Origin of the sequence: Sphaerochaeta sp. (assembly GCF_050256055.1) — a bacterium.
Taxonomy (GTDB): domain Bacteria; phylum Spirochaetota; class Spirochaetia; order Sphaerochaetales; family Sphaerochaetaceae; genus Sphaerochaeta.
The window spans coordinates 17,038-118,790 of record NZ_JBFWIJ010000006.1 but is presented as its reverse complement, the minus strand read 5'-3'; the positions used below and the strand labels follow the sequence as shown (position 1 = coordinate 118,790).

The window sequence follows — 101,753 nt, the reverse complement described above, 5'->3', positions numbered from 1 at the left end:
TCATCGCGGTCGCGGAACGAAGGACGACGGTCATCGTTGAACCGGGGTCGCTCATCACGGTCGCGGAACGAAGGACGACGGTCATCGTTGGACCGGGGCTTCTCATCACGGTCGCGGAACGAAGGACGACGGTCATCTTTGAACCGGGGTTTCTCATCACGGTCGCGGAACGAAGGACGGCGATCATCATTGTATCGGGGCCGCTCATCGCGGTCGCGGAACGAAGGACGGCGGTCATCGTTGGACCGGGGTCGCTCATCACGATCGCGGAACGAAGGACGGCGATCGTCATTGTACCGGGGTCGCTCATCACGATCGCGGAACGAAGGTCGGCGGTCATCGTTGGACCGGGGCCGCTCATCACGGTCGCGGAACGAAGGACGGCGATCGTCATTGTACCGGGGCCGCTCGTCGCGGTCGCGGAACGAAGGACGGCGATCGTCATTGTACCGGGGCCGCTCGTCGCGGTCGCGGAATGAAGGACGGCGATCGTCATTGTACCGGGGCCGCTCGTCGCGGTCACGAGAGGAAGAACGACGGTCTCTGTCAAAGGGACGTCGGTCATCACGATCACGCCCTTCAGACCTGCGTTCCTTGCGGGGGCGTTCTTCTTCTCCTACTTCCTGGGCCGGTTCTTCGCTGGCGTCCTGGGAAAGCAAGGGAGCAAAATCCTCTTCTTCCCAGTGAAGGCTGAGCAAATCATCTTCGACTTGGTTGGGTTCTGCCGATTCAGTGTTCTCTTCCTGTACTGATTCTTCGACTGCTTCCACTGCAGTATCTTCAGTTTCTACGGCTTCTTGCGCAGCTACTACCAATTCTTCTTGTTCATTCATTTCTTCTGTTTCTTTGTTCATACGTTCTTGTTCCATAAACTTGTTTGTTTCTTCGCGCTGGTCTTCGCCAGCTTCTTGTTTCACGGACCACCTATCGAAGGCGGTCAATCGTACACCGTGCTGCTTGGTCAGCAACCACGTCCGTGCCGTTCCCAAACGGCGGGTAAATCCAGGTGCTGCGACCTGATTGCTTATTTCCTGAATCTCATAGCCACGAATTGCTTGTGTGTCCAACCTGAAGGTACTCAGATTTGTCGAGAACACCAATGTCCCATCCTTCGCCAAGAGTGCATTCAGCACTTTCATCCAACGCAGATAATCCCTCTGGACATCAAAATCCTGGTCCATCTTCCTGCTGTTCGAGAAACTCGGGGGGTCGAAGATAATCAAATCATAGACCTTCCCTGCATCCAACGCCTGCATCACATACTGATGGGCATCAGTACAAATGCATGGATACATGGGCCCGGAAAAACCGTTGTCAGCCAAATTCTTTTCAGCCCACGCTGTGTAGGTACTGGACAAGTCCACCGATTCCACCAGTTCAGCTCCACCTCGGGCAGCATACACCGAGAAAGCTCCAGTATAGGAGAACAAGTTCAACACCTTGCATCCGATACTCATGTCCTGAACCATCATTCTCGTCATGACATGGTCAAGAAACAATCCTGTATCGATGCGTTTGGTCAAGTCAACAGTGAATACCAGTTCATTCTCTGTGACCTGTACCTCCAAGGAAGTCTCCCCTTGCATGGTATGTTGTTCCTTTCCCATCCGTTTCGGACGGCGATGGAACACCACATGGTCGGTCTGTACATAAAGCATCCGAGAGACAATATCGCAGCATACTCGCTCGGTTTCTGCATCCAAACCATCTACACTATAATCAGTGACCCTTGCATAGGGACCATAGAGATCCACAGTTACCGGAAACCGTTCAAGGTTTCGATCATATACCCTCATACAGGAGGTTCCGCTCTTCAGCATCAAACGACGCATTTTCAGAGCATTCCCTTTCAAAATCTTTCCAAAATCCTTTTCTGTGTAATCCATGTCATTCCTAGTAGCTCTTTCTGCAACGCAGTGTATATGCTAATATAGAAAAAAGCTAGAGAAGCAAAGGAAAAAATGATGGAAGAAGATGCACAGGCTTTTATCGAAGAGCTTGAGAAAAAACGTGGAGCCCCCCTCACTTGGCGTACCTATGCCACATGGTACGGAAACAACCAAGGTATCATGCGAGAATTCGGAGTATTTCTCTATCGGTCGGGCAATTCCCTCTACTTTGAAGATTTTGAGCGGACACCCACCCTCTTCGGCATCAACATTCGGCAGAAAAGACCCAAGGAACCTTTCATCAAGTATGAAGGTTCTTTTTCTCTGGACGAAGTGCGCGAGACCAGACCGGTGGCAAAAAGCCTTGCCTGGAAAGTGATTCAAGGCAGACGCAGTGATGTTACACTCCAACAGGCCACCTTCTGGGATAAGACCTTCCGCCAGATTGTCGAGATGGTGATCATGAAGGACGGGACCGTGCATTTTTTTGAGCTGATGGACCGAAAACAATTTATCAATGAGTTGCAGATTCGCAACAAGGAGGAATAGATGGGAGCATTCAAAGCATACGATATCAGAGGAATCTACAACAAGGATTTCAACAAGGATACCGTGTATCGAATCGGATATTTCCTTCCCAAACTACTGCAAAGCAAGGTGGTTTTGGTTGGCCGTGATGTCCGGACCAGCAGTGAGGAAATTTTTGAATCACTGTGCAAGGGAATCACGGACAGCGGTGCGGATGTGTATGACATCGGATTGGCGACCACTCCGATGGTATATTTTTCTACGGTCCATTTTACAGTCGATGCTTCGGTCCAGATTACGGCAAGCCACAACCCTCCACAATACAACGGACTGAAGATCAGCAGGGCAAAGGCTGTTCCTGTTGGATCAGACAGTGGATTGCAGGAACTTGAACAAATGGTCAAGGAAGAAAAAATCCAGATCGCCCCCAAACAGGGGATCATCATCTCCAAAGATGCGAAAACTCCCTATCTTGCCTTCCTCAAGCAATTCGTTCCCGATACTTCCAACCTGAACATTTCGATCGACTGTTCCCATGGTATGGCCAATTTGTTGGTCAAGGACCTCTTGGGAAACAACCATCATTACCTCTATGATCATTTTGACGGAACCTTCCCGGCGCATGAGCCCAATCCGTTGGAAGTCGAGAACTGCAACGATCTGAAAGAAGCTGTTTTGAAAAATCACAGTGATATCGGCGTCATTTATGATGGGGATGCCGACCGGGTCATGTTCCTTGATGAACATGGACGCTTCCTGCAGCCCGACTACATCACCTCGGTTCTCGGTTACCATTACCTGAGAAAGGAAAAGGGCAATGTATTGGTGGACATCAGAACCAGCCGTTCCACTACTGAATACCTCACCAAGCTTGGTGCTACCGTACATACCTGGAAGGTAGGACACGCCTTTGCAAAGAACAAGCTCCGAGAGCTGGGTGCCATCTTCGGGGGAGAACTTGCAGGCCACTACTATTTCAGGGATTTCTTCAATTGCGACAGTGGGTTCCTCGCTTCGTTGCTCGTTCTGAAAGTGGTCTCGGAGTTGAAATCTGAAGGGATAAGCATCGGATCCTTCATTGATTCCATCATCAGTTATGCGAACAGCGGAGAGATCAACTTTAAGCTGGAGCACAAGGATGATGCGATGCAAGCTCTCTACAACCGATTTGTCGAAGAGGATACACCGACCAAGGTCATGGATTTCGATGGATATCGCATCGAATTTGCTTCTTGGTGGTTTAATGTACGCAAATCGAACACCGAGCCGTATTTACGCTTGGTAGTGGAAGCAAAGACCGACGAAGAGCTGGTACAACGGAAAAACGAGCTCTCATCCATCATCCGACAGTTCAACTAAGTGAGGAACTTTTCATGAAAGTATTATTGTTTGGGGGTGCCGGATATATTGGCACCCACGTCGCCCTCGAGTTTCTCGATCGCAACGATACGGTCGGGATTTTTGACAATCTCTCCTCGGGCTTACGTTCCAATGTGAATGACCAGGCTCTTTTTTATGAAGGAGACATCCAGGATAAGGATCGGGTGCTTCAGGTGCTCAAGGAAGGATGGGATGTAGTCATTCATCTTGCAGCATTCAAGGCGGCTGGGGAATCGATGCTCAAGCCCATCAAATACTCCCAGAACAATATCTCTGGATCTTTGAATTTGATAACCGGCTGCATCAAAGCAGGAGTAAAAAATTTCATCCTTTCCTCCTCCGCTGCCGTATATGGGGAACCTTCCTATCTACCGGTCGATGAGAATCATCCCAAGAACCCTACCAATTATTATGGATATACCAAGCTCTGCGTGGAGGAAAATCTCAAATGGTATGCCCAGCTCAAGGATTTCCACTACGTATCGCTTCGGTATTTCAATGCGGCAGGATACGATGAGCGTGGAAGGATGCTCGGCCTTGAAAACAATCCGGCGAACCTCATCCCTGTGGTCATGGAAGTGGCATCCGGCATCCGTCCCAATCTTCTGGTATTCGGAAATGATTATGATACCGTTGATGGTACCGGAGTACGAGACTATGTCCATGTGACCGATCTTGCAAAGGGGCATGTACTTGCTGCTGACTACTTGAATGCAGGCAAGGGAAATCTGGTCGTCAATCTGGGCAGCGAAGAAGGTCTGAGCGTACAACAGATTCTCGATACGGCTCGAAAGATTACGGGAAAACCCATAGACGCCCAGTATGTGGAAAGAAGAGCAGGCGATCCTGCCAAGCTTGTGGCATCTTCCCAATTGGCATATAAGAGTCTTGGATGGAAAGCTGAACACTCTTCAGTCGAAACCATCATCCAGACTACCTGGAAGGTGTATCAAGCCAACCAGAAGAAACTGGAGCCGTAACAGGCAAAACAAAACGTTCACTGCGGCAATCCTCGGGTTGCCGCTTTTTTGTGGAGTACCTACAATAAAAAAGACAACCCACACGACATGGATTGTCTTTCAACTTGCTCGCCCAGAGGGATTTGAACCCCCGACAGGGTGGTTAACAGCCACCTGCTCTACCGACTGAGCTATAGGCGAATATCGTTTCGAACGATTGGTACATTACCCGATAGGCACGGTATTGTCAAGCAGTTTCCCGAAAGTTCACAGGAAAATAGCCTCTTGAGACTACAGAAAAGGAACGGCTGCCTGATGGCAGCCGTTCCTGATCAAAGCTTTGGATTTACTTCACGGGATAGTTCTTCGAGAGGAACTCCATGAATACATCACTGAGCAGGGATCCTTCAGTAAGCACCTTGCCGAACATGGTGTAACCATCACCGCCAGCTGCCATGAAGTCGTTGGTAGCCACCTTGTAGGTAGCATTCTTATCAATCGGCTTACCATTCAGCAGGACGCGGAGGATGCGCTTTCCAGGAGCTGCGAAGCGGTTGTACACCACCTGCAGATCAGTCTGGGAGAATGCACCATTCGTCTGAGGAAGCATGCTGTAGCCATGCTCAAGCGCGGCATACACATCAGAGCCCTTGGCCTCGACGACCGTGATGATGTTGGTGAACGGCAGGACGTTGATGACTTCACCAATCGTCACGTCGCCAGCCTCAATCGAAGCACGGATACCACCACCATTGGTAATGGTGAAGTCAGCACCACTTGCAGCAGTCATTGCCTGGGTGATCAACTTGGAAAGGTTGGTCGGCTTGGTGCGGACGTCTGCACGTTCACCATCAAGCTTCTCAGGAATGGTTGCAATCACAGTGCTCAACTTCGAGTCAAGCTTAGCGGACATGTAGGAGATATACTCATCGACCTGAGGATCGTTGGGAATGTCCTTGATGCCGTACTGCTTGGCAAGTGCGGAATCCTTTGCATTCAACACGTCTTCTGCAGGAATCAGCATCGGATAGGTTGCAGTAACCTTACCGTTCTTCACATGCAGCTGAACGAGTCCAACATACTTCATATAGTCGCCAGCGGAAACGATCAGCGTATCTCCAACCTTCTTGCCCTCCTTGAGGACCGTATGGCTGTGGCCATCGACAAAGAGGTCGATACCCTTGATTCTCTGAGCGATCTTCTCACTGGTAAGACCAGATGATCCATCAGCATCCATACCGATGTGGCCGAGTACGATGATGTAATCAACATACTTCTTTGCCGTATCAATAGCCTGCTGACCATACTGGAAGATTTCATCGTTGGCGAATGTAAGGCCTTCAATGTTCTTCGGGTGGGTCTTGGTAGCAGTATCAGGAGTGGTCAAACCAACAACCGCAACCTTGAATCCGTTGTAGTTGTATACCTGGTACGGCTGGAATACCAAATACCCATTCTTATCCAGAACGTTTGCACTGAGTACTCTGAGCGTCGTGTTGTCTTCGGCATACTTGGCAGCTTGAATCAGGCGGTCTGCGCCGTAATTGAAGTCGTGGTTGCCGGGAGCAACTGCATCATAACCGAGCATGGTGAGCAATACACCCACGGTCTCGCCTTGGAACATGTTGGCCAGGTTGGTTCCATGCGTCACATCACCATCATCCAACACCAAGAGGTTGTTGGTAAGTGCGCGACCCATCTTCAACATGGTTGCAAGCTTGGAGTAACCCATACCGCCGTCAGCAGGAACGATACGTGCATGCACATCGTTGGTGTGGACAACGAACAGATCGAACTCTTTGGCTCCATCATTGTTCTTTACGATTTCCTTGACGCCGAGCGGATACTCAACAGCCTTCGGAGCTGCAACAACTGGTGCCGGGGCAGGTGCTGCTGCAACAGGGGCGGGTGCCGGTGCTGGGGCGGGTGCCGGAGCGGGAGCGGGAGCCGGAGCTGCCGGGGCTGCTGCCTTCACCACAGGGGTGGCTCCAATCAGCTTCACGATGGCCGGATCCTCAGGTACGCTCACCTTCAGCGTGTAGCCCATCGCATTCGCAAACGGCTCGTACGCCTTGGCAATCGCACTCTTGCCCGTGTCAAGCACGTCGGCGGCGGGAAGCAGCATCGGGTACTCGGCCTTCAGCTTGCCGTCAACCACGCTCAGCTGCACCGCTCCAACGCTCTTCAGCCCTTCGTCGGCGCGCACGATCAGCGTCCCGTTCACCGTCTCGGCCATCGCGGATCCGTTTCCGTCCACGATCAGGTCGATGCCGTTGATGTTCTGGGCCACCATCTCGCTGGTGATCTCGCCCTTGCTGCCAAGGTCGCTGAGCACCACCAAGTAATCAACATACTGCTTGGCCATGTCCACTGCATACTGGGCATTGTCCAGGATGACCGAGCTGGTAAAGCTCACGCCCTGGATCGGCTTCGGGGCCACAAGGCCCACAACGCCCACCTTGAATCCGTTGTAGTTGTACACCTGGTACGGCTGGGCAACCAGATACCCGTTCGCATCGAGCGCGTTCGCACTCAGCGGAAGGGCCTTCTTCGTCCCGGCAATCCCGGTAGCCAGCTGCACTGCCTGCGGGGTGTAGGCGTCGTAGCCGAGCTCGTCGATCACCGATGCCGCAAGCATCGCCTTGTCGGCAGGGATGTCCCCAACGTTGCCGCTGTTCAGAAGCAGCCAGTTGTTGGTGATCGCCTTGCCGGCCTTCAGAGCGGTGGACAGTCTCGCAAGACCGAGCCCTCCGTTCATGGAGTAGATGTTGCCGTTCAGGTCGTTCGTGTGCACGATGAACAGGTCGAAGGTCTTCGCCCCATCATCATTCTTTACAATTTCCTTCACACCGTAGGGGTAAACCATCTCAGCAGGAGCTGCGGCAACTGGTGCCGGGGCAGGTGCTGCTGCAACAGGGGCGGGTGCCGGTGCTGGGGCGGGTGCCGGAGCGGGAGCGGGAGCCGGAGCTGCCGGGGCTGCTGCCTTCACCACAGGGGTGGCTCCAATCAGCTTCACGATGGCCGGATCCTCAGGTACGCTCACCTTCAGCGTGTAGCCCATCGCATTCGCAAACGGCTCGTACGCCTTGGCAATCGCACTCTTGCCCGTGTCAAGCACGTCGGCGGCGGGAAGCAGCATCGGGTACTCGGCCTTCAGCTTGCCGTCAACCACGCTCAGCTGCACCGCTCCAACGCTCTTCAGCCCTTCGTCGGCGCGCACGATCAGCGTCCCGTTCACCGTCTCGGCCATCGCGGATCCGTTTCCGTCCACGATCAGGTCGATGCCGTTGATGTTCTGGGCCACCATCTCGCTGGTGATCTCGCCCTTGCTGCCAAGGTCGCTGAGCACCACCAAGTAATCAACATACTGCTTGGCCATGTCCACTGCATACTGGGCATTGTCCAGGATGACCGAGCTGGTAAAGCTCACGCCCTGGATCGGCTTCGGGGCCACAAGGCCCACAACGCCCACCTTGAATCCGTTGTAGTTGTACACCTGGTACGGCTGGGCAACCAGATACCCGTTCGCATCGAGCGCGTTCGCACTCAGCGGAAGGGCCTTCTTCGTCCCGGCAATCCCGGTAGCCAGCTGCACTGCCTGCGGGGTGTAGGCGTCGTAGCCGAGCTCGTCGATCACCGATGCCGCAAGCATCGCCTTGTCGGCAGGGATGTCCCCAACGTTGCCGCTGTTCAGAAGCAGCCAGTTGTTGGTGATCGCCTTGCCGGCCTTCAGAGCGGTGGACAGTCTCGCAAGACCGAGCCCTCCGTTCATGGAGTAGATGTTGCCGTTCAGGTCGTTCGTGTGCACGATGAACAGGTCGAAGGTCTTCGCCCCATCATCATTCTTTACAATTTCCTTCACACCGTAGGGGTAAACCATCTCAGCAGGAGCTGCGGCAACTGGTGCCGGGGCAGGTGCTGCTGCAACAGGGGCGGGTGCCGGTGCTGGGGCGGGTGCCGGAGCGGGGACCGGAGCTGGTGCTGGTGCAGGTACTGCCGGAGCCGGAGCAGGGGCAGGTTCTACGACAGGAGCTGGCGGAATCGGCTCAACCTTTGCAGTGCTCTTACAGCCTACAAGGGAGAAAGCCAACAAAGCTACCAGCATTGCTGTCATAATTGTTCTTGAAAGACGTTTCACGTGTTTCCTCCTCATGACGTTCTCATGTGTCGTTGTATACGTACTCAACAACACTATAACACACACTGCTAGAATCGGATACATCAAAAATACGCGAAAAATGGTGATTTAGGCCTGCAAATGAAGAAAAAAGAAGCCTGTGATAGCTACAATCACAGGCTTATGGTCATTTTTTCGGATAAAAAACCTTACATCAGATCTTTGGGCTTGCGAGCGGTATTCCCGGATTTCTCGCAATAAGCCACATGACGAAGCTTCCCGTTTTCAAAAACAGCCTTCATCTTGATGGTGCCGCCCCAGCGGCTGGTCAATACCTTTGCACCTTCACGGCGTGCGTTCTTTGATACGTTTCCTGCCATATACCTATCCCTCCATACATTTTACTCAATTTCCACTACTATAGCGATTCTCAGCTGGCAAGTCAAATCCCTACCTTACCAGTTTACCCACTTGTTGCAACTTTGACAATCCAAACATAGAATGTTCCTATGAAAAAAATCTCTTGGTTTCTCAGACAGACCTTTCTCATACCAGTGTATCTCTACAAAGGACTGCTTTCACCATTCATCGGCGCCAGCTGTCATTATCATCCCACTTGTTCATCATATATGGTCGAATCCGTAATGAAACATGGCATTTTCAAAGGCTCAGCCATGGGATTCGCCCGAATTTTCAGATGCAGCCGTTTCTTTTATGGCGGTGAGGATCCGGTCCCCCAGATCTGGTCTTGGAAAGCAATCAAGGACGGATACACCCTGTTTCGCAAGCGTCGATCAACGTGAAAGTTCCTTGACGAAGGGGATGAGCACCGACAGTGCGTTCTCATTGTATCCACCTTCAGGAATGATCAGATCTGCATAGAGTTTGGTCGGCTCGATGAAATTGTAGTGCCCCGGTCTGACCACTTCCAGATACTGGTTGCATACGCTGTCGACCGTTCTCCCCCGTTCCGCAATATCCCGTTTCAAGCGACGGATGAATCTGATGTCATCAGGAGTGTCGACATACAGTTTAAGATCCAGTAAATCACGGATATTCTTGTCATACAGCACCATCAGCCCTTCAATAATTACCAATGGCCTGGGCTCGACCAGGACGCGTTCCTCCTTTCGACGATGATGGACGAAGTCATAGAGCGGCATCTCAATGCCCTTTCCTTCCTTCAACGTCTTCAGATGTTCATGCAACAGCTCCATGTCGAATGCATCCGGATGATCGAAATTGAAAGCCGTGATATTATCATTGCTGATGAAGGTCGCAGACCGATAATAGTTATCCTGCGGAATAAACACAAAATCAGTGCAAACCTCGCTGATCTTTCTCACAATGGTAGATTTACCCGACCCGGATCCCCCGGTTATCCCGATGATCTTCACCTCTTTCATCCGTACCTGTCTCCCTTACGCGTACTTGTCTATACCGTATTGTTTTTATCTCCGCAAGTACCATGCATCCGATTATTTCGCTCCGAAGGCAAATATGGTGGTGTGTTTGAAGTTACGTTCTTTGTTGAATATACAGGAGGGGAATTCAGGATGATTTGGACCATCAGGATAGTATTGGGTCTCGAAGCAAATGCCTCCATGCTTCGGATATGCAATCTTACCCTTTCCTATTTCCTTTCCTTGCAAGAAATTTCCCGAGTACATCTGCACTGCCGGAAGAGTGGTACTGATGCGCATGGTCCGTCCGGTGGTCGGTTCATAGACTGATGCAAATTCGACCGGTTTCGACGAGGGACGAGCCAGGATGAAACAATGGTCATATCCACCGGCCTGCTGGATATCCTTTCCAATTGGCTTACGCACCGTGAAATCAAAAGCCGTTCCTTGCACAGATAGCACCCTGCCGGTAGGGATCAACTGTTCGTCCACCTCAAGGTATCGATCACAGGCAAGCTGAACCTCATGATTGAGTATCGTCCCACTTCCCGCCCCCGCCAGATTGAAATAACTGTGATTGGTCAAATTGATTGGAGTGGGGCCGTCGGCTGTCGCTTCGTACTCGATCTGCAACTCCCCGCTGCTTTTCAACAGGTAGGAAACCGTACAATTCACTCCATGGGGGAAACCACCATCCCCGTCCCCACTGAAAAGACTGAGGACCACCCCGGGATTCTGGTTCCATTCGAAGAGTTCTACATGCCAATTTCGCCAACCCCAGTTGCTTTTCCCGCTGTGCAAGGAATTAGGCCCATCATTTTTCTCCAAATGATAGGTTTTTCCATCCATGACAAAAGATCCCTGGGCGATGCGGTTTGCAAACCGACCTACAACCTGTCCGAAATAGGTGGTGGAAGTAAGGTTCTCCAAAGGATTGTCGAATCCCAGGACGATATCATGCACCTCGCCGTTTCGGTCGGGTGTCCTCAAGGTCTTCAAGTTGGCTCCGAGACTCAGAATTTCCGCCGTAATGGAACCGCTTTGCAACGTTATCAAATAGATGGCCTCGCCGTTTTCCGTTGTTCCTACATTTCGTTTGGTCAGCATAGCACACTCCCTTCAAACCATATGCCTTATTCTGAAAAAGTATACACCCGCTCGGAGAAGCCAACAACCGCTAAAAACAGAGAAGACCGTCAGTTTGTATCGTCATCACTCTTCAGCACAGCGAGGAATGCACTCTGGGGAATTTCTACATTTCCCACCATCTTCATGCGCTTCTTTCCTTCCTTCTGTTTCTCAAGCAGCTTTCTTTTTCGACTGATGTCTCCGCCATAGCATTTCGCCGTGACATCCTTGCGGAAAGCACTGATCGTCTCACGACTGACTATAGAACCCCCGATCGCTGCCTGAATGGCAATCTTGAACTGCTGACGGGGAATTTCCTTGCGCAGCCGCTCACAAACCTGACGACCGCGAGTCTGGCTGTTTCCACGGAACACCAGTTGACTGAGTGCATCAACAGGTTCTCCATTGACCAGGATATCCATACGAACCAAATCGGTGCGTTTATAACCAATCACCTGATAATCGAAGGAAGCATATCCACGGCTGATGGACTTCAGCCGATCATAGAACTCGAACAACACCTCGGCAAGCGGCATTTCATAAATCAATTCCACCCGCTTCTCATCAAGATAATTCATCCCTGTCTGCACCCCGCGCTTCTCCATGCACAGGGTGATGATCGGACCGACATATTGGGTTGGAGTAATGACATTCGCCTGGATATACGGCTCCTCTGCATATTCAACACGCATCGGATCAGGATATTCAAGCGGATTGTCGATGGAAAGCACCTCGCCGTTTTTCATGTGCACCGTGTATTTGACCGAAGGGCTGGTGAATACGATGGAAAGGCCGAACTCACGCTCAATGCGTTCCTGCACGACTTCCAGATGTAGCATTCCAAGGAATCCACAGCGGAATCCGAAGCCCAAGGCAGCCGAGGAATCCTTTTCGTATATCAAGGAAGCGTCATTGAGTTTCAATTTCTCAATGGAACTGACCAGCTCCTCGTAATCGTTGGTATCCACTGGATAAATGGAACTGAACACAACCGGCTTGACATCCTTGAACCCGGGAAGCGGTTTTTTTGCAGGATGACGGACCAAGGTTATGGTATCGCCGACCCGTACATCGCTGATGGTTTTCACACCCGCGATTACATACCCTACATCACCGGCATGCAGTTCACCGGTCTTGATCAAGTCAAGCTGGAAAATCCCGGTATCCTCCACCTTGTAGGTGGAACCTGAGTGCATGAACGCAATCTCATCACCGGTACGCAACACGCCGTCAAACACACGGCAATGCACGATGACTCCCCGATAAGCATCATAATGGGAGTCGAAAATCAAAGCTTGCAACGGAAGGGCGTCCTTTCCCTCTGGAGGACCAATCTGATTCACGATTGCCTCAAACAGGTGATCGACCCCGAAGCCGGTCTTCGCACTGACTTGAACGGCAAGGGAGCTGTCCAACCCGAGATCATGGTCGATCTGATGCAGACATGCATCTATATCGGCGGAGGGCAGATCTACCTTGTTGATCACCGGGATAATGGTAAGATCGTGTTCCATCGCCATGTACAGATTCGCCAAGGTCTGCGCTTCCACACCTTGGGAAGCATCGATGAGCAGCAAGGCGCCTTCGCATGAACTGATGGCCCGTGAAACCTCGTAGGAGAAGTCCACGTGACCCGGGGTATCGACCAAGTTCAGCTCATAGGTCTTCCCATCCTTAGCCGTATAGGGGATGGTTACCGCCTGGCTTTTGATGGTGATGCCACGCTCTCGCTCAATATCCATGTTGTCAAGGATCTGGGATTGCATCGGGCCCCGGGAGACATTGATTTTCGCCATCTCGATGAACCGGTCGGCAAGCGTCGATTTACCATGGTCGATATGGGCGATAATACAAAAATTGCGTGTCAAGGAAGAATCAGCACTCATACAAATCCTTATTCGGTTTTTTGGGGTTCCACACCACCATCCTCAGATTCCGGGGGAACGTCAGCAGAAGTCGGCAAGGCATCAAAACCGAGCAAAACCCGAATCTGCGCATCATCAAGCGTCTCTTTCTCGACCAATTCCTTGGTCAACAAATCCAGTTGATCCCTATGTTCGGAGAGAATCATCCGTGTCTCATCCATCGCTTGGTCAAGAATCGCATGCATCTCCTGATCAATCCGTTTGGCGGTTTCCTCGCTGTAATCCTTATGCTGGGTAATCTCCCGGCCAAGGAACAAAGGTTCGGATTCATCACCGAGATTCACAAATCCCAGGCCGCTCATACCCCATTCGGTAACCATTCGATGGGCCAGATCGGTCGCCTGCTTGATGTCATTGCTGGTTCCCGTGGTAGTTTCCCCGTAGACCAGATCCTCCGCGACGTAGCCACCCATGCAAACCTTGATCCAATCGTTGAGCATTGACTTGGTCTTGGTGTATGGATCACGTTCAGGAAGACTGACCGTAAGACCGAGCGCCCTTCCATGCGGGATGATGGTAACCTTGTGCAAGGGATCAAGATGCTTGAGATAGTAGTGCAACAAGGTATGGCCGGCCTCATGGTAGGCAGTCGCAAGTTTCTCCTGATCAGTCATAGCCCTGCTTTTACGGGCGACACCGAGCAGGATTTTATCCCTGGCCTCTTCCATGTCCGCCATGCTGACGGTTGACTTGTTCTTGCGTGCTGCAAACAAAGCAGCCTCGTTGACCAGGTTAGCCAAGTCGGCTCCGCTGGTACCGGCAGATCCCCTGGCAAGCCGTTTCAGGTCGACGTCCTTCTCCAATTTGATCTTCCTGCAGTGGATTTTCAGAATTTCCTCACGTTCCTGGATATCCGGAAGATCAACGACTACTTGTCGGTCGAAACGACCGGGCCTGAGCAGGGCAGGATCCAGAACGTCCGGACGGTTGGTGGCCGCCATGACAATGACCCCGGTAGTAGTGGCAAATCCGTCCATCTCCACCAAAATCTGGTTCAAGGTCTGTTCACGCTCATCGTTGCCGCCGCCAAGCCCACCGCCACGGGTGCGACCGACTGCATCCAGTTCATCGATGAATAAAATACAGGGGGAATGCTTGCGGGCCTGTTCGAACAGGTCGCGAACACGGGCGGCTCCCATACCGACGAACATCTCGACGAAATCCGATCCACTGGTATGAAAAAACGAGACACCGCTCTCACCGGCAACCGCCTTGGCCAACAAAGTTTTTCCCGTTCCAGGAGGACCTACCAGAAGAACACCTCGGGGAATCTTCGCCCCTACCTTGGTAAAATGGTCGGGATGTTTGAGAAACGCAACCACTTCCTCCAGTTCATATTTGGCTTCGACCTGACCGGCTACATCCTTGAAGGTGATCTTGGTATCCGTTTCCATGTATTCCTTCGCCCTGCTCTTGCCCAAGGATGACATCATCTTCCCGTTCAAGTTGCTCGACTGACGATAGAGCATGATGGTGAAACCAATAAAAATAATCCAGGGAAGCAACTGAAGCACGATTTGCAGGAAAGAGATCTCCTGCACGGAACCTGTGACGGTCACCCCTTTTTCCTTGAGCGTGGGAAGCAGACTGTCATCAAAATAGGGAATTCTTGCTTGTGCGTTGATCCCGTTTTTCAATGTGAAACGGACCAAGGATTGTTCCTTGATCTCCACCTGCGTCACTTGGTTGGACTGGACATAGGAAAGGAAGGCGGTATAGGAGACCACTTGATCTTTCGCCCCGCCGGCTGTATCGAAAAACATATAGGCAAATAGGATTGCCAAGGTAATGAATACAATCAGGGCGAAACGGTTCTTCGGATTGTTCGAAGGTCTGAAAGAAGGTTTTTTATTGTCATTGCCAGGACCTTGCCAATACTGATGAGAATCCTCTTTGTCAGGTCTCGAATCCGATCCGTTATCTTGGCTGTCATTTCTCAATTTCACTGTCATCGTTCCTTTTGCTACTACTATATATATTTGTCAATCTTCGGGCAAGGGGCGCTTTGAACCGCTTCGCCAGCCGATCCCTTCCCCCGTGGCAGAGGGCAAACACCGCCACAACCCCACTCTGATCAACCAAAACGGGGACTTGGAAATATTGGTGTCTTGGTAGTTTATACGAAGCAAGCAATTTCGTCACCAAGACTGTACCCGACTCCAAACTGATCTTGTCCCCCGGCTGAACCGAACGCAATACCGGGTTTTTGAGCATGGAAGCATCCAACCGCAGCAGGTCCTTGTCCGCCGAAGGATCTTCCTTTCTGATTGAGACAATCATCCCGGATCCCAAATCCAGCACCTGTTCAGCTGCGGGATCAAGGATGGGCAGACAGAATTGCCAATCCGGCAAGCTGCTCTCCCAAACAACCATTCCTTGTGAAAGGCTTACCACAGACTGAGCAAACTGCAGCTCCCATCTGGCACCAACCCCGCTCCCCTCCAATGCCGTCCTGATCCTGACAACGGCAGCACCAGCTGCGGTATCATGCAGGACACGTGCAATCCGAAACAAAACCATCTCACGAAGAATAGGGGCCAGCTTCTGATACCATGCCAGGGGAAATCGTGCCGAACCTCGCCCAAACTCCACCTGCGCCGACAACCGGTCCACCTCATCATCGAGAAACGATCCAGCTTCGGCGAAGCGGGTCTGCATCCGGGCAGTTGCGTCATATGCATGGGGAAACACCGTCAGCAGGGAGGGAATCACCTGATGACGTACTGCATTGCGCAGATATGCGTCCTCTTCGTTGGTTGAGTCCTCGGACCAAGAAAATCCCTGCTCCTTCACCGACTGTTGTAAGGTCGCATGGCTGATGTTCAGCAGTGGTCTGAGTATCTGAACATCAGATTCATCTTGGGAGCGTACGCTCTGTATTCCTTGCAACGAGGCAATACTGGCAGACTGGAACAAACGCATCAGTAAGGTTTCAAGTTGGTCATCGGCATTATGGGCGGTGAGCAGGTACCGGCATCCCCTTTTCTGGCAAGCACCCAACAAGGTTGCATAGCGCAGATGCCTGGCGGCATCCTCCAAGCCGGCATTTCGCAACCTGGCCTCTTGGCGGACCCGATCCGCTCCCAGATCCAGCACAATTAATTCCAAGCCCAACGACCGGCAATTCTGCATGTTCAACGTAAGCTCGTTCGCCAATTCCGATCTACTGCGCAACTGATGATTCACGTAAAAAACGGAAAGATGGGCAGGCGCAAAGATTTTCGCTGCAGCAAGCAACAGGGCAAGCGAATCGCTTCCCCCGGAAAATGCGATGCCGACATTTGCATCCACTTCGAGTCGGTGATGGGTAAAGAAGGAAAGAATCTCAGCTTGAACGGTTGCGTCGGTTGTAGGCAATCATGACCTCCTGTACGCTGTCGCCCTTGATCAGAGCATTCAAAGCCTCTGCACCAAGGCGGATGCCTTGCTGTAAGTCGGGTCCGGTCTCCTTGCCCAGTACATGATCCACGACATCCACCCCTTCGGATGGCCTGCCGATGCCGATGTAGATGCGAACAAATTCACCGCTATCCAACTCCTGCATCAAACTCTTCAAACCGTTGTGCCCAGCCGACGAACCTCCCTTACGAATACGGATCATACCGGAAGGAAGGTCCATCTGGTCACAGACGACAATAATATCCTCAGGGGCGACCTGGGGAAAATATTTCAAAACCTTGCCACTTGCATTCATATAGGTAAGCGGCTGTACCAAGAGAAACTCCTCGTTGTCAGTCACAACCAAGGCATATCGGTAAAGATGAAAACAGCGTTTTCTCAGGCGAACCTGAAAAAACGCTGCACTTGCATCCAACACGGAAAAGCCGACATTGTGCCGGGAGTCTGCATACTTGGTACCAGGATTACCCAGACCAAGAATCAGCTTCATTTCTTTGCCTTGACTTCCTTCTCAACTGCAGCGGCAGGAGCCGGGGCGGCTTCCTCGACCTCAACGGCGGCTACCGTTGCGCTCTCAGCCTTGACACCCTTGACCGAAGCCACGGTTTTGGACAGGTTGTCGAGAATCTTGATGTTGGCGGGAAGGGAAATTTCACCAAGGTGAAGAACCTGGTTGATCTTCAAGGAAGATACATCAGCCTCGATCGCCTCGGGAAGGTCCTTGGGCAGACATTCGATCTCAACTTCATGGATGACCTGATCGAGAACACCGCCTTCACGGGTACCGACAGGATTGCCCTTGAGCGTAATGGCGACCATGGTCCGCAAAAGATGACCACGGGTGACTTCGAAGAAGTCCACGTGCTTGATCAGGCTGCGCATCAGGTCTTCCTGATAATCCTTCATCAAGCATTCATATTTCTTTGATCCCACATGTATCGTGAGCAAGGCGGTTTCGGAGAAGTGGCGCAACTTATTGGTAAATTCGCGAGCATCCAAACTGATGTGCACCGGTTTGTTCTTTCCATAAATGACAGCGGGAATGCGCTTTGCACGAATCAGGCGGCGAGATCCGGCACTACCGAAATCCTCTGTTCTCAGTTCCGCCTTCAGGCTCTTGTTTTCAGACATATGTACTCCTTGTACTCTCATTGGCACACAACCCTTGTGTCCAATTACCATAGCATTGGGTATTCAACATACCACTAGGGTACAAGTATAGTGAGTTCCCCAGTGCAAAGACAATACCCAAAGACAAAAAAGAGCAATCCACATGGATTGCCCTTACTGGGAAGGAGGGATTCGAACCCCCGATGCCGGCACCAAAAACCAGAGCCTTAACCGCTTGGCGACTTCCCAATAACGGATACGACAGTATACTAAATCTACAGGTTTGTCCAGCAGGTTCTTAGAGCTCTTCAGATTCCAGAGCTTCTGAGGAATCTGACGCATACGCTTCCATCACGACCTTCTGCAAATGATCACGGAACTCGCTGCTGATTGGATGCGCCACATCCTTGAATTCCCCGTTAGCAAGCTGTCTGCTCGGCATGGCGATGAAATCCCCTTCCCTGCCTTCGATCACTTTGATATTGTGCACTACAAATTGATTATCGAATGTAACGGTCACATAGGCTTTCAATTTGCCCGCTTGATTGACTTTTCGTACTCGAACCTCTGAAATATCCACAAGAACCTCCAAACACTCCTATCTATGCTTTTCTTTCAAGCCAATATGTGCGTAATCCAACACCGAACGCGTTCTGCGAACAAACCTTGTATGGCAGCATGCAGACTGTGCACTTCTGAAGCATCCTCACTGACGAAAAACCAACAAGCCCCACTTCCACTCATACTTCCATAACCTTTATACCTGTCACTCAGACGCTGAAGACTCCCATAAAAAGCCTCGTTGCCCGAACACGGTTGGAAATCATTATATAACATACCCTTCCATTGGTGGGAAGGTTTTGTATAAATCTCCATCAAATCCGCATCGCTGAGAGACCGGACCAACGCACCCCCCCGTCGTTGTGCGTCCAATGCGCGATAGGCATCTGACGTAGATATGTCAAAAAAGTTCGGCATCACCAACAGCACCTCCAAGGGCTTGGCAGTAACCGGCACAATATGTTCACCCCTTGAACAAACCAAAGCCATTGGCTGATTCGAGAGGAAGAAAGGCACGTCACTTCCTACTTTCAGTGCAACAGCGGACAACGTGGGGACATCCAACGCATGCGCAGCAGACAACGACTGCAACAGGGAAAGCAAAACCGCCGCATCGCTGGATCCCCCTCCCAACCCTGCTTTCACCGGTATCCGCTTTTCACAGTGAACCGACAGCGAAACAGGAAACCCGGAAGCTTCCTGCCAAAGCATGGCGGCTTTCGTCAGGGTATCATCGCCTTGCTTGCAATATTGCTCGAGCCCGGTGACCTCGATGGAAAAACGATCACGCTCCTCCCAGGAAAGGCTGATCGTATCACAGAGATCCACCAAGGCAAACAAGGACTGTATAGGATGATACCCATCCTCATAGGGAAGTCCTACCGCGAGGTGTAGATTTATTTTTGCATAGGCTGGACGCGAAAGAACACTACCCATGGCTAACAGAGTATCAAAGGGAAACTTGATTGTCTAGTAAGATTTTCGCATTAGACGTCTCTATCAGCCGGTATTTGCCGAAAATACCCTTCTCAAAGTGATTAAATGATCACCAAAACCAGACAAATCGGAAAACATGAAACAGAATCACCTCTACCAGACCCCCAATTGCTCCAACCCAAGCCGCGCTTTCGTATGCCAATCCTTGTTGGCTTGGGGGTTTCCTGGGCTTGGATGCAGGATGGAACCTACGATCAAACGGGGATTCTCGCCTGAAACCGCCTGCAATTTCTTGTATGCATACTGGCCCACTCCCACCAGATAGATGGGACCGAGCATCTCAATGACATCAGCAAGATAGCGATCACAGATGGTCTCCAAAGCCAGCCGTTCCCCTTTGGGCAATTTGTCAGGGGTGATGTTTTTCGCCGTTCGTCCACGGTCCATGAATACCAGTGGACAGTAATTGGTGACGGCCATTTCCTTCGAAAACGCTTGGGCCGAATGGTACCGTCCCTCGATCAAGGACCACAGCCGTTTCCCGCTGACCTCACTGCGTTTCGTATCCAATCCAAGAACGGGTCGCCTAGGATGTTCGGCTACCGGTTTTCCGACCGGGGCCTGAAGGTCGAGAAAATGCTTTACAGCTCCCACTTCCCCGAACGGGACTCCGGTCTGTGCCATACCAAACGGCCCTGGATTCATTCCCAATAAAAGGGTTTTCACCGGTTGGGAGAGATACGCCCTGAGATACGCCTCATGCATCGGCCAGGCATAGAGCAGCGGATTGTAGATATAACAGTCACAACTGAATCGCAGAGATTCCACCTGTTGTGCAAACAGACGTGTCCTCTCAACCATAGTTTGTTCCAAAGATGCCATACTACCCCCTAGCCAGATATGGACGGCGTACCGTATGATACCCCAACATGGCACAAAAGACAGAGAAACTCAAGGGAATCATTTTCGACAAGGATGGTACACTTTTTGATTATGCCCAGGTCTGGGAAGAAGTGTTGAAGGAAGGAATCGACAGCGCTTTTACGTCCATGGGCAAGCAGACACAGCATCGTGCCAAGAAGGCCATGCTGAATCTGATGGGTATCGACGAACAGGGAAATTGTCTGCCCAAGGGTCTGGTGTTCACCCACCGTCCTGTAAGAATTCTCCGCCGTTTCCTCACCTATTGCCTCAGGTACCGCATAAACGCCTTCAAAGCGCTCAAAGCATATGAGAGAAGCGTACACAACAGTGAAGTCCTGCTCAGCGAAAAACTCAGGAATATGGATTTCTCCGTACAACAGCAACTGTTCAACAGACTCAAGGAACACGGGTATTCCATCGGCATCATCACCAACGACAATGCCTCTTCGACCGCTCTGTTCCTTTCCTTGATGGGCATAGACGGGAACATCGACTTCGTCTGTTCCCGAGACAGCCATTACAAGAAAAAACCACATACCCAGGCGTTCTTCGCGTTCTGCGCCCAGGAAGGTCTCCAACCGCAAGAGGTGGCGATGGTCGGTGATACGGTAACCGACATGCTTTTCGCAAAGCGGGCAAGAGCCGGATACCGCATCGCACTGTTGAGCGGGAGCAATGACCACCCGAGCCTAAGGAAGCAAAGTTCAATCCTCTACCCGGATATTTCCTATCTTTTGCATGATCAAAGACTCTTCGATGGTGAATAGTAGATTTGCACTAGAGATTCAATCATTTTCAATAAAAGCAATTATCCTTTTATTGACAAATAGTGTTGATTCTGTGAAAATCAAATTGCTATTGTCAAAAACGTGCGTATAGTAGGTTTTTATCATGCACCTTATACGGAGAATCTCCTGATGAAACACTCCTGGGACGAATTGGATGACTATCGAGGCACCTTCTTTGAAGGTCAATGGCCGACTATTATAGATCTTTTACTTATCACAGAACAGAAATTCGGCGGACGAAACAGTTTCACCACCTTCCGCCCCAACCGGTCGACGCTTACCTTTTCCGAGGTGCTGCAGCATGTCCAACGCATCGCATCCTACTTACAGGAACAAGGAATCAAAAAGGGAGACCGTATCGTCGTCAATGGAAAGAACAGCCCCAACTGGGCGCTCGCGTATCTTGCAACGCTCTACGCCGGTGCGGTAGTGGTGCCGCTGGACAATCAGATGCATACGGATCGAGTGGAAAACCTTTCCGGATTTGTCGATGCCTCATTCTTTTTCGGGGATAAGAACATCATTGAAGGCTTGGACCCGAAAAAGCAATGGTATGGCAGGCTCAAGGGTTTGGCGACGCTCCAAGGCAGTAGCCAGCAGGCTCCCTCCATCGAGGATTTGCAGCCGCAGTCGATGCATGCTCGCATCCCATCCAAAGAGAACGACCTTGCAGCCATTCTTTTCACCAGTGGGACGACAGGAAATGAGAAGGGTGCCATGCTCACTCATGCGAATATCGTCAGCGATCTTTACCAAGCATGCGACGGGACCTTTCTCAGCCTCGATGAGACGGATGTGCTGTATGCACTGCTTCCCCTCCATCATTCCTACTGCTGTACCGCTGTATTGCTGGAATCGATCAAGCATGGTTCGGAATGTGTATTCGGCCAGGAAATCGTCGTCAGCCGGATGATCAACGACCTGACCCAGGGGAAAGTCACGATCTTCATGGGAATCCCCCTGCTTTACAACAAGCTGCTTGCAGGAATCATGAAACAAGTGAAAAACAAGGGGGTATTGGTCAATACACTCGTCCATACCATGATGACGATCAACGGTTTTACCAAGAAATATCTGCATTGGAATGTATTCCGCAAGGCATTCAACACGATGTTGCTCAGCAAGATCGGACTCGATCGCAACAACTTTTTGATCTGTGGAGCAGGCCCGCTCTCTCCGAAGGTATTCAAGCAATACCAGCAGCTCGGCCTCGATTTCATCCAAGGATACGGCCTGACTGAAACCAGCCCGATTCTCACCCTCAATCCAATCAGTCATTTCAAAATCGAATCGGTGGGCATGGTTTTCCCGTTGGTTGACATGAAAATCGCCGAACCCGATTCCAACGGGGTTGGTGAAATCAGGGTAAAAGGCCCGAATGTGACCAAAGGGTACTTCAATGATGCGGCACATACCCAAGAGCTTTTTGATGAGGATGGCTACCTGAAGACCGGCGATCTCGGGTATCTGGACAAAGAGAACTATCTCTATCTGAAGGGAAGAGCGAAGAACTTGATCGTAACCGAAGGTGGAAAGAATGTGTATCCTGAGGAAATCGAGGATCTCTTCCAACTCTATACCCAAGTGGAGCAGGTTTTGATCAGAGGATATCAGGACAAAAAGGATGTCCCCGCGGAAATGATTGAGGCCGTGATCTATCCCAATCCTGAATTCTATCGGGAACAGCAAATTCCGATGGCAGAAGATTTGGATCGAATCATCAAGGAAGTGAATCAACAAGTTTCCGGGTACAAGAAGATTACTCGCTTGACGGTTCTTGATGCCCCGATGGATATGACCAGCACCAAAAAGATAAAACGGAACAAGGTGACTGCCTGACCAGTTCGTGGTACTATAGCCCCATGAAACTACTCATTTCCCAAGCTCTGGTCATTCCGATGACCCAAGAAGGACTCAGCTTTCGTGGCGATATCGGTATTGATGGCAAACATATTGCATTCGTGGGAGTCAAACCGGCTCACTTCGTCCCCGATCAAGTGATTGACGGATCATCGTTCCTTGCCATGCCGGCATTGGTCAATGCGCACACCCATCTCAGTATGGAATTGATGCGCAACTACAAGGACAATCTTCCTACCCTGCAGGCTTGGCTGGCGGAAATCTTCCCCGTTGAGGACAAGTTGCAGGAAGAGGACGTGCTCAGGGCTTCACGGCTTGGTGTCATTGAGTTGATCCAAAGCGGAGTCACCACGTTCACCGATATGTACTTCCATCCCCAAGCCACCGCACAGGCCGTCTTGGAAGGGGGCATCAGGGCGAGCATCGGCATCACCCTGTTCGGATCCCTTGCGGAAAACAAGGAACGGGTACTGCAACGGGAAGCCGACTTGAGGTTCTATCGTGAACATCCCGATGGCAGGATCCAGGTGGACTGTGCACCCCATGCCATCTATACGTGTCCCAAGGAAACCCTCCAATATGCCCATGACTGGGCGAAGGATCGACAACGCATCCTGCACATCCACGTAAGCGAAACGAAACAGGAAGTCCAGGACAGCCTGCACCAATTCGGGAAGACTCCGTTGGAATACCTGTATGCAATCGGAGCCTTGGACGGTGTACGTTCTCTTATTGCACATGGAGTGCATCTCACGGATGCCGAAGTAGCACTGCTTGCCGACATGGACGCCACCTTGGTGCACAATCCTTCCAGCAACTGCAAGTTATCCAGTGGAATCGCCCCTATCGCTTCCTACCTCGAACGGGGTGTTTCGGTTGGTCTGGGTACCGATGGGGCCAGCAGCAACAACAACCTCAACATGTTTGAGGAAATGCACATCGCAAGCCTGCTGGGACGGGTCCATACTCCGACTGGAACGAAGCTCAATCCCTACCAGGTGTTGAGCATGGCCACCGTCAACGGGGCCAAGGCACTGGGGCTCGAAAGGCGAATAGGAATGATATCCGAGGGCATGGAAGCGGATATCATCCTGCTCGATCTGAAGAAAAGCCATCTGACCCCGCTCAACGATCCGTTCAGCGCAGTCGTATATGCCGCCCAGGCATCGGACGTTGACACCGTCCTGTGCCAGGGGAAAGTCGTGATGCAACACCGAAAGGTATTGACACTCGATGAAGAGCAGACCATCAAGGCGGTCAATGAGAGCTGGGACAACATCCAGCGACGCTGAAAGGAGATGCACTCATGGACGAATCCTTCATTGCCCTGCAATTCAAAGATGAACAGTTGATACTGCTCGACCAACGGCTCCTGCCTGCACAGGAAGTATATCTTTCCCTGTCCACCTGCAAGGAAGTGGAAGATGCCATCCGCGACATGGTGGTCCGGGGAGCTCCCGCCATCGGGGCGGCTGCAGCCTATGCAGTCTATCTGGCGGCTTGCCAATTCCCTGATACAGTCGACTTTTCGGCAGCCTGTGACCAACTGGGCCGTGCAAGGCCTACTGCGGTGAATCTAAACTGGGCAATACAGCGGATGCTCGCCGTCTTCTTTCGATACGAGAAAGAGGGCCGTACCACATATTTGGCCGCATTGCTTGCAGAAGCGCATGCCATCCGAGAGGAAGACATCCAGACAAACAAAACCATCGGGCGAATCGGCAATAGCGTGATCGGTCGGAATGCCACCATACTTACCCACTGCAACACCGGGGCATTGGCAACCGCCGGCTGGGGTACCGCCCTGGGAGTGATCAAAACGGCATTCTATGACAAGAAAAATATTTTTGTCTATGCCGATGAAACAAGACCCAGGTTCCAAGGCGCCCGCCTGACGGCATGGGAGCTGATGGAAGCGGGCATTCCTTCAAAGCTTATTGCAGACAGCGCCGCCGCGACTTTGATACGCGATGGAAAGATCGACCTCGTCATCCTGGGTGGCGATCGTGTGGCTGCCAATGGAGATGTGGCTAATAAGCTGGGAACATTCGCCCTTTCCGTCATTTGCAAAGCCTATGGCGTTCCGTTTTACAGTGTCGTTCCGGTTTCCACCATCGACTTCTCAATTCCCGACGGCTCTGCCATTCCCATCGAGGAGCGGGAGGCCAGGGAGATCACCCACGTACAGGATGTACAGGTAGCTCCAACCGGTATGCAGGTATACAACCCTGCATTCGACGTCACACCGCATCAGAACCTGACCGGAATTATTACCGAGCGCGGTATCATCTATCCCCCTTTCAAGGAAAACATCGAACGAATCAGACGGGGGGAAATTGTGTAGTCGAAAAAAAAATAATTTTTTTTTCGATTTCATAAATTTATGGAATGGTCAAATGCTACCTCACCCATTGCGTTGTAGCTCAGTACAAATAGGTCCAAGGTCGTTTTTACGCATCCCGCAAAAAATGCGGGGTGTTTTTTAGTATTTCGGTAACACTTTACCAAATTTACCAAAGTCGCTACTATCGTATGCAGTTTTATGCATATTTATACAAATGAGGAGTAGTACCAAATGCATGACGTAACACAAAAACTGCTAGACCATGTGGTGAAAGTAGATCCACACCAGCCTGAATTCATCCAAGCTGTGACTTCCTTCCTTGCTTCCATTGACAACTTGGTGGATGACCTTCCGCAGATTGTCTATCACAAGGTACTCGACCGCCTCGTAGAACCTGAACGTGTCATCATGTTCCGCGTCCCTTGGATCGACGATGACGGACAACTACAGATCAACCGCGGGTATCGTATTCAGATGAACAGTGCCATCGGACCTTACAAAGGCGGACTCAGGCTCCATCCTTCGGTAAATCTGTCAATCCTCAAATTCCTTGCCTTCGAGCAGACGTTCAAGAACAGTCTCACCGGATTGGCGATGGGCGGTGGAAAAGGCGGAAGTGATTTCAATCCCAAGGGCAAGAGCGACAATGAAGTCATGCGTTTCTGCCAAAGCTTTATGACCGAGCTTTCCCGTCATATTGGGGAAGATACCGATGTTCCGGCGGGCGACATCGGAGTCGGCGGCCGTGAAATCGGTTACCTGTATGGCCAGTACCGGAGAATGAACAACAAATCCGTCGGCATCCTTACGGGAAAAGGCCCTTCCTTCGGTGGATCCTATATCCGTCCCGAAGCCACCGGCTATGGATTGGTCTACCTTTCTGCAGCCATCCTTGAATCGAAGGGAAAGAGCTTTGAGGGCAAGACCTGCTTGGTCAGCGGCAGCGGAAACGTAGCCCAGTACACGGTGGAAAAACTGTTGCATATGGGAGCCAAGGTGGTGACGCTCAGTGACTCTTCTGGTATCCTGATCGATGAGAGTGGCATCGACGAGAAGAAACTTGCCTATGTGAAGACGCTCAAGAACGTCCGTCGCGGGCGGATCGCTGAATATGCCCAGCAATTCAAGGAAGCAGTCTACATTCCCCACAACGGAAGCGAGGACAGCAACCCGCTCTGGGAAGTGAAAGCCGATTATGCATTCCCCTGTGCAACACAAAACGAGATCAATCTGAAAGACGCCCAGCATCTGGTGGCGAACGGGGTACAGTTGGTAGGAGAAGGCGCCAACATGCCTTCCACTCTGGAAGCGGATGCATTCTTCAAGGAAAGCGGCATCCTCCACGTTCCCGGAAAAGCTTCCAATGCCGGTGGTGTAGCGGTTTCCGGCTTGGAGATGGCCCAGAACAGCCAGCGTCTCCAATGGACACCGCAGCAGGTCGACCAGCAACTCCAGCAAATCATGAAGAACATCTTCGTTTCGATCAACAGTGCAGCCGAGAAGTACAGCACCAAGGACAATTACGTCGACGGTGCAAACATCGCAGGTTTCCTCAAGGTAAGCGAAGCCATGATTGCGCAAGGGTACGTTTGATCCAAGATTTCTGCAAAACAGGCAGGTCGTTCGACCTGCCTGTTTTACTTTCGGTACAAGCAACCTATCACAAGGACCTGTACGGTTTCTCAAATCTCGGGTATGATCATAGGTAAGGAGAATACCGATGAAAGAACAAGAATTTTACATTTGCAAGCACTGTGGAAACATTGTCGCCAAAGTAATCGACAGAGGCCCGAAGATTTCTTGCTGCGGTGAGGAGATGATTGTCCTGAAAGCCAATACCGTCGATGCCGCAAAGGAGAAACATGTCCCGGTGGTCACCGTCGAAGGAAACAAGCTGTCGGTGAACGTGGGATCGGTTGATCATCCGATGACCCAGGAACATCACATTGCTTTCATCTATGTACAGACTGAAAAGGGCGGCATGCGCAAGAATTTGGCCGTTGACGGCAAACCCCATGCGACCTTCGCTCTTGATGATGACAAGGCCATTGCCGTCTATGAGTATTGCAATCTGCACGGACTTTGGAAGGTGGACCTCTAAGCGCGTACCAACGCGGCTACCAGTTCGGCTTCCAGAGCCAATAGGTGCGCATCACTGAGATTCCTCGCTTTGCGGGGAATCTCAATTGTTTGGAGGTACAGCGGCTGTTTCGGGTCTCCGAGGCAGCAGACAGCATCTCCCAGCAACAATGCCTCTTTCGGATCATGGGTAACGAACAACGTGGTTCTCGGCTGTTCCTCCCAAAGCGAAAGAAAGGCTGAAAGCAGGGTGAATTTAAGCTTGATGTCCAGACTCTGAAACGGTTCATCCAACAGCAGCAAGGAAGATGGATGCGCGAAAGCTCTTGCAATGGCAACCCGTTGCCGCATTCCTCCTGACAGTTCATGCGGGTACAGCAGCAAGCTGTCGGACAATCCCACCAGTTCAAGATAATGGAGCGCCAAGGCATCCCGTTCACGTTTCGATGAGAAAGCAAGACGCAAGGCAAGCTCGACATTGGTGAATACGGTACTGGCAGGCAATAAGCGCGGTTCTTGGAACAGGAAACTCACCGAACCCGATTCACAGGCCTCCTTTTCAATACGACCTTCATCCGGCTGCAAGACGCCGGCAGCCATTTGCAGCAAGGTTGTCTTGCCCTCTCCTGAGGGACCAACCACGGAAAGGATGGTACCCGCCTTGATCTCCAAGGAAAAATGATCGAAGACCTGGTTTTGCCCGTAGGCCTTGGAAACCTCTACAAATCGCATGGGATCCTCCTTGCATCCAGGCAACGTTTGCATCGGACAGCGAGCAGTACACACCCCTCAAACAGCAGATCCCCCAGACCAGTAAGCAGGATTGCTATCAGCGTCCAGGAGAGTACTTTCTCGGTTTCCAACTGGACTTGGGCAAGCTGCATACGTGAACCCACACCATAATGGGGAACGGTAAGGACCTCACTGGCGATGACCACTTTCCACACCATGGAGAGAGCAGTCCGTGCCCCGGTGACGATCGAAGGCAGCAATGAGGGAATGATGAAATGTGTCAAACGTGCCGAAACAGGGAAATCGTAGAGTCGGCACATCTCCTGCAAATGCGTATCCAACCTTTTATAGCCCATTTCCACTTGCACATACATGACGGGGAATCCCATCAGGAATGCAGAAAACAAAGGCACGGTCCCACTGGAGAACCAAATGAAGGCCAAGAGGATGACACTCATCACCGGGATTGCTTTCAAAGTCGTCACGAAAGGTTTCAAGGCCAAGGAGAACAGGGGAAATCGACCGGAGACCAATCCGACGACCGTAGCACTTGCCACGATGATCAGAAAACTTTGCAAGGCCCTGAGCACCGTATGCAATACATTCGGTGCAAAGGAAGGCTGCCCTATCAGGGAAATGAGGGAGGAAAAAACAGGAGCGAGGGAAGGAAGCAGAACCGGACTGGCGATGATCATGGAGGCAAGCTGCCAAATCAGCAACAATAGCACAGAAGAGAGCACCAGAATAAGATTCCGCTTCATTGAACGCATACGCACCTCTTACAGATACAGATCGACGGAAGGAACCTTGCCTCCGATCGCCTCCGGATTGAAAGCGGCCAGGAATGAGAAATAGGCTTGTACTTCAGTCTTTGCCTGTTGGCTGGGAACAAACACCAAGTTGCAGGAAGGGATGGCCGGTGTAGCCATAGCGGCATTCATGATGGAAGCTGCTTCAATCGCCTTGCCGGCTGCACCCGGGTCTGCATTCACCCAAGCAACGGAATCCTCATAGGCTTTCAAGAGCAGTGCCAATGCCCTGCTTTGGTTCCGGGCAAAGGACTCCCGAACCACCAACACACTCATCGGGTAGGTTTCGACATTCGCCAATTGGCGATACAACTGCTGGACATCCACTACGGTGCGAACCGCCGGGTTCTTTGCCAAAACCATGGAAACAAACGGCTCAGGAAGAATGGCAAGGCTGACTTTCCCCGCGATGACCATCTGGGCAAGCTGTGCGGGGGCACCCACCGAGTAATTCAGCATCACATCCTTATCCACCTGAAGTCCTGCCTGCTTGAGCAACAGTCGGCTCATCTGGTCGGGAGTCGAACCCGCACCAGGTACATACAGGGTTTTGCCCAGCAGGTCGGAGGCTCCTTTTATTGCGGGATCATTGGAAAGGACGTACAGCATTCCGTTGCCGACCACAGCAGCCAGCTTGATGGGGACCTTCTTGTTTGCTAGGTTGGCGGCAACATTGGTGGGAAGACATGCCGCATCCAATTCCCCGTTTGCCAATCGGGCAATCACTTCATTTGGAGAGGGGTATACCTGAACATCCACCTGAACATCTGCAGCAATGTTACCCTCGTTGCGTGTCAAACCGACTGAGGAAAAACCCGTTGGACCCGCCATCACGGCCAATTTTATGACAGTCGGTTCAGATACCGCTTGTTCGGTCATCGGTTGGGCACCGATGAGCATCACAGCGAACACACCCAATACCAAAATACTTGCAATACGTTTCATTCTCTATCCTTCTTGTAAAAAAGAGGGGGTATCCCCCCTCCATTTTTGTGTCATACTTCCACGATGATGCGGAAATACCGCTTCTTTCCGGCACGGAGTATCATTTCCCCATAGCCATCGAGGAAACTTGCATCAATCAAAATCTTTGGATCATCAATCTTTGTTTCACCGATCCAAGCACCTCCGCCAACGACCAGACGTCTGGCGTCGCTGTTGGTGGCTGCAAGATCAGTCATGCTGAACAGTTCGAGTACTGGAATGCCCTGCTCCAGCTTTTCCTTCTCAAGGACAAGACTGTTCATTCCCTCCCGGCCCGCTTGGCCGAGGGAGGAACCTTGGAACATGGTCTTGGCTGCGGCACGGGCTTTCTCAGCCTCTTGCTCGCCATGGACGATCTTCGTTTGTTCATAGGCAAGCCTTTGCTTGGCATCGTTGATATTCACCCCGCTCTTCTCGTATTCGGCGATTTCATCCAAGGGAAGAAAGGTGAACAACTTCAGGAATTTGATCACATCATCATCATTCACGTTCCGCCAATACTGGTAGAAGTCATAGGGGCTGTACAATTCGGGATCCAAGAATACCGCACCCTTCTCACTCTTGCCCATTTTATGACCGTCGCTACGGGTAATCAGATTGAAGGTGAGTCCATAGCACTCATTGCCGTTCATTTTCCGGATCAGTTCAATACCGCTGACAATATTGCCCCATTGGTCGTCACCACCGATCTGCAACCGACAGTTGTGATTCTGGTTCAATACCAAAAAATCATAGGACTGCAGCAATTGGTAATTGAATTCGATGAATGACAATCCCCGTTCCAGGCGCTGCTTGTAGGATTCGAAGGTAAGCATTCGATTGACAGAGAAATGGCGCCCGATCTCCCTGAGAAAGGTGATGTAGTTCAGATCAGTCAGCCAATCGGCGTTGTTGAGCATGATCGCCTTTCCCATGCCATTTGCAGGATGTTCGGAAAAGTCGACCACTGTTCCCAGCTGGGATTTGATCGACTTGCAGTTGTCCTGCACTTGCTCGGGGGTGAGCATCTTGCGCATTTCCGTCTTGCCTGAGGGGTCTCCGATCATGGCGGTTCCCCCACCGACCAAGGCGATGGGGTTGTGGCCTGCAAGCTGCAGATGATGCATTGCGAAGAACGGTACCATATGACCGATATGCAGACTTCTGCCTGTCGGGTCAGCCCCCACATAGAAGGTCACCGGCTCACGGTCCATCAAATCACTGAGTGCCTCATAATCCGTACATGCCTTGACAAACCCTCGGTCGATCAAGGTCTGAAGTGCTTTGTTCATCCTAATTCTCCGCCCGCTTGTACTCCTTGGTAGCTTGCTTGATGGTAGCCACCAGGTCTGAGATTGCCACACGCACCTGTTCCATGCTGTCACGCAGGCGCAGCGTCACCGTATTGTCCTGAAGCGTCTGGTAGTCGACGGTAACACAATACGGGGTCCCAATCTCATCCATGCGTCGATATCTGCGTCCGATGGCACCGCTTACATCATAGAAGGTGGAGAAATCCTCACGCATTTCCTTCTCAAGGTTACTTGCGAACTCCGCAATGCCGTCCTTTTTCACCAAGGGCAGTACGGCCACGGTGACCGGGGCGATGTTCGGATGGAAATGGAGGACCGTACGCACATCACCGCCTTCAAGCTCTTCTTCGTCATAGGCGTCACTCAGGGCCATCAGGACGTTGCGGGTCAATCCTGCGGAAGTTTCAACCACGTACGGGATATATCGTTCGTTGGTCTCCGGATCAAGGTAGGTCATCTCCTTGCCGCTGAACGTCTGGTGCTGAGTCAAATCATAGTCGGTACGGTCATGCACCCCTTCGAGCTCCTGCCAACCCATGGGGAAGTAGAACTGGATGTCATAGGCATCCTTTGCATAGAATGCAAGTTCATCCGGCCCGTGCTGGTGCCAACGAAGCCGGTCGGGACGGATTCCCATCTTGTGATAGAATGCCATCCGCTGTTCACGCCAGTAGGAGAACCACTGGTCATCAGAACCAGGCTTGCAGAACCACTGCATTTCCATCTGTTCGAACTCACAGGAACGGAAGATGAAGTTCTTGGTGGTGATCTCATTGCGGAATGATTTACCAATCTGGGCGATACCGAACGGAACTTTCACGCGGCTGGAGGAAACGATGTTCTTGAAATCCACGTAGATGCCCTGGGCAGTCTCCGGTCTGAGATATATGGTCGAACTGGCATCGGCATTGGCACCGATATGGGTGGCGAACATCAGATTGAAATTCCTCGGTTCGGTGAAGCTGTCCTTGGTGCCACAGTTCGGGCATGCGCCCTTCAGGTCGATTTGATCGGCACGGAAGCGAGCCTTGCACTGCTTGCAGTCGACCATCGGATCACTGAAATTGGAAACGTGGCCACTGGCTTCCCAAACCCGCGGATGCATGAGGATTGAAGCATCAAGTCCAACGATGTCATCATGGATCTGGGTCATCTCCTTCCACCAGAAATCACGGATGTTGTTTTTCAGCTGGACGCCCAACGGCCCGTAGTCGTAGGCTCCATTGAGACCTCCATAAATCTCGCTCGACTGGAAAATGAATCCACGCCGCTTGCACAAGGAGACAATCTTGTCCATCGTTACTTCTGCCATTTATCGTACCTCTCTCTTCAGTAAAGCCAATGCGTTTTCAATACGTGCACAGGTAGCATCCTGCCCAAGCAGGTTGATAGAATCGAACAGGGGAAGACTGACGGTACTCCCGGTCAAAGCCACCCTGATCGGCATGAACACCCCATTCACCTTCAGATTCAATTGTGTTGCCAACTCAGTCAACGACTGCTCGATCGCAGCGTGCTCCAGTTTGCGGTCAAGACCATCCCTGAGGATGGCATATGCTTTCTCCAGCGCCTCCAGTGCATCGCTAAGCTGAACTCCTTTGGCTGCAAAGAGGTTCACATCCTCGTACATCGGCTCCTCGAACAGGAAACGGGAAAGCTCGACCACATCGCCGAGCACCTTCAACCGTTCCTTGACTACAGAAGTAAGCCTCATCAGCTTCTCCTGCTGGGAAGCAGAAAGCTCGGACGGAAGGAAACCTGCATCCTCCAGATATGGAAGCAGCAACTGTGCTAGTTCCTCGTCACTCTTCTGGCGGATGTATTGCCCATTGAACCAGTCTAGTTTCTTGTAATCGAATACTCCCGGAGCCTTGTTGATCTTCTCCAGACAGAACAGATGTTCAAGATCATCCTTGCTGAAGAATTCCCGCTGCCCGTCGTAGGACCACCCGACCAAGCTTACGTAATTCATCAGTGCCTCGGGAAGATAACCTTTCGACCGGAAATCACGAACGCTGGTCGAACCATGGCGTTTGGAGAGTTTCTGGCCATCCTTACCCATGACCATGGGAAGATGACAGTACAGCGGCGGTTCCCAACCGAATGCCTCATATAAAAGGATGTGCAGAGGTCCGGAGGGGATCCACTCCTGGGCACGCATGATATGGGTGATGCCCATCATATGGTCATCGATCACATTGGCCAGATGATAGGTGGGGAATCCATCGCTCTTGAGCAGCACAGGATCGGGGCTGACATCACGGTTGCGACGGGTAATATCACCCATCAGCACATCATGGAACGTCGTCTTTCCCTCAGTAGGGACCTTGAGCCTGATGACCGGCTTGATGCCCGCTTTCTCGTATTCAAAGCGCATCTCCTCTGTCAGATGCCGGCAATGGCGGTCATATCCCTGTTGTTCACTTTTCTCTGCCTGTTGCTTGACCCGAAGCGCTTCCAACCGCTCGGGAGTGCAATAGCAATAATAGGCCTTTCCATCCCGTACCAGCTGTTCGGCGTACTGCCGATACAAAGCAAACCGTTCACTCTGCACATACGGACCGAACGGACCTCCGACAACCGGTCCCTCATCCCAAGTGATGCCAAGCCATGAAAGCGTATCGTACAAATCCTGCAGGGATTCGTCGCTGTAACGTTCCCGATCGGTATCCTCGACACGCAGAATGAATTTTCCCCCGTTTGCACGAGCGAAGAAATAATTGAACAATGCAGTCCTTACTCCACCGATATGCTGCAAGCCGGTCGGGGAAGGGGCATAGCGTACTCTCACTTCCATCGGGATATACTCCTCTCAATGGTACTGTTGTACCGTAAAACGAAGATTATAGCAACACAATCGAGAGCAGGAAAGCCCTGCTTCCCGACACTTGTCCCCATTAGGGTCCTACTGAGGTTGCACGCTTGACCAACAGCTTGTAATTCGATACCTTACACTCAATTGTATATATGGAGGATCATTCTGATACCCAACGCACTTCCTGCCTTTCTGGCTGGTGGAACCACATACCTTCCCAGGCTTTTCCGGCTTCCTGTGGGTTTATTCACCACCTTTTCCACCGCGCAATTCGTAAGCCCGCTGCAGAGCATGGTTCCCTTCCCTCTCCAGCATGCATTCCTCTTCATCTCTTTGGTCAGCCTCTTGCTTGCCTACACCATCCATCGTGCAAACACGTTCAAACAGAGAAGTGAACACATACTCTTGGTGGAGGACATACTCGACCATCAGCAGTTCCTCAGACTCAAGGAATTCCAGCATCACACCAATCATATTTACGACCATGCGACACGGGTTTCCTATCTATCCTACCGAATCAGTAAATCACTCGGCCTGGATTATGTATCCGCAGCCCGGGGAGGATTGCTGCACGACTTCTTCCTGTATGACTGGAGACAACGCAAGGCAGCTGACGCAAAACGTTCCTCCCATGGGAAGGATCACCCGCATATCGCCTTGGAAAATGCAAAAACATATTTCTCCGTAAATGCGCGGGAAGAGGATATCATCGTCAAGCATATGTTCCCCAAGACGCATGAGCTTCCACGGTATCCGGAAAGCATCGTAGTCAGCATAAGCGATAAACTTTCAGCAATCTACGAATATCTCAGACGCCCCTAACGATTGCCTTCGATCCAAGAGACCACAGCGGCCATAGCCTGGTCCTGCGCTTCCTGATTCTTGTCATACGGCATCAGATGCCCGATCTGGGGAATGTGCAGGTGTTTGTTCAATCCCTTGTCCCTGCTGGTGATCAGAACCGAGGCCTCCTGCGGAATGGTTTTGTCCAGTCCTCCACTCACCGAAAGCACATCGCTGACCAAATGATCGAGACATGCAACTGCCTGCCTGCGTACCCGTTCCAACTCCCATAGTCCTTTTGGATACAGGTAGGACCAGTATTGGGAGCCCAGATATTCGTCATCATCGGCATCCCCCTCATACTGCAGGCGATACTCCGGATCACTTTGCCAGGAAACCTTTTTTCGCTTGATGAAAAAGCGCAAGAGCCGGATCTGGGTCACCGGAAGTGAAGGAATCACCAAAGCGGGGGCAAGCAGTGCCAAGGTGTCCACGTCGAAGGCGTCGGCGATGATGGTTGCTATCGCCCCACCCATCGAATGGCCGACGAGACTCACCTGTTCGTAGCGCTGGGCAAGGTATGCATACGCATCGTACGCAGTACCGATCCAATCCTCGGCTTTTGAGGCAAGAAAATCAGTTGCACTGGTCCCATGCCCTGGATAGCGCGGGCAATACACATCATAACCCTTTTCATAGAGATCCTTGCCAGGACGTATCAACTCTCCGGGATATCCGGTGTATCCATGACAAAGCAGCACAGCCTTCCCCACCGCATCAGGGTGGACCATCGCCCATGCACGTGCACAGCGCCTCACCGGCGCCTTGTCCTGATAATGATGTTCAGTCCAATCCGGAACTTCATAGGTAATGTTCATAGCTTCTCCTACCAACTCTGCTTCAGCAGGTTCAATAAGTCGATTCTGCTACGCACCTTCGTTTTGCTGAAGATGTTCGCCACATGATTGTTCACCGTATTTGCACTGATGCCGAGTTCCCCTGCTATTTCCTTGTTGGTGCATCCCTTGCTGATCAGCCTGATTACGGCGAACTCACGTTCGGTAATATGGTACTCCTCCAAATCCTCCAAGACAAGCTCCTTCGGGCCGACCGAGGATTCTCTGCCCAGACGTACGAATTCCATGAAGAGAAACGTCATGATCGTAATCGAAAGAGCAATAAAGTAAATACCGAACATCAAAGGCTTTACCGAAGGAAAAATTAAGGCGAGCAGGATGGCGGGAACCATCGATGCACTGACGATGATGATCGAGATCGCCGAAGCTCTGGCCGTCTTGTTCGCGATTGAGTTCAGGTTCTTGAGCATAACGACCAGACAAAAGGCAACCACGAACACAAAAACGAAGAGCATGACCTGATCGAGCAATGCAAGGTCCAACACCTGACGGCATACCCCCAAAACCAGATACAAAGCTGCCAGACTGAAGAAGGTTCCCTTGTACGGTTGCCGCCACGGGTGGGCGATGACCCATGTGGTGAAATACGGAATGAAGACGATCAAAAAAGTAAAATCGGCGATGAACACAGCCCCAATGCTGTACGAGACCAATTGGTAGATCAGCCCGGTGAGGAACAACTTGGAGAGAATCTGCAAGGCCAGAAGCATCATGCACCCCAACAGGGATGCATGACACACAATAAAATAGGTTGCCCAATGCTGTTTCACCGAAAGACGATATACGATGGCCAAGGCCAAAGTCATGCATCCCAGAGCAAATGCAAGCATATAGGTCAACAGGAGAATTCCGCTCACCTGGGCCTACCCGTTCTTCTTCTGCAAGCCAAGTTGCTTCTGGTTATGCGTAAGATCCGCCAGTCCACAGATATCGGTGATATCATTCAACATAGCCACCACATTGGTAGCGGCAAGACCGAGCTTCGGTGCAACCAACGCATTGTAGGCACTTGCATTGACTGCCGCTTTCGATTTTGCCGCATAGAGTCGGAGATGCAGATTCATGCCATCCTTGAGCAGGTAGGCGGCATCACCACGGAAGTTGGGAAACGGCTGGGATAGCGCACGCTCGATCATCGTTGGATCGGCAACGAATCCCTTGGGTTGCTGCAGATGCAAAAGATACCAGAGCGGCAGTGAAGGATTGTTCCAAGCAAGCTTCACTTTCTTCTTCTCCGCAAATTCCTCTAGCTCCTTCACGTGTTGGACGGTCTCATTGAGATCGGAGAATCCGAACAGTGCCCAGGCGCTGGAGAAGTTCTGGCTGTTGCGCATCTTCCCGGTCACCGTAATCAAGTGCTCCAAGTCCTTGCAATTCGGTTCCCAAACGACGGACAGGTTGGAATAGCGGCAATCCTTGCGCATCTGGGAAAAATACAAGGCCTCCGCCTCGGTGGCAGTCACCACCAGAATGGTCCTGCGTGGTTGCTGCGAAATACGTTTGCGTGCCATCATTATTCCTCCTTATCCGTATTTTCAGCGACAAAAAAGAACTCGGAAAGTATAGGAAGGGCTCCGAAAGCTCCGTTCATGTACTGAGTCTGGGTCTTGTCGTTGCTGCGTGAATATTTGAAATTGGCAAGGCTGAAATAGACGGTGGCGCTTTCACTGTTTTTCTCAGCGAAATAAATCCCGTCACGTCGGAGCAAGCCCGGTTTCAGCAGCGAAGGATTGCAATCCACCACCAACATCTGGGAGCCGTACCCGGTATTGCTTGCCTCGAAGATCTCAACGATATGACAAAGCACATTGGGATGCAGGAGCATGCCGAAGTCATCGACGATCAAGGTCTTATGCTTGGTGAAACTCTCAAAGAATGCCACTCCCATCAGGCATAGCCTTCTCAGGCTCAGGCTCTCCAGGGAAAAATAGGATGCATAATGCTGGGTGACGTTGGTGTGGATGAAAATCAGGCGGTCATCCTTTACCCGGATGTCCCGGATATCAGTGATGTCGACACTCCACAGGAAATTGATCAACTGTTGGACCCAATCAGGATGTTCGGTCAACTGGGTGATGAGATATTTCTCGCTGATATTGGATACGCCCATCGGCAGAAGGTGCAAGCTTTCATTCATCCATCCATACAGCTTGGTCGTCGTTTCGCTTCCCTTCATGGCGGAAGCGGAAAGGAATACATGCTTCTCATCGACCTTGTTGACCAACCGTTTCTTTTCCCCGCGGTACATCTTCCCCCACCGATAGGAGTAGGTCAGCTCTGCATCATCAAGAAGCAAAGCCGATTCATCCAGCTTCCGTTCGAACATCAATTTCTTCGAGCGACCGATGATGTGATACAACGATTCCTCAAAGATCTTTTCCCGATCGGCGACCAACGTATATTGGGCGATCGTAGGTTCTCCTGTCTCCTCATCCCGTTCGATCAGCACCCGGAGAATGATGGTGGCCGGCATTCCCTTTTCCTCTGAATAGGCGAAAGCTGTCCCGCTGAGTATCTGCAGGGGATTCTCGCTTTCTTCGGGAGCACAGATGATGCCCTTGAGGGCTTCCAAAGCACGTACGAAGGAACTTTTCCCTGCTCCGTTCGGTCCGACGATGGCCGCAGTCTTGATGAGCTTCAATTTCTCGTTCACCGGCACTACCTTTGATTCGGGAAACCGGTTGTCTTTCACAGCCTCAAACGAAATCGTCTGTGCCGACTTTACGGACTTGAAGTTCGCAATAGTCATATCCAGCAGCATGCGCTACCTCCTCACTCACCCTTGTGGGTGGAATTACCATAGTTGTTCCATTTTCCGATAGATATCGGGCCACGTATTCAAAGCCTGTACCAAGCGAAGGGGAAGACGTTCATCCCCATGGTTATCGGTAGCGATTACATCGATCAATCCTCGCTTCAGGTACGGCAGCGAATCACCATTCTCCACAGCCTCCACGTTGCTCTGTAACAGACAGCCCAGATCAAGGAGCTGTGCAAGAATCGGGCTTTCCGGCTCCAGCCAGCGATACCGTTCCACATGTGCGAGAATCGGAACGAGGTCCTGGTCCCGCAGCTGCCTCACCTTCTCAAGGAGATGCAGAGGAGGAAGGGAAAGACCGAATTCGATCAATGCATACCGGCCGTTGATCGGCACACATCTCAGGTTCTCCTGCTCTCCTATGTACAACTCACTGCCAAGGTAGGTGGTTACACCGATGGACCGGGCGATTTGCTCAGCCCAGGCATACCGTTTGCGCAACGATGGAATATCAGTGGTTACATAGGGGTTGTAAATATGCGGGGTGAACGCAATCGTCGTGATGCCATTCTCAAGATAGAGCGTCATCATTCGACTGAACGTATCTTCTTTCACATACCCATCATCAATAAGCGGAAGCAGATGACAATGCAGATCACCTAGGTTCATGATGCAACTCCTCCCGATGATTATATCCGTAACTGAGAAAATGTGAAAGAAAAAAAGGGGCACATTGCCCTTTCAGGATATCAAAATTCAATCATGGGAACTGCGCTCATTCCACCTTTCCGCATATGATGTTTCACTTCCTGGATTTCACTGACCATGTCGGCAACCTCGAGAAGCAGCTTCGGGGCATCCCGTCCGGTGATGACCAGATGGGGAAACCCTTCCTTGTTCCTATGATCAACCAACCAGCTGCAGATTTCCTGTGTATCCAGATACCCCAGGGACAAGGTATAGGTGAATTCATCGAGCACGATGAGATCGAAGGACGAAGTGGAGATCCATCGTTTCACCTGTTCCCAGCCCTTCTTGGCCAGCTCGGCGTTGAGTCTGTCATTCTCACCCACCCAGGTGAATCCAGCCCCGAATTGTTTCCAAACCACTCCGAGCTGTTTTACGGTTTTGTATTCACCACTATCCAGTACTTCGGGGTCCTGTTTGATGAACTGGGCGACGGCACATCGTCCTTGATGCCCCACGGCCCGTACCAACTGTCCCATTGCAGCGCAACTTTTTCCTTTTCCATTCCCGGTGTAGACAAGAATCAATGCTTGTGTTTGTGCTTTCATCCGCCTACTCCATCGTAACGAATTGGGTCATGGTCACCCCTTGGCCGTCCCTTTCCTGGTCCCCGTTGATCTGCCTCTGGGCCTTCTCTTCCTGACTCAATGTCTGTTGCATACGAAGCAATTCCTTGTATGCCTGAGGTGAGCCACTTCCGTTGTACAATGCATTCATCAGGTCCACCGCCTCGGGAAGTCTTCCAAGCGCCTCGAGCATCAAGGCTGCATTGTAGCCGGCACTCAGCTGATGCGAAGATTGATAAATGGATGCGAACCGATCATAGGCACGTTCATATTCACCCCGTTCAGCCCAGGTATACGCATCCTTTGCTATCTCCAGCTTCGGTTTGTTCGGCATCAGAACCAGATGCTTGGTTTCGTAATACGGAGCCAGCTGACGGGAAATGGTGGAGGAGAATCGATCCAAGATGGTTTGGAACAAAGGCAGGAAGGAAGGAGCGTACCCACTGGAGTACAAGCGCTGGTCCTGATACCCGTCACTCGTATAGGTCCGTATGCCCACCTTGGTCTCCCGTTCCTGCTTGTCTGTGAAGCTTTGCGAAATCAGGATATGCTTGCTCGCAAGATCATACAACGAATAAGTTAGGGTAAGCGTTGCCTTCTGGACAAGATAATATTCCCTGCTGGTCACTTTCTCATAGGTTTTTCCGCCCTCAGTCACAAACTGGCGAACATCCCTTCCTACGATGGATTCATCGACGTCCATGTAGGAAATCTCACTGGTCAACAAGGCTTTCATCCCTTTGTCCAGCAATAATTGGAACACATCCTCCCCGGTTTTGGAAAGCGTTTGGTAGGCATCCGTCACCTTGGGGGGAAGCACGGTGAAATACCCTGTATTGTCAACCGCTTCCCTGATCAGGGAGGTTGCACTTTCACTCACTTGCGTTGCCAGACGGGTATCATACCCACTGCTCAGGGTGAAATCAGTTTCCTGCAGACCGCTTATCCAGGGACTGAGCGGTCGTCCATAGGGGAACCGAAATGCGTCGGTCGAAGCGACGGCCAATGATCGCTGCCCACTGAGGTCGACCTGGGCCGGTACCAGATGGCGAACGGTAACGGTTGTTGCACAAGAGGTAAGCAAGAAAACCATCATGGCAACCAACACAAAACGCAACATATGTTTCATATTCATTCCTCACCTGCAGGTTATGCGAGCGTATACTGACAAGCCACTTCCAGTGCACGGATCATCCCTTGTGCATCGGCTGTCCCCGTACCAGCGATATCGAAGGCTGTTCCATGATCGACACTGGTGCGCAAAAACGGAAGATTCCACGTAATGGAAATGGTACGGTTGAAATCGTACGTCTTTGCGGCGATATGCCCTTGGTCATGATACAAGGAAATGACGGCACGGTATTTCCCCATGCGGGCTTGGTAGAACACCGAGTCTGCACCGATCGGACCGACGACGTCGATACCCTGTCTCCGGGCTTCTTCGATTGCCGGCTCGACGGCCGTCATTTCTTCGTCGCCGAACAAACCGTGTTCCCCACAGTGTGGATTCAACCCAGCCACCGCAAGACTGAGCTTGGTATCGAACGCAGCATGTGCTTTGGTGATCGCATCACAACGCAGGATGGTTTGGATCAGACTTTCCTTGGTAACCGCATCACAAGCCTTGCGCAAGGAAAGATGACGGGAATGGAAGAAAATCTTCAACCCCATGGTGTCAAACATGGTCACTGCCCCGGTGGTATTGCTTAAATCGGAAAGGATCTCGGTATACCCGATCTGATTGATACCGGCGGCCTTCAATGCTTCCTTGTGAAGAGGAGGTGTAACGATGGAACAGGCGAACCCCGCATTCACCAACTCGACAGCGATCTCGGCGCTTCTGTAGGCAGAGCGACCGCACATGGCGCTGACGATCCCATAGGAAAAAGAAGCCATATCCACCAGATGCTGCGCATAGAGAATACGTTGATATCCATCCTGTATTGCCTGGCTCAAGGAAGGATGGTCCGTTACCACCGAATCGAAACGAACATCCAGATGAAGATCGTTTGCAACTTTGGAAAACAACTGCTCATCCCCGACGACGATCAAACCGATGGAAGCAGGAAGTTCTGCCTTCTGCATTGCCTTCAGGACAATCTCAGGACCGATGCCTGCAGGATCCCCGAACGGGACGGCCAAATAGGTACGATTGATACTCATGTGCGAATCATAACAGCCTGTATCCCCACTGTCCAGCAGGCACAAAGGCGGTGAGCAATTGACAACCGCCAAAGCTTCTCTTATGGTGTAATCAGTGGGAAATGATTCTTGTTTCAAGGAGTACGGGGATGGCGAAATACCGCGACGAAGATGATCTCGATGATGAGGAAGATCGTTATTTCAGCAGGCTTGAGGACGAAGAGGATGCCTATCTTGCTGATATCTATGATGCTCCGGAAATGATCGATTTCGGTGATGACGACGAAATCCTGGATGAAGAGGAAGAGGATGACGAACTGCTCGACGATGGGTTCATGGTCGAGGGGGACGAATCCTTCGAGGATGAGTTCTTCACCGATGACGATGAATTCGACGATGAAGGCGACCAAGACACCTTCTGAATGATGCTTCGACACCACAACCTCCCGAACAATACGTTCAGGGAGGTTTTTTTCTGTCCTTCAAGAAAAATCTTATGTTTCTATGAAAAGATACTTGCATGCTCATTCGTTTCTCTGTATAGTAACACCATCACGAAGGAGAGAGACCATGAAACGTATCACCCAGTTGCTTGTCATCCTGCTTGGCGTCAGTGCCATCCTCAGTGCCCAACCGACCACGGAAAAACCTGTGTCCGAGAAAACTTATTCCATCGGTATTTCCAAGATGGTTAGCCATCCGGCCCTCGATGCCATCGAGCAAGGCATCATCGACTATTTGCACAGTACCGATCTTTCCTGTACTTTCGACCTGCAGAATTGCAATGCTGACATCTCCACGGCGATCGCCATCGCCCAGAAGTTCAAGAGCGACAACAAGGACCTGGTCGTCGGTATAGCAACCCCCCCGGCCCAAGCCCTTGCACAGGTCATTACCGATAAACCCGTCGTATTCGGAGCCATCACCGATCCGTTGGCCGCTGGTTTGGTCGCCAATTACAAGAAAACCGAGGATACAAATATTGCCGGAGTGTCCGATCTCAATCCACTGAAGTTGCAGCTGGAAACCTATTTCAGGATCGTCAAACCGAAACGGTTGGGTATGATCTACACCAGCAGCGAAGCGAACGGCGTGGTACAGATGGAAATGGCCAAGCAGATCTGCAAGGACAACGGGGTCGAATTCGTGGCCGCTGCCATCAGTAATTCAAGTGAAGTCAAGATGGCTGCACAATCCATCATCGGGCGCATCGATGCAATGTACATCGCCATCGACAACACGGTGGTGAGTGCCATTCCCAGTGTAAGCGAAGTATGCAGCAAAGCCGGAATCCCTCTGTTCAATACCGATACTACCAGCAGTGAAGGCATCGATTTCCTGATGAGCTGGGGATTCAACTACTACACCGTAGGAGTAGAAACCGGGAAGGTCGTCGAACGAATTCTCAAAGGTGAGAAGCCCCGGGACATCGGAGCCATCTTCTTCGAGGATCCCTCGCAGTTTGAACTCTGGTTCAACCTTGATGTCGCAAAGAAACTGGGGATCACCATCCCTGACGATTTGCGTGCATCAGCCAAATTGCTCATCCAGGATGGGAAAAAAGTAATACAACAGTAACGTTCATCACTCCTTGTTGGTGAGCCTGCCCCGAGCCGGGGCAGGCTCCCTTTTTTCATTATGAAGGAACCAGGGTGATCAAGGCAGGATAACTGCTTATATAATCTGTATATTATTTGAATTTATATTCATATAATTGCATAATGTGATTTACAAATCCAGAAAATAAGGCTATAGTTTTGCAAACGAAAAGGATTACCTGTTTGGAGGAACCTACATGAAAATTACCCGTCGCTCTCTGTTGATTTCCCTCGTTCTTTGCTTGTTGGTCAGTCTGAATGCATTTGGGGCAGGCCAGACCGAGCAAAGTGGTCCCGCTACCTACAAAATCGGCATTTCCAAGCTTTTGGCTCACCCTGCCCTCGATGCCGCTGAAAAGGGGATGATGGACTATCTGGCAACCACCGGTCTCTCGGTTTCCTATGACCTGCAGAATGCCAATGGGGATATTTCCACCGCATCCTCCATCGCCCAGAAGTTCAAGAGCGACAAGGTTGATGTAGCAGTGGGTATCGCCACCCCGTCGGCTCAGGCTCTTGCCCAGGTATTCCCCGCAACTTCCTCCACTGCGGTGGTCTTCAGTGCAGTCACCGATGCCGATGAAGCAGGTTTGGTTGCCAAGAACATCGCCGGGGTATCAGATAAAAACCCGGTCGAGGAACAGATCAAACTCTTGATTGATATCACCAAAGCCAAACGCATCGGCAACATCTATGCTTCGGGTGAAGCCAATGGTGTGGTGCTTATGGAAATGGCCAAGGCTGCCTGTGCCAAATTCGGAGTTGAATTCGTACCGGCCGCCATCAGCAATTCCAGTGAAGTGAAAATGGCCGCCCAGTCGATCATCGACCGCGTTGATGCCATCTACATCGCCACCGACAATGCCGTGATCAGTGCTCTGGCCTCCATCGACGATGTCACCAAGAAAGCCGGCAAAGTCCTCTTCAGCGCTGATCCCAGCGGCATCGAAGGGCTTGATGCCATGATCGCTTGGGGATTCGACTACTACAGCATCGGTCTTGAGACCGGCAAGGTTATTGAAAAGATTCTCAAGGGAACCGAGGCGGGGACGATCGGTACGGTCTATATTACCGATCCCACTAAATTTGAATTGTGGTTCAATCTTGATACCGCCAAGAAGCTTGGCTATACTATTCCGCAGTCACTGCAGGATGGTGCAGCGGTGCTGATCAAGGACGGAAAGAAGATCACCCAATAACACGGGCTGTGATTGTGCCGCCGGACTTGCATGAGGCCGGCGGTTTTTCTATGTAAGGGGTTTTACATGATTGAAGGAATTTTTGTGGATGGCCTGGTTTTTTCCCTCATGGTCATCGGTATTTTGATCTCCTACCGGATCCTCGACTTCGCAGACCTGACCTGTGATGGTTCGGTAGCCACCGGGGCGGCTGTGGCCACGATGTCCATTATTGCCGGATTACCCTTGTTTGTGGCACTGCTGCTTTCATTTCTTGCAGGTGTTCTGGCAGGAATGGTGACCGCTGCCATTCACAATAAATTGAAAATTCCCGGGTTGCTTGCCGGTATCCTTACCATGACGATGCTCTATTCGATCAACTTGCGCATCCTCGGGAACAAAGCCAATGTACCGTTGCTCAGGGTCGAGACGCTCTATTCAAAGCTTCCGCAAACGTTCAGCTTCATTCCCAGCGAATATGCCTCGTTGTTGGGGACGCTTTTGGTGGTGCTTTTCGTCAAAGTCCTCATCGATGTGTTTTTCCGAACGGATCTGGGAGTCGCCATGGGAGCCATGGGCGGCAATGAGCAGATGGTCATCAGCCAAGGAATCAACCCCGATGTGCTCAAGTTGATGGGTATCGGACTTTCCAACGGTCTGATCGCCCTTTCGGGTGGAATGCTGGCACAGTACCAAGGGTTTGCTGATGCGAACCTTGGACAAGGCATGGTCGTCCAGGGCTTGGCGGCTATCATGATCGGTGAATTTCTCTTTTCCACCAACCGCATCTCCCTGCTTACCTTGCGCGCCGTTCTTGGGGCGATCATCTACAAGGCTCTGATGTTCTTTGGCCGCAAGTACGGCTATTTGGTGCATATCACCCCCAATGACTTCAAGCTTTTGACCGGTATTCTGGTCATTGGAAGCCTCTTCATCGCGCAGACCAGAAGCGCGGCCTCCTCAGCGGGAGCGAAAAAGAAAGCCATCGCCCGTTCGCTGGCACGACATCAGAACGAAGAGGAGTCCACCAATGCTTGATCTCAGCAACATCACCAAAGTCTTCTATCCCGGAACGGTAAATGAGAAACTGGCCTTGGACAACATCAATCTCCATGTCAACAAAGGCGATGTAATTTGTGTCGTCGGTTCGAACGGATCGGGAAAATCCACCTTGTTCAACCTGATCAGCGGCACCTACCCCGTCACCAACGGGAAAATCCTTTTTGACGGGGTGGACGTCACCTCCAGTCCGGAATACAAGAGGGCGATGACCATCGGCCGAATTTTCCAGGATCCCACGAAAGGAACGGCTGCCAACATGTCCATCGAGGATAATATGATCACTGCAGAAACCAAGGGCATGAAAGGACTGAAGATCAGTCTGAACAACGAGAAGCGGGAGCAATTCAAAAGTCTGCTCACCCTCATCGGCCTCCAGGATCGTCTGAAGGACAATGTAGGCCTGCTCTCCGGAGGCCAGCGGCAGGCACTGACCTTGCTGATGACCGTCATGAGCAAGCCCAAGATGCTCCTGCTTGATGAACATACCGCAGCACTCGATCCCCGAAATGCGCAGATTGTCATGAACTTGACTGAACGATTCATCAATGAATACGCGTTGACCGCCTTGATGGTAACCCACAACATGCAGTTCGCCATCGATTTCGGCAATCGTCTGATCATGATGGATGAAGGGAACATCATCCTGGATGTCGCAGGTCAGCAGAAGGCAAGTCTGACGGTCGAAGGACTGGTGAAGCTGTTCAAGGACCTGAGGAACAAGACCTTTGCAAATGACGAAGGATTGCTTACCAAGGAGTAAAGGCTTCACGGCACTTGCTCTGCCGTGAGAATCCGCCTAAGATACTGACTGTGAAAGTTCCACCCACCACCACGGCGCTGGTCCCCATGTTCACCCGTCGGTTTCTCTATACCCTGATCATCCCCCTGGTCATCGAGCAATTCCTTGCAGTGACCATCGGGATGGCGGATACGGTCATGGTGGCATCGGCTGGAGAAATTTCGGTCAGTGCCATCAGTTTGGTCGATTCGATCACCATCCTCATCGTCCAGTTGTTCGCCGCATTTGCCACCGGTGGTGCGGTGGTGGCAAGCCAGTATCTGGGGCGAAGGGACTATGCTTCGGCGAACAGTGCAGCGAAGCAGTTGCTGGTTCTTTCATTGACGGTATCCACGGCGTTGTTGCTGCTTTGCATCCCCTTCAGACGGCAAATCATCAACTTCATCTTCGGTTCGATCGAAGAGGGTGTACTGACCAAAGGCTCCACCTATTTCTTGTATATCCTGCTCTCCCTCCCCTTCTTGGCCGCGTATAACGCCTGTGCCGCTTTGTTCCGTTCCATGGGCAACAGCAAAGTATCCCTGTGGGTGAGTGTCGTCATGAATTTGGTGAACATCGGGGGAAATGCGTATTTCATTTTCGTTCTGCAGCTCGGGGTGGTGGGAGCTGGACTGGCCACATTGATTTCCCGGATTCTCGGAGCCTTGATCATCCTGGTGCTCATAGCCGGGCCGAACAATCAGATTTCTATCAGGAACTATCGGAAACTCGAATGGCATTGGGAGATGATCAAGCGAATCCTGCATATCGGTATCCCCAATGGAGTGGAAGGCAGTGTGTTTCAGATCGGAAAACTCTTGGTACAAGGATTCATCGCAGCCTTCGGCACCGCCAGTCTCGCGGCAAATGCCATTTCCGGTTCGGTGGCCTCCTTCGTCAATATTCCCGGGGGTGCCATCGGGCTTGCCTCGATCACCATCATCGGCCAGGCCATCGGGGCGAAGAAACCGGAACAGGCGGTTCATTATGCAAAAAAACTGATCTTGATTGCTTATCTGTCCATGGCCTTCATATCCATCCCGGTCTTCTTTTTCGCTCCCCAGGTGGTAGCCATTTTCAATCTCAGCGCAGAAGCGACAAATCTGGCAAGCAATGTCCTTCGCTCGGCGATGATCTTCACCATCACCTTCTGGCCTACGGCGTTTTCCCTCCCCAATTTCCTCCGTGCGGCCGGGGATGCCAAATATACGATGGGTGTCTCCATGTTCAGCATGTGGTTCTTCCGCGTAGGTATGAGTTATTTTCTGGCGATCATTCTCAACTGGGGCATCTACGGGGTATGGACGGGCATGTACATCGATTGGGTAAGCAGAAGCATTTTCTTCATCCATCGTTTTGCCAAGGGAAAATGGAAAACCATCCATGTAATTTAAGCCTGCGGTTCATCTTTGGCTTTCGGTTAGTTAAAATTGCAGAACAAACCTTTACAAATCTCGGAAATGCATTAGTATGATTAGTGAATGTGCCCGGGCACTACGCAGAACCTTTGAGTCCTACCCACAAGTTGTGCTTCCGTCCTACGTATACCCTCCCTTTGCGTAATGCAATTCACTGGAGCAATCCAGAAAAAGGAGATGTATATGAAAAAGAGTTTGAGTGTCTTACTGATCGTGTTGCTTTGTGCAACCGGCCTGTTCGCCGCCGGAACCAAGGAAAGCTCTTCAGCCATCAAGATCGGTGTCTCGATGCCGACCCAGAGCCTCCAACGTTGGAACCAAGATGGGGCGAACATGAAAAACCAGCTGGAAAAGGCAGGCTATGCAGTCGATCTGCAGTACGCCGGCGACAATGACATTCCTACCCAAGTGGCTCAGTTGGAAAACATGATCACCACTGGATGCAAGGTTCTCGTCATTGCTTCAATCGACGGCTCTTCCCTTACCGAAGTGCTCAAACAGGCCAAGGAGAAGAATATCTCCGTCATCGCCTATGATCGTTTGATCATGAACAGTGATGCAGTGACCTATTATGCAACCTTCGACAACTTCAAGGTAGGAACCATCCAAGGGACGTTCATCCGTGATGCCCTGAAGCTCGACAGCACTTCCGGCCCGTATTACATTGAGTTGTTCACCGGAAGCCCCGACGACAACAACATCAACTTCTTCTTTGGTGGTGCCATGTCCATCCTTGAACCGTACATCAAGAGCGGAAAGCTCGTTGTACGCTCCGGCCAAACCAGCAAGGCACAGTGTGCAACCCCCAACTGGTCGACCGAGGAAGCCCAGAAACGCATGGAGAACCTGATCACCGCCAATGGCTACGGACCGAAGGGCAATCGCCTGGATGCCGTGTACAGCTCGAATGACTCCGTGGCAAACGGCATCACCAATGCTTTGGTGGCCGCCGGTTACACCAAGGATAATTTCCCGATCCTCACCGGCCAGGACTGTGACAAGCCGGCAGTGAAGAACATGCTGCAGGGATTGCAGTCGATGTCCATCTTCAAGGACACCCGTACCCTGGCAAGCAAGGTTGTGGACATGGTCAACTCCATTGTCAAGGGTGAAAAGGTTGATATCAACGATACCACCACCTACAATAATGGAGTACGTGTGGTTCCGTCTTACCTTTGCGAACCGGTATTCGCCACCGTCGACAACTACAAGGCCCTCTTGATCGACAGCGGTTACTATACCGAAGCTGATTTGAAGATCTGAGCAACATGCAAGCGGGCAACCTCCGTTGCCCGCTTCCTTGGAGGTCGTTCTTGGATACTAATTTACTGGAAATGAAACACATCACCAAGATTTTTCCCGGTGTAAAAGCCCTCAGCGATGTAAGCCTGCAGGTCAGACAGGGAGAAATCCATGCGATCGTAGGAGAAAACGGAGCGGGTAAATCCACCCTGATGAACATACTCAGCGGTGTGTATCCGTCCGGGACATTTGAAGGAGAAATCCTGGTACATGACAAAACCTGCCACTTTCACACCATCAAGGAGAGTGAACAGCGGGGAATCGTCATCATCCATCAGGAATTGGCGCTTGTCCCCTATCTGACGATTGCAGAGAATATGTTTCTCGGCAATGAGCAGGGTACGTATTTCCGTCTTGACTGGGACAAGACGTACAACCACGCCGACGAACTCTTGCGGCTCGTGGGACTTGAGGAGTCCTCAAAGACACTCATCAAGGACATCGGGGTGGGCAAACAGCAATTGGTGGAAATTGCGAAAGCCTTGGCAAAGAATGTCAAGATACTCATTCTTGATGAACCAACGGCTTCCTTGAATGATACGGAAGCAAAGAAACTGCTGGATCTCTTATTGCAATTTAAAGAGCGGGGGATGACCTCTATCCTGATTTCCCACAAGCTCAACGAGGTTTCTTATGTGGCTGACCGGATCACCGTCATCAGGGACGGGGAAGTGATCACGACCATGGATAAGGAAACCGAGGCATTCGATGAGAACAAGATCATCAAGGCTATGGTGGGGAGAAACATCAGTGATCGTTTTCCCTCCCGTAAGGCTCGTATCGGGGATGTCAGCCTTGAGGTTGAGCATTGGACGGTGTACCACCCCCTGTATGAAGGAAGGAAAGTCTGCGAGGATATCAACCTTACCATGCACAAGGGTGAAGTGGTGGGCATCAGTGGTTTGATGGGTGCCGGAAGAACAGAGTTTGCCATGAGCCTGTTCGGACATAGCTACGGTAGAAACATCAGCGGTACGGTTCGGATCAATGGCAAAGAAGTACAATTACCGAACGTCCATTCCGCCATCGAGAACAGAATCGCCTATGTGACCGAGGACCGGAAAAGCAATGGTTTGATTCTCTCCAAGACCATCATGGAGAACACAACGCTGGCAAGTCTGAAATCGATCAGTCGCCATCAGGTGATCGACGCCGATCTCGAAGTCGAGGTCGCCAAGCAAATGGTCGAGAAATTGCACACGAAGTGTTCCTCGGTTCAGGAGGACGTGAACAATCTCTCAGGAGGAAACCAACAGAAGGTCCTGCTCGGCAAATGGATCTTTGCCGAACCCGAGATCCTTTTGCTGGATGAACCGACGCGAGGCATCGATGTGGGTGCCAAATATGAAATCTATTGTATCATCAATCAGTTGGCGGAAGAGGGAAAGTCAGTGCTTGTCATCTCCTCTGAAATGCCTGAGATTCTGGGCATCTGCGACCGTATCTACGTCCTGAGTGAGGGGAAGATCGTCGGAGAGATGCTTGGCTCCGAGGCCAGCCAGGAAGCTATCATGAAATGCATCATTCAAAATCAAAAAGGAGCACAGCAATCATGAGATACAGTGCAGGCATCAAGGATACCATGAAGAAGAATTCCATGCTCATGGTTCTTCTTGCCACCATGCTGCTCTTCCAATTTCTGATCAGCAGCAGTGGAAGGGGTTCCCTCTTCAATCCCGCCAACATTTCAAACTTGATCAGCCAGAATGCCTACGTGGTCATCCTGGCCTCCGGCATGCTGCTTTGCATACTTACCGGAGGGAACATCGATCTTTCTGTCGGTTCCATCGTCGCCTTAGTCGGAGCCTTGGCAGGAACCCTGATCGTCAATCTGCATTGGAACATCTATCTTTCCATCCTCCTTTGTCTGTTGACCGGCCTGATCATCGGAGCCTGGCAGGGATTTTGGATCGCCTACATCAGGATCCCTCCTTTCATCGTAACCTTGGCAGGAATGCTGCTCTGGAGAGGCGTTGCCCTCCTGATTCTCAACGGCCTCACCATCTCTCCGTTCCCTGAGGCCTACTCACGCTACTTCAACAGTTTTCTGCCGAATGTGGAAAATCAGCAGACCATCATGGCGATCACCATGATTGTTGCCGCCATACTTTGTCTCATCTACGGATTCTGGACCTTCTTCGACCGCTATACGAAAAAGAAAAAGGGATATCCGACCGAATTCATCGGCATCACCATCGCCCGTGTCGTTTTCCTTTCCTTTGCAATCCTGCTGGTATTCAATCTGCTTGGGCAACATAAGGGCATTCCTGTTGTTCTGATCCTTTTGGCCGTCATCGTACTTGGTTACAGCTACTTTACCTCCCGTACGGTACCTGGCAGGCATCTGTATGCGATGGGCGGCAACGAGAAAGCCGCCAAACTTTCGGGCATCGATACCAACCGTGTGCTTTTCTTCGCTTATACCAACATGGGATTCCTCTCTGCGGTTGCCGCCATGGTCGGTGTGGCACGCTTCAATTCAGCTGCACCCACCGCAGGGACGAACTATGAATTGGATGCCATCGGTTCATGTTTCATCGGCGGAGCTTCCGCATATGGAGGAATCGGAACGGTCGGAGGTGCAATCATCGGGGCTATTTTCATGGGTGTCCTGAACAATGGTATGTCGATTTTGGGCATCGATGCCAACTGGCAGAAAGCTGTGAAAGGCATCGTGTTGTTGGCAGCGGTCGTATTCGATGTCCTGAGCAAAAAACGAGTGAAATCCAATTGATTCCGATTGCTTTCACGCTTCGATTGGCATATCCTCACCCATAGGAATGAGCATGGCTGTTACAATCAGGGATATAGCAAAGAAAGCAGGAGTGTCACGGGGAACCGTCGACCGGGTGTTGCATAATCGGAAGGGTGTGAATGAGGATGTGGCCCTTCGGGTCCGTACCATAGCCGACGAGCTGGGTTTCATCCCCAACCTCGCAGGCAAGGCATTGGCAAACCGAAAGCAACCCTTGCGATTCGGTTGTCTGCTTCCGAGTATCGGCAACCCATTTTTCACCGATGTCATCGCAGGGTTCCGACAGGCTGAGCGAGAGCTTTCGGATTTCGGCGTTTCTGTGGATATCTTTGAGATCAAATCATTCGATCGGGCGGTCCATCTTGAAGCGATCAAGACATTGGAACGAAAACAATACCATGGATTGTGCATCACCACCATTGACGTCGAACCGGTCATCGAGGCGATCGACCGGATCGCCGATGCAGGAACGACCGTCATCACGGTGAATACCGATATCAGCGACACCCATCGCCTCTGTTACGTGGGGCCCGATTACTATCTTGGGGGCGCGACAGCCAGCGGGTTGCTGGCATTGACGTCCCAAGAACAGCAACGCATCCTCATCGTAACCGGTTCATATCATATCAAGGGGCATCAGGAACGCATCAAAGGCTTTCTTGAGGGGTTGAAAAAACGAACGGTGAATCATTGCATCATTGATACCTTGGAAAGCTTGGATGACAACGACTTGGCCTATGAGCGGACCTTATCCGGTCTACGCGCACACCCAGAAATCAATTGTCTCTATCTCACGGCAGGAGGAGTGGACGGCGCATGCAGAGCGGTAAAGGAGTTGGGAAGAACCGATGCAATACGCATCCTCAGCTTCGATGACATCCCTTCCACCAAAGCATTGGTTCGGGAGGGAGTCATTGCGTTCACCCTCTGCCAGGAACCGCAACGACAGGGCTATGATGCCATCCAGAAGTTATTCTTCCACCTAATGAACCAACAGGAACCTGTCGTCGACACCATTACCCGGACCATCATCAAAATCAAGGAGAACCTTGACGATTGATGATCCTATTCCTCTTCCCTTCTCTGCCAAAGTTTTTCCAGCGAATAGAAATCTCGGAGCTCCGCACTCATCAGATGCACGATGATATCCCCGCAATCAACGAGTTCCCATCCATCTCCGGCCGGTTTCTTATGGCGGTTCGTAACCTGTAATCCAAGATTATTCAGCTCTCCCCAGAGTTCGTGGACGACACCATGCAGATGCCCGACACTGGACACCGTAGCAATGATGAAACAATCAGCCCACGAACACTGTCCCGAGACATCAAGGATATTCACGTCCTTGCATTTGTGGTCATCAAGAAATTGACCAATTGCCTCCGCATTGGCCAGTACCAATTCATTCATGCTTCTTTACTCCTTCGCTGGTAACGCAGAACCTCTTCTACATAGAGGTTGAGATAGGATTCCACGTACTTCCAGTCGATTGCTTTCGGCAGCGTGAAAGCTGCCCTCAAATCATATACCGATACCTGCCGAATACCCGACAGGAGAGAAAACGGATCAGAAAAACCAGTAATGGCAATCAGTGTATCGGCCAAGCCGGTTTTTCTCAAGTAGCCTGCTCCTCCGACCAAAGCTTCCACGCGGCTTTGGTCATCCACCTCATCACGGCTCTTTGCCGTGGTGGTACAGGCCAAGGTGGTTGTCAAATCGCGGGCTTGGGACAGGGCTTGGGAGGTGGATTCCCAAGTCTGAATTGCAGGCAATCCTATGAGATGTTCCAATGCCATCCCTGTTTCCAGCTGCGTATACCCTGCATACCCTTCCACCAAATCCAGAGGAAGGATCAAGACGGCAAGTGATTCCCTCTCCTTCCAACTGACCACAGCGCAAGCATCTGCATACACCCCATAGAAGGCTTGGACAGGTTCGACCTTGCATCCGGTGACAACCAAGACGGAGAACAGCAGAACCAAGGGTAACCCATGCCTCAAAGGATGCCTCCTTGGGCAAGGAAGGCATAGAGCTCCTCGCTGCTCTGTGCAATACTCCGTCCTTTGGTCATCTGATAGGTACGCTCTCGTTCGATCACCCGCATGCATACAGTTTCCAAACTGCTTTGGGCGAGCAGTGATGCCCGTTCTTGTGCATCCAGATGCGTCCGATTCGGCTCCAGAAAATCTGCAATGTACAGAACCAGTCCGAGTCTTCCCATGTTGCAACTGCCCAGGGTGTGGTAACGGACCGCAACATGGACAGCCTGTTCGTACCCAAGCTTCTCCAAGATATGGGCTGCTACCGGAGCATGCAACAGAACCGGACTTTCCGCTTCTTCAGGCAACAGGGGGAGCTCATGCTCCTGTGCATACGCCACCAACGCTTCTTTCGGCCATTCCCTGGCCATATCATGCAACAGACCGCTTATATACAATTGCCGTTGTCCCAGATGTTCCCGATAGTGCTGATCCAGTTCCAGACAGGTTTGTGCGACACCGAGACTATGAAGATACCGTTTGGGCGAAAGCTGGTTTTTCAGGTGAGCCTCAAGATCGGTATAATCGATGGTCTTGGACATATCGAGCTACCTCCTTGGGCATCAAGGCTGCAATGGCTTCAGGCAACGGTTGCTGATCGGAAAGCGTACTGCATACCTCTCGTATCCTTGTGGAACTATCCTCAAGCAGGGGATTGTCCAGATACACCATATCAGCAAAGAGATCATCAAAACTTTCAACTTCCCCATTGCGTCGGATGACCACGAAGGTTACCAACTCCTTGAGGTGTTCATAGGCGTGCCATCGGTGGAGGGAGGAAAGCAGGTCGTCTCCCATCACCACAGCTAACCGACCTTTAATGCTGTACTGCAGATACAGATACTTTACGGTATCATAGGTATACGAGATGCCGCCCCGCCGCAGCTCGCAATCCTCGGCCACGAATTCGAGGGGAGGGTCGTCGGGGTACAGCTTGCCATAGGAAGAAAAACTCAACATGAGCATCTGCATCCTATGTTCCGCCAAAGCGGGGTTCGCTTCCTGTTTGAAATTATTCCGGGCAACCGGTACAAAAATAAACCTGCGATAGGCGGTGGAACGTGCTACCGTATGCACCAGATGCAGATGCCCAAGGTGGATCGGGTCAAAACTCCCCCCTACCATGGCTGTGGGTACTGCTGTAGCCAAACCAAGCCTCCTACAATTCATCTCCCTGTTCAGGATAATAAGCATCATGATCAACGGTAGAGGAGAACCCGCCGTTGGGATCTTCCCGCAAGGCTTTCAATGCAGGATTCTCGTTGGCCGCAACCATTCTGATGAACGCCTGCTTGACTTCCTCGACACCTTGATCAAGATACACGCATAATCCAAGAATCTCTTTGTCAGGATACTTTGCTTTCAACGCTTCCAACCGTTCAGCGGTACCGGGTTCATCAAGCTTGGTTCCGATGATCACCTGCTGTTTTTCCAGCAACAGTGGTTCGAACGCTTCCAGCTCCTTGCATAGTATATCATAGGCATCCAGATACCGGTCATCACTAAGATCGATCAAAAATGCAAGTCCTGTGGTTCTGCTGATATGCCTGAGGAATTTGATCCCCATCCCTGCACCTTCGCTGGCGCCCTCGATGAGACCGGGAATATCGGCCAGAACGATATCATGTTCATCATAACGGAACATTCCCAACTGCGGAATCTTGGTAGTGAACGGATATCCTGCAACCTTGGTTCTCGCATTGGTCAGCATATTCAACAGACTCGATTTCCCGGCATTCGGGAAACCGACGAAACCGATGTCTGCTATGATGAGCAGTTCCACACCAATCCTTCGTTCTTCCCCTTTCTCGCCGGGTTGTGCAAACCGGGGAGCCTGTCTGGTAGCTGTCCGGAAATGGTAATTACCCTGTCCACCGCGACCTCCCTTCAGGAAAACCCAACGGTCCATGCCGGTGAGATCCTTGAGTATCTCGCCGCTTTGGGCATCTTTGATCACCGTCCCGGGAGGAACAGGAATCTCAATATCATCACCATCGCGGCCATAACACCGCTCTCCCGAACCATTTCTGCCGTTCTCGGCTCGATAAGTACGAACGAGTTTCAGATGGGCGAGGGTCCTGAGATTCTCCTTGACGACAAACACGACATCCCCGCCACGGCCACCGTCGCCACCATCCGGGCCCCCTTTAGGGATATATTTTTCCCGGCGGAAGGAAACACAACCGTTGCCCCCGTTTCCGGAGGCAACATCGAGATAGGTCTCATCTGAAAATCCAAACATTCGTTCGTATACTTCGGCTTTCGCCTATCGTTTACTCAGTTACGATGCTTACGTATTTGCGGTTGTTTCTGCTGTGGAACAAAACCGTTCCCTCAGCTTTCGCAAACAACGTGTAATCGGAACCAAGACCTACATTCTGACCAGGATGGAACTTGGTCCCATGCTGACGAACAATAATTTCACCAGCCTTGACCAGCTGGCCACCAAAGCGCTTCACACCCAGACGCTGGGCATTGGAGTCGCGACCATTGCGGGAACTTCCGCCACCTTTCTTATGTGCCATCTTGTGTCCTCCTTATGCAATGATCTTGTCGATCGTAATCAGGGAGTACTTCTGACGATGTCCCTGGGTCCTGCGATAGCCCTTTCGGCGCTTTTTCTTGAACACTCTGATCTTGTCACCCTTCGTGTCTCCGACCAAGGTGGCCTTCACCACGGCGTCAGCTACATACGGAGTGCCAAACGTTGCATTGTTCTCATCCACAACGGCGAGAACGGTGGCGTACTCAAGGGCGGAACCAGCTTCACTCGAGCTGATATGATCAACCTGAACGGTCTCCCCTTCGACGGCCTTGTACTGCTTTCCAAGAATTTCTACAAGTGCGTACATGTCGATATTCATCCTTAGGTTTAGTTTGTGCCTGTCCCTTATACCACAACAAAGGAAAGCTTTGCAATGACTTTTTTCAAATAATTGATTGAAAAACAAAGAAAAGCCTCTTGAAAAGTTACCGACCGATAAGTTAGTATTGAGTATGCATACCACAACAACCAGACAGGATCTCATCCTTTCCCTGCTCAAATTGGGTTCTGAACGCGGCTTGGCTGCAATCTCGCTCTCGACGCTTGCAGCAGAGAATCACATCAGCAAAGCCGCCATTTTCCATCATTTCTCCAACCGCGACGAATTGGTCAAGGCTCTGTTTTCCTACTGTAACACACTCGCCTACTCCCAACGGGGAACAATCAATCTGGTCGGTGAAGCTGAGGAAGTGTTGGAACGGGCTATGGAACATTGGCATGATCTGTACGCACTGATACCGATGCGATACTTCTATCGGATCATTGAATCGGAAGCCCTCACGTATCCGGAAGCAGGGCAGATCAAACAAAGTCTGGATGAAATGCTGTCTGCACAAAGCCTGGTGGTCCTGGAACATCTGCACAACCAAGGCAAGCTCATCATTGACGACCTGGATCTGGCGGTACTGACCTTCAGCTCCGTCGTCCAGCGATTTCTCAATCGGGTATTGCTGGACGAGGAGGAGGATGTCCTCTGGGAGGAAGAACGCTTCCTCGCTTCCTTCTGCCGCCTGTATCAGGGGAAATAATACCTACATGGAGGCTAGGAAGGGGACACCAATCAAGGAGAATGCATTCTTGAGCACCTGCAATACCATGCTGGCCAACTCGATGCGGGAGCGGACCAAAGCAGGGGTTGCGGCCTTGAGAACCGGGTTGTCGTGGTACCAACGGGAGAAGAGCTTGGACAAGTCGTACAGATAAGTGCAGAGCAAGGAAGGATCATACTCAGCACCCGCCTTGGCCACCACCTCGGGGTACAAGGCGATCTGCTTGATCAACTCACGCTCATCAAATAGCGTCAGCAGGCTGCTGTCGAACCCGAGTTTGGCAACTTCTGCATACTCAGCCTCATACTTACGCAACATACTGGAGATTCTCGCCCCCATGTATTGCAGATACGGCCCGGTATTGCCATTGAAGGAGATGGATTCCTTCGGGTTGAAAATCATGTCTTTGGTCGGGGTGACCTGCAACAGATAATAGTTCAAAGCGCCGAGGGCGATGCTTTGGCTGGTCTTCTCGACATCATCGACCAGTTCCTCCCGTTCCTTCTCCTTGATCTCAGCCCGAGCAAGGGAGGTAAGGGTATCCACCAACTCGTCGGCATCGACGACCGTGCCTTCACGGCTCTTCATCTTGCCTTCGGGCAGATTCACCATCCCATAGGAAAGGTGATGGAGATCCTTCGCCCACTCGTATCCCAGCAATCCGAGCACATGGAACAGAACCTTGAAATGGTATTGTTGCTCACTGGCGACGACATAGATGAGAGAATCGAACGGCCAGTCCTTGTGCCGCATGATGGCAGTCCCGACATCCTGGGTCATGTACAGGCTGGTTCCGTCTTTTCGCAGAAGCACTTTCTTGTCCAGCTTGATCGATTCGAGATCGACCCATACCGAGCCATCCTCTTGCCGGTAGAACACTCCGTTTTCCAGACCTTTGAGAATTTCATCCTTTCCGTACCGATACGTCTGGGACTCATAGTAATATGCATCAAAGCTGATGCCCATCTTGGCATAGCTCTGGGCCAAGCCATCAAGGGTCCACCCATTCATCAGCTCCCAAAGGGCAATGGTCTCGGGATCCCCTGCTTCCCATTTGCGCAGCATCTCCTGCGCCTGTTCCTCAGCGGTCGGGTCTTCCTTTGCCCAAGCAGCAAACTTGACATAATAGTTCCCGACCAGATGGTCGCCTTTGATCCCGGTGGAATCCGGAGTTTCGTGGTTGCCGAACTTCTGGTAGGCGAGCATCGACTTGCAGATGTGGACACCGCGGTTGTTGATCAGGTTCACTTTCCGAACCATCGCTCCGTTGGCTTTCAGAATTGCTGCAACGCTCTCACCGAGGCTGTCGTTGCGCATATGCCCGAGATGCAACGGCTTGTTGGTATTCGGGCAACTGAATTCGATCATCACCCGTTTGTCTGACAGTGTGGCATTTGTTCCATAGCGTTCCCTCTCTCTTCCGACAACCTCGGAAAGCGAAGTGGCAAGAGAAGCTATATCAATACGGACATTCAGATAGGGACCGGCTACCAAAAGATCTCCCGAAGGACGATCATCGAGCTTCTCTATCTGGGTTTTCAGTTGCTGGGCAAGCAGGGGGGGGGCACTGCGTAAAACCTTCGCATATGCAAAGAGGGGAAACGCAATATCGCCCAGTTCCGGTTTCGGGGGAATCTGGACGGCAAGGGGAGCCAGAGGTTCCTCAATGCCCATCACTGATTTCGCATAGAGAGCCAACTGCTCTTCCACCAAGGTTTTCCATTTCTCACGCACTGCACTCAGCATAGTATATTCCTTCTTCCTGTAGATACCGACTATACAATAAATCAAACTCAGCTTTCAAGCCGAATGCTGATCTCCGCCGAACTGAGGACCTGCCTCAGCCCGTCATCGGTCTCGACTACCAAACGCGCCTGGTCGTCGATTTCCCGCGCCCACGCTCCATAGCTATTCTTCCCTTGCAGAACCTCCACCCGTTTGCCCAGGATGAGTGAGCGACTGCGGTACTCACCAAGATATGCGGCATCGGGCAATCGGAAGACCAATCCTTCCAATTCCCGTACCAATGCAGCTACCAGCACATGTGCATCGAATTGCGGGGGAAGCGAAGCAGGTCCATCAAATAAGGAAGTAGCGCTGTCGGCCAATTCAAGCGGAAAGGAAGCAAGAGGAACAGCAAGGTTGATGCCGATTCCTACCACTACCGCACTGAGTCTGGCACTTTCCACCCCAAGCACCCCTTCGGTGAGGATGCCGCAGACTTTTTTCCCATGGTAGAACAGGTCATTGACCCATTTGATCTGGCAGGTCTTGTGACAGACTTCCTCCATCGCCCGGGCAGTCGCCACCGCAGCTGAGCTGGTGATCAAACCGGCAGCCTCCAGATTGAAGGCAAGTGGCAGCAACACACTCAAATACAGACCTCCACGGGGGCTGAAGAATTGACGCCCCAGCCTCCCCCTCCCCCCGCTTTGGCTGGTCGCCACCACCAGAGCCTTTTCTCCTCCCACCTGGGTTGCCAGTACCTTGGCATACCGGTTGGTCGAATCCAGGGTATCGAATACATGGATGCGATACTCGGGAAGAAGTGCAGTAAGTTTTTCCGCCTCCAGCAAGGAAGAAAGCGAAAGCAGACGGTAGCCACGATTCGATACCCCTTCGATGGTATGGCCTTGGTCCCTGAGCACCTCGATCGCCTTCCATACGGCAGCTCGGGAGATGCCGAGCATTTTTGCCAGCTGTTGCCCCGAAGTGTATTGTTCCCGTTGTTGCTCCAGCACATGGAGCAATTGTTGTGCACTGGTCATGGGAGCGATGATATCCAAGCCCGTTTCAATTGTCAACCATTTGCATGTTTACAATACAGACTGACCCGTGGTATCGTCGCTGCATGCAGTATAAAAAATTATTACTTACGTCATTGTTCAGTGCATTGATCATCGTCGGGGCCTACATCAGGTTCCCCCTTCCACCGGTCCCCATCACCCTGCAGACACTGTTCGTCCTGCTCGCCGGCTTCCTGCTTGGCTCTAAACTTGCCATGGCAAGCACCGCCATCTATCTGCTGCTCGGATTTGCAGGACTTCCGGTATTCAGCAACGGGGGAGGATTGGGAACCTTGCTCGGGCCCACGGGAGGGTTTCTGTTCGCATTGCTTCCGGCAGCTTTTCTTTCGGGTATCGCCGGCAATTTCCGCAAAAAAACAGAACATATGCGGACATATACGCTCTTGTGCCTGCTGTTGGGATTGGCTGCCTCACTGACCGTGTATCTCATCGGCGTCCCTTTTCTCAAATACACCCGGTCGCTTCCTTGGAAAACTGCCATTGAGGTGGGAATGCTGCCATTCTTGCCTGGGGATATCCTGAAATTGCTCGTAGCCACGCAACTGGGAAGAACCTTCCACCATAGAATCGAGGAGCTGGTGGCCTGAACTCTTGCATAAAACCTTACAAGAACCGTATGGTATATACATGAAACAATGCAAAGAACAGCAATTCGATGCTTCACGCTACGTTCCCTCCTTTCTGGGAACGTTCGATAGGGTTGCCGGAAACGCCAACTTCCACGGTCTCAAACCCTTACCCCAGATGTTGGCCATCGGGGAAATCGCAAACGAATTCATTGAGCTCATGTTTCCCGGTCGCTGCGGCCGGGATCAAGCGAATTTGAGCCTTGAGGAAATTCTCGCAAAGCAGATGAGCAAGGTGTGTTCGTTGCTGGAAAGCCAGTTGCTTTTGGCATATCGATACGACAATCCAAATCTCGAGGCATGCGATGCACAGAAGAAGACCGAGCAGATCATCCAGAATTTATGCGCCTTGCTTCCCCAGATCCGGATCAGTTTGAAAATGGATGCCCGTGCTGCATTCGAAGGCGACCCGGCAGCAAAGAATCTTCGGGAAGTGGTCCTCTCCTACCCTTGCATCAAAACCTTGACCATCCACCGTATAGCCCACGAGTTGTTCAAGATGGACGTACCGCTTATTCCCCGGATGATGAATGAATACGCACACAAGGAAACCGGAATAGACATCCATCCTGGAGCGCAGATCGGGGCTTCCTTCTTTATCGATCACGGGACCGGGACGGTCATTGGAGAGACCACTGTCATCGGCAACAACGTCAAGCTGTATCAAGGAGTCACCTTGGGAGCCCTGAGTTTTCCCAAGGATGCATGTGGAGCCTTGATCAGAGGCACGAAGCGCCACCCGACCTTGGAGGACAATGTCACCATCTATTCCAATGCAACCATCCTGGGTGATATCACCATCGGGCGGAACGCCGTCATCGGCTCCAACGTGTGGATAAAGGAATCGGTGGCAGCGGATACCATGGTTGTGATTCAGGAACCGGAAATCATTTTCAGGGACTTGAAACGACGCAACGGCTAATCAGGGTTCACCAATGCGAATCTCTGGTGGTCCTCCCACTTGCCATGCAGATACAGATAGCTGTGGCATAATCCCTCAAGCGTAAACCCCAACGAAACAACCAGCGCGGTGCTCGCCTCATTGGCCGGCATGACATGGGCTTCCATACGATGGAGGCCCAATGTCTTGAAGGCGTAGCCTATGACCGATCCCACCGCCTCCTTGCCGTATCCCTGGCGTTGGAAATCATGGTCCACACTATAAGTCAATCTCCCGCAACGGATATTGCCCCAGACAATCTGGTTGATATTCACCACGGCACGGATGTGATTCTCTCCCTGCTTCGGGAAAAAGACGACGGGAAGCATACGCTTCTGGGCATACAGACTTGCATTACGGTCGCACAATTGCTCAAAAGACGCAGGAGTATAGTAGCTTTGGGGATGCTCATTCGAGAAGCGCAGGAAGGCCTCTTTGTTATGTTTTTCGTAGGCAAGCAATTGCTTGGCAAGACTGCGATCAAGCAAATAGGCTTTCAGATGGAGTGTCTCAAACAGCAGGTGCATCGACGATGAACTCCATCCTCTCGGATTGCTTGGCCAACGGACCGAAGGTCCCCTGGACAAGCATGCCTTCCCTGCCGAATGCAGGAGCATTGAGTACCTTCACCTCAAGGTAATTCCCGCTCAGACCGTACCAGTGGCCGCCCTTTCGGTTCTGCAGGATGACTTCAGCATCTTTTCCCACCTGCCGCATCCGGTACGCACGATGCAAATCCTCACTGAGTTTGCGAAGCCGCAACGCCCGTTCATCACGCACCGATTCCGGCACTCGGTCGGTTGCCTTGAACAGCGGGGTGTCGGGTCGTGGGGAGAATGGGAACACATGCAAATAGGAGAACCCCTGGTTCTGCAGGAATTGATAGGTCTGCTCGAAATCTTCGTCCGTCTCACCGGGCAATCCGGTAATGATATCTGCGGCGAGGAATGGATCATCCTTTGCTTCGCGCAACCGATCGAGTATGCGTGAGAGCTCAGCGATGGTGTAATGTCGGTCGACCCGTTTGAGAATTGCATCACTGCCGCTCTGTACGGGTATATGGAAATGGGGTTGCATCCTTCGATCCTTCAGGACGGACAGCAACCGTTCATCGATATGGTCGGGCTCCATAGAACTGAGGCGGAGTCGCATCGAGGGGGAAAGCCGTTTTAGAAGCTGCTCCAAAAGACCGCCCAAACCATCCCGTTCATGGTCATACATGGTCAGGTTGACCCCGGTGAGCATGATCTCTTGAAATCCGGCATCCTGCAAGGCAAGGGCGCGTTGGATCACGGTCGGAACGTCGAGGCTCACCGCCTTGCCGCGGGCAACATGCACCCGACAATACGCACAGGAATTGTCGCATCCATCCTGAATCTTCAAATACGCCCTGCTGTGGTAGGAGAAGGAAGCCGCCTCATAATCAAATACCGAAGCATTCCCATCACTGAAGGACCGACATCCTTCATAGGTGCTCATCCCTGAAACCAAGCTGGCTTTCATATGGGTGGCCAGTTTCAACAAATGGGCTTTCTTTTCCAAAGGAACAACGATAATCTGTTCACCGAGCTGTTTGAGCTCCTCTTCATTCACCTGGGCATAACACCCGGTGGCGAGCGTAGGCGCCGATTTGGCAAACTTGCGGATCATTCTCCGAGCCTTTTGCTCGGCTTTGCTGGTGACGGTGCACGTATTGACAATATACAGGTCTGCACTCTCCGCTTCTCCAACGATGGTGAACCCCTCCTGTGCGAATGAATCAGCGATGGCTTCGCTTTCGCACTGGTTGAGTCGACACCCCAATGTATAGACACATACGTTCAACGTCCTTCCTCCTGTTTCTTGAGAGCCTCCATGACAGTATCAAGCGCTCCCTTGAGTCCCATGCGCATCTGTTTTGCATAGGGGTTGTACCGCTGTAGATCATAGAACAGCTGCAAGGGATCGTTACAGGTTTGTTCAACCACGGTCAGCAAGGTGCGGTACCCCTTGGTGGCCAATTCAGTTTCCCCGAGTGAGAGCTCGGAAAGCGTCCTGCCGATGAAGTGCGTGATCCCTTGCGACCAGGCGGCTTCCCGATCATGCTGATCGCAACTCATAGGAAGGACCTGGAGGTTCCAGCGCTTGAATTCATCCATCCAGTACGTGAGGGTTTCCTGTGAGCAGTGGACCGGACAGATGACAAACGGCAAACCATCCAATCCATCTTTTCCCGAATCGGGTCCAAACATCGGGTGGGTGGCGATGCATTGCGTCTTAGCAGGAAGCTTCTCACGCATCAATTTAGCCGGATGGAGTTTGACTGAGCATGTATCCATCACCACGGTATCCTTTCCGATCCTGGAAGCGGTTCGGTCAAGGACTTCACCGAATGCACTGATGGAAACACAGTAGAACAGCACCGATGATGCCAACACTTCATCCTCGGTGCCAAGTCTGACTCCTTCGGGAGCGGTTTTGGCCGATCTGCCGTACCCGACGACAGAAAAACCATGCTTGGCTAATTCCTTGGCCCAGAAGGAACCGAACCGACCCAGACCATATACTCCGATGCGCTTACTCTCTTCCATGGCCGGCATTGTACTGAAAACAAAGCACCCTAGCAAGGAGTCGGCTTCAAACGTGCAGTATACAGGGTGAAAGCTCCGGCGCCCAAGGCCAATGCGAGTACGACGAATACCGAAGCCAACCCAAACAGCGTAATGCTGATGCCCAGAAGCATCGGCAGAATCATTCTACCCAAAGTCGATCCCATGGAACGTAGGTTCGCCAATTGCAGCAGATCGTTCGACCAGACCGATATCTCCAGGATCTGGCTCACTGGATTCATTGCACCTATTCCCAATCCGATGAAAAAAAGGCTGATATAGGCAGGGAGAAATGAGGGAGCAAGGACAAATCCCGTGAGACCGACAATGCACACCCCGCTCAGGGCGATGAGGATCCGATGTGCAACGAATCCGGTTTTTAACAGGGGAATAGCCAGCAGACGGGCGGCCGTACTGCCTCCATAGAGGATGCTGATTGCAAGCCCGATCTGCTTCGCTCCCGCCCCGAGTCGTTGAGACAGCAATAACAATGGATAAACCGTTGTGCAATATTCCACTGCATTCGCAAGAACCAGGAAGATGAGGTAGCGCAGGAATTGCGGATTGCCCAACAAGCTGAATCCACTTCTCAGTGTTCGGTACTGAGGCTTTTCCCATAACGCCGCTTGTGCCGGGCGGGTAGCCATGAACAGGACGGCCATCCCTACGTACCAAACGGCCATCGTCAGATATCCTTCATACCAGATATGCTGTTTCAAATAAGTTATGTACAGACCACTGAGGATGCTCCCCACACTGAAGGTGAGATGCATCAAAGGGATAGACGTCCGTTTATGCAAAGGATCGGATGCGATCAACACCAATACATTGCTGGTTCCGTACAAGTATCCACCCAGTGCGCTGACCAGGAAGAAGACGGCAAACAACAAGAAGCTTCGGCTCAAGGACATACCCAGCAGGGCGAATGCCGAAGCCAGGATGCCGACGATCAGAAGCGTGTAGGAACCCAATCTTTTTGCGATGGAGGGAAGCAACAAAAATGAGATGAGGCTTCCGATTTGTCCGAGGCTCATCAACATTCCCATCTGGGATACATTCATGGAACAGGCTATCTGGATCTCCTCAGACAAACCGCCGAACAGGCTGCTGGAAAAGGAGAGCACCATCACCATGGCAAAGAGCAAATACCTCGTCATATGAGCCGACGATACCATAGGCTTGCAAAGAAATACAGAGCCTACCCTACCTTTTCCAAGCGCATCGAACGTGGTAAACTACAACCAATTAATCAATCTTTCCTGTCAAGGAGCAGTACCATGACGTTTGCAGAAAAAATGAAGGCCCAAGCCATTGCGGCCAAGAAAAAGCTTGTCCTCGCTGAGGGCACCGAGCTGAGAACCATCCAGGCAGCCCGCAAGATCAAAGACGAACAACTCGCCACTGAAGTAATGTTGGTGGGAAATGTCGAAGCTGTAGCGAAAGCCGCCCAGTCGGTCAACACTTCCCTGGAGGGAATCACCGTGGTGGACCCCACCCAGAGTGAAGACCGCAAGAGCTTCGCTGATGAATACTATCAGCTACGCAAACATAAGGGCATGACCGAAGCAGAGGCTTATGAAGGCATCATCGATCCACTTCGCTGGGGAGCCATGATGGTTCGACTCGGAAAGGCCGATGCCATGGTCGCCGGAGCCGAGAACACCACCGGCAATGTCCTGCTTGCCGCATTCAACATCATCAAGACGAAACCCGGTATCAAATATGCTTCCTCTTGTTTCGTCATGGCTACGGACAAGACCCAGTACGGTGCCAACGGTTCCTTCATTTTTGCCGATTGCGCCACCATCCCCAACCCGACAGCCGAACAACTTGCTGAAATTGCCGAAGCCTCCGCGCTCTCTTGCAAGACGTTCCTCAATGCAGAACCGAAGGTTGCGATGCTTTCCTATTCCACCAAGGGCTCTGCAAAAGGGGAATTGGTGGACAAAGTGACCACCGCCACGGAATTACTGAAGGCAAAGCGTCCCGATCTCAGCATAGACGGGGAACTGCAGCTTGATGCAGCAATTGTTTCCAGCGTCGCAAAAAGCAAGGCTCCTGGTTCGACGGTCGCCGGAACTGCCAACACCTTGGTATTCCCCGACCTGCAGGCAGGGAACATCGGCTACAAGCTGGTACAACGCCTTGCCGGAGCCGAAGCCTACGGCCCGATTCTGCAAGGTTTCGCCAAACCGATCAGTGATCTCAGCCGTGGTTGCTCGGTGGAGGATATCGTGGTGACCAGTGCCATTACCCTCGCCCAGTCTGCAGCAAACTGATTCATCAGACAAGGGCGGGAATATCCTTCCGCCCTTGTCACTCCATTCCTGTTCCAGTACGATTGCACTGCTTCCAAGGAGAAGCGTGTTGTATGCGTTCCAAGCAAATCATCAATCTGCTCGACACTTCCCTGCCACCAAGGCGCATCATCTGGGCCCTGGCTTGGCCTACCATCCTGGAACAGATCCTTCAGGTAACGGTGACCTATGTCGATTCGGCGATGGTCGGATCCCTGGGAGCCGTAGCAACCGCGGCGATCTCGGTGCCCACTTCCACCATCTGGCTGGTCAATGGATGGATGAATGCATTCGCCATCGGATTTTCCGTACTCATGGCTCGGAATCTGGGATCGGGAAAACAGGACCGAGCCAAGTTGGTCACCAAGCAGGCATTGGTTACCTCCCTGTATTTCGGACTTGTCCTTACCGTCGGCTTTGTCATCATCAGCCGTTATCTCCCCACCTGGATCGGGGCCGAACCACAGGTGGATGTGCTGGCACAAGCGTATCTGCATTACATTGCCTTGGGATATCTTCCCAATGTGGTCATGATCCTGATCAGTACCCTGCTCAGGTGCAGCGGCGATTCCAAGACCCCGCTGTATCTGAATGGGTTGAACAATATTCTGAACATCGTACTCAACCTGTTTTTCATTTTCGACGGCGTCTCGCTTGGACCATGGAAGCTTCCCGGATTCGGGTTGGGAGTACAGGGAGCCGCCATAGCCACATCCCTATCCTGTACAGTCACCAGTATCCTGCTGTTGTTGATCCTTATACGCACCGATTCGGCGATTAGGCTCGATTTCTCCTCACCCTTCCAATATGAGACGAGCATTCAGAAACAAGCATTCCGCTTGGCTCTCCCCGTTGCGTTGGAACGTTCCACCCTCTCGTTCGGACAGATAGTCCTGACCAAGATGGTGGGTACGTTGGGCACCACCGCTCTGGCCGCCCACTTCCTGTCCAATACGGCAGAGTCGATCACGTTCCTTCCCCCTTCGGGTTTCGCTACCGCCGCCACCACCTTGGTGGCTCAATCATTGGGAGCGAACGACAAGGCGCTTGCACGGAAATTCGCCGATTCCTGTACCATTTTCGGAACAGTTCTGATGAGCCTGATGGGAGTGGTCCTGTTTGCAGGAGCACCGCAGTTGATCGGATTCTTCACCAAGGACCCAGCCGTCATCGCACTGGGAGCCACCATCCTTCGCATCGAGGCGTTCGCAGAACCGGGGTTCGGATTGTCCATGCTTGCCTTCGGGGTATTCCGTGGGGCAGGAGACACGCATCGTCCGTTTTTGATCTCACTGGCCGGCATGTGGTTGCTTCGTCTGCCGCTGGCCTACTTGCTTCTCAGGAGCACAGAACTCGGTTTGCTCGGCATCTGGATCGCCATGGCCAGCGACCTGACCCTCCGTGGACTTATCTCTCTGATACAATACCGGAGATTCACTTGGCTTGATAGCTGGAAAGAGACGCACTGAGCTTCAGAAATGCATCCCAGTCCAGAGCCTCTGCACGAGCGGAGGGATCAATTCCGGTGGAAGTGAGCAGAGCATCCACTCCCTGCTTCCCAACCACTTTCCCCGTTTTTCCGGAAAGCAGATTGTTCTTCACCGTCTTACGGCGTTGGGCGAACAAATCGCGGATCAATTGGAGGAAGTACGGACGCAATGCCTCCGAAACCAGAGGTACTTGCTTTAAGGTGAAGACCACCACGCTGCTGGTTACCTTCGGTGGCGGATAGAAAGCACCGCTGTTGATGACAAAGGCCTGACTGACTTCATAGTCTGCCTTGGCAAGCAAGGAAAAGGAAGACCAGTCCTTGCTGCCTGGGTTTGCACAGAGCCGGTCCACCACCTCTTTTTGGAGGGTGAAGACCATGATCTCAGGTCGGTAGGAACTCTCCAACAACCGGGCGATCACGACCGAACCGACGTTGTACGGCAGATTCCCGCACAATCGGTGGGGAGCACCCTCCTCTTGGAGAAATTGCGGTACGGTCTTCAACGCGTCTCCGTTAACCAAGCGGAATGAGGGTTCATCAGCGAAAGCCTGTTCTGCCAACACACGACAAAACCCGTGATCAATCTCAAATGCAGTAACCTGGGCATGTGCTGCCAGCAGCAACGTCGTGATCGAACCGATACCCGGCCCGATCTCCCACACGTTCTGAGCTTCGGTGATAGCAAGAAGGGAGACGATTCGTTCACGGACCGGATTGGACAAGAGGAAGTTCTGCCCAAATTTCTTGGTCATCGACAAGGTCTCCGTCTGGAGCAAGGTTTTGATTGCCGAGGGGGAATCGTAAGCGAATTTCCAACTCATCGTGTGCTCTCCTTCTGTCCTGCAAGGCCCGTCCAGCATAGCCAATTGCCACGACGCAGGTCAACACAACGACGAAATAGACGAGATATCCGCCCAACGAGAATGTAAGCATCAAGAGCGAGGAAAGAGAGAGGATTTTCAGCAGAAGATGATAAATCCAAGAGAGGATCATGATGCATCCAGGAACGGAAAGCAGGGAAAATACACTCAATGCCATAGCCAGATTGATCAAACCAGTCACCGGATAGGAAAAAACCAATCCCATGGGATTCCATGATCCGACCAGCAACAGGGAGGCGGGTGCGGTGCCAAGCACCGCCAGGATAGTATTCCTCCCGGCAAACTTCGGCAGGATGGTACCGGTGACAAGCAACCCATAGGCGGCATAGCTGAAGAGACAGGCAAAGCTGGAGAGTGCGGACGGAAACAAAACCAGTTGTACCATGAAAGTGGCAAGAAAAGCCTGAACTTTCCCCGTTGCCCGGTTGAGGGACAAAAGAGAGAAAAAATGCATTCCCAGCGCCCGAACCAAGGAAGGTTTCGGACCCGCCAGCACCACATAGAGAAAAGGGAGCAACGTTCCTACACGTTTTCCCCGGAAACGGCCGAAGAGCAGAGATGCAAAACTCGTACTCACCAGCAGAAAGAACTGCAAATGCATCCCCGAGAGAGCCAAGGTATGGGCACACCCGGCTGCAAGACTCAAGTCCTTGAGCAAAAATGACGACTCAGTCGTCTGTCCAAGCACCAACATGCTGATTAGGCTTTGCACCTGAGGGTCATCGGTAACCGCCCGAATCCTTCGTTCCAAATGCTCGAGTACCGAACGACGGAGCAAGCCCAGATACGTGAGGTTCAGCACCTGGACATCATCTGCAAAAAACAACGCTTGGTCCTTGGCATAGGAACCTTTCAGCCGAACTTTTGAAGATGCCACCAATACCTCATCCACCGAAAGCAAAGCGGAGGTGACCCCACGGGCTGAACAACGATTGCCCTCCTTGCTCTGGGCGGCATCCAAAGAGAGCCTGAGCACTTGTTTGTTCGATCTCGTCAACAAGGAATCTTCGACCAGCGTACCCTCAAGGAAGGAAATCCGCTGTACCGGAAAGCCGAATGAAACCTCGTTTTTCCCGACCGCCCAGCCAAGGATGCAATACGGCAGGTACAGCAACACAAAGAAAAGGATGAGACTTCGATGGGAATCGGCCGGAAGGATACGAAGCTGTACCAAAGTAATTGTTCCGAGCAACATTCCGGCAGCCAAGGGATATTGCATCACCTTGGCATCGATTTGGGCAAGGTACAACGCCACGATGCAAAAAAGCGGGAACAACATGAAGGCCCTTCTCATACCTTCTCAAGGAAAGGTTGCAAGGCTTTTGCTTCAATTACTGTTGGAGCAAGGCTACGGTGCAACTGAGCAAGGCAAGATCGATTTGGTCTTGTGCACTCAAATGGAACAGCTTGGCAGCCAGTTTCTCATCAGGTTTTTGGTGAGCTCTCAGCTCGACGATGCGATGGGCACTATGGAGAAGTTGTTTGTCATGCAGGGTAAGATCCTGGACAAGCATGGCCCGAATTTCCACCAGATTCTCGCCGAGTTGTGACGCAAAATCCGGCTTCACCGCCTCCGGTTCCACCAAACACAGCGAATTGCATACCTGTAGCGGATCCAATTGTCCAATCTCGTCCAAGTACTGCTCCAAGCTGAACAAACCCTCCTCAATGACTTCCTCACGCTCCGAAGCCCGAAGCTTGAGCTCATATCGCCTCCGCTGGGCAACCGAGGACCGGGTATCACGCTTGGACAAGAACGTCCAACAGAAAATCGTCAGGGCTGAGCTGATTACCAATTCGTCCAGCATGGGGATGGGGTCACGGATGACCAGCGAAAAGAAGAAATAGGCGACCGTGAAAACTACGGCACAGACAAGCAGGCGGGGCACGTACTGCTTGTTCTGGATCCAGCGGTCAACGCTGAAATCAATCGCCGCATAGAGGGAGTAGCTGACCTCATCCCGCTGGTTCTTGGTAAGCATGCCGCTGGATTTTAGCACCACCTGCTCGTCTTCCGCGTAATTGGCCACCCGCTCCGTATCGAGGTAAGGACTGAGACAGAGACTGCTCTTCTTATGTCGTTGCAGGATATAACAGGTAATCAAGAGAGCGCCGCCTTATACCGTTCAATCCGTTGCCCCAGAGATGCTTCCAGCGCCTTCCTTCCGGCCTTGTCCGCCGTAAAGAAGAGGTAGTATTTTATCTTCGGCTCGGTACCACTCGGCCTGATCACCAGTTTGTCACCTCCCTGGAAGTGGAAAATCAACACATCGGAAGGAGGAAAATCGGTCTGCCTGCCATCCTGCAAATCCTGAACTGCTGTAATGGTGTTGCCTGCCAAGGAGTCAGAGGCGGAAAGCTTCCTCAGATTTGTCATGATGGTGGCCATTTTCTCTTTTCCACTGGATCCTTCATACTCCTTGGAGAATACCGCTTCGGTGCTATAGCCCCACGTTTCATAGATCTGCTCCAACCGTTGCTGTAGTGTGATACCTTGCTTGGACCAATAACTCATCATCTCCACGCTCGCCAGGGCACTGCTGATCGCATCCTTGTCGCGGACCTGTGCAACCGTCAAGAAACCATAGCTTTCCTCGCATCCAAACAGGAAATATTCATGCTCACCTTTCGGCCCTTCAAGATCTGCAATCTGCTCGGCAATGTACTTGAAGCCGGTCAAGACATCCTTGCACCGTCCACCCTGTCCTTCTGTGATCCGCTTCACCAAATCGGTGGTAACCAAACTCTTGACCACCAACGGACGTTTGCCGGTTGGTTTGTCCGTATGCGCATTCATCAGGTAATCGGTCAGAAGTGTGGCTATCTGGTTCCCTGTCAACAATCGGTAATCCTGCTTTGTTTCCGAGGAGGGAATGGCGATACCCAGTCGGTCGGCATCGGGATCGGTACCCAGGACAATGTCGGCCTTTTCCTGCTTTGCCAACTCGATGGCCATCTTCATCGCATTCGGATGTTCCGGATTGGGAAGCTCTACGGTAGGAAAATCCCCGTCGGGTTCCTGCTGTTGCTTCACCACGACGCATTTGATGCCCACTTGGGCAAGCAAATGCTGGACAGGTACATTCCCTGATCCATGCAACGGCGTATAGGCAACGGTGATCGTGCTATTCTGCACCAAGGCCGGTCGGCGCAAACTTCCCAGTGCAGTATGATAATATGCCTCATCCACTTTATCGGGAACCGGGACCAAAAGCCCCTTGTCCCGGGCACTCTGTTCGCTGAGTTCCTTGATGTTCTCCGGCTTCACGGCATTGGCCCGCTCGGCGATGCTGTAGTCATGCGGAGGAGTCACCTGCCCTCCGTCACGCCAATACACTTTGTACCCGTTGTATTGTTTCGGGTTATGGCTTGCCGTTATCACGATGCCGGCCGTCGTCTGCAAGTACCGTACGGCAAAACTGAGCATTGGGACCGGATGCAAGGTGGAGTACAGGAATACGGAGACTCCATTGGCGGCAAGGGTCAAGGCGGCTTCCTTGGCGAACAGGTCGCTGTAATGGCGACTGTCATAGGCAATGACCACCGAAGGGTTCTTCGATTCATCCTTCAGGTATTCACTCAATCCTTGGGTCACCTTGCGAACCATATAGCTGTTCATCCGGTTCGTTCCACCGCCGATGACACCCCGCATACCTGCGGTTCCGAATGCAAGACTAGTATAAAACCTATCATACAAGGCTTCCCAGGAGCCTGCCTCAAGCTCCTGCTCCACATCCTGACGGAAGACCTGCTGGCGTTCAGCCTTCAGATAGGCCTCAGCTTTGTTTCGAAGATCCTTTTCGTTGTAAGCCATAGATTGCATCCTCCAACGCTTGCACAGTATCGACAACCACCGCCCCGGGAAGGGCTTGCAGTTCTTCCTTCGGTCTAAATCCCCAACTTACCAACCGATGTGGGCATCCGGCATTCTGCGCAGTTTGCCAATCAACCTCACTATCCCCGACAAACAGCAGCTCTTGGGGAGAGAGGCGAAACCGAGTACAAAACGAATCGATCGCAGACCGGTCAGGTTTTCGGGGAACATCACTGCGTAGTCCCTGCACCCATGCAAAGGATGTGGAAGGGAACAACGTACGTACAATGCTCTGGGTCAAGCCATCCTCCTTGTTGGAGAGGATCCCTATCAGCAGAGTATCATCGGCCAAACGCTGAAGCAAGTCCATAATCCCCTCGTAAGGACGGCTCTTGTCGGCATAATGCACCCGGTAATACGCCATCATTGTTCCCAACAGTGTTTCAAATCGGGCAGGGCTGACGGTATGACCAAAATTGGCCAAAACACCACGTAGCGAGTTGGGAAGCCCGTTTCCCACTACCTTTCGCACAAGCTCCTCTTCGGGAGCCGGTAGGTTTTCCCGCTGCAGTGCAGAAGCGAGAGCACTTTGGATATCCCCAATCGTATCTACCAACGTTCCATCAAGATCGAACACTACCGCTTTGAAGTCTGGCATATGCATGGCCCCATTATTAAGCAGGGGACGGTGGTACGTCAACAAACGTTTTGACAAAACAAGACGCTTCGGCTACTGTGTAGCCATGCAAATAATTACGATCAAAGACGGTAAAGAGAAGCAGTTGCTACGTCATCATCCGTGGGTTTTCTCAGGCGCCTTGGAAAACAAGGCCTCCCTTCTGTCCACCGGTCTGAGCCGGGTGGAGACGAAGCAAGGCTCCTTCATCGCATGGGGATGGTATGACCAGGAGAGTCACATCCCTCTTCGCCTGCTCAGTTGGAATGAGGATCAGCTCATCAATGATCTTTGGTGGAAACAGACCATCAAGGAAAGCATCCAGCGTCGATCTGTGTTCTTTGAGGACAAAGCAAGCAATACCACCACCTTTCGCATCATTTTCGGTGAGGCGGATATGCTTCCCGGATTGGTCGTCGATGTCTACGGAACCATGCTCAGGGTGGTGATCAGCGCTCGTGTGGCTTGGGATCATCGTGATTTGATCGTATCAACCCTCGATGCATTGCTCAAACCGGCGATGATCCTGCTTTCCACCGACAGCGCGTTCTGCGGCATCGAACACCTTGCCGAAACCGTGTTGTATTATCAGGATGGTGCATATTTCACCCCGTCAAAACGCTTGGACAGCATTCGCTTCCGCGAGGATGGACTGGTCTATGAGGTGGTCCCCGGTAAAGGACAGAAAAGCGGATTCTATTGTGACCAACGGGAGAACCGAAAGGCAATCGAAGCGTATGCCAAGGATTCGGTGGTGCTGGATGGCTGCAGCTATACCGGAGCATTCAGTCTCCATGCCCTACGTGCAGGAGCGAAACAAGTCGATTTGTTCGATTCCAGTGAACCCGCGCTCAAACAGGCGTTGCGTCACATCCATCTCAACCAGGAATTAGGTGTCATCCCTGATACAAGCAGGGAAAAGGTCACCACCACGGTTTGTGACATATTCGAGCAGATGCGCATCATTCCTGCAGACTACTATGATCTGATGATCCTGGACCCCCCAAAGCTTGCCCAGACCAAAGCTCAGGCTGAAAATGCGATGAAAGCATACAAGGATCTGAATCGGCTGGCCATGCAGAAAATCAAACAGGGGGGAATCATTGCCACCTTTTCCTGCAGCGGAGCGATCAGCAGCGAACAACTGCGCATGGTACTCGCCTGGAGTGCAAAGGATGCAAATGTGGAAATCCAGATCCTGAGAATTCTCGGGCAGGGAGAAGATCATCCGATCCGCATTTCTTTCCCTGAATCCGAATACCTGAATGGATTCATCATCAGGGTATTGCGCTAACTTGCCATTGGATTGGGCGTATCGTCCGGGTTGGAGTCATCCAACCCGAGCATATTCGCCAGAAACCGCAATTGATCGAGCAGGGAATCCACCATTTCAGATAGATACCCCACCTCCCCTTCATGGTCATCGAGCGAACGCAAGGCATAGGAATAATCCTGCATGACCGGAACATCCTCGTCGAAGGTCAGAGAGAGGGGCATGGTATGCTCGGTGTTGTAACGGCACCGTCGGAATACCGCCTTTCCATTCTTATCCTGATTGGCACATGCGCCGAAGAGGCGACAAATCAACGGCCGGGCCGGATAGACCTGACAATGATACGGACTGTCAAAGCGATACAGCGGACAAGGGCCTTCATGATTATCCACATTTTGGCGCACCTGTTCGAGCAGCTGCGAATCCTTCTTGACAAACAAGAGGTAGGCTGCGACAAGACGTGCCTCACTGGTGGTGATATCAGGCATGAAATGCTCACAACATGTTCCACACCCCTGAGCGCAGGCAATGTTGAATTGCTTGCAGAACGAAGCGGTCTGTTCTTCTATCTGGGAATACAAGGAAAACAAGTCGGTCATTGACTGACCGGCATACGTTCCGTCAAAGGCGGCGATGAGTTGCGCAATGCTGTCCATCTGGGGTGTGTGCTCCGAATAGCGCTGATAGTAGCACTGAGGCACATCGCGAATCAATCGGGGAGTGCCCGCTTTTTTCGTTTTTTCCGTTGTTTCTCCCGATCCATCTCACGGGAACCGGAAACCGAGCGTTGGACCAAACGAGCGTTTCTACGATCCGAGAGCATCCAACCTCCGATAAAGGCGCTGATACCACAGAACGTCAATACACCCATCCAGGCAAAACTGTTGTGCATGAATGGCAATTCCACATTCATCCCGTAAAATCCGGTAACGAACGTCGGGAACATGATACTGATGGAGATGATGGTGAGTCGTTTCATGATGACGTTCATGTTGTTGCTGATGACCGAAGCAAATGCATCCATCGTTCCGGTGAGGATCGAGGAATAGATATTGGCCATTTCGATTGCCTGCTTGTTGTCAGTGATCACATCTTCCAGAAAATCACGCTCTTCTTCACTTGCAAGCTTGAAATAGGGAGTCCTCTGCAACCGCTCGAGCAACGCTTCGTTTGTGGTCAGGCTGGTCGAGAAATACACCAAGGATTTTTGGATCTGCAAGAGTTGGATCAATTCATAATTCATAATGCTCTTATGCAGTTGCTCCTCAACCTGCGATTTCTGCCGGTTGATGTACTTGAGCAGACGGATGTAGACCATAACCGCGCGGCCAAGGATGCTGATCACAAACCCTTCCATCGTCTGTACGGGATATTGGCGGTATCGATTCTTGGCAAAATCTTCCAAGACGATACTGTTGCTCTGGCAAATGGTGATGACTGTATCGCGTACCAAGACGATGCCCAGAGGAACGGCATATTGGTTGATTCCCTTGCTGTCATCGGCCAGCGCGGGTAGACGCACTATCAAGGCGATGTAATCATCCTCTCGCTCGATGCGTGCCTGCTCGTCCTGGTCCATGATATCCGCGAGCAATTCGCTGGAAATCTGGTATTGTTCCTCGAGTTGGGTGATGTCATCCCGATTAATATCTCGGGCATCGACCCAAGTGTAAGGAGCCTCCTGGATTTGATCTCCTGGATTCTGGCTCATCAGATTCTTTCTGATTGTGATCATACTTCCTCCATTGCGGGTGAAACGTGCTTCCAAGTTCACTCTGGAGGATCGATGTACGAACCTACGGACGGAACAAGGAGGACGCCAATTCTGATATACTAGGCAGAGGTGTTATACTGCCACCATCGTCTACTGTAGACATTGGTTCCTCCTCATGACGGGAAATAGCCTGCACAGCTGGCAAGCTCGGCCTCATACTAACATAACCGCATAAGAAGAATAAAGGGGGAATCCGGTTATTTTCACCCTTTTCGAACAAAGCCAAACAGCCTATACTCCCCACAAGGAGGAAATACATGTTTAATCGTGAAGAAGCAGAGAAATTACTGCGTAAGTACAATACCAATGAAGCGCTCATCTACCATGCATATTGTGTGGAAGAAACAATGAGACGATTTGCCAGGGAATATGATCATGACGAGACGTACTGGTCGCTTGTAGGCCTTTTGCATGACATCGACTGGGGGATGTTTCCCGAGCAGCATTGCAAGAAAGCTCCCGAGTTGCTTGCAGAAATCGGAGCCGACGAATCGTTCATCCACGCTGTATGCAGTCATGGATGGGGTTTGGTCACCGACGTAGAACCGGTATCTTTCATGGAAAAAGTCCTCTATACCATCGATGAACTGACCGGACTCGTCTATGCCACTGCTCTTATGCGGCCGGAGAAGATGCAGGGAATGACCGTCAAATCCGTTAAGAAAAAATGGTCCTCCAAAGGGTTTGCAGCCGGAGTCAACCGTGAGATCATCGCCCAGGGAGCTCAGATGCTCGACCTTCCCTTGGAGCACATCATCAGCCTGACCATAGAAGCCATGACCGAGGCAAGCGGAAAAATCGGTCTTTAGGAGAGCGGCATCTGTTCGATACGAACGATGCCTCCTTTGTTCAGAACCACCGTATAGTGACTGTATAGATCGAGTTCTTCTTTCTTCGAATATTCGCGAAGCACAAGATGCAGATGATAGACCCGTTCGCTGTTGAGCTGATCCAGCTCATCGACGTTCGGGTCCATGCGGAACAGCACATCGTTCGGATCATCCATTTCCTTGAGAAAGTCATCCAAACGGATTCGGGTTACCAGGGTGAAGTTGTTTTCCCTTGGAAACTGATCACGATCCAGACCATGCTTGGTCAGCGGATGCATCTCCAGGTTACGGATGTAATGGATGACATCCTCCTTCGGGAGCATATCCTGGAAGGGATTGCTCTTATCCTTGCGTATCTCCTTCACCTTCGCAGGAAGACCTTCTACATCCTCAAACTTCAAACGGATCCTGCTGGAGCAAATCTTGCGATTGGTCTTGGGAGAAAGGAATGAGGAAATCTCATCGGCCATCATCTTGGGGAGAACCGCCTTGAAGAACAGACGCAGCCATTCCTTGATGCGGTCCTTGAAAACATACCCGATGATGACGATCAACGCCCATTGCAAGCTGTTCTTGATGAATGTCGTTTCAGCAAAGACAGCGGTGAGCGTAGCGAATGCCATCGCCACCCCGGCAGCGGTTCCTGCTAAAATTTCACTCACCCGTTTGGGCCAGCGGGAAACATCCGGTACCAGATACAAAGAAGACTGGGTCCATTTCTTCAAGACCGCCTTACGGTACTGTACCGCCTCGGCGTTGTTGCTGCCGCTCGGATATCCTTGACGTTTACGGTATTCAACCTCTTCGCGGGAGAGGGTAAGCAACGAGGAAAGAGTCTTGGCCATCTCGTTTTGCAATGAAGTGCTGGTCATATACAAGTCGATGGCTTGCTTTTCACACAGCAGGCTGACCGCCTCATCGGACCACTGGAAAGCCAAGACGATCCGGTTCTCAGCTGAAAACCGATTCTCGAGCTCATGCATGAGCATACGAAGTGTAGCCAACAGTTTTCTGCTGTTTGCCTGCCAAGCCTCCAAGGTATTGCTCAAGTCGGAATGCATGCCCAACTTCACCATATCCTTGCAATCCTGCAGGCAGGCTTTGTTTTCATGCCGGGTGGAATTCACGATTGATTGCAACTCATGGATGACGTTGCGTTCCGGAACACTTGCCCCATCCCTAGCTAGGTCGGTTGCATACCGCTTGAGCAGGGTCAGAGGACTGATTTGGTTATGCTCATCCAGCAATTCTTCCAAGGTGATTTCCGGTGATGAATACCTCCCGTGGCTTTGGAATTTGGTGAGCAGCCGATCTTCGGTATAGGTGCTCCGATTCACATACAACTGAGGAGGAGAAAACAGATAATAATGGAGTTCCCGTTCATAGCGCTGGGTCTCAGGAATAGGGAGAATGAGCTTCGTCTCCAGATGTCTGCTCGAATGTTTGCGAAGATCTATCACATACCCCTCCCGGTTGCACTAGTATACAGGCTTGAGCATCCTAGCGCAATCGGAAGTTGGCATAGCTGTCATACGGATATGCTTCGCATGCTGTCTGGGAGAGGGAACAAAGAGTATCATAGGCAGGAATGGAAATAGGACGGGATGGCAGACCGAATACCTGCAGCACCCGTTCGCCGAGTAAGGAACGAAGCAGTTTTTCGTCGGCACCCCGTTCGATCATGGCCTTCACCAAAAGCAACAAGCCGCTGAATCCGGGTATCCCGCTTGCGCCGGCCAGCTTATCGGCCAACGTATGTGGGGCATGATCGGTCTCTATCCAATCAATCCTCCCCTCCAGCAGGGCGGCAAACAGGGCGCTTCGTTCCGTTTCACTGCGTAACGGTGGATTCATCCGGGCACCAAGCGCAGCGTCCTTGGCATCGAGCATATTCAAAAGCACATGATGTGGGGTCACCGCACAACTGACACGCCTCCCCTTCTTTTTTGCCTGTTCGATACGATGCAGGGCTTCAGTCGAGCTGAGATGACAAACATGCAGGTGACCTTTGAAACCCGCTTCCTCTGAAAACCGTAGTTGATCAACCACGGAGACGACTTCCGCCTCCACCGGGCGGGCGAGACTGTGCGTACTCGCATCCTTCAAGTCTTCACGTTCACCATGCAACAACGATTCCTTCTCTGCATGGATGGCGACAACACCCTGATAATCAGCCTGCGCCAACCAACCATACACCGAACGTTGTAATTGCTCGTCAACCAAACCCATGTTGCCGGTGGAATGACCGGCAAACAACTTCAGCCCGATTACCTGGGGAAACAACTGCTTCGCCAAATGCACAACAGCGAACACCTGATCGCGGTCGGCACTCAAGCCTGCGAATAGATGATAGCGCATCGTAGGATTGGCAACCCTGGCATCCTCCAGGCGTTTGAGAATGAGCGATCGTTCGGTCAGCGGAGGATCTGTATTGGGCATATCGAAGAGTTCATCGATTCCGGCTTCCAATGCCACCTCCATCCCATGGGACAAGGTTTCCTTTGCTGCCTGCCGCCAATCACGCAGGTGTACATGTGGATCAATCATAGGCGATCAGCTGTGGTGCCTCCCGTGCCAGGTAGTCGTATTGCATGAACGTACCCCAACGACAGGTCAGTCTATCCCCGCAGGCACATTCTCCGCACATACCGATTCCACACAAAGTGGTGCGCTCCATTGAAAGATACAGCTTATCCGGTGCAACGCCCCGATCCAGAAGTTTGCGTGAGGCGATGGCCATGAACAATTCGGGGCCGATAAGATAACATGCCGTATCACCGACAAGCTCCAGTGAATCAAGCAAATCGAGGACACGTCCCGGTTTCCCCTCATCGGCAACACAGCTAAACTTCCCGTATACCGACAGTTCATCCTCGAGCAACGCTTTTGAGTCCACCGTCTCGCTGGTTCCGACCAAGATGGTCATTTTGCTTCCTTGGTTGCGAAGTTGCTCGGCAAGCGACGGTAGGACGGCGACTCCTGTCCCACCGGCAATCAGCAAAGCCTGTTCGGTGACCTCGTTCTCCAATTGGGCTCCGTACAATCCCCGAACATACAGCTTCTCCCCTACGGTGAGTTTGCAAAGCGCCTCACTGACTGGACCGCGTCGCTTGATGATGAAGGAAAGCGGCTGGTTGTGTGCAACCGAAAACGGTTTTTCCCCCAGACCGGGGATCCAGAGAAAAGCGAACTGACCTGCTTTGCAATTGAGCATCCCGTCCAAGGCGAGGATCACCGTATCCTTCCCATAGTGCTCAGTCTTGGTCACGATATGCTGCTCGTAGGCCATCTGTCGATGATCAATCAGATATCGGGAAGCTGCGTGGTCCGACTGAGGGAGTCCCTGTAATCGGCGCTGTGCCTCATCCTTGACGGCAGCCAGATAGTGAGGCCAGTTTCGTTGGTCCACTGTTCCCAGAGCAGAACCTATCCCCACGGCATCGGCTCCCGCTTCGATGAGAAGTGCAGCTTCCGAGCCGGTGGAAACCCCACCCATACCGATTACGGGGATGGCATCACCGCATTCCGATCGAATGGCCTTGATGGCTTGTAATGCCTGTTCGAACACCCATTGACCACTGCAGCCACCTTTTCCCCCGAGTTTGTTCTGCAGAATCGGTTGATTCGCCACCGGATCGATATGGACGATCGGCCCTACCGTATTGATGGCAACCAAACCATCAGCACCGCTGGCCATCACTGCTTTTGCAATGGCCCCAATATTCTCTACATTGGGGGTGAGTTTCACGAACAACGGGGCCTTGCAATCCTTCGTAGCCTCCTTGATGACGCGTACATACTCGGCGGAGATGGATTGGTCGCATCCGATGGACGAACCATATCCGACTGAGGCATGCGGACAGGAAAAATTCAATTCCACCATGTCGGCCACCTCATCGAAGGCCCGGACCAAGGTGATGAAATCCTCAATGCTGTTTGCAGAAAGGGATACGTTGAGCAGACAACGCAAGGCATGCTGTTCCCGCAATTGCCGCAACTCAAAGAGCGCCTGCTCCATGCCTGGATTCCGTAGTCCGACGGAATTACCGAAACAACCGGTCTGCGTTTCGCAGATGACCGGTTCACGGTTTCCCGGATTCCTTTCCACCTGAAAGCTCTTGGTCGTAATGATGCCCACGGCCTCAACCTTGGAATCAAAATAGGAAATGAGCGCAGGCTTGGTCGATGCGACCCCGCTTACGGTGGTCAAAAGCACCTCTTTCGTACGGTCCAAGTGCCGACAGGAGAGCTGAGCCAACACATTCATATGGCACACTCCGTGATCAGCATGCGTAGATTTGCTTCACACTGATCAAGCCAGTCATCCGGTGCCGCACCCTTTTTCCATGGATGGGTAAGCGCACTGGAACTGTTGATGCGGGCAAGTACAACAGGATATCCGACGCTTCGAAGTATCTGCATGACCTCAACGGCGCTTCCACCTTGGTTGCCCACCCCCGGAATGAGCAGTGGTACATGCTCATTTGCGTACAGACGTGCAATTTGCATCAGTTCCTGGGGGTTGGTCGCCCCAACGACGGCCCCCACACACCCTCGATTTTGATTGTAAGCGATGATCTGCCGGGCGACTTCCTCATAGACGGGCCTTTGGCTGTCCAGTATCAGATTCTGCAGATCCTTGCCCCCTGGATTACTGGTACGATTGAGAATATACACGCCCTTGTCAGTGAAATCGATGAAAGGTTGGACCGAATCGCTGCCCATATAGGGGGCGACCGTCACTGCATCGGATCGCCATACTTCGAATGCTTCCCGTGCATAGTTGAGGCTGCTGCGCGCAATATCCCCACGCTTGCTGTCAAGGATGAGCGGGATACCGGGGAAGAAATTCTCCACCATATCCAAAAGATCCGCCAACGCCTGGCTGCCGGAAAAATCATCCTCACGAGGATTGTCCAGACAGGCAAAATACCCAAGGTTGGGCTTGAACGCAGAAGGGATCAAACCCGAGAGGGCCATTCTGCGGAACAATTGCTGGAAGTGGGCATTGATGGAAGAGCGAAGATCCAGATCCGATGCCAAAAGCGTTTCCACCTGAGGATCCAGTCCCATGCATACGACGTTGCCCACTTCTTGGGCACTCTGCTGTAAACGTTCTTGATAGGTCATTGCCATGCTCCTAGTTGAAGGTCGGCATGAAGCCGTGTTTCTCGCCCCATCCGAAGGGATCTTCCCGCCATGTCCGAAGGAGCACTGCATCCTCGGATGAAATGTAGCCCTGTTTTTCTGCACTTCTGACCATCACGTCGTAGTCCAGGATGGTATGGAAATTACAGGCAGGGTCCAAGGCGGAAAAAGCCGAACGTGCCGTTTCAAACCCATAGGTGAAAATGGCCAAGGTATAGGGGCATATGCCACCGGCCTGCACCACCGCCTGTACCGCCTTGATGGAGGACCCCCCGGTTGAGATCAAATCCTCGACCAGCAACACCCGGGCACCTTCATAGCTTCCGCTTTGCCCCAGTCCCTCGATCTGCTGGCCAAGCCCATGATCCTTGCCGGCACTGCGCACATAGCTCAGTGGTTTGGAGAGCCGGTCCGCAAGGGTTGTTGCATGCGGAATGCCGGCGGTCGCTGTACCTGCGATGTTCTCAGGATCAAAGTCCAGACTTTTGAGCATCGCCTCGAACGCCTCTGCAATCAAGGCACGGGCTTGGGGTTGGGCAAGCAATCTCCGATTGTCATTGTAGATGGGCATGCGGTATCCACTTGCCCAGGTAAACGGATTCTGGACCTGGAGCCTGATGGCCCCCAAGCTCAGAGCCTGCTGCGCCAAACGCGGCCCGTACTCATTGGTAATGGTTTCAATACTCTTCATGGTTACTCCAGTCTACCCTATTTGTTCTTGCTCTTCCAGATTTCCTTGAAACTATGGTTTTTCCCACAATATGCACAGGCGAAATGATTGTCTTTGGTCCGATAGAACAACGCAGGCACCCCTTCGTGCTGTTCTGGATGCGAAATACATGCTTCATTGGTACAGGCCAAATCATCAAAATTATAAATCCTCGGCGGCAGATACAGCCTGTACTTCTTCGCCACCTTTCCATCCTTGATCAAATTGAGCGTACATCCCGGTGCCACCGCACTCAAACGTTTGAGATGTTTGCGATGCAGTTCATACGAACCGGGACGGAAGATGATTCCCTTGAACGTACCGGCATCTTTATGCCCGGTACTCACCCATTCCCCGCCCTTCTGCTCATCCAGACCCAGCACACTGCTGATCAGGCGCATATGGTTGCGGATTTCACCCGGGGCATCCCCTTTGAGAATATGATCGATGACCAAACCGTCATGGATTGGTTGCACACCTTCGCTCACCACTTTCTCACGTACTGGAAGGGAGGAGAGATCCACTTCCTGGATGTAATCCTCCTCCTCTTTTTCCTCCGGTCTTGCAGGAGGAAGGAAGTCGTTCCCAATCCTACCTGCTATCAGGGAGAGCAGTACAATGCGCACATACATGCCGTTGATCGACTGGCGCTCCCATCCGTTCAGTTCAGTCTCATCAAGGAAGGTCGGGATGGTCGGATTGACTTTGTGGCGGGGAAGTGGATGGTAGAACTTTGTGTTCGGTGCCAGCTTATCCATGAATTCCCGTCTGAAGGTGATCGATCGCCGCAATTCAGCCTGGCGTTGGAGTATCCGATCACCCATGCGCTCCAACTGGGGACGGGTGAAATACCACTTTGCCGCCCTATCCGGTTGTGCAAGGTAATCATCGATCGAATCGAAAAACCTGAGCTCATACCCATTTTCCAACATCCGCTGTACATAGGTCTCCGGCATGGCGAGTTCAGGAGGAGCAATGAGGTCTACTTTCACACGATTGAAGATTTTCAAACCATCAGCCTTGGAATGTACGGTGCGACCATGAAACAGATCACCTACCAAGGCTACATGCAAGGATTCGCTACTCCAGTCATTGTCCTCAAGGAAGGTGAATTCATCAAGCAACTCCTGCGTCGGATGCTCATGCTTTCCGTCACCTGCATTGATGAAGACCGGTTTTCGATACAGATGATTGCGCTCTGCATAGGAAGTACAGGTTTCCTCCAACCAGCGGCAAACCCCTTCGAGTTTGCTTCGGATGATGAAAATGGTATTGGCATACCCACTGAGAGTGTAGAATGTATCGGCATAACTTTCCCCCTTGTTGAAGGAGGAGCTGTCGCTGTTCAGTTCAGATACCTTTACATGATGGAAATTGGCTGCATTTCTGAAGGATTCCTTCGTTCGGGTACTGTCCTCGAGAAACACTTCATAGATGCCGAAATCCTTGTCATTGATGCGGAACCGCTCAAGAGTCTGGGTATCCTGCGTTTCCATGGCCCGTTTGAGCGTTCGCACCTGTTCGAAGAGATACATGCGTTCTTCCTTCGACAGATCCTCTATGACGGTCAACGATCTTCCGACGAACACGTTTTGTTTTTCCATCTTCACTCCTTCAAAAAAAAAGCCGGCCCTACGACCGACTTCCAAATGCAATGAATTGAGGGAACAAGCACCCAACTGGCAGGTACATGACAGTGTATCGTTTCCGAAGCATCGGTTCCCTCCTATTTTTTTCTTCTCAGTACCATACCAGAGTCATGTCACTCTGTCTAGAGTCACTGCTCTGTTTTTTTGCCGACTGCAGCTCCATCTTGTTCAATCAAGGACAAACTGTCAAGCAAGTCTTCCGAGGTATTGGATTTGGCCGAAGCAGATTCCTTCTCCTTCGGTTGCACAGGCATGGAGGAGAAAGTAAAACTGGGGTTCGCTTCCTTCGCCCAAGCCTCAAGACTGGAGAATTCTGCATGGGGGCCGAACGCCAGCACCGGCTCATACTGTTCTGAAGTGACTTTCCCGCGTGTCTTCAAATCCTGTTTGTACCGCTTGCGATACCAGGAAGTCGAACGTCGTCTGGCGTGATGCTTCCGCTTTTTGGATGAACTTTTGCCACCGGTGTACCCATAGCGGTATGCATAGGAACCATAGCCATATCCGTAGCCGTACCCGTAACGATACCCGGAGGTGGTTCCGGGGATGACGCCGTTGAACACGAATCCGATGAGTGGGGCGTTTGCCGTACGAAGGTTCGATACCAAATCGTAGAGTGAACCCTTGCTGGTTATACCGGCGCGTACAGTGATGATCAGGCCATCGACATGCTTGCTGATGGATAACAACTCACTTGCAGATTCAAGTGGAGGTGCATCGATGATGATGAAATCGTAGATCTGTCGCAAATATTCAATCCCTTGGATATACCGTGGATTGGAAAAAATGGCGGCAGGAACCAACGGGGCGTTACCTGGGGGCAGCAGATGGAGGGTGGGTACATTCTCAAAGGGTCTGATGATACAATCCTCGAGTTTGGTCTCCTTGGTCACAAAGTCGACCAATCCCACGCCCCTATGTTTCAGACGGAAGAACCGTTCCATACTCGGCAACCGGAGATCTCCATCAATGATCAGGACCTTGCTTCCCATCTGGGCCAGAGCCAGGGAAATATTCCCGATGATGGTGCTTTTCCCTTCGGCCATGGCACAGGAAGTAATGGAATACACCTTTTTGTTGCTCTTGTTGTAGAGCATGTTGGCTACCAGTTTGAAACGTTCCGATTCGAAGGAGAGCGGATCATTGTACACGGAAAGCGTTGGATACATATCGCTTTGGGAAACCTTCATCATCGGGATCCAACCGAGTACGGGAACATCCTTGCCTATGATCTTCTGAATTTGTTGTTCATTCTGAATGGACACATCCAACGTCTCGATTCCCAAGGTGAGCAGCAACCCGATGGCACATCCCAAAAGCAGGGCGACCGCAAGGATGAGGAGTTTGTTTGGACTTACCGGACTGAGTGGCAGGTTTGCTTGGTCGACGACGGTAACATTTCCGGTGACCGCAGCTTCACTGAGTTTGACTTCCTCCAACATTTCCCTGAGCTTCAGCCCGATGGCCTCGCTGATCTGCACATCACGCTGCAACTCGGAAAGCTTTCGTTCCAACACCGGAAGCTGGGATAATTCATTCACAAAAACTGCACCACGCTGTTCGAGCACCTTGATTCCGACCTCGGTGGTTAGCGCCTGTACGACTGCCTGAGTGTTTGCATCACTGGCGTACGAACGTGTCAGTACCGATACCCGGTTGAGCAGATCCTTGGTGACCTGGGAAATCGCACTGCTGATCACATAGGTACGGGAAGAAGAATCCATCCCGGTGGCGGGAGCGACCGTGGATGTGGCGGCATTGGCAGTCGGGGAAGTGAGTGACTCGTACATGGTCAATTCGGTCTTCCAAGCTTCCAAGTCCTTCAACTTGGCTGTTATTGTTGGGTCAGCCCGCAGTTGATCCAGCGTCAGGACCCCCTTCATTCCCGCGTCCTGCATGGATTTGGTATAGGAGTCGATGAAAACCATCGATTCCTTGAGTTGCAGTTTCAAGGGTTCAAGGCGCAATGCATAATAGGAAATCTGATTGACCAACAAAGAGCTCTTATCGGTCAATTGGATGATGTCGCTGTTCTCCCGGAAATCCCCCAGGGCATTGCTGGCCTGGGAAAGCGCGGCGTCATTGATGGGAATCTGCGATTCAATGAATTCCCGTTGGGCGGTCTTTGAATTCTTCGCAATACCGGTCAAAAGCTGGTCATAACTGGAAGCCAGCGCATTGGCCAGATCGCGGGCGAACTCAGGGCTCGCATCGGTGACCGATATACGTACGATATTGGTATCCTTAACCGTGGAAACGACAATTCGTTCCTTTACATTGCCCAACACGTTCTTGTCCCGGTAATCGAGCCCATCAGGATTATGGTACTTCGAGAGATCGAGGGTGCCCAAGGCAAACTCGATGTTCTTACGGCTGGTGATCAATTCGACTTCCGTTGCGATCTTGGTTGTGGAAGTAGAGACATCCAGCAATGATTCAAAGGTCGAGGAACGCTGAATGGGTTCCACCAGTACCGACACCTGTGATTCATACTGAGGAACGGCGATCTGCAGATACCCGATGGCAAGCCCTACGACCACGACCAAGCCGAGCACGAACCATCGGAACCGTTTTCGGAAAATGTGGAGCAACTCGGCAATCGAGATACCCTCTTCCCCTGCATCGAAGGCATTCATTGCACCCTGATATTCATCCTGCTGACTCATCTCACATCCTCCTACAGGGTCTTGGCATCAACGAGTATACTCACCACCGTGGCGACTATGCCAAGAATGGAGCTGACCAAACCGATTACGGCAACCGTAGGGGCGATATCCCTGACGAAGGTATCCTTCGCCACCGTAATGGTGGTTTCAGCAGCTATTGGTTTGCTGTTGTCCAGTGTATTTCCGCTCTGATCGGTAACCTTGATGGTAGTCGGATAGGCAGCATCATCGCTGAGCCCCCCGGCCAACGAAATGTAGTAATTCACTCCCTTGTCCGGCACATAAGCGAATACACCGGATCGGACCACAGCGCCGCTGACCGTCACAAAGCGTTGGTTGAATGGAATGATGAGCGTATCCCCGCCCTCCAACTTCATCGAGCCCTGTGCATCTGTTCCGTAAAGAATTTGCTGGGCCTTGATCGCGATGTGTTGTTCACCCCGTTCAATGTAAGCTCCGTCAAGGTCGCTGACCGTGAGCAGTCTTGCCGAGATCGCCTGCAGCATCTGCCGCAATGTCTCACCGGGATAAAATTGATAGAAGATACGACCTGAGGGATACCCCACCAAGGCAGTGGAGGAAAGTGCATCGTACGCTTCACTGGAAGCCACCGCACCTTCGATGGTGACACTGCTGATCACCGGTTCGAGTGTATCAACAACCACTTGGTCGAGATGCTGCAGAGTGAAGGATGGGTTGTTCACCAAGTCGACATACTGCGCACTCCAGGACCCGGTCTCGGAATTATAGCGTTGTACCCGAATTTTCTGTACATTACTGCCGGCAAGCACTCCGCCGCCATAGGAAGCGATCAACTTGGAAAGGTCATCACCCTCAGTCAGTTGATAGGTTCCCGGTTTATAGACGTTGCCACCAAGAAGCACCAATTTTTGCGCCCGAGCCAGGGTGATGACATCCCCGCTCTGGAGGAGTGGATCCTGCTTCAGATCACCTTTCCGCAACGCCAGATAGAGATCATATGCTTTGCTCGTTCCATCAAGATGCGTAATGGTCACCTTACGGTTTGATGCGTACGGAGTCGCAGCCTGCAGTACCTCGGAAAGCCGGGTAAGTCCCCATGCGGGAAGCACACGGGTTCCACTCACCTCTCCCACCACCGAAACAGTGAATGCACCAGTACCGGTGAACACCAACTGTGGGTTGGAATAACTATGATAGGTCTGGACCATGGACAGCAGATCCTGTCTCAGCTGCTGGTACGTGCTCCCCTTGCCGTCGATGGTGCCCAAACCCGGTATGGTCACCGAGCTGGTTTCATCGGCTTGGAGGTCGACGGTCACCGTCTTCAACCCATCCAGATACACCAGACGGAAGGTATCACCGGGGGTAACCGGATAGGCACCGCTGCTGATGGCGCTGAGGACCCGCTGCGGCCCTTCCGGCTGGGATTGCTCCTGGAGAAGGCCCAGCTGTTGTGCATAGCTTTGGATGGCCAACGGTTCAGTGATTGTTGCATTCTGTATGTCGTTGCCAAAAAGTGGAGAACGAACAACCAATCCTGCATTCTGGGCAAACACCAAGCTGCCGCACCATAAGACCACCAACAATAACACCATGAACGTAGTGTTTCTTCTCTTCATGCGATGAAATCCTTCATTTCTTCTGAGAATCCGAGCTCAATAGGCATAGTATGTTTCATATTACCATTATGTCATACGCCAAAACAAGCATCATTTGACACTTCCCTAAAGAAAACAACCTAAGCCCGAGATCACTACAACGTAACGTCTTGTTGCATGATTTGTGCAGAAAAAATACTAAAATAGTATCAGATGTGCAATTATTTCGAATCATTTCTAAAAAATGCAACATATTACATTTCATTCCTCATTTGCTTGTGCATTTTTATCACAAATTGTTGTATTTTGAGGTAAATATTAGATTTTTATCTCGATTCTTAAGTTTTCTAATTTTTTTTAAGCAAACTTTGAGCAATACCTATCTAATTGTTTATCAATATTGTTTTGACAGCTGACAAATCGTCTCGTATAATTTGAAATTGTTGAGGTTCTTCGAGTACTATCAACGTCATCACGCAATCTTTTTTTAAGGAGAGAATCATGAAAAAAGGTCTTGTTCTACTGTTGATCGTGCTGATGGTTTCTTCCTTTGCCTTTGCGCAGGGGACCAAGGAAACCGCCGGTTCGGCCAAGGCTGATGAGCCATTGAAAGTTGGCGTCATCTACATCAGCCCCCCGGGTGACATGGGCTATTCCTACATGCATGACCAAGGTACCATTGCCATGGAAAAGCACTTTGGTGACAAGATTCAAGTCATCAGGATGGAAGGAATTCCTGAGAATGAGAGCAGCGAGCGGGTTATGGAGAACCTCATCGACGAAGGATGCAAGATCATCTTCGCAAACTCCTACAACTATCAGCAGTACATGCTCAATGTTGCCAAGCGGTATCCCAATGTGTATTTCGAACATTGCTCTGGATACCTCTCCAATCCCAATATGTCCAACTACTTCGGAAGGATGTATCAGATGCGCTATCTCTCCGGCATGATTGCTGCCAAGATGTCCACTTCCGGCAAGCTTGGGTATGTCGGCGCGTACAACACTCCTGAAGTGGTGCGTGGCATCAACGCCTTTACCTTGGGTGCTCGTTCCATCAACCCCAAGGCGACGGTAACCGTCGTATGGACCAACACGTGGTTCGATCCTTCCTTGGAAAGACAAGGCGCCATCGCCTTGCTCGACCAGGGTTGTGATGTCATCGCCCAGCATCAGGACACCACCGAACCTGCCAAGGCAGCCATTGAACGCGGCAAGTACGCAATCGGCTACAATGCAGACTTCCGCGGCATGATCGGCGACGACCACATTTTGGTATCTCCGATGTGGAACTGGGGCAACTACATGATTCCTGCAGTCCAGAGTGTTCTGGATGGAACATGGAAGAGCCAGAGCTATTGGGGCGGTCTTGAGGACGATATGATCCACCTTTCCCCGATTTCTCCGTTGGTACCTGCTGATTTCGTCAAACAGGTCGAGGCAAAACAGGCAGACATCCATGACAAGAAGTGGGATGTGTTCTGGGGAGAGATCAAAGACAACACCGGCGCTGTTCGTCAGAAAGCCGGCGAGAAAATGAGCGATGAGGCAATGCTGACCATGGATTGGTTCGTGGAAGGCGTCATCGGTAAAGTCAAATAGTCACTTGATCCTATTGGATAGGGGCGGGCAACTGCCCGCCTCTACTTCATTCCTGGCAAATCAATTCCCGTTTTCCGGGGATACCTAAGCGGACAGAACATGAGCGTAACAAATACCGACGATACTCCCGTCGTGCGAATGGTCAACATCACCAAACACTTTCCTGGAGTACTTGCAAATGACCAAGTGAATTTGACCTTGCATCGTGGGGAGGTTCTCGCCTTGCTCGGTGAGAATGGAGCCGGCAAGAGTACCTTGATGAACATGCTGGTAGGGCTGTACCGCCCGGACAGCGGTGAAATCTATGTAAAAGGGAAACTGGCTGAAATCAACAGCCCCCAGGATTCCATGGGGCTGGGCATCGGCATGATCCACCAGGAATTCATGCTGGTCGGCAATATGAGTGTTGCTGAGAACATCATCCTTGGGATGCGGGACTTGCCTCTCATTCCTCCCATGGCTGAAATCAAAGAGAAAATTACGGAACTAAGCAAACGATATGGTCTTCAGGTCTATCCGGATAAAATCATCCAGGACCTTTCGGTCGGCGAACAGCAACGGGTTGAGATCCTCAAGCTCCTCTATCGCGGGGCTGACATCCTTATCCTGGATGAACCGACGGCTGTCCTGACGCCCGGTGAATCCCGAGATCTGAACGAAATCCTCAAAAAAATGCTTGCAGAGGGGAAAAGTGCCATCTTCATCACCCACAAGATGGATGAGGTTATGGAATTCAGCCATACCGTCCAGGTATTGCGAAGAGGCAAGAGTGTTTCCAGTTGCCCGACAAAATCCATCAAGCGCGTGCAGGATCTTGCCAACATGATGGTGGGCCGGGACATCCTCTTCTCGCTTGATCGAGGACCGTACAAACCCGGTGATATCAAAGTCGAGGCAAAGGATTTGGTCATTTTCCCCCAGAGTGGAGAAAAACCGATCCTCGACAACGTATCGTTTACCATCCATAGTGGGGAAATTCTTGGTATAGCAGGGGTGGCAGGCAACGGCCAGCAACAGTTGACCGAGGCTTTGACCGGCCTTTTGCGCGTCAACAGTGGTCATATCCTGCTCAATGGAGAGGATATGACCAACAAAACCCCGCTGCAGATCATCAAGCGCGGAGTCAGCCACATCCCTGCGGACCGAGGTCGGATGGGAGTGGTTGGTGATATGAGCGTCGGCGACAATCTTTCCATGAAGAAATACAGGACCGACGAACTTTCCAGTCACAGCATCATCAAGCGAAGCTGGGTCCGGAAGTTCGCCGACCATCTGATCGAGGCATTCACCATCAAGACTCCGAGCCAGGATACTTCGGTAAAATTCCTCAGTGGAGGCAATATCCAAAAAACGATTCTGGCCCGGGAAATCGACAGCTGTAAAGGGATCCTGATCGCAGTATATCCGTCCCGCGGGTTGGATGTAGGTGCTACGGAGGCAGTACGGCAAAATTTGATCAAGCAACGCGATCAGGGAAGCGCCGTACTTTTGGTCAGTGAAGAGCTGGAGGAACTGTTGATGGTCGCTGATCGGATTGCCGTCATGTTTGAAGGAAGGATCATGGATATTGTTGATGCACAATGTGCAACCACCGAACAATTAGGTATGCTGATGGCTGGGGTACGGAGGGAGGAAGCATGAGATTCGCCTTGGAAAAACGGGACTTTCGTTCCAAGAAGATGACGGTGCTCGTGCCAATCTTCAGCTTACTGGTCTCTTTCGTTCTGGGAGCCATTGTCTTGGGAATTTCTCAAGCAGACCCCATCAAAACGTATGCAGCCATGATCAAAGGTGCGTTTGGAAGTCAGATGAAACTGCAGTACACCATAGCAAAAGCGATTCCGCTTCTGCTATGCGGACTTGCCGTTGGTATTGCGTTTCGGTTGAAATTCTGGAACATCGGTGCTGAAGGCCAGTATATCAGCGGGGTCATAGGCATTACCTGGGTCATGCAATTCTGGACCTTCCTGCCAGAAGCATTGCTGCTTCCCGTCGGTATGATCGTAGGCATCCTATTCGGAGCAATCTGGGGAGGCATCCCCGGTCTGTTGAAAGCCCAATGGAGCGTTGACGAAACTTTGACCACCCTGATGATGAACTACATCATCATCGGCTATGCCGAGTATCTGTACATCAATGCATGGAAAGCCCCCCGTGGGAACATGGGAACGGTACTCTATCCGGAATCCGCATGGTTGCCGAGAATCTGGGGACGCGTGCACAGCGGTGTTTACATCGCACTTGTTCTCGTCGTGATATTATACTTTGTGCTCTACAAGACCCGTTGGGGTTTCGAGCTGAATATGATCGGCAAAAACCAACGCGCAGCCCAATGCCAAGGTGTGTCCATCAAGCGAAACATCATCCTTGCCATGCTGCTCAGTGGAGGAATCGCAGGACTGGCTGGAGTCATCGACTCGGCGGCGGTCACCCACCAATTGACCAAGGGTGTCAACTCAGGATATGGATTCACCGGCATCATCATCGCCTGGATGAGTGGGCTCAATCCCTTCGTTTCCATCTTGGTGGCCATGATCATGGCGGCCTTGGAAACAGGATCCGATGCCCTGCAGATCATGAAACTGCCTTCGGCCATGGGAGAAGTCATGCAAGGCTTGATTCTCCTTCCCCTCTTGGCGGGAAGCGTATTCACCGAATACAAGCTGATCGTCCGCAGCAAGCATAAGGAGGCTACCGCATGAACTTACTTGACTTTTTCACCCGTCTATTGGCAGCAACCTTGGCTATGGGCACTTCACTGACCTATGCAACGCTCGGGGAGGTCTACACGGAAAAGACCGGCATCCTGAATCTTGGAATGGAAGGAACGATGCTCATGGGGGCACTTGCAGGATTTGCCACCACTTTCAACACAGGGAACCTTTTGTTCGGCCTGATAATGGCCATGTTGGTTGGAGCCTTGCTTTCCTTGGTACATGCCTTTCTCTGTATTACCATGCGGGCGAACCAAGTGGTCGCCGGCCTTGCCATCACCATGTTCGGAACCGGTTTGGCGAACTTTCTCGGGCAACGTCTCGGTCCTGCTTCCAACGGTTACAACCTGACCGGCATGAACATCACTTCGAAATTCAGCAACATTGCCATCCCCGGCTTGAGCCAGATCCCGATCATCGGAGCCCTGTTCAATGTCAGCCTGCTTACCTATGCACTCTACCTTTTGGTCCCGTTCGCTTGGTTCTTCATGTACCGGACCAAGCACGGCATGGTGGTTAGGGCAGTCGGCGAGAACCCGAAAACTGCGGCAGCCATGGGTATTTCCGTCACCAAGATCCGGTATTTGTATACCGTCATCGGCGGCTTGTTCGCCGGCCTCGGCGGTGCCTGTCTCTCTCTGAGCTTCATTCCCAGCTGGAATGAGGGTATGACCGGAGGCAAGGGATGGATCGTCATCGCGTTGGTCATTTTTTCCACATGGAACCCAGGCCGCGTAGTGATCGGGACATTGGTGTTCGGTGGGATCACCAGCCTCCAATTCAGTTTGCAGGCAGCTGGTTTGAAGATGGTCATCCCCGCCCAGTTCCTGGGGTTCTCCCCCTATCTGATCACCTTGCTTGTCTTGACCGGCATGACGATCATCAACCAGAAGAAAAAGGGATCGTTTGCTTCCCCGGCAGCCTTGGGTACTGCATTTGCCATCGATGACAAGTAACGATCCATACAAGGGATTACATCAGGGGCCTATGGGGCCCCTTTTCTTGGCCTTGCATGCTCGCGGGGAAAGTTTTAGGATGCCTGTATGAAGAAAACCAATGCCATGCGTATCCTCGAAAGTCTGCAAATTCCCTACGATGTGATCAGCTATGCGTGGGATGAGGACCATCTTGATGCAGTACACGCGAGCCAGATGGCCGGTCTGGCACCCCAACAGGTATATAAAACTATCGTAATGCAGGACAGCGAGCGTCGGGTTTTCGTATTCTGCCTGCCCGCCGACTTCTCCATAAGCACGAAAAAAGCCAGGGAATTGACAGGGAGCAAGGATCTGGACTTGATCAAGTTGGATCAGCTCCAGAACCTTACCGGATATATCCGAGGAGGCTGCTCACCGCTCGGAATGAAGAAGCACTTCCCCACTTTCATCGAGGAAGTCGCCCAACTGGAGCCATATATCTATGTCAGTGCAGGACAGCGGGGTCTGCAACTGAAGATCAAACCCGATGATCTTGTGCGATCAGCTAATGCAATCTTTGCCGATTTCACCTAACGGTGTTTGGTATGACTGGTGAAGTACCGCCTCAGGCGTCTGGAAATACTCACGCTGACCAAGAACAAGAGAATCACCAAACCGGCGACCAACAAGCTGGTGGACCAACGCAGGGCGAAGTACCCTATCTGATAATGAGTAAGGCTCAGGTCGAACGCCGTACAGGATAGGAATACCACCACAAGAAATGCCAGCACCAGATCGGCGAGGGGTATCCGTTTGTTTTTCCGATTGCTGAACCATACCAGCATGAGTGCGCTGGTAGCAAACAAGCACGTTACAGCAGGAAGTGCAACCGGAACAAACCAGGTGAAATTACCCGCAAGCACCCAATTCAGGAAGGCCAAATACAGGTAAGGAGAAAGGATCAACCATGCCCATGCACGGTTTCCCTTCTTTCTCCAATATTTGGTGCTTGGATATACCACCACCATCCAAAACAAGCCCAGACTCGGAAGGACTATCAAGGACCAGGAAAGAACAAAATCCGCAAGATCCAGCCCCAATACCAGAATTGCCAGTACCGCACCTTGCAAACTTGCCTGTCGGCTGAAGGAATGGCTGGCCAGCAACCCAAGGCACAATGCAATGGTCGCCATGGCGATGCAGAACAAGGGAATGAATGATGCTCCCAGATTCCCTGACAACCAGAGAGAGAGAAAGACGGTCAATTCACTGACGATGGAAAGGGTGATAATCAATTCCACTATCCCTTTCCTTGTTTTATCCAAGCCTTTGCTTCCCCTGTTGGGAAGCGGTTTTGGGAACAAAGGGGGAGCCTTCTGCTCGCTCATTTTGGAAGGCAACAGTACTTCAGTTCCACACAAAGGACAGACGTCGGCGCCTTCTTCCAGTTTGACACCACATCGCACGCAATACGCCATACGTTACTCCTCCCTGTCCGGTTTACGGTTGGTCGACAGGGAAACCGAAATGCCATCCTCAACCAAGTGAGTGCAAAACCGACGTTCCAATTCGGTGTCGGTGTTGAGGAAGCTGGTGAAATTGACCACGATCGTATCACGATACCCTATTACCGCGGCGGCAACCTTGTTCATCAGCCCCGGGCTCAAATGGAAATCCATACGCAATACGGAATCTTCCAAGCATTGTGGGAGTGCTATTTGCCCCAGGTTGGAGATGACTCCTGAATATTGATCATCGCCCAGATAATCGGAAAGCAGCTTGAACAGGGGATTCTTCAGAGCATTGGGGGCGAATCGAATCAACGGATTCCGCTCTCCCCCGACATTCCGATGGATTTGGCTGAGCAATCGTTTGGTATCCTGGGCCATTGCCATCTGTAGATGCACTTCCTTAACTACCTCCTCGAAGGTAGAGAACCCCAAGGCGGGCTCGATGCCGATGACGGCGAACAAAGTGAAATTACGCATCGTATCATACCCGAAGATTCGACGAAGATTCATGGGCACGGACAAACGGATCGGCTTACGGCGTTTCCGCTGGGGTATTTCCTCTATCTGCAACTGTTCCAAGACATAGATATATACACTGGATAGGTATTCCCCGATTGTCACCCCGCGCGCTTTCGCCCGTTCCTTGATCTGACTGGTCTGTATGCTTGCACTCACCACTTTGACCCGGTCGTCATAGGTGCCGTTTCCTTTCCGGTGATAGGCTTTGCTGATCGAAGGATACGAGGGAAGTGTTTTGTCGTAAAGGTGCTGGAATGGGTCGCTGAACTCCTGGTTGCCCGGTCGACGGGAAAATATCAAGCCACCGGGAAATTGGAATTCCCCGATTCCGTCAAGCTGACAATATCGTTCCACCAGCAGCTTCAGGTAGGCGAGCGCGCCGCTTCCATCGGTCAGTGCATGGAAACACTCGATGGCGATGCGATGGTCGCTGTACAGCACCTTGAAGAGGTAACCGTGGTTTTCCTTGAATGAAAACCGTCCGCTCGGATATGCACCCTCCTCATGCACGACAATACTTTCTTCATTCGGAGAAAGATAATACCAGAAGAATCCTGTATGCAGACTCACTTTTGCATAGGAACAACGCTCCAGCATGTCATGCACGGCAAGTTCAAGTATCTCCTTCTTGATCGTTTGTCTCAGATCAAGGGAGATACGAAAGGTGTTCGCATTATAGAGTGCTTCGGTAGGAGGATAAATCAATGCTGAATTATCCAGCGCAATAAACCCTTCCGGAGCATGGTTCTGTATTCTCAGTTTCAAGGTTATTCGCTTTTCATCCCTCGTTTGTAGAACGGAGTCCTCACCAATTTTGCACGCTTACGCTGTCCATGGATCTCAACTTCCACAAGGGAACCGAATTTCAGGTCTTCCCTGCGCTCGATCATAACGTAGGCACAGAAAATACCAAGGGTAGGACTCTTATTTCCACTGGTCACATATCCGATATCGGTATCTCCGAGAAACACACGATATGCATTGCGGGGCACCGCTTTGTCAAGCATTTCTATTCCTCGTAATGTCCGAGGAACGCCATGCTCCTGTTGTGCAAGCAAGGCTTCCTTACCGCAGAAGTCTTGTTTATCCAGTTTCACAAACACCCCAAGATTGGCTTCCAGTGGTGTAATCGTATCGCTGATCTCATGACCGTACAGTGGGAGTTTTGCCTCCATGCGCAAGGTATCCCGACTTCCCAGTCCGCAAGGGATCAGGCCGAATGGTTTTCCCGCTTCCAAGAGGGTGTCCCACAAGAGCGGACCATCATCGGCGGCACAGTAGAGTTCAAATCCATCCTCACCGGTATACCCGGTTCGACTTACCAAGGCCATGACTTCCCCGATCTCACATTGGCTTCTGAAGGTAAAGCTTTTGATCGCATCGCAATCACTGATGAATTGTTCGAGAATCTGCACAGCCAACGGACCTTGGAGTGCCAGTTGTACGGTCGCATCGGAGAGGTCGACAACCTGTGGACAGACACCGGCGTGAGGATTGTCGGTTTTGATCCACGCCAAATCCTTTTCGATGTTGGAAGCATTCATGACCACCAGAAAGGAGGATTCGGTCCGGCGATAGATGAGCAAGTCATCCACCACCGTCCCGTTCGGATAGCACATCATGGTGTACCGGCATTGGCCCACCTGCATGTCGGCAATACTGTTGGTACAAAGGTAATCGAGATACCGGTCTGCCTCCTCCCCGCTGACCAGACATTCACCCATATGGGACACATCGAACAGGCCGGCTTTTGTGCGGACAGCCTCATGTTCACCAAGAATACCCGTTTCGAATTGTACCGGCAGTTCCCAACCTCCGAAATCAATGAGTTTGACTCCCGGGTAGGTGCTGTACCGTTCATACAATGGTGTGCGTTTCATTTCCCGTCCCCCTATTATGCGAGTGCAATCATCTCAATCTCGACTGCCACATCCTTGGGAAGCTTGGCCACTTGGACGGCGGATCGAGCAGGAAGAATGCCTTCTCCAAAATAGGAAGCATACACTTGGTTGACCTGGGCAAAGTCATCCATGTTTTTGAGGAATACAGTGGCTTTAACCACTTTGGAAAGATCGGTGCCGGCTTCAGCCAATACCGCCTTCAAATTTTCAAATACCTGTTTCGCCTGGTTGGCGGCATCGCCACCCACCAGTTCATTGGTCTTCGGGTCCACCGGAATTTGTCCGCTGGTGAATACGAACGGACCTGCGATGACAGCCTGACTATAGGGACCGATGGCCTTTGGGGCCTTGTCTGTATCGACTTGTGTCTTTTTTAATTGAAACATCATAATGAATCATTTCCTCCTATGAATAAGATACCCTTTGGCAGATACTCTTGCAAGGTGTATCGGGAGGTTGTATCGTATCGTCATGCAGACCATGATCATTTATGCAAGTCCCCGCAAAAGCAGCAACAGCACCACATTGGCCCATGCATTCATGCAAGAGGCTCAAATGCACGGTGCCATACAGGAAGTGTACCTTAGAAATACCAAACTTGAACCTTGCAGGGCGTGCAAATGGTGCAAGGAACATCACCGATGCCTGATCACTGATGCAATGAACGATTTGGTTGTGCAATTCAAGGCGAGCAGCAGCATCTGCTTTGCCACTCCGGTTTATTGGTGGGGGGTTTCGGCACAATTGAAACTATTCATCGACCGGTTGTACCAGCTGGAGCCAGCGGATTTTACAGGGAAGCGTTTGTATGTCATAGCCACCGGTGAAGATACACTTGATGGCGTGCAATATCGCTTGATCAAGGAACAATGTGAGGCGATCTGCAGCTACACCGGTATGGAATTTGCCGGGTATCTACCCGTTTGCGCCGGGAATGACAACCCTGCCGGCGAAAATAGTCAAGCTTTGGAGTCTGCAAAAGCACTGTTCAAAGCAGAGTAAGCAATTCTTCGGTGCTTCTCGCAATGGCCAGCATGGAATCTTCCTTCTGCTGTCCTTTGGGAAAACCAAATCCATAATCCACTGCAATGAAACTCACCCCGGCTTGCTGGGCTCCCACTTGGTCATGTACGGTATCGCCGATCAACACCGCTTGGTCGGCTGGGACCGTGAGATCCTGCAACACGTTTTTGATGATGTCCGCTTTGGAAAGGCGGGATGCGGAATCAGCTCCTCTGATGGAGTCGAAGAAATGTGCAAATCCAAAATGTTCCATCATCTGATTGGCCAAGGGTTCCAGCTTGAGTGTCCCGACCGCCAAGAGATATCCCCGATCCTTGAGGCTTTGCAGGGTTTCCTTCATACCGGGATAAGCAAAGGCGTTGAATCTTCCCCGTTCATCATATTCTTTCCGATAGAGCTCGACGGCCTGTTCAATGAGCGAGGGATCAAGATTATATACATTGATGAAACATTGATTGATGGGAGGACCGATGAATTTGCTCAGTTGTTGGGGATTGTTTTCCGGGGGCAAGCCGAGTTGCTGCACGGCCACATTGGCAGTGGCAAAAATTCCGGGAGACGTATTCATCAGGGTTCCATCAAGGTCAAAAATGGCAAGTTTGAATTTCATTCCTGCACCATATGCAATATTTGCGTATGAATCAACCCATTCGAGGCGACTACGTCACACCTGCTGTCCACAAAAGGATATCGTGAATCCGCAGGTTCGACGACTCCTCCTGCTTCTCTGACCAATATGGTACCTGCTGCCATATCGTAGTACCCCAGACACAGTTCGTAATACCCGTCCAGTCTTCCGCATGCAATGTAAGCGAGTTCCAGTGCACAGGAACCGAAGGAACGGAAATCGCTGGCAGCGAGAAACAGGTTCTTTGCTTTTTCGAAATAATCATCGACCAACTCATGCCTTCTATGCGGAGGCACACATACCAACAGCGCCCTGGATACGTCGACAACAGAGGAAACGGTGATCGGTTTCCCATTCAAGAAAGCTCCCCGGCCGTCACTTGCCCAGAAGAGCTCGCTTTGGCGCGGGTTGAACACCACGCCTACCAGAGGGTGATACGGCTCAAGTTCCCATGCAATGCTGATCGTATAATTGGGTACGGATCGGAAAAAATTGGTAGTTCCATCGATCGGATCAATGATCCACCGGCCGTTGGTCTCATCACCACTATTGCCGGTTTCTTCCCCAAAGATTGCATCCAGTGGAAAAAGTTTTTTGATATGCGAGATGATCAATTGCTCACAGGCTTTGTCGGCTTCGGTGACAAAATCATTCTCTTTCTTGCTGTGTACTGCAATTTCATCCGCTGATCCAGCATCAAGCACGTAAGAGCCTGCAAGCTTCGCAGCTTGCAGGGCCACGTCAAGATGGCTTGCAATGAGGTCGGGTATAATCATCGTATGCGTTTTCTCTCCAAAATGCGTTCACCCAGATTTATGACATATTTCCAATCGGAGGAAGAGAATTCGTCCGCACGAATGGCTTTTTCCTCTGCATGGTAGAGACTTCCGGAAGGGGTGTATCCCAGATACAGTGCATTCCACACCTGCTTGCCTTGAGCATACATGATTGCACCAATATTGTTCTTCCTATCCCAAGCACGGAGCATATCCCCTTTGCCTGCCATCAGAACAACAGTAAGATCGATGCCAGGAATCGTGAACATCTTGTCTTTGTTGTCTGCCATTTGTGCTTGACGGGCCTGTTCAATCAGAGAAGAGGTACCCATCAACATCTGCGATTCAGCTGTTTTACAGAACTCAAAGAATACATTTGCAGTATTATCTTTAAGCTTTCCGAGAATCTCCTTGATTGTGGAAGGTAGACTGCCATCGAAGGAACTTTCCATTTCCTGCAACTGGATGACAGGTGGAGTAATACTTTCCTTTTCAACCGTCTGTGGAGTATTTGCTCCAGTTTTTGCGACGGTATCTGCAAGGATGAACCGGGGACGGCTGCAACAACCGGGATCCTCCAGTGGATCGTCAAGCGGAATCGGAAGGGGCTTTTCCTTCTCCTCTTGCTTCGGAGGCATCGCCAACCTGATATCAGGATGGAACGGCTTCTCCTCTACGGGAACCTCTTGCTCTACGGGAACCTCTTGCTCTACGGGAACCTCTTGCTCTACGGGAACCTCTTGCTCTACGGGAACCTCTTGCTCTACGGGAACCTCTTGCTCTACGGGAACCTCTTGCTCTACGGGAACCTCTTGC

General features: G+C 51.6%; 96 protein-coding genes and 2 tRNA genes. 34 read left to right on the top strand and 64 right to left on the bottom strand.

Annotation, left to right across the window (positions count from 1 at the left end):
* Nucleotides 1-1,886 (bottom strand): class I SAM-dependent methyltransferase (locus tag AB7C91_RS04135; RefSeq protein WP_428589404.1); only part of this gene is annotated, 1,886 nt, incomplete at its 3' end.
* A 78-nt stretch (nt 1,887-1,964) separates the two neighbouring features.
* Between AB7C91_RS04135 and AB7C91_RS04130 the strand changes: the two genes are divergently transcribed.
* From AB7C91_RS04130 to galE, 3 genes are read left to right on the top strand one after another with little or no spacing between them, the layout of a single operon-like run.
* The gene (locus AB7C91_RS04130) at nt 1,965-2,438 is read left to right on the top strand and encodes a hypothetical protein (protein WP_332446601.1); all 474 of its coding nucleotides are present in this window, start codon (nt 1,965-1,967) and stop codon (nt 2,436-2,438) included.
* The gene (locus AB7C91_RS04125; RefSeq protein WP_332446600.1) at nt 2,439-3,776 is read left to right on the top strand and encodes a phosphomannomutase/phosphoglucomutase; all 1,338 of its coding nucleotides are present in this window, start codon (nt 2,439-2,441) and stop codon (nt 3,774-3,776) included.
* Between the two features lie 14 nt (nt 3,777-3,790).
* Nucleotides 3,791-4,777: a UDP-glucose 4-epimerase GalE gene (gene galE, locus AB7C91_RS04120; RefSeq protein ID WP_332446599.1), complete on the top strand. Its 987-nt coding sequence runs from the start codon at nt 3,791-3,793 to the stop codon at nt 4,775-4,777.
* A 107-nt stretch (nt 4,778-4,884) separates the two neighbouring features.
* Here galE and AB7C91_RS04115 read toward each other — a convergent pair.
* The 3 genes from AB7C91_RS04115 to AB7C91_RS04105 form a co-directional block, all read right to left on the bottom strand.
* Nucleotides 4,885-4,957, bottom strand: a tRNA-Asn gene (locus AB7C91_RS04115).
* Between the two features lie 145 nt (nt 4,958-5,102).
* Entirely contained in the window at nt 5,103-8,894 is a 3,792-nt protein-coding gene (locus AB7C91_RS04110; protein ID WP_428589399.1) for a 5'-nucleotidase C-terminal domain-containing protein, read from the bottom strand.
* 188 nt (nt 8,895-9,082) lie between these two features.
* Nucleotides 9,083-9,253 carry a hypothetical protein gene (locus tag AB7C91_RS04105; protein WP_332446835.1) on the bottom strand — a complete coding sequence of 57 codons (171 nt, stop codon included), beginning with the start codon at nt 9,251-9,253 and terminating at the stop codon, nt 9,083-9,085.
* A gap of 129 nt (nt 9,254-9,382) precedes the next feature.
* Between AB7C91_RS04105 and yidD the strand changes: the two genes are divergently transcribed.
* On the top strand, nt 9,383-9,676 hold the full coding sequence (yidD, locus tag AB7C91_RS04100; protein WP_332446836.1) for a membrane protein insertion efficiency factor YidD: 294 nt from the start codon (nt 9,383-9,385) through the stop codon (nt 9,674-9,676).
* On the opposite strand, the gene udk is transcribed toward yidD, so the two are convergent.
* The 11 genes from udk to AB7C91_RS04045 all read right to left on the bottom strand — a co-directional run bounded on the left by udk (nt 9,668) and on the right by AB7C91_RS04045 (nt 20,196).
* On the bottom strand, nt 9,668-10,279 hold the full coding sequence (gene udk / locus AB7C91_RS04095) for a uridine kinase (protein ID WP_332446837.1): 612 nt from the start codon (nt 10,277-10,279) through the stop codon (nt 9,668-9,670). The two genes, yidD and udk, sit on opposite strands and share 9 nt — an antisense overlap.
* A 72-nt stretch (nt 10,280-10,351) precedes the next feature.
* The gene (locus AB7C91_RS04090) at nt 10,352-11,383 is read right to left on the bottom strand and encodes an aldose epimerase family protein (protein WP_332446838.1); all 1,032 of its coding nucleotides are present in this window, start codon (nt 11,381-11,383) and stop codon (nt 10,352-10,354) included.
* Nucleotides 11,384-11,472: 89 nt separating this feature from the next.
* The gene (gene lepA / locus AB7C91_RS04085) at nt 11,473-13,290 is read right to left on the bottom strand and encodes a translation elongation factor 4 (RefSeq protein WP_332446839.1); all 1,818 of its coding nucleotides are present in this window, start codon (nt 13,288-13,290) and stop codon (nt 11,473-11,475) included.
* A gap of 8 nt (nt 13,291-13,298) precedes the next feature.
* The gene (gene ftsH, locus AB7C91_RS04080) at nt 13,299-15,275 is read right to left on the bottom strand and encodes an ATP-dependent zinc metalloprotease FtsH (protein WP_332446840.1); all 1,977 of its coding nucleotides are present in this window, start codon (nt 15,273-15,275) and stop codon (nt 13,299-13,301) included.
* Nucleotides 15,259-16,686, bottom strand: coding sequence for a tRNA lysidine(34) synthetase TilS (gene tilS, locus AB7C91_RS04075; protein WP_332446841.1), 1,428 nt, complete (start codon nt 16,684-16,686; stop codon nt 15,259-15,261). The genes ftsH and tilS overlap by 17 nt, the downstream gene beginning before the upstream one ends.
* A complete protein-coding gene (gene pth / locus AB7C91_RS04070) occupies nt 16,655-17,218 on the bottom strand; it encodes an aminoacyl-tRNA hydrolase (protein WP_428589392.1) in 564 nt (187 codons plus the stop codon). The genes tilS and pth overlap by 32 nt, the downstream gene beginning before the upstream one ends.
* Nucleotides 17,215-17,859, bottom strand: coding sequence for a 50S ribosomal protein L25 (locus tag AB7C91_RS04065; protein ID WP_332446843.1), 645 nt, complete (start codon nt 17,857-17,859; stop codon nt 17,215-17,217). The genes pth and AB7C91_RS04065 overlap by 4 nt, the downstream gene beginning before the upstream one ends.
* 156 nt (nt 17,860-18,015) lie before the next feature.
* Nucleotides 18,016-18,087: transfer RNA gene (locus AB7C91_RS04060), tRNA-Gln, on the bottom strand.
* A 49-nt stretch (nt 18,088-18,136) separates the two neighbouring features.
* On the bottom strand, nt 18,137-18,418 hold the full coding sequence (gene spoVG / locus AB7C91_RS04055) for a septation regulator SpoVG (RefSeq protein WP_332446844.1): 282 nt from the start codon (nt 18,416-18,418) through the stop codon (nt 18,137-18,139).
* A gap of 35 nt (nt 18,419-18,453) precedes the next feature.
* Complete coding sequence (locus AB7C91_RS04050; RefSeq protein WP_332446845.1) at nt 18,454-19,335, bottom strand: 4-(cytidine 5'-diphospho)-2-C-methyl-D-erythritol kinase; 882 nt, start codon at nt 19,333-19,335, stop codon at nt 18,454-18,456.
* A 153-nt stretch (nt 19,336-19,488) separates the two neighbouring features.
* Entirely contained in the window at nt 19,489-20,196 is a 708-nt protein-coding gene (locus AB7C91_RS04045) for a uracil-DNA glycosylase family protein (RefSeq protein ID WP_332446846.1), read from the bottom strand.
* A gap of 68 nt (nt 20,197-20,264) precedes the next feature.
* On the opposite strand from AB7C91_RS04045, the gene AB7C91_RS04040 reads away from it, so the two are divergent.
* From AB7C91_RS04040 to AB7C91_RS04015, 6 genes are all read left to right on the top strand, one after another.
* Nucleotides 20,265-21,026, top strand: coding sequence for an HAD family hydrolase (locus AB7C91_RS04040; protein WP_332446847.1), 762 nt, complete (start codon nt 20,265-20,267; stop codon nt 21,024-21,026).
* Between the two features lie 150 nt (nt 21,027-21,176).
* On the top strand, nt 21,177-22,886 hold the full coding sequence (locus AB7C91_RS04035; RefSeq protein WP_428589386.1) for an AMP-binding protein: 1,710 nt from the start codon (nt 21,177-21,179) through the stop codon (nt 22,884-22,886).
* A gap of 23 nt (nt 22,887-22,909) precedes the next feature.
* Complete coding sequence (locus AB7C91_RS04030) at nt 22,910-24,199, top strand: amidohydrolase (RefSeq protein WP_332446849.1); 1,290 nt, start codon at nt 22,910-22,912, stop codon at nt 24,197-24,199.
* A 14-nt stretch (nt 24,200-24,213) separates the two neighbouring features.
* Nucleotides 24,214-25,251: an S-methyl-5-thioribose-1-phosphate isomerase gene (gene mtnA / locus AB7C91_RS04025; RefSeq protein WP_332446850.1), complete on the top strand. Its 1,038-nt coding sequence runs from the start codon at nt 24,214-24,216 to the stop codon at nt 25,249-25,251.
* 231 nt (nt 25,252-25,482) lie between these two features.
* Nucleotides 25,483-26,844, top strand: a complete 1,362-nt coding sequence (gdhA, locus tag AB7C91_RS04020; RefSeq protein ID WP_428589382.1) for an NADP-specific glutamate dehydrogenase — start codon at nt 25,483-25,485, stop codon at nt 26,842-26,844.
* Between the two features lie 127 nt (nt 26,845-26,971).
* The gene (locus tag AB7C91_RS04015) at nt 26,972-27,352 is read left to right on the top strand and encodes a desulfoferrodoxin family protein (protein WP_332446852.1); all 381 of its coding nucleotides are present in this window, start codon (nt 26,972-26,974) and stop codon (nt 27,350-27,352) included.
* On the opposite strand, the gene AB7C91_RS04010 is transcribed toward AB7C91_RS04015, so the two are convergent.
* From AB7C91_RS04010 to gltX, 6 genes are read right to left on the bottom strand one after another with little or no spacing between them, the layout of a single operon-like run.
* Nucleotides 27,349-28,062 carry an ABC transporter ATP-binding protein gene (locus tag AB7C91_RS04010; protein WP_332446853.1) on the bottom strand — a complete coding sequence of 238 codons (714 nt, stop codon included), beginning with the start codon at nt 28,060-28,062 and terminating at the stop codon, nt 27,349-27,351. The genes AB7C91_RS04015 and AB7C91_RS04010 overlap by 4 nt on opposite strands.
* Nucleotides 28,050-28,832 (bottom strand): ABC transporter permease, encoded by a 783-nt coding sequence (locus AB7C91_RS04005; RefSeq protein WP_428589377.1) that lies wholly within the window; start codon nt 28,830-28,832, stop codon nt 28,050-28,052. The genes AB7C91_RS04010 and AB7C91_RS04005 overlap by 13 nt, the downstream gene beginning before the upstream one ends.
* A 9-nt stretch (nt 28,833-28,841) precedes the next feature.
* Nucleotides 28,842-29,816 carry an ABC transporter substrate-binding protein gene (locus AB7C91_RS04000; RefSeq protein WP_428589374.1) on the bottom strand — a complete coding sequence of 325 codons (975 nt, stop codon included), beginning with the start codon at nt 29,814-29,816 and terminating at the stop codon, nt 28,842-28,844.
* A gap of 50 nt (nt 29,817-29,866) precedes the next feature.
* Nucleotides 29,867-31,126 carry a tyrosine--tRNA ligase gene (gene tyrS, locus AB7C91_RS03995; protein ID WP_332446856.1) on the bottom strand — a complete coding sequence of 420 codons (1,260 nt, stop codon included), beginning with the start codon at nt 31,124-31,126 and terminating at the stop codon, nt 29,867-29,869.
* Nucleotide 31,127: 1 nt separating this feature from the next.
* Nucleotides 31,128-32,459, bottom strand: a complete 1,332-nt coding sequence (locus tag AB7C91_RS03990; RefSeq protein WP_332446857.1) for a glycine--tRNA ligase — start codon at nt 32,457-32,459, stop codon at nt 31,128-31,130.
* Nucleotides 32,460-33,944, bottom strand: a complete 1,485-nt coding sequence (gene gltX, locus AB7C91_RS03985; RefSeq protein ID WP_332446858.1) for a glutamate--tRNA ligase — start codon at nt 33,942-33,944, stop codon at nt 32,460-32,462.
* Nucleotides 33,945-34,106: 162 nt separating this feature from the next.
* Here gltX and AB7C91_RS03980 point away from each other — a divergent pair, with 162 nt between their 5' ends.
* Entirely contained in the window at nt 34,107-34,784 is a 678-nt protein-coding gene (locus AB7C91_RS03980) for an HD domain-containing protein (protein ID WP_428589370.1), read from the top strand.
* On the opposite strand, the gene AB7C91_RS03975 is transcribed toward AB7C91_RS03980, so the two are convergent.
* The 8 genes from AB7C91_RS03975 to pdxA form a co-directional block, all read right to left on the bottom strand.
* Nucleotides 34,781-35,623, bottom strand: a complete 843-nt coding sequence (locus AB7C91_RS03975; protein ID WP_332446860.1) for an alpha/beta hydrolase — start codon at nt 35,621-35,623, stop codon at nt 34,781-34,783. The genes AB7C91_RS03980 and AB7C91_RS03975 overlap by 4 nt on opposite strands.
* An 8-nt stretch (nt 35,624-35,631) precedes the next feature.
* Complete coding sequence (locus AB7C91_RS03970; protein WP_428589367.1) at nt 35,632-36,519, bottom strand: helix-turn-helix transcriptional regulator; 888 nt, start codon at nt 36,517-36,519, stop codon at nt 35,632-35,634.
* 6 nt (nt 36,520-36,525) lie between these two features.
* The gene (locus AB7C91_RS03965; protein ID WP_332446862.1) at nt 36,526-37,173 is read right to left on the bottom strand and encodes an RloB domain-containing protein; all 648 of its coding nucleotides are present in this window, start codon (nt 37,171-37,173) and stop codon (nt 36,526-36,528) included.
* Nucleotides 37,174-37,175: 2 nt separating this feature from the next.
* Nucleotides 37,176-38,423 (bottom strand): AAA family ATPase, encoded by a 1,248-nt coding sequence (locus AB7C91_RS03960; protein WP_332446863.1) that lies wholly within the window; start codon nt 38,421-38,423, stop codon nt 37,176-37,178.
* A 33-nt stretch (nt 38,424-38,456) separates the two neighbouring features.
* On the bottom strand, nt 38,457-39,089 hold the full coding sequence (locus tag AB7C91_RS03955) for a CpsB/CapC family capsule biosynthesis tyrosine phosphatase (RefSeq protein WP_332446864.1): 633 nt from the start codon (nt 39,087-39,089) through the stop codon (nt 38,457-38,459).
* Nucleotides 39,090-39,169: 80 nt separating this feature from the next.
* Entirely contained in the window at nt 39,170-39,715 is a 546-nt protein-coding gene (locus AB7C91_RS03950) for a cob(I)yrinic acid a,c-diamide adenosyltransferase (protein WP_332446865.1), read from the bottom strand.
* 4 nt (nt 39,716-39,719) lie between these two features.
* Nucleotides 39,720-40,862 (bottom strand): tetratricopeptide repeat protein, encoded by a 1,143-nt coding sequence (locus AB7C91_RS03945; protein ID WP_428589363.1) that lies wholly within the window; start codon nt 40,860-40,862, stop codon nt 39,720-39,722.
* A gap of 20 nt (nt 40,863-40,882) precedes the next feature.
* A complete protein-coding gene (pdxA, locus tag AB7C91_RS03940) occupies nt 40,883-41,896 on the bottom strand; it encodes a 4-hydroxythreonine-4-phosphate dehydrogenase PdxA (RefSeq protein ID WP_428589360.1) in 1,014 nt (337 codons plus the stop codon).
* Nucleotides 41,897-42,024: 128 nt separating this feature from the next.
* Between pdxA and AB7C91_RS03935 the strand changes: the two genes are divergently transcribed.
* The 10 genes from AB7C91_RS03935 to AB7C91_RS03890 all read left to right on the top strand — a co-directional run bounded on the left by AB7C91_RS03935 (nt 42,025) and on the right by AB7C91_RS03890 (nt 53,026).
* Nucleotides 42,025-42,297, top strand: a complete 273-nt coding sequence (locus AB7C91_RS03935; RefSeq protein ID WP_332446869.1) for a hypothetical protein — start codon at nt 42,025-42,027, stop codon at nt 42,295-42,297.
* A gap of 148 nt (nt 42,298-42,445) precedes the next feature.
* Nucleotides 42,446-43,453, top strand: coding sequence for an ABC transporter substrate-binding protein (locus AB7C91_RS03930; RefSeq protein WP_428589357.1), 1,008 nt, complete (start codon nt 42,446-42,448; stop codon nt 43,451-43,453).
* Between the two features lie 217 nt (nt 43,454-43,670).
* Nucleotides 43,671-44,672, top strand: coding sequence for an ABC transporter substrate-binding protein (locus AB7C91_RS03925; protein ID WP_332446871.1), 1,002 nt, complete (start codon nt 43,671-43,673; stop codon nt 44,670-44,672).
* Between the two features lie 66 nt (nt 44,673-44,738).
* Nucleotides 44,739-45,689 carry an ABC transporter permease gene (locus AB7C91_RS03920; RefSeq protein WP_332446872.1) on the top strand — a complete coding sequence of 317 codons (951 nt, stop codon included), beginning with the start codon at nt 44,739-44,741 and terminating at the stop codon, nt 45,687-45,689.
* Nucleotides 45,682-46,473 carry an ABC transporter ATP-binding protein gene (locus tag AB7C91_RS03915; protein WP_332446873.1) on the top strand — a complete coding sequence of 264 codons (792 nt, stop codon included), beginning with the start codon at nt 45,682-45,684 and terminating at the stop codon, nt 46,471-46,473. The genes AB7C91_RS03920 and AB7C91_RS03915 overlap by 8 nt, the downstream gene beginning before the upstream one ends.
* 50 nt (nt 46,474-46,523) lie before the next feature.
* Entirely contained in the window at nt 46,524-47,885 is a 1,362-nt protein-coding gene (locus tag AB7C91_RS03910) for an MATE family efflux transporter (RefSeq protein WP_332446874.1), read from the top strand.
* 207 nt (nt 47,886-48,092) lie between these two features.
* Entirely contained in the window at nt 48,093-49,172 is a 1,080-nt protein-coding gene (gene chvE / locus AB7C91_RS03905; RefSeq protein WP_332446875.1) for a multiple monosaccharide ABC transporter substrate-binding protein, read from the top strand.
* A 50-nt stretch (nt 49,173-49,222) separates the two neighbouring features.
* Nucleotides 49,223-50,767 carry a multiple monosaccharide ABC transporter ATP-binding protein gene (gene mmsA / locus AB7C91_RS03900; protein WP_332446876.1) on the top strand — a complete coding sequence of 515 codons (1,545 nt, stop codon included), beginning with the start codon at nt 49,223-49,225 and terminating at the stop codon, nt 50,765-50,767.
* Nucleotides 50,764-51,945 (top strand): multiple monosaccharide ABC transporter permease, encoded by a 1,182-nt coding sequence (gene mmsB, locus AB7C91_RS03895; RefSeq protein ID WP_332446877.1) that lies wholly within the window; start codon nt 50,764-50,766, stop codon nt 51,943-51,945. Before mmsA ends, mmsB begins: the two co-directional genes overlap by 4 nt.
* A 52-nt stretch (nt 51,946-51,997) precedes the next feature.
* Nucleotides 51,998-53,026, top strand: coding sequence for a LacI family DNA-binding transcriptional regulator (locus AB7C91_RS03890; RefSeq protein WP_332446878.1), 1,029 nt, complete (start codon nt 51,998-52,000; stop codon nt 53,024-53,026).
* 5 nt (nt 53,027-53,031) lie between these two features.
* Here AB7C91_RS03890 and rsfS read toward each other — a convergent pair whose 3' ends face one another.
* The 7 genes from rsfS to rplU are packed head-to-tail and all read right to left on the bottom strand — an operon-like array spanning nt 53,032 to nt 56,854.
* On the bottom strand, nt 53,032-53,373 hold the full coding sequence (rsfS, locus tag AB7C91_RS03885) for a ribosome silencing factor (protein ID WP_332446879.1): 342 nt from the start codon (nt 53,371-53,373) through the stop codon (nt 53,032-53,034).
* Nucleotides 53,370-53,963, bottom strand: a complete 594-nt coding sequence (locus AB7C91_RS03880; protein WP_332446880.1) for a hypothetical protein — start codon at nt 53,961-53,963, stop codon at nt 53,370-53,372. The genes rsfS and AB7C91_RS03880 overlap by 4 nt, the downstream gene beginning before the upstream one ends.
* On the bottom strand, nt 53,960-54,544 hold the full coding sequence (gene yqeK / locus AB7C91_RS03875) for a bis(5'-nucleosyl)-tetraphosphatase (symmetrical) YqeK (protein ID WP_332446881.1): 585 nt from the start codon (nt 54,542-54,544) through the stop codon (nt 53,960-53,962). The genes AB7C91_RS03880 and yqeK overlap by 4 nt, the downstream gene beginning before the upstream one ends.
* Nucleotides 54,513-55,151, bottom strand: a complete 639-nt coding sequence (gene nadD / locus AB7C91_RS03870) for a nicotinate (nicotinamide) nucleotide adenylyltransferase (RefSeq protein ID WP_332446882.1) — start codon at nt 55,149-55,151, stop codon at nt 54,513-54,515. The genes yqeK and nadD overlap by 32 nt, the downstream gene beginning before the upstream one ends.
* A gap of 10 nt (nt 55,152-55,161) precedes the next feature.
* On the bottom strand, nt 55,162-56,244 hold the full coding sequence (obgE, locus tag AB7C91_RS03865) for a GTPase ObgE (protein WP_332446883.1): 1,083 nt from the start codon (nt 56,242-56,244) through the stop codon (nt 55,162-55,164).
* A gap of 31 nt (nt 56,245-56,275) precedes the next feature.
* Entirely contained in the window at nt 56,276-56,527 is a 252-nt protein-coding gene (rpmA, locus tag AB7C91_RS03860) for a 50S ribosomal protein L27 (protein WP_332446884.1), read from the bottom strand.
* Nucleotides 56,528-56,539: 12 nt separating this feature from the next.
* Nucleotides 56,540-56,854: a 50S ribosomal protein L21 gene (rplU, locus tag AB7C91_RS03855; protein WP_332446885.1), complete on the bottom strand. Its 315-nt coding sequence runs from the start codon at nt 56,852-56,854 to the stop codon at nt 56,540-56,542.
* A 145-nt stretch (nt 56,855-56,999) separates the two neighbouring features.
* On the opposite strand from rplU, the gene AB7C91_RS03850 reads away from it, so the two are divergent.
* Nucleotides 57,000-57,575: a TetR/AcrR family transcriptional regulator gene (locus AB7C91_RS03850; protein WP_332446886.1), complete on the top strand. Its 576-nt coding sequence runs from the start codon at nt 57,000-57,002 to the stop codon at nt 57,573-57,575.
* 3 nt (nt 57,576-57,578) lie between these two features.
* On the opposite strand, the gene argS is transcribed toward AB7C91_RS03850, so the two are convergent.
* A complete protein-coding gene (gene argS / locus AB7C91_RS03845) occupies nt 57,579-59,342 on the bottom strand; it encodes an arginine--tRNA ligase (RefSeq protein WP_332446887.1) in 1,764 nt (587 codons plus the stop codon).
* A 47-nt stretch (nt 59,343-59,389) separates the two neighbouring features.
* Nucleotides 59,390-60,364 carry a biotin--[acetyl-CoA-carboxylase] ligase gene (locus tag AB7C91_RS03840; protein WP_428589344.1) on the bottom strand — a complete coding sequence of 325 codons (975 nt, stop codon included), beginning with the start codon at nt 60,362-60,364 and terminating at the stop codon, nt 59,390-59,392.
* 83 nt (nt 60,365-60,447) lie between these two features.
* Here AB7C91_RS03840 and AB7C91_RS03835 point away from each other — a divergent pair, with 83 nt between their 5' ends.
* Both AB7C91_RS03835 and epsC read left to right on the top strand, forming a co-directional pair.
* Nucleotides 60,448-60,990: a biotin transporter BioY gene (locus AB7C91_RS03835; RefSeq protein WP_332446889.1), complete on the top strand. Its 543-nt coding sequence runs from the start codon at nt 60,448-60,450 to the stop codon at nt 60,988-60,990.
* Between the two features lie 40 nt (nt 60,991-61,030).
* Complete coding sequence (gene epsC, locus AB7C91_RS03830; RefSeq protein ID WP_332446890.1) at nt 61,031-61,951, top strand: serine O-acetyltransferase EpsC; 921 nt, start codon at nt 61,031-61,033, stop codon at nt 61,949-61,951.
* On the opposite strand, the gene AB7C91_RS03825 is transcribed toward epsC, so the two are convergent.
* Genes AB7C91_RS03825 through AB7C91_RS03810 form a run of 4 tightly spaced genes read right to left on the bottom strand, consistent with a single transcriptional unit; the run spans nt 61,948 to nt 65,714 of the window.
* Nucleotides 61,948-62,496: a GNAT family protein gene (locus tag AB7C91_RS03825; RefSeq protein WP_332446891.1), complete on the bottom strand. Its 549-nt coding sequence runs from the start codon at nt 62,494-62,496 to the stop codon at nt 61,948-61,950. The two genes, epsC and AB7C91_RS03825, sit on opposite strands and share 4 nt — an antisense overlap.
* Entirely contained in the window at nt 62,480-63,793 is a 1,314-nt protein-coding gene (gene mtaB / locus AB7C91_RS03820; protein ID WP_428589339.1) for a tRNA (N(6)-L-threonylcarbamoyladenosine(37)-C(2))-methylthiotransferase MtaB, read from the bottom strand. Before mtaB ends, AB7C91_RS03825 begins: the two co-directional genes overlap by 17 nt.
* On the bottom strand, nt 63,790-64,539 hold the full coding sequence (locus AB7C91_RS03815; RefSeq protein ID WP_332446893.1) for a prephenate dehydrogenase/arogenate dehydrogenase family protein: 750 nt from the start codon (nt 64,537-64,539) through the stop codon (nt 63,790-63,792). The genes mtaB and AB7C91_RS03815 overlap by 4 nt, the downstream gene beginning before the upstream one ends.
* Before the next feature lie 29 nt (nt 64,540-64,568).
* On the bottom strand, nt 64,569-65,714 hold the full coding sequence (locus AB7C91_RS03810) for an MFS transporter (RefSeq protein ID WP_332446894.1): 1,146 nt from the start codon (nt 65,712-65,714) through the stop codon (nt 64,569-64,571).
* Nucleotides 65,715-65,834: 120 nt separating this feature from the next.
* Between AB7C91_RS03810 and pta the strand changes: the two genes are divergently transcribed.
* The gene (gene pta, locus AB7C91_RS03805) at nt 65,835-66,836 is read left to right on the top strand and encodes a phosphate acetyltransferase (protein WP_332446895.1); all 1,002 of its coding nucleotides are present in this window, start codon (nt 65,835-65,837) and stop codon (nt 66,834-66,836) included.
* Between the two features lie 92 nt (nt 66,837-66,928).
* Nucleotides 66,929-68,323 carry an MATE family efflux transporter gene (locus tag AB7C91_RS03800; RefSeq protein WP_332446896.1) on the top strand — a complete coding sequence of 465 codons (1,395 nt, stop codon included), beginning with the start codon at nt 66,929-66,931 and terminating at the stop codon, nt 68,321-68,323.
* On the opposite strand, the gene rsmA is transcribed toward AB7C91_RS03800, so the two are convergent.
* The 5 genes from rsmA to AB7C91_RS03775 are packed head-to-tail and all read right to left on the bottom strand — an operon-like array spanning nt 68,289 to nt 73,705.
* Nucleotides 68,289-69,098 carry a 16S rRNA (adenine(1518)-N(6)/adenine(1519)-N(6))-dimethyltransferase RsmA gene (gene rsmA, locus AB7C91_RS03795; RefSeq protein WP_428589334.1) on the bottom strand — a complete coding sequence of 270 codons (810 nt, stop codon included), beginning with the start codon at nt 69,096-69,098 and terminating at the stop codon, nt 68,289-68,291. The genes AB7C91_RS03800 and rsmA overlap by 35 nt on opposite strands.
* Nucleotides 69,049-70,506: a ComEC/Rec2 family competence protein gene (locus AB7C91_RS03790; RefSeq protein WP_332446898.1), complete on the bottom strand. Its 1,458-nt coding sequence runs from the start codon at nt 70,504-70,506 to the stop codon at nt 69,049-69,051. The genes rsmA and AB7C91_RS03790 overlap by 50 nt, the downstream gene beginning before the upstream one ends.
* Nucleotides 70,507-70,558: 52 nt before the next feature.
* Nucleotides 70,559-71,332, bottom strand: coding sequence for a hypothetical protein (locus tag AB7C91_RS03785; protein WP_332446899.1), 774 nt, complete (start codon nt 71,330-71,332; stop codon nt 70,559-70,561).
* Nucleotides 71,329-73,041 carry a phospho-sugar mutase gene (locus tag AB7C91_RS03780; RefSeq protein ID WP_332446900.1) on the bottom strand — a complete coding sequence of 571 codons (1,713 nt, stop codon included), beginning with the start codon at nt 73,039-73,041 and terminating at the stop codon, nt 71,329-71,331. The genes AB7C91_RS03785 and AB7C91_RS03780 overlap by 4 nt, the downstream gene beginning before the upstream one ends.
* Nucleotides 73,004-73,705 (bottom strand): HAD-IA family hydrolase, encoded by a 702-nt coding sequence (locus AB7C91_RS03775; protein ID WP_332446901.1) that lies wholly within the window; start codon nt 73,703-73,705, stop codon nt 73,004-73,006. The genes AB7C91_RS03780 and AB7C91_RS03775 overlap by 38 nt, the downstream gene beginning before the upstream one ends.
* A 79-nt stretch (nt 73,706-73,784) precedes the next feature.
* Here AB7C91_RS03775 and AB7C91_RS03770 point away from each other — a divergent pair, with 79 nt between their 5' ends.
* The gene (locus tag AB7C91_RS03770) at nt 73,785-75,011 is read left to right on the top strand and encodes a class I SAM-dependent rRNA methyltransferase (protein WP_428589329.1); all 1,227 of its coding nucleotides are present in this window, start codon (nt 73,785-73,787) and stop codon (nt 75,009-75,011) included.
* On the opposite strand, the gene AB7C91_RS03765 is transcribed toward AB7C91_RS03770, so the two are convergent.
* Nucleotides 75,008-75,646, bottom strand: a complete 639-nt coding sequence (locus AB7C91_RS03765; protein ID WP_332446903.1) for a YkgJ family cysteine cluster protein — start codon at nt 75,644-75,646, stop codon at nt 75,008-75,010. The two genes, AB7C91_RS03770 and AB7C91_RS03765, sit on opposite strands and share 4 nt — an antisense overlap.
* A 53-nt stretch (nt 75,647-75,699) precedes the next feature.
* The gene (locus AB7C91_RS03760) at nt 75,700-76,725 is read right to left on the bottom strand and encodes a magnesium transporter CorA family protein (protein ID WP_332446904.1); all 1,026 of its coding nucleotides are present in this window, start codon (nt 76,723-76,725) and stop codon (nt 75,700-75,702) included.
* Nucleotides 76,726-77,021: 296 nt separating this feature from the next.
* Here AB7C91_RS03760 and AB7C91_RS03755 point away from each other — a divergent pair, with 296 nt between their 5' ends.
* Entirely contained in the window at nt 77,022-77,573 is a 552-nt protein-coding gene (locus AB7C91_RS03755; RefSeq protein ID WP_428589325.1) for a hydrolase, read from the top strand.
* On the opposite strand, the gene AB7C91_RS03750 is transcribed toward AB7C91_RS03755, so the two are convergent.
* From AB7C91_RS03750 to AB7C91_RS03715, 8 genes are all read right to left on the bottom strand, one after another.
* A complete protein-coding gene (locus AB7C91_RS03750) occupies nt 77,570-79,054 on the bottom strand; it encodes a hypothetical protein (RefSeq protein WP_332446906.1) in 1,485 nt (494 codons plus the stop codon). The two genes, AB7C91_RS03755 and AB7C91_RS03750, sit on opposite strands and share 4 nt — an antisense overlap.
* A 40-nt stretch (nt 79,055-79,094) precedes the next feature.
* Nucleotides 79,095-80,141, bottom strand: a complete 1,047-nt coding sequence (locus AB7C91_RS03745) for a dihydroorotase (protein WP_428589322.1) — start codon at nt 80,139-80,141, stop codon at nt 79,095-79,097.
* Nucleotides 80,134-81,861 carry a dihydroorotate dehydrogenase gene (locus AB7C91_RS03740; RefSeq protein WP_332446908.1) on the bottom strand — a complete coding sequence of 576 codons (1,728 nt, stop codon included), beginning with the start codon at nt 81,859-81,861 and terminating at the stop codon, nt 80,134-80,136. The genes AB7C91_RS03745 and AB7C91_RS03740 overlap by 8 nt, the downstream gene beginning before the upstream one ends.
* Complete coding sequence (gene pyrF / locus AB7C91_RS03735; RefSeq protein WP_332446909.1) at nt 81,858-82,724, bottom strand: orotidine-5'-phosphate decarboxylase; 867 nt, start codon at nt 82,722-82,724, stop codon at nt 81,858-81,860. Before pyrF ends, AB7C91_RS03740 begins: the two co-directional genes overlap by 4 nt.
* Before the next feature lie 10 nt (nt 82,725-82,734).
* Entirely contained in the window at nt 82,735-83,433 is a 699-nt protein-coding gene (gene pyrE / locus AB7C91_RS03730) for an orotate phosphoribosyltransferase (protein ID WP_332446910.1), read from the bottom strand.
* Nucleotides 83,434-83,450: 17 nt separating this feature from the next.
* Nucleotides 83,451-85,055 carry a bifunctional aspartate carbamoyltransferase catalytic subunit/aspartate carbamoyltransferase regulatory subunit gene (locus tag AB7C91_RS03725; protein WP_332446911.1) on the bottom strand — a complete coding sequence of 535 codons (1,605 nt, stop codon included), beginning with the start codon at nt 85,053-85,055 and terminating at the stop codon, nt 83,451-83,453.
* 173 nt (nt 85,056-85,228) lie between these two features.
* The gene (locus AB7C91_RS03720) at nt 85,229-87,766 is read right to left on the bottom strand and encodes a GumC family protein (RefSeq protein ID WP_332446912.1); all 2,538 of its coding nucleotides are present in this window, start codon (nt 87,764-87,766) and stop codon (nt 85,229-85,231) included.
* Between the two features lie 11 nt (nt 87,767-87,777).
* Entirely contained in the window at nt 87,778-89,367 is a 1,590-nt protein-coding gene (locus AB7C91_RS03715) for a polysaccharide biosynthesis/export family protein (RefSeq protein WP_332446913.1), read from the bottom strand.
* Between the two features lie 480 nt (nt 89,368-89,847).
* Between AB7C91_RS03715 and AB7C91_RS03710 the strand changes: the two genes are divergently transcribed.
* The 5 genes from AB7C91_RS03710 (at nt 89,848) to ybaK (ending at nt 95,173) form a co-directional block, all read left to right on the top strand.
* Complete coding sequence (locus tag AB7C91_RS03710) at nt 89,848-90,948, top strand: BMP family ABC transporter substrate-binding protein (protein WP_332446984.1); 1,101 nt, start codon at nt 89,848-89,850, stop codon at nt 90,946-90,948.
* Nucleotides 90,949-91,047: 99 nt separating this feature from the next.
* Nucleotides 91,048-92,589 carry an ABC transporter ATP-binding protein gene (locus AB7C91_RS03705; protein ID WP_428589314.1) on the top strand — a complete coding sequence of 514 codons (1,542 nt, stop codon included), beginning with the start codon at nt 91,048-91,050 and terminating at the stop codon, nt 92,587-92,589.
* The gene (locus AB7C91_RS03700; protein ID WP_332446982.1) at nt 92,586-93,650 is read left to right on the top strand and encodes an ABC transporter permease; all 1,065 of its coding nucleotides are present in this window, start codon (nt 92,586-92,588) and stop codon (nt 93,648-93,650) included. Before AB7C91_RS03705 ends, AB7C91_RS03700 begins: the two co-directional genes overlap by 4 nt.
* Complete coding sequence (locus tag AB7C91_RS03695) at nt 93,647-94,618, top strand: ABC transporter permease (protein WP_332446981.1); 972 nt, start codon at nt 93,647-93,649, stop codon at nt 94,616-94,618. Before AB7C91_RS03700 ends, AB7C91_RS03695 begins: the two co-directional genes overlap by 4 nt.
* A gap of 87 nt (nt 94,619-94,705) precedes the next feature.
* A complete protein-coding gene (ybaK, locus tag AB7C91_RS03690) occupies nt 94,706-95,173 on the top strand; it encodes a Cys-tRNA(Pro) deacylase (protein ID WP_332446980.1) in 468 nt (155 codons plus the stop codon).
* Here ybaK and AB7C91_RS03685 read toward each other — a convergent pair.
* Genes AB7C91_RS03685 through AB7C91_RS03670 form a run of 4 tightly spaced genes read right to left on the bottom strand, consistent with a single transcriptional unit; the run spans nt 95,170 to nt 98,899 of the window.
* Nucleotides 95,170-96,057 carry a hypothetical protein gene (locus AB7C91_RS03685; RefSeq protein ID WP_428589310.1) on the bottom strand — a complete coding sequence of 296 codons (888 nt, stop codon included), beginning with the start codon at nt 96,055-96,057 and terminating at the stop codon, nt 95,170-95,172. The genes ybaK and AB7C91_RS03685 overlap by 4 nt on opposite strands.
* 3 nt (nt 96,058-96,060) lie before the next feature.
* Nucleotides 96,061-97,374, bottom strand: a complete 1,314-nt coding sequence (locus AB7C91_RS03680; RefSeq protein WP_428589307.1) for a hypothetical protein — start codon at nt 97,372-97,374, stop codon at nt 96,061-96,063.
* A 2-nt stretch (nt 97,375-97,376) separates the two neighbouring features.
* The gene (gene gcvT / locus AB7C91_RS03675; RefSeq protein ID WP_332446977.1) at nt 97,377-98,489 is read right to left on the bottom strand and encodes a glycine cleavage system aminomethyltransferase GcvT; all 1,113 of its coding nucleotides are present in this window, start codon (nt 98,487-98,489) and stop codon (nt 97,377-97,379) included.
* 14 nt (nt 98,490-98,503) lie between these two features.
* Nucleotides 98,504-98,899 (bottom strand): RidA family protein, encoded by a 396-nt coding sequence (locus AB7C91_RS03670; RefSeq protein ID WP_332446976.1) that lies wholly within the window; start codon nt 98,897-98,899, stop codon nt 98,504-98,506.
* A gap of 82 nt (nt 98,900-98,981) precedes the next feature.
* Between AB7C91_RS03670 and AB7C91_RS03665 the strand changes: the two genes are divergently transcribed.
* Entirely contained in the window at nt 98,982-99,512 is a 531-nt protein-coding gene (locus tag AB7C91_RS03665; RefSeq protein WP_428589303.1) for a flavodoxin family protein, read from the top strand.
* Here AB7C91_RS03665 and AB7C91_RS03660 read toward each other — a convergent pair.
* From AB7C91_RS03660 to AB7C91_RS03650, 3 genes are all read right to left on the bottom strand, one after another.
* A complete protein-coding gene (locus AB7C91_RS03660) occupies nt 99,499-100,143 on the bottom strand; it encodes an HAD hydrolase-like protein (protein ID WP_332446974.1) in 645 nt (214 codons plus the stop codon). The two genes, AB7C91_RS03665 and AB7C91_RS03660, sit on opposite strands and share 14 nt — an antisense overlap.
* Nucleotides 100,140-100,937 (bottom strand): inositol monophosphatase family protein, encoded by a 798-nt coding sequence (locus tag AB7C91_RS03655; protein ID WP_332446973.1) that lies wholly within the window; start codon nt 100,935-100,937, stop codon nt 100,140-100,142. Before AB7C91_RS03655 ends, AB7C91_RS03660 begins: the two co-directional genes overlap by 4 nt.
* Nucleotides 100,934-101,753: hypothetical protein (locus tag AB7C91_RS03650; RefSeq protein ID WP_428589299.1), on the bottom strand; the 820-nt coding region annotated here is incomplete at its 5' end. The genes AB7C91_RS03655 and AB7C91_RS03650, both read right to left, overlap by 4 nt.

Bases quoted from the DNA above. Each gene is read 5' to 3' on its own strand.
- AB7C91_RS04130 (WP_332446601.1), top strand. From the start codon at position 1,965: ATGGAAGAAGATGCACAGGCTTTTATCGAAGAGCTTGAGAAAAAACGT.
- AB7C91_RS04125 (WP_332446600.1), top strand. From the start codon at position 2,439: ATGGGAGCATTCAAAGCATACGATATCAGAGGAATCTACAACAAGGAT.
- galE (WP_332446599.1), top strand. From the start codon at position 3,791: ATGAAAGTATTATTGTTTGGGGGTGCCGGATATATTGGCACCCACGTC.
- AB7C91_RS04105 (WP_332446835.1), bottom strand. From the start codon at position 9,253: ATGGCAGGAAACGTATCAAAGAACGCACGCCGTGAAGGTGCAAAGGTA.
- yidD (WP_332446836.1), top strand. From the start codon at position 9,383: ATGAAAAAAATCTCTTGGTTTCTCAGACAGACCTTTCTCATACCAGTG.
- udk (WP_332446837.1), bottom strand. From the start codon at position 10,279: ATGAAAGAGGTGAAGATCATCGGGATAACCGGGGGATCCGGGTCGGGT.
- AB7C91_RS04090 (WP_332446838.1), bottom strand. From the start codon at position 11,383: ATGCTGACCAAACGAAATGTAGGAACAACGGAAAACGGCGAGGCCATC.
- lepA (WP_332446839.1), bottom strand. From the start codon at position 13,290: ATGAGTGCTGATTCTTCCTTGACACGCAATTTTTGTATTATCGCCCAT.
- pth (WP_428589392.1), bottom strand. From the start codon at position 17,218: ATGAAGCTGATTCTTGGTCTGGGTAATCCTGGTACCAAGTATGCAGAC.
- AB7C91_RS04065 (WP_332446843.1), bottom strand. From the start codon at position 17,859: ATGTCTGAAAACAAGAGCCTGAAGGCGGAACTGAGAACAGAGGATTTC.
- AB7C91_RS04050 (WP_332446845.1), bottom strand. From the start codon at position 19,335: ATGGGTAGTGTTCTTTCGCGTCCAGCCTATGCAAAAATAAATCTACAC.
- AB7C91_RS04045 (WP_332446846.1), bottom strand. From the start codon at position 20,196: ATGGTTGAGAGGACACGTCTGTTTGCACAACAGGTGGAATCTCTGCGA.
- AB7C91_RS04040 (WP_332446847.1), top strand. From the start codon at position 20,265: ATGGCACAAAAGACAGAGAAACTCAAGGGAATCATTTTCGACAAGGAT.
- AB7C91_RS04035 (WP_428589386.1), top strand. From the start codon at position 21,177: ATGAAACACTCCTGGGACGAATTGGATGACTATCGAGGCACCTTCTTT.
- AB7C91_RS04030 (WP_332446849.1), top strand. From the start codon at position 22,910: ATGAAACTACTCATTTCCCAAGCTCTGGTCATTCCGATGACCCAAGAA.
- mtnA (WP_332446850.1), top strand. From the start codon at position 24,214: ATGGACGAATCCTTCATTGCCCTGCAATTCAAAGATGAACAGTTGATA.
- gdhA (WP_428589382.1), top strand. From the start codon at position 25,483: ATGCATGACGTAACACAAAAACTGCTAGACCATGTGGTGAAAGTAGAT.
- AB7C91_RS04015 (WP_332446852.1), top strand. From the start codon at position 26,972: ATGAAAGAACAAGAATTTTACATTTGCAAGCACTGTGGAAACATTGTC.
- AB7C91_RS04010 (WP_332446853.1), bottom strand. From the start codon at position 28,062: ATGCGATTTGTAGAGGTTTCCAAGGCCTACGGGCAAAACCAGGTCTTC.
- AB7C91_RS04005 (WP_428589377.1), bottom strand. From the start codon at position 28,832: ATGCGTTCAATGAAGCGGAATCTTATTCTGGTGCTCTCTTCTGTGCTA.
- AB7C91_RS04000 (WP_428589374.1), bottom strand. From the start codon at position 29,816: ATGAAACGTATTGCAAGTATTTTGGTATTGGGTGTGTTCGCTGTGATG.
- tyrS (WP_332446856.1), bottom strand. From the start codon at position 31,126: ATGAACAAAGCACTTCAGACCTTGATCGACCGAGGGTTTGTCAAGGCA.
- AB7C91_RS03990 (WP_332446857.1), bottom strand. From the start codon at position 32,459: ATGGCAGAAGTAACGATGGACAAGATTGTCTCCTTGTGCAAGCGGCGT.
- gltX (WP_332446858.1), bottom strand. From the start codon at position 33,944: ATGGAAGTGAGAGTACGCTATGCCCCTTCCCCGACCGGCTTGCAGCAT.
- AB7C91_RS03975 (WP_332446860.1), bottom strand. From the start codon at position 35,623: ATGAACATTACCTATGAAGTTCCGGATTGGACTGAACATCATTATCAG.
- AB7C91_RS03965 (WP_332446862.1), bottom strand. From the start codon at position 37,173: ATGGCACGCAAACGTATTTCGCAGCAACCACGCAGGACCATTCTGGTG.
- AB7C91_RS03960 (WP_332446863.1), bottom strand. From the start codon at position 38,423: ATGCTGCTGGATATGACTATTGCGAACTTCAAGTCCGTAAAGTCGGCA.
- AB7C91_RS03955 (WP_332446864.1), bottom strand. From the start codon at position 39,089: ATGAACCTAGGTGATCTGCATTGTCATCTGCTTCCGCTTATTGATGAT.
- AB7C91_RS03950 (WP_332446865.1), bottom strand. From the start codon at position 39,715: ATGAAAGCACAAACACAAGCATTGATTCTTGTCTACACCGGGAATGGA.
- AB7C91_RS03945 (WP_428589363.1), bottom strand. From the start codon at position 40,862: ATGAAACATATGTTGCGTTTTGTGTTGGTTGCCATGATGGTTTTCTTG.
- pdxA (WP_428589360.1), bottom strand. From the start codon at position 41,896: ATGAGTATCAATCGTACCTATTTGGCCGTCCCGTTCGGGGATCCTGCA.
- AB7C91_RS03935 (WP_332446869.1), top strand. From the start codon at position 42,025: ATGGCGAAATACCGCGACGAAGATGATCTCGATGATGAGGAAGATCGT.
- AB7C91_RS03930 (WP_428589357.1), top strand. From the start codon at position 42,446: ATGAAACGTATCACCCAGTTGCTTGTCATCCTGCTTGGCGTCAGTGCC.
- AB7C91_RS03925 (WP_332446871.1), top strand. From the start codon at position 43,671: ATGAAAATTACCCGTCGCTCTCTGTTGATTTCCCTCGTTCTTTGCTTG.
- AB7C91_RS03920 (WP_332446872.1), top strand. From the start codon at position 44,739: ATGATTGAAGGAATTTTTGTGGATGGCCTGGTTTTTTCCCTCATGGTC.
- AB7C91_RS03915 (WP_332446873.1), top strand. From the start codon at position 45,682: ATGCTTGATCTCAGCAACATCACCAAAGTCTTCTATCCCGGAACGGTA.
- chvE (WP_332446875.1), top strand. From the start codon at position 48,093: ATGAAAAAGAGTTTGAGTGTCTTACTGATCGTGTTGCTTTGTGCAACC.
- mmsB (WP_332446877.1), top strand. From the start codon at position 50,764: ATGAGATACAGTGCAGGCATCAAGGATACCATGAAGAAGAATTCCATG.
- AB7C91_RS03890 (WP_332446878.1), top strand. From the start codon at position 51,998: ATGGCTGTTACAATCAGGGATATAGCAAAGAAAGCAGGAGTGTCACGG.
- rsfS (WP_332446879.1), bottom strand. From the start codon at position 53,373: ATGAATGAATTGGTACTGGCCAATGCGGAGGCAATTGGTCAATTTCTT.
- yqeK (WP_332446881.1), bottom strand. From the start codon at position 54,544: ATGTCCAAGACCATCGATTATACCGATCTTGAGGCTCACCTGAAAAAC.
- obgE (WP_332446883.1), bottom strand. From the start codon at position 56,244: ATGTTTGGATTTTCAGATGAGACCTATCTCGATGTTGCCTCCGGAAAC.
- rpmA (WP_332446884.1), bottom strand. From the start codon at position 56,527: ATGGCACATAAGAAAGGTGGCGGAAGTTCCCGCAATGGTCGCGACTCC.
- rplU (WP_332446885.1), bottom strand. From the start codon at position 56,854: ATGTACGCACTTGTAGAAATTCTTGGAAAGCAGTACAAGGCCGTCGAA.
- AB7C91_RS03850 (WP_332446886.1), top strand. From the start codon at position 57,000: ATGCATACCACAACAACCAGACAGGATCTCATCCTTTCCCTGCTCAAA.
- argS (WP_332446887.1), bottom strand. From the start codon at position 59,342: ATGCTGAGTGCAGTGCGTGAGAAATGGAAAACCTTGGTGGAAGAGCAG.
- AB7C91_RS03840 (WP_428589344.1), bottom strand. From the start codon at position 60,364: ATGACCAGTGCACAACAATTGCTCCATGTGCTGGAGCAACAACGGGAA.
- AB7C91_RS03835 (WP_332446889.1), top strand. From the start codon at position 60,448: ATGCAGTATAAAAAATTATTACTTACGTCATTGTTCAGTGCATTGATC.
- epsC (WP_332446890.1), top strand. From the start codon at position 61,031: ATGAAACAATGCAAAGAACAGCAATTCGATGCTTCACGCTACGTTCCC.
- AB7C91_RS03825 (WP_332446891.1), bottom strand. From the start codon at position 62,496: ATGCACCTGCTGTTTGAGACACTCCATCTGAAAGCCTATTTGCTTGAT.
- AB7C91_RS03815 (WP_332446893.1), bottom strand. From the start codon at position 64,539: ATGGAAGAGAGTAAGCGCATCGGAGTATATGGTCTGGGTCGGTTCGGT.
- AB7C91_RS03810 (WP_332446894.1), bottom strand. From the start codon at position 65,714: ATGACGAGGTATTTGCTCTTTGCCATGGTGATGGTGCTCTCCTTTTCC.
- pta (WP_332446895.1), top strand. From the start codon at position 65,835: ATGACGTTTGCAGAAAAAATGAAGGCCCAAGCCATTGCGGCCAAGAAA.
- AB7C91_RS03800 (WP_332446896.1), top strand. From the start codon at position 66,929: ATGCGTTCCAAGCAAATCATCAATCTGCTCGACACTTCCCTGCCACCA.
- rsmA (WP_428589334.1), bottom strand. From the start codon at position 69,098: ATGACCAAGAAATTTGGGCAGAACTTCCTCTTGTCCAATCCGGTCCGT.
- AB7C91_RS03790 (WP_332446898.1), bottom strand. From the start codon at position 70,506: ATGTTGTTCCCGCTTTTTTGCATCGTGGCGTTGTACCTTGCCCAAATC.
- AB7C91_RS03780 (WP_332446900.1), bottom strand. From the start codon at position 73,041: ATGGCTTACAACGAAAAGGATCTTCGAAACAAAGCTGAGGCCTATCTG.
- AB7C91_RS03775 (WP_332446901.1), bottom strand. From the start codon at position 73,705: ATGCATATGCCAGACTTCAAAGCGGTAGTGTTCGATCTTGATGGAACG.
- AB7C91_RS03770 (WP_428589329.1), top strand. From the start codon at position 73,785: ATGCAAATAATTACGATCAAAGACGGTAAAGAGAAGCAGTTGCTACGT.
- AB7C91_RS03765 (WP_332446903.1), bottom strand. From the start codon at position 75,646: ATGGACAGCATTGCGCAACTCATCGCCGCCTTTGACGGAACGTATGCC.
- AB7C91_RS03760 (WP_332446904.1), bottom strand. From the start codon at position 76,725: ATGATCACAATCAGAAAGAATCTGATGAGCCAGAATCCAGGAGATCAA.
- AB7C91_RS03755 (WP_428589325.1), top strand. From the start codon at position 77,022: ATGTTTAATCGTGAAGAAGCAGAGAAATTACTGCGTAAGTACAATACC.
- AB7C91_RS03745 (WP_428589322.1), bottom strand. From the start codon at position 80,141: ATGATTGATCCACATGTACACCTGCGTGATTGGCGGCAGGCAGCAAAG.
- AB7C91_RS03740 (WP_332446908.1), bottom strand. From the start codon at position 81,861: ATGAATGTGTTGGCTCAGCTCTCCTGTCGGCACTTGGACCGTACGAAA.
- pyrF (WP_332446909.1), bottom strand. From the start codon at position 82,724: ATGACCTATCAAGAACGTTTACAGCAGAGTGCCCAAGAAGTGGGCAAC.
- pyrE (WP_332446910.1), bottom strand. From the start codon at position 83,433: ATGAAGAGTATTGAAACCATTACCAATGAGTACGGGCCGCGTTTGGCG.
- AB7C91_RS03725 (WP_332446911.1), bottom strand. From the start codon at position 85,055: ATGGAAAAACAAAACGTGTTCGTCGGAAGATCGTTGACCGTCATAGAG.
- AB7C91_RS03720 (WP_332446912.1), bottom strand. From the start codon at position 87,766: ATGAGTCAGCAGGATGAATATCAGGGTGCAATGAATGCCTTCGATGCA.
- AB7C91_RS03715 (WP_332446913.1), bottom strand. From the start codon at position 89,367: ATGAAGAGAAGAAACACTACGTTCATGGTGTTATTGTTGGTGGTCTTA.
- AB7C91_RS03710 (WP_332446984.1), top strand. From the start codon at position 89,848: ATGAAAAAAGGTCTTGTTCTACTGTTGATCGTGCTGATGGTTTCTTCC.
- AB7C91_RS03705 (WP_428589314.1), top strand. From the start codon at position 91,048: ATGAGCGTAACAAATACCGACGATACTCCCGTCGTGCGAATGGTCAAC.
- AB7C91_RS03700 (WP_332446982.1), top strand. From the start codon at position 92,586: ATGAGATTCGCCTTGGAAAAACGGGACTTTCGTTCCAAGAAGATGACG.
- AB7C91_RS03695 (WP_332446981.1), top strand. From the start codon at position 93,647: ATGAACTTACTTGACTTTTTCACCCGTCTATTGGCAGCAACCTTGGCT.
- ybaK (WP_332446980.1), top strand. From the start codon at position 94,706: ATGAAGAAAACCAATGCCATGCGTATCCTCGAAAGTCTGCAAATTCCC.
- AB7C91_RS03685 (WP_428589310.1), bottom strand. From the start codon at position 96,057: ATGGCGTATTGCGTGCGATGTGGTGTCAAACTGGAAGAAGGCGCCGAC.
- gcvT (WP_332446977.1), bottom strand. From the start codon at position 98,489: ATGAAACGCACACCATTGTATGAACGGTACAGCACCTACCCGGGAGTC.
- AB7C91_RS03670 (WP_332446976.1), bottom strand. From the start codon at position 98,899: ATGATGTTTCAATTAAAAAAGACACAAGTCGATACAGACAAGGCCCCA.
- AB7C91_RS03665 (WP_428589303.1), top strand. From the start codon at position 98,982: ATGCAGACCATGATCATTTATGCAAGTCCCCGCAAAAGCAGCAACAGC.
- AB7C91_RS03660 (WP_332446974.1), bottom strand. From the start codon at position 100,143: ATGAAATTCAAACTTGCCATTTTTGACCTTGATGGAACCCTGATGAAT.
- AB7C91_RS03655 (WP_332446973.1), bottom strand. From the start codon at position 100,937: ATGATTATACCCGACCTCATTGCAAGCCATCTTGACGTGGCCCTGCAA.